Source organism: Streptomyces sp. NPDC002309 (genome assembly GCF_053593375.1).
In genome coordinates this window covers 57,402-159,998 of record NZ_JBSFCI010000016.1, presented here as the reverse complement: position 1 = coordinate 159,998, position 102,597 = coordinate 57,402, and the positions used below count along the sequence as shown (strand labels likewise).

The window sequence follows — 102,597 nt, the reverse complement described above, 5'->3', positions numbered from 1 at the left end:
GCCACGCTCGTCGCCCCGCTTCTCCCAGTCTGAGCAATGATCCCCGCAGCCGCATGCGGAGAACAGAACCCCACGGGGCAGCCGCTGGCTCGCCCCACCGCCGCTGCCGGCCGAGTCGGCCGAGCCGGAGAGCGTCCTGAAGCGGATGCGGTTCCCCTTTCTCCGCAAGGCAGCCCCGTCCGCGCTGGCCACGTCCGCTCGCAACGCTGGGATCCGGCCGACGTCGTGCGTCTCCTGCTGGAACAGGAGATCAAGGGCCGGGGCAGGGCCGCCCGTTGCAGGACCGCAAGCAGGCCAACCTGCCCACCGGCAAGACGTTCGACTCGTGGCGGGAGGAGGAATCCTCCATTTCGGCCCCTACCCGGCAGGCGTTGATGACGCTGGAGCGGGTCGGCCGGGCGGAGAACCTCGCCCTCGCCGGCCCGGCACCGGCAAGAGCCACTTCGCCGAGGTCATCGCCCACAAGGCCATCGACCGGGGCGTGCAAGTCGCCTGTTCAGCCTCGAATCGCTCACGGCCCACGTCGGCCGGGCCACCGTCGACAACATCGTCGCCAAAGCGATCGCGAAGATCACCAGGGTTCACCTGATCATCCTCGACGACATCGGGATGCTGCCGTCCGGCCAGGCCGCCATCGCAGCGTTCTACCGCGTTGCCTGGATGCGGGCCTCGGAGACCGGCGAGGGCATACCTGCTGTTCGGGCCGGTGGACGAGCTTCCCGGCCTGGTTCTGGACCTCGACGCCACGCTGGCCGCCTGCCACTCGGAAAGGGAACAGGCAGCCCTGACCTACATGGGCGGCTTTGGCTTCCATCCGCTGCTGTGTTTCCTCGCGAACACCGGCGAGGCCGTGTGGGACGACTGCGGCCCGGTGGCTCCGGAGCCAACACTGCCGCCGATCACATTGCGATGTTGGACCGGGCGATCGCGCAGATCCCCGACGCTCAACGGCACAGCACCGACGTCGTCGTCCGCACCGACAGCGCCGGCTGGACGGCGAACTGACCGCCGCCCAGCCGAAGAAGCTCCGCTGCCGGTTGCTGCATGTCGCCGCACGCCTCAGGGCCTCAGCGACACCTGATCGCCTCAACCGCCGAAACGGCGAGGCCGATCTCATCAGGTGATCCGAAGCGGATCGAGCCGCGTTCGGGACTCACCCATGCGTAGTTCACCGGGCTTGTGGCGTTGGTGCGGCGGGGCTGTGTCGACTCAGCCTGGGACAGGTCTCGATCCGGGGCCGGTCAATCCAGAGAGCCGGCGCTGCGGGCTGCCGTCGCACGACTCGCGCAGAACCCCGCTCCTGTTTCTGACGGTCGGGGTGCGGTCTGATTCGCCCGGAAAGGGGGGCGCAGATCCGCTGCGGGATGACAGCGGATACGTGGCCGGGGTCGACTCGGGGCATCTCAAGCCCCGCCGTGCCGAACGACGATACGGGTCACTGTGACCGTGACGGTGAGCCGCTCCGCGACACCGAGGGCGGCGAGGTGGGGGACGGCGGCGGCGCTCACCCGATCGTGGACGGTCCGGGCGATGTCCAGCGCCGACCGGCCCTCGGTCAGGACGCAGCGCACCTCGATGTGCCATCCCGACCCGTCCGGCGCCCGGTCGGCGCGGACGCCCGCCTCGGGTGGGGTGAGGCGAGGCGTGGTGTCCGTCCTGCTGGATGAGGCGGCGGCCGCGAGGCGGTGGGCGAGGCGGGGTTGCAAGGCCGCCACGCCGGGCACCGTGAGGGCCGCCTCGGCCGCGACAGCAGGGAGCGTGGTGGGGAAGACGGCGGTCATCACGTGCCACCGCCGGGCGGAAGGCCGGGGCCGACGGTGGGCGGCCCCGGTTCCAGGACGTCGACCACGGTGATGTCGACGGCCGCCACCGCGAGCCCAAGGTCCTGTCCGGCCGAGTGGAGTACCGATCGGCGCACCTGCTGAATCCGGTCGGGAAGCGGGCGGTCGAGGGCGGCCGCCAGGGTCATGGTCACCCGCACCTCGCTGCCCTCGTCGTCAGGTCCGAGCCGGCACGTCGCCGCCCTCGCACCGGGAACCGCGTCCGCCGCCCGCCGCATGACCTTCGCGGCGGCGTTCTCGGCGATCCGCAGGTCCCGGTCCCGGTCGGCCAGGGGCAGCAGCCGCCCGAGCCGTGCCTCTGCCCTGACGGCGTCCATGACGCGGTCGGCGAGTGCGTGCAGACCGTCAGGGGCCTCGGCGCACAGCGCCCGGGTGGCCGCGTCCACCGTGGCCAGTCCCTCGACAGCCTCTCGGCAGTGGGGGCAGGACGCCGGGTGCGGATCCGTGGGCGGCGCCGCGTCCTGCGCCTGTTCCCAGACCCGGCTGAGCAGCCGGCCGCAGGACAGCATCTCGTCACCGGCGAACGGGGGCGCGTCGACGGCCGGCCCGATGGGAGGCACGTCGGCCCCAGGCGGTGCGGAAGGCCGCGCGTGAGGGTCGTCTAGCGCCATGAATCCATCGCCTCCTGCAGGGTTCGGCGCGCTCTGAACAGTCTGCCGCGCACCGTCGGTTCACTGGTCCGCGTCACATGGGCTATCTCCTTGTAGTGCAGGCCCTGCACTTCCCTCAGGATCCAGCAGATCCGTTGGTCGGCGTCCAGTTCGGCGAGCGCCCGGGACAGGGCGGCGGCGGCCGCGTCCTGCTCGGCGGACCTGGCGGGCTGGCACCACGCGTCGCCCGTCGCGGGTTCGGCGACGGCGTCCAGGGAGAGGGGTTGCGGGCGGCGCCGGCGCACGGTCAGGCACCGGTTGACGGTGATGCGGTACATCCAGGTCCGGAACTCCGCACTATGGCGGTATTCCGGAAGCCGCCGCCAGGCACTGACGAAGGCGTCCTGCACGGCTTCTTCGGCGTCCTGGGGGCTGCCCAGCATGCAACGGGCCAGGGCCAGCAGGGATCGGCTGTGCCGCTGGACGAGAACGCCGAAGGAGTCCTCGTCCCCCTCGGCCGCGCGTACGGCCAGCACCCCGTCCGGCAGATCGCCTTCCGGCAAGGGGGATGCAGAGCGTTCGATCATGACGCCCCCACACAAACTCGAACATACGGGTACCCGAATGCGAATTGTGATACACGTCACATCGAATCGGCGTGAGAGATGTGCGCCAGGTACGTCCAACTTTCGACGGACATCACACGGATGTCCGACTGGCCGATCGAGGCGACCGCCATGACGGAAAACATTTCAAGCGTCGGCGGGGGCGGCCGGCCCGACACGGGCGTCAGCGCGCTGAAGGGCCGTACCGGGGCCGGAACCCCGGCCGAGACACGGGGGAGGACCACCATCGCGGACGGCGTGGTGGCCAAGATCGCGGGCATGGCCGCGCGCGAGGTAGAAGGCGTCTACAACCTGGGAGCGGGGATGGCCCGCGCCCTCGGCGCCATGCGGGAACGCGTCCCCGGCGGGGGCGGAAGCATCACGCGCGGCGTGAAGGTCGAGGTCGGCGAGCGCCAGGCCGCGGTGGACCTGGAGGTCGTCGTCGAGTACGGCGTCTCCATCGTCGACGTCGCCGGGGGCGTGCGCACCCATGTGATCAGCGCCGTCGAGCGGATGACAGGGCTGGAGGTCGTCGAGGTCAACATCGCAGTCGACGACGTCCACCTTCCCGACGAGGACGAAGACACCGAACCGGACGAGGGCCGCGTGAGGTGATCGGCTGCCACGTCCTGACCTGGCAGACGACCACACGGACGTCGGCGAGACGGGTGAGCACGATGAACACAGCGACGACGGGCCTCGCGGCCGGCATGGCCCTGGGCTTCGCCGGGTACTTCGGCGGCTTTTGGGCATTCCTGCTGGTTCTGGTCCTTGGCGCGACCGGGCTGACAGTCGGTCTCGCCGTACAGGGCGACCTCGACCTCCGTGGCCGGAGGCAGCGGTGACCACCCGGCCCGGTTCCCCGCACGACGGCGAAGGTTCCGGCCCGGCGGTGCGAGCCGCCGGTCTGCCGCCTCCGGCCGAGCGGGGCGTCACCGTCATCCCCGAGAAGGTGATCGCCAGGATCGCCGCACAGGCCGCACGCGCGGCTCAGTCCCGGCGCGCCGCCGTGCCGCCCGACCGGAGCGAGCCGTCGGCGCCCGCGGCCTCGGCGGCCGCCCGGGCAGGATCGGTGCGCCTGCACCTGGCCATGGACCTGCCGTACCCCACCGACCTCCCCCAGGTCTGCGAGCGGATACGGCACGACGTCTCCGAGCGCGTGACCCTGCTGACCGGCCTGACGGTGGGAGAGGTCACCCTCACCGTCCGGCGCCTGCTCACCGCCACCGACGCCCGCCGGGGGCGGGTCCGGTGAGCCGCGACCATGGCCCCCACCGGCGACGACACCGCGGGGGAAAGCCACCTGGCACGTGCGCAGGAAAGAGGCCTGGTATGAACCCCGACCCGGATCATCCTCCCACCCGAGGCTCCGCGCCCGCCGTGCGCCATGACACCGTGTCGCTGACAAAGAATCCCGGGGAGCCGGGGAGGCCCGCGCACCTCGGTCCGCCCGAACATGAGGCGTCCACTGCGCCGGACCGGGCAGCGGGCGGCCTCGGCAGCGGGCACCGGACCTACCGTCCGTGGTCCGCGCGCCGCCTTCCGGCCGTACTCGTCGCCTCCCTGTGTCTCGTCGCGGCAGGCGCCGCGCTGTTCGACGTCGTCGCCGTACGGGCGGGACGCCCTGCGGCAGCCTGGCGCCGGAGGCTGGCCGAAGAACTGGCCGCACGCCCCGTGGACGACGGGTGGATGCTCACGGGAGCGGCCGTCGCCGTTGCGGCCGGCCTCTGGCTGATCGTCCTGGCGCTCACCCCTGGCCTGCGTCGCTGGCTGCCCCTGCGCACCCCTGCGTCAGGGCTGCGGGCCCTTCTGGACCGCGACGGCGCCGCAGACCTGTTGCGCGACGCCGCCATGCGGGTACCCGGAGTCGGCAAGGCGCGCGTCCGGGTCCGGCGCCACCGCGTCAAAGCCCGCGCGGACATCCGCTTCCGCGACCCTCGACAAGTCAAGGACGACCTCATCACTGCTCTCGACGACGAGCGCGACCGACTCGCTCTCGCCCGCCCTCCCCGCATCGTCGTGCGGGCGCGGCAACGCACCGACTGACCGGAAACCCCACTACCGGAGCCCGCCATGACGCCGCGACCCTTGCTCAACCGCAGTCTTCTGGCCCTCGCCGGACTCGTACTGCTCGGCGGCGGACTTCTGATCATTTTCGCCGGGCTCGACGTCTACCGCCGACACGATCTGGTGCCGCCCGCCGGCTGGCCTCTGACCACCCCGGACGACGTCCTGCTCGCCTCCGCCGACCGGGCCCGCTGGAGCAGCCCGGGCTGGTGGTGGCCCACGGTCATCGCCGCCCTCGCCCTCGCCGCCGTGCTCGCCCTGTGGTGGCTGCTCGCCCAACTGCACCGACGCCGCCCCGGGTCGCTGCCCGTCGGCGGCACACCCCCCTCGGAGGGCGTCGAACTGCGCGACCGTGCGCTCAGCGACGCACTCGCCGCCGAAGCCGGTGCCCTGCCCGGGGTCGAGGAGACAGCCGTACGCATCACAGGCCGGCCCGCGCATCCCCACACCCGCGTCCTCCTCACTCTCACCCCTCAGGCGCCACCCGGCGCCGTCCTCGACGCCCTCTGCGCAGGCCCGCTTCGAACCGCCCGTCGATCCACCGGCCTCCCGCTCGTGCCCGCCGAGGTCCGCCTGCGGGTCACCCACCACAAACCGCACCGCGCGGAGTGAGGAGATGACCGACCGTCACCGCGCCTCCCCCTGCGATCCTTCGCGGCGGACCCTCGTCGTGCACAGGGAACGGCCACACTCCGCAAGGGAGAAATCATGATCATTCTGGGTATCGTTCTGCTCGTCGTCGGCTTCCTCACCGGACTGTCCATCCTGTGGACGATCGGGATCGTCTTGTTGGTCGTCGGCGCGGTCCTGTGGGTGCTCGGCTCGATGGGACACGCCCTCGCCGGACGACGTCACTACTGGTGAACGCTTACGACGGAACCCGGCCGCTGCAGGTCGTGCACTCAGCCGAGACGTTCCAGGAGGCTGAGAAGGCGCAGGAGAGGTCGATCTGACCCGCGATCGACTCTCCGCGCCGGGCGCAGCTGGAGGCGGCACGGCGGAGGTCCTGCTGGCTCTGGCCGTACGAGCGCAGGGGCAACGGGCCTCACCGGGCGGCCCGGTGGTGGCGACGCGTTCACCACAGGCGCCCGCCGATCGGAAGAACGGGTTCGGGCTCCACCCGCGTCTGGCGTCCTGCCGCAAGGAGACTTCCGCACGGGCGATGTCAGGCCGGCAGGGACGGGTTGCCGCTGCCCGTGTCGATGTCGATGAGGATCTGTTCGGCCTCGGTGAGATTGGCGGCGCGCGCTGCCCGGGCCATGGCGGCACGTGCCGCGTCCGGCGCTGTATGCGGCGGGACGACCAGCAGGGAGAAGTGGTCCTGTTCGCCTCGGGTGATGAGAACGGTGTCGTCCCCGACCGGGAACGAGTCGATGTGGACGACCCGGCCGTCGACCAGGAGCCGCGTCGGCAGTTCGTCCCAGGCACCGCGGTCCAGCCCCACGCGGGTGACAGGTCCGAGATGCTCGGTCAACGCCTCGATCAGCGACGGCAGCTCGGCACCGATGTCTCGGGAACGCGGCCACCAGGCGCCGTCCAGGATTCCCTCACGCGCGTGTGTGGTCTCGAGCCTCAGCAGTGCGGTGCCGGGACTCACCGATCGGTGGACAGCGTCCGGCAGCAACCTGGAGGCGCCAGGGGTGCCAGAGGTATCCGAGTCATTCATGGTGTCCGCCCGTCCTGCGTATGGCGGTCGCCCGTACTGCGGCGGCCGAGTTGTCCCTGCGGACGCGGCTCAGCCACGCTCCTCGTCTGCTGTTTCCATCTGCCGCAAGCCCTGATGCGTCAGGGTGATCCTGTCCGGTGTGTCGCCCCTGCCCCAGTCGACGACGATCCGGCCCTCGCCCACCAGATACGCGCAGGCAGCGGCCATGTCCTGCTCAGGGATGCCAAGTTCGTCGCGGAGCTTCGCCCCGTTGAGGCCCGGGAGACGGTTCACCTCGGCGGCTTGGTACAGAGCCCGCATGATCTTCCCGCGATACGTCATCCGCTCGTGCATGATCGCCATGACGTGCCTGCCTCTGCTGCCCGCGGTCATGCCGACGTCGATGTGCTCCGTCGTAGTTGTCGTGATGTGCCCTGCGGCGGCGGTTTCGTCCACCGCCGGACGGCGTCGTCGGGTCCGACGGCCGATCCCCGGCAGGACATCGGAGTAGTGGAACGTGGCGATCCGTTCATTCTGCTGACTGTTGAGCCGGCGCATCAGAAGGGCTCCGACGGCTGCCAGGACGAGCAGCACGGCCACGGTGATGGCGGTCATGGCCCTCTCACCTCCGTCCACCGGCGGGCGAACGCCTCATCGAGCGGAAGCGCCGGGTCAGGGGTGGCGGACCCGCTCCGCCTTCGCTCTCCCACGCGCTTTCCCCGCTTCGGGCATCGATGACGTCCGCTGCCACTCCCCGTACCGGGGCATCGACACCGTCGCCGGCCATCAGCAGCGCGGCGGCACCCGCACCGGTTTCCGGGGGAACCACCAGAAGATCCCTGCGGCCGTCGGAGAAGGAGAGGGTCACTCTGTGCGGATCCTGCTCCTCGGCGGACCAGCCCACATGCACCGTGCGCCCGGCGGCGGACACCCAACGCGGGATGATGGGCCAGTAGGCCGGATTCACCGTGACCCCTGTGACGCGGCCCCACCGGTCACCGAGTGCGGCCGTCAACGCCGGCAGCTCACGGGTGAGGGCGCGGGAGCGAGGCCACCATATGCCCTTCAGCCCACCCGGCGCGGACGCCAGGGAGAGGCGGGCCGGGAGCGATATGGCGCGCCTGTCCGACTTCGTGCGGTTGATGGTCACGTTCATGGCGCGGACCCGCCCCCGGGCCCGTGGGTGCGGCCCGGCGTTGTCAATCACCGGAAACGGCACCCGCAGCGGAACCGATGCGCGAAGAACTCCCGATGTCTTCACACTACTCCGCCTGTGGGCCTGTAATGCTGCCGATGGAAGGTATTTCCCAGTTCTTGCAGCGCGCCGGCGCGCCCCGCCCGCCTACCTGGCGTCAGCCTGCGGGCCGAACCAGGAAAGCGGGTCCGGTGGGCTTCGGACACGGACGCGCTCCAGCAGTCACTCAAGGACAACGGGTGCCAGTGCTACGCAGTCGTTGCGCAGGTTGCCCCAGTCCTTGGTGCTGACCTCCCAACGGTGAACGTAAATTATCGGATCACCGTAAATCGCGGCGCCCGAGACCCGCGATGCACGATGCACGATGCTGTCCAAAGGCTATCTGGGTTGTTGCATTGGTCAGTTGAGTTCACGCCTCCACATCTGAGAATGACACCGCAGGTCGCGGCGCTCAGACATGTGCCCCGCCCCTGCGCGCTGCAGGTAACCCCGTGTGTGGGCGGAACGGCCTGCCGTGGTGATTGCCCTCTCGCTTCGTTTCAAAGAAGGAGAAGCGGAAATTCGGTGAACAAGGGAAGAAAGGTCGCACGTTAGGAGCCTGCCCGATGTCAACAGGGACACTTCTGGCGATCATCATTGCCATCGTGGTGATAATCGCCGTGGCGGCCGTGGCAATCTCGCTACGCATGCGCCGCCGCAAGCTGCACGAACGCTTCGGTCCGGAGTACGAACGAACGGTCGAGGATGCCGACAGTCGCTCAGCCGGCGAGCGTGAGCTCAGGGCCCGCGAAAAGCGGCATGAAGCGTTGGACATCAAGCCGCTGGACAGCGGCGTCAGGGATCGGTACACCCGGGACTGGACCAGCGTGCAAGAAGAATTCGTGGACCGTCCGGAGGACGCCGTGCACGACGCGGATCGCCTCGTGACCTCCTTGATGCACGACCGCGGCTACCCGACCCAGGACTTCGATCAGCAGCTCAAGGACCTCTCGGTCCAGCACAGCCGCACCCTCGAGCACTACCGGGCCGCCCACGATGTCGACGAGCTCAGCGTCAGGCATCAGGCGACCACCGAACAATTGCGGGGTGCGATGGTGCATTATCGCGCCCTCTTCGACGAGTTGCTCTCCGACGGCGGCGAATCCCGCCGCCACGTCCCCGCTTGAAGGGCCCAGGACCGACCCGCCGCCTCGATCCGGGAGACGCGCGCAAGGCTCCAGAAAGCGAGAAGAAATGCAACGCGAAGACACACAGGGCAGCGGCGCCGCGAGCGGCCTGTCCACCGACGATCTCGCCCACCCTCAGGAAAGATCCACACTGGAGGGTGCGGGCAGCACGCCGACCGATGTTCCGACCTTTCCTGGCGAAAGCACGAACGCCCCCGGCAACCCCGCCGGCGAGAAGGCCGCGGGAGCCGGCGTAGGCACTCAGAACGGGGCGCTGAGCACCGACGAGAGCGGACTGCATCAAGCTCCGGGCCAGGACAGCCACGCCGAGGGCGAGGTCCACCAGCTCCTTAGCCCGCAGGATGAACAAGGCTTCCGTGCACGCTGGCAGGAAGTGCAGAACAAGTTTGTGGACGACCCGCGGGACGCCGTGCACACCGCCGACGCGCTGGTCGCCGACGTGATGCAAAGGCTGGCCACCACATTCGCCGACCACAAGCAAGAACTTGAAGACCAGTGGAACCGGGGCGAACAGGCGAACACTGAGGACCTGCGCCAAGCGCTACGCCACTACCGGTCCTTCTTCAACCGCCTGCTGGTCACCTGACACCACACGGATCGAATGGCTCGTCCTGATTCCATCAGCGTCCGCGCCCACATAAGGACGGGCTCCCTCCACTCGGCGGGCCCTTCGAGAAGGGGCTGGTCGAAGGCTGGTGCCATCAGGGGTGTTCACGGCATCGCGCATCGGAGCCTTGAAGCGGGTATCGCTCAGCGCAGATGTCGCAGAGCGCTACTGCCAGGTCTGGCGCACGGACGACACCTCTGTTCCGCAGAATCCCCGGTTCCCGAAACCGGGGATTCGCGGCTGAAATCTGACCCATTGGCCTCCAATCGGTCGACATCGAGGCTAGTCAGCTGTGCCATCGGTGCAGTCGATCGCTCGACAGTTGAGCCAATGGGCCCGGAGGTGGTTGTCTTTGTCCTATCCATGCACTTGCGGCGCCGCGCAGCGCCGGACGGCGACGAGGCCGGGTCCGGACCGCGGTGTCTTCGTCGTGCCTGCTTGTCGCCCGCCACCCGGGACGACCGCCGGCAGGACGCGTACCACCATGAGAGGGCGGCGCACCGCCGTGAGAAGGATGTTCTTGGCTCCGGACCCGGGGCGCCTGAGGATGCGGCACGCGACCCGTGCTGTCGTCGGTGTCGCCGCCGCCGTCGCCGTGTGCGAACTCAGCGGCCTGTCGCTCACCGCTTCGATCACCGGCGGGCTCGCGGCACTGCTGGCCCTCTTCACGGTCACCGACGCGACCGTCCGTGACCAACGGCTCACCACCGCCCTGCTGCCGGTCGCCGGATTCCCCGTGCTGGCGCTTGCCAGCGCACTGCACGGCGTCACCCCGGCCCGTGACGCCGCCTTCCTGGCTGTCGTCCTCTGCGGGGTCTACGCCCGCCGCTGGGGCCCGCGGGGCCACGCGCTCGGGATCTTCGCCTTCATGAGCTTCTTCGTCACGCAGTTCCTGCAAGCGGTTCCCGCTCAGCTGCCCGAGCTGTACCTCGCCATGAGCCTTGCCCTCTTCGCGGCCGGCGCCACGCGCTTCGTGCTCTGGCCCATCGAGCGTCGTCACACCCCACCCGCGCCGGCCCCGCCGGCCCTGCCCGGCAGCGGACTGGCGCGGATCACCACCCGGCAAGCCCTCCAGGCCACCGCTGCCTCGACTGTCGCGCTGCTGGTGGGGCAGTTGCTCTCCGAAGAGCGCTGGTACTGGGCCGTCGGCACTGTCTGGTGGATCTTCGTCAACACGGCTTCTCGCGGCGAAACCCTGGTCCGCGGCTTTCGCCGGGTCTTCGGAACCGTGCTCGGTGTCGCCGTCGGCCTGCTGGTCGCCATCCCGTTGCACGGCGCGCCCACGTCGACGGCCGCCCTCGTCGCCGTCTGCGTCTTCGGCATCTTCTACACCTCCGCCGTCTCCTATTCCTGGATGATGCTGGCGGTGACGGTCATGGTCAGCCTGCTCTACGGCCTGCTGGGCGTACTGGACACCGGCCTGCTCGGGCTCCGTCTCGCGGAGACCGGTGTCGGCGCGCTGTGTGCCGCGCTGGCAGTGGCCCTCGTCCTGCCGGTCACCACGCACGCCACGAACGATGCCTGGATACAGCGGGCGCTGCACTGCGTCCACGCGGCCACCGCCGAAGCGACCGCTCGCCTCGCCGGAGACCCGCAGGGCGACCCGGCGCCGCACGCCGCGGAACTGGAGCTGCTGCTCGGCCGGGTACGGATGGCACTCGCTCCGTTGACGCACCCCATGACTCCCTTCCGCGCCCGGAAAGCCCGTGCCCGTCAGGTCATCGACCTGCTCGACGACTGCGCCCGCGAGATCCGCGGCCTCGTCGCCGTCGCCGCAGACCCGGAGGCATCGCACGACGTCCGTCTGACCGCGGCCTGCCGGCGTGTGGAGGCCGCGGTGGAGGCACTCACCGACGGTACGACGGCACGGACCACCGCCTTCGCGCCCGAGCCGGCCGCGCACGAAGGGGCTCTCGCCCACCTGCACGGCCTGGAACGCGCCCTGGCGGAACTCGCCACGCCGCTGCGCGCACCGTCCGGGGCGCCGTCGGCCGGTGCCTGAGGGAGGCAGATCCTCCCTCGGCACTCACGCCGACCCGTTGGTCCAGACCGCACCGGTTTCAACTGCTAGCGTCGCCCGCGACACCCGACAACCGAGAGGGGACAGCCGTGGCAGACGGCGGACGGGCGTTCATCGGGTCGTTCACGGCGGCCGGCGGCCTCGGGGTCGTGACGGCGGGCGTGGACGCGGGAAGCGGTGCCCTGACCGTGCTGGGCAGCCTGAACGGGGTACCCGACCCCTCCTACCTCGCCCTCTCGGCGGGCGGGGACACCCTCTACGCGGTCAGCGAGACGACCGACGGCGCGGTCGCCGCGTACCGCGTCACCGGGGCCGTACCCGAACCGGCCGGTCCCCCCGTCCCCGTCGGTGACGGGCCGACCCACCTCAGCGTGGTCGCCGGTCACCTCCTGACCGCCAACTACGGCTCCGGCAGTGTCACCGCCGTGCCGCTGCGTCCCGACGGCGCCCTCGCCGTCGCCCCGTCCGGCGTGCTGCGGCACTCAGGATCCGGGCCGCACACCCTCCGCCAGCGGGGCCCGCACGCCCACCAGGTGCAGGGCGACCCCAGCGGGCGCTGGGTCGTCAGTGTCGACCTGGGCACGGACTCCGTACGCGTGTGCACGCTGAAGGAGGGCGGCCTCGCACTGCACCGGGAGACCGCCCTGCGACCCGGCTCCGGCCCGCGGCACCTGGCGTTCCACCCCGACGGCACCTGTGCATACGTGCTGAACGAACTCACGCCGACCGTCACGGTCTGCCGCTGGGACGCCTGGGACGGGTCGCTGAAGCCGCTGACGGAGACGCGGGTACTGCCCGGCGGCGCGGCGGGCGACGCCTACCCCTCGGGCGTCGTCGTCTCGCCCGACGGCCGTTTCGTGTGGACCGCGACCCGTGGGGAGGACGTGCTGTCGGTGTTCACGGTCGAGGGGGAGGGACTGCGGCTGACCGGGACGGTTCCGTGCGGAGGGCACTGGCCGCGCGCGATCGCCGTGTCGGGCGGGTTCCTGTACGTCGCGAACGAGCGGTCCGGGGACGTGACATGGTTCGCCCTCGACGCGGAGACCGGGCTGCCCCGGCGGGCCGGCTCTGTCGCCGTGCCGGCGGCGTCCTGCGTGGTGTTCGGCTGACCCTCGCCATCGCCATCGGCCGTCGCCGTCGAACCCGAGGGCCCGCTCCGGCATCCGGAGCGGGCCCTTCATCGGTCCGGCCGTCGTGCGCCGGTTCAGTGCACCGGCGCACCCTGCGGCTGCTGCGGGGCGATACCCAGCGCCGCCGTGTACTTGGCCAGCGCGAGCTTGCCGATGGCCGGGTAGGGGCCGAGCGCCTCGGCGGCGGCACAGCCCACCTCCTTCGCGGCCTCCTCCACGAGGCCCGCGTCGATCTCGGGCCCGATCAGGTACGGGGCGAGCGCCAGCTGCTGCGAGCCCGAGCCGCGCAGCTGCTCGGCGATGGACGAGATGGAGCCCTCCTGGTCGAGGGCCGCCGCCATCACCGGCACGGCGAGCCGCGCGGCGAGCAGCATGCCGGTGATCCCGGCCGCCTGCACGGCCTCCTCGCCGCCCACGGAGGCCAGGATGATGCCGTCGGCGGCAGTCGCCACGGTGAAAAGCCGGGCGCGGTCGGCGCGGGCCAGGCCCGCCTCGGAGAGGCGCACGTGCAGGGCCTCGGCGAGCAGCGGGTGCGGGCCGAGCACGTCGGTCAGCTCGGCGGCGACCCGGCTGTCCATGACGGCCTGGCGGATGTGGCGCAGCAGCGAGCTGTCGGGGCCGGCGAGCAGCGGCACCACGACGGCGACGGGACCGTCGGGCTCCTTGACGTCCGCACCGGCGGCCCGTGCCTGCTCGTAGCGGGCGGTGCGCTCCTCGGCGGCCTGCGCGAGCACGGTCTGCAGCGTCGGGAACTCCGAGCCGTCCCCGTCGACGTGGCCGATCCGGGCGTCCAGGCCGGGGAGCTCGGAGCGGGCGATGCTCACGACCTCCTCGGCGAGTCCGCGCGTGGCGGCGCTGGGCGTGCCGGGGACCGCGAGGACGAGCGCGGGCGCGCCCTCGGGAGCCGCCAGCGGCTCGGGTCGGCGGTGCCGCCCGGGCTGGCGGGGTCGCGGCATTCGTACTGGCAGGCCGGACGCGGGCCCAGTGGGGGAGCTCATGGCGCCGCATGTTACTGGCTCACTGGGCTCCCCTGTTCGGGGAGGGTGCAGGTGAGCGGTATCCGTCCTGTTTTGTCTGATGAGTTACGCGCGATGGGGGAGTGATCAGGGCGTTTCTGTGCGGAGGGCGACGGCGTGTGCGGGACGAACCGGCGCAAGTCGGGGATTCAATCACCCTGCGGGGTCACCACGTACAGCATCTTCTCGTCACGCGGCAGACCGAGCGCCCCGGTCGCCAACTCGGTCGCGATCCGCACCGAGCCGTGCAGTGGATCGCCCTCGGCAACCACCCTCCGGGCCCGCGGCAGCAGTACGGAAAGTTCCTCGTCGAGGAGGTCGAGCAGCGGGGCTCCCATCTTGAACAGGCCACCGGTGAACGCCATCTGGGGTTCGCCCTCCGCCGGGCAGACGGCGCGCGCGGAGTCGGCCATGTGCCGGGCCGCCGCGCGGAGGACGGCGAGGGCGACGGGGTCGCCCTCGCGGGCGCAGTCCGCCACCAGGGGCGCGAAGGAGGCCAGGACGGCGGGGCGGTCCGGCCGCGGGTACAGCTTGCCGGGCAGATCCGGCATCGGGCCGAACAACTCCTCGGCGCACGCGAGCAGTCGGGGCGAGCCGCCCTCCCGCCCGTCGTGCGCGCGCAACGCGGCCTCCAGCCCGGCCCGCCCGATCCAGGCGCCGCTGCCGCAGTCGCCCAGCAGATGCCCCCAGCCGTCCGCCCTTCGCCAGCGCGTGAGATCGGTGCCGATCGCGATCAGCCCCGTACCGGCGGCGACGACCGCGCCGGTACGCGATCCCAGGGCACCCGCGTACGCGGTGACCGCGTCGGCGGCGAGGGCCAGCGACCGGATCCCGCATGCGCGGCGCAGGGCACCTGGCAGATCGGCACGCAGGGCGTCACCGAGCGTGCTGAATCCGGCGGCGCCGACAGCGGCGGTGCCGACCGCCGGGAGCCCTGCCTCGGCGGTCAAGGCCCTCACCAGAGGCACCAGTTGCTCCATCAGATGCCCGGCGTCGATCCCCCGGTCACCCGTCCGCACCGGCACCCGGGACTCCCGCACGGCGAGCGGCCCCCGCGCGACGTCCCCGACGACGACACGGAGCCCGGAGCCGCCGGAGTCGACGGCGAGGAAGCCGTCGGCGTTCGCGGGCGCGTGGTCGCGCGGCTCTCCGGTCACGGCAGACGCCGGTCCGTCGGCCGGCCCACCCGGCGCGTGAGCCGGTCGTCGGCGCGGCCGAAAGGGCGTGAGCCGAGGAGGCCGCCGTCGGCGGACAGGGGGGAGGAGTGGGCGGACTCCACCGAGGGCAGGGTGCCGGGCAGCGGGCGGAGGTCGTGTCGCCGCGGCTGGGACGCCGATGGTTCGCCCCGCGCGGCACGTGTGCGGACGGCCGGCCCGGCGGCCTCGTCCCGGCCCTCGTCCCGAGGCGCGGCCGGTCGTCTCGGAGTCGTGCCGAGCGTCGGCGCGCCCCGCCCGAACCACGGTCCGCGGTCCGACAGCCCGGAGAGTCCCGGCCCCGCACCGGGCAGGGGCGCCCGGGAATCCGCGCGTCGTGAGTGACGGGCCGGCCGGCCATGGCGACCACGGCGCAGCGGTCTGACCGCTGGATGCGACACGCGTCCCTCCTTCCCGGCGACGGGTTGCGCGGTCCGCTGGAGCGGGATGCGGATCTCGACGCGGAGGAAGAGTAGCGCCTGTGCGGGAAGGCCCACCGCTGAGGCCCGGCGGCGCATGCGGGTCGCCCGCGTGTGCCAGTAGAGTGCCGCTTCGTGGCACCACGACCTTTGCATGAACTTGTAGAAGCGGGCTGGGCGAAGGCTCTCGACCCGGTCGCCGAACGGATCGCCGCCATGGGGGACTTCCTCCGGGCGGAGATAGCGGCCGGCCGGACCTACCTGCCGGCGGGGGCGAACGTCCTGCGCGCCTTCCAGCAGCCTTTCGACGACGTCCGTGTCCTGATCGTCGGCCAGGATCCCTACCCCACGCCGGGGATGGCGGTCGGGTTGAGCTTCTCCGTCGCGCCGGAGGTGCGTTCGCTGCCGGGGAGTCTCGAGAACATCTTCCGTGAACTGCACACGGACCTGGGGTTGCCGCGGCCGTCGAACGGTGATCTGACGCCGTGGGCCGAGCAGGGCGTGCTGCTTCTCAACAGGGCGCTGACGACAGCCCCCCGCAAGCCGGCGGCGCATCGGGGCAAGGGGTGGGAAGAGGTCACCGAGCAGGCGATCCGGGCGCTCGCCGCGCGCGGGAAGCCGCTGGTGTCCGTGCTGTGGGGCCGCGATGCCCGCAATCTGCGTCCGCTCCTCGGCGATCTCCCCGCGATCGAGTCCGCCCACCCGTCCCCCATGTCGGCGGACCGGGGCTTCTTCGGTTCGAAGCCCTTCAGCCGGGTCAACGACCTGCTGACCGGCCAGGGGGCCCAGCCGGTCGACTGGCAACTGCCGTAGCCCGCCCGCGACTTCTCCGGCAGGACCCCGGTGTCTCAGGCGCGGTGGTCGCGCGCGTCGCCGACACCGGTGGCCCTCACCCGGACGCACCGTCAGACCACCGCGGCCCGCACGCACAGCACGTCCGGAAGATGCGACGCCAACTGCCGCCAGCTGTCGCCGTCGTCGGCCGACGCGAACACCTCTCCGTTACGGTTGCCGAAGTACACGCCCGCCGGGTCGGCGTCGTCGGTGCACAGCGCGTCGCGCAGCACGGTGCCGTAGTGGTTTTCCTGGGGCAGGCCCGCCGTCAGCGGCTCCCAGGACTTGCCCGCGTCGGCCGTGCGGAAGACCCGGCAGCGCCGGTCGGCGGGCACCCGGTCGGTGTCGGCGTTGATCGGGAAGACGTACGCCGTCTCCGCGCGGTGGGGATGGGCCGCGGCGGCGAAACCGAACGTCGACGGCAGGCCCTCGCCGATGTCGGTCCAGTGCGCGCCCGCGTCGTCGCTGCGGTACACGCCCCAGTGGTTCTGGAGATACAGCCGGTCCGGCGTCCCCGCGTCCTGCGTGATCTTGTGCACACACTGGCCGAACTCGGGGTTCGGATCCGGCAGGAACACCGCCGAGACACCGGAGTTGGACGGGGCCCAGCTCGCGCCGCCGTCGGTCGTGCGGAACACGCCGGCCGCCGACACCGCGACCGTCACCGCGGCCGGATCGCGCCGGTCGGTGACCACGGTGTGGAGGCCTTCTCCGCCGCCGCCCGGCTCCCAGCGCGACCGTGTCGAGTGCTCCCACAGAGGACGGACGAGCTCGAACGTCTCACCCCTGTCCTCCGAGCGGTACAACGCGGCCGGTTCCGTCCCCGCGTAGACGACGTCCGGCTCCGCGGCGGCCGGGTGGAGCTGCCACACGCGCTCCAGGGAAGCGCCGGTGTCCTTGGGGAACTTCACGGCCGGCTCCGCCGGTTCGGTCCAGGTCCGGCCGAGGTCGTCGGAGTGGAACACCGAAGGCCCCCAGTGGGCGCTGTCGCCTCCGGCCAGCAGTCGAGGCGTCGCCCCCCGGGTGTCGATGGCGACCGAGTACACGGCCTGTGCGTTGAAGCAGGGGCTTTCGTCGAACTTCCAGGCGCTGCCGCGCCGGCGCCCGATGAACAGGCCTTTGCGTGTGCCCACGGCAAGCAGTACTTCGGTCATGCCGATCACCTCCGCGACGTCTTTGTCCCAGACACCGGCCAGTCTGCACCCCACCACTGACACCGACCCCCGAAAGTGGCCGCGCCGCAGGTCAGCACGGGTGTTGTCGGACGCACGGCGGAACGTGCGCCGGGCGGCTCGGCGCTCGGTGCGGGCGCGACGACGGCTGCGCCCATGAGCAGGGGCGAGCCGTTCGCCGTATGGGAGGTCGTCGGGGGACGTTCGCGCGCGCACGAGGAGGAGACCTTCGATGGCGTTCGGTGGTCCGAGGGTGTGGCTGTGGCGCCTGCGGCGCAATCCGCTCCTGCGCCGCTCCGACAGGGTGGAGGCATGGGTCCTGCTCGGCGCCTGGGCGCTCACTGTGCCAGCCGGGCTGCTCGCGGGTCAGACGGTGGGCCGGGCCGTCGAGGGGGAGCCGGCCCGGGAGCGTGTGGAGTGGCGTCGCGTCGAGGCACGGCTGACACAGCCGGTGGGCGGATCGTCCCCCGCAGGCTTCGGGGCACCGGGCATCGAGCGGGTCTGGGCGGAGGTCCGCTGGTCCGCGCCGGACGGCTCCGAGCGCATCGGCCAGGCCCGGGTCCGGCCAGGAAGCGCCGTCGGCACCCCCGTCACCGTCTGGACCGACCGGCAGGGCCGTCTGGTCACCGAGCCGACGACACCGTCCGAGGCCCGCGTCCGTGCCCGTCTGGTCGGCGCCCTCGCGGGCCTCGGCGCCGCCGCCCTGCCACTGGCGGGCGGCCGCCTGCTGCGCGACCGTCTGGAACGCGCACGGCTGGACCAGTGGGAGACCGACTGGGCCCGCTTCGACGCCCTGTGGCGCCGCAGAGCGGGCTGAGCCGTGCCATGGCGCCGGCGCCACGCCGCCACGGCGGCTCGGCTGCAGAAGCGGTAGAGCGGCAGAAACGGTAGAGCGAGACGACCTCCGTCCGGCGCGCGACCCACGGTCGGTCCGACGCGCCGTCAGACCGACCGTGGGTCGCGCGCCGTCAAGCCGGTTCCCCGACACGCACAGTCAGACCGGTTCCCCGACACGCGCGACCGCCGGATCGGTCACCGGCAGTGCCCTGTCCAGGATCGTGCCGAGGTCCGCCCCGTCGGGCAGGGTGCCGAAGGCGTGTCCCCAGTCCCCGCCGAGACGCGTCGCGCAGAACGCGTCGGCGACCGCGGGCGGGGCGTGCCGGACCAGCAGCGACGCCTGAAGGGTGAGCGCCGTCAGCTCCACCAGCCGCCGCGCCCCTGAGGGCGATCCCTGCGCCAACGTGTCCTTGAGCCGGTTCACCGCCGCATCCAGTCGTGCGTCCGCCCCCTGCGCCAGGGCCAGCTCGGACAGCAGCGCCTCCGCCGTGCCGGGTTCGCGGCTCAACGCCCGCAGCACGTCGAGCGCGTTGACGTTCCCGGAGCCTTCCCAGATGGACAGCAGAGGCGCCTCACGGTAGTGGCGGGGCATGCCCGAGTCCTCGACGTAGCCGTTGCCGCCCAGGCACTCCAGGGCCTCCGCCGTGAACGCGGGGCCCCGTTTGGTGACCCAGTACTTGCCCACGGCGGTGGCGATGCGCCGGAACGCGGCCTCGCCGGCGTCGCCGTGCACCGCCCGGTCCGCCGCCCCCGCCAGCCGCAGTGTGAGCGTCGTGGCCGCCTCGGACTCCAGCGCGAGGTCGGCCAGCACGTTGCGCATCAGCGGCTGGTCCACCAGGCGCGCCCCGAACGCGCTGCGGTGCCGCGCGTGGTGCCCCGCCTCGACCAGTGTCCTGCGCATCAGCGTCGCCGAGGCCATCACACAGTCCAGCCGGGTGCAGTTGACCATCTCGATGATCGTCTTGACGCCCTGCCCCTCGGGCCCGACCAGCCACGCGACGGTCCCGTCGAACTCCGGCTCGGACGACGCGTTCGAGCGGTTGCCGAGCTTGTTCTTCAGGCGCTGGATGCGGAAGGTGTTGCGGCTGCCGTCCGGCAGTACACGCGGCACCAGGAAGCAGGACAATCCGTCGGGAGCCTGCGCCAGCACCAGGAACACGTCGCACATGGGCGCCGACGTGAACCACTTGTGCCCCCGCAGCGTGTACACGCCGGGCTCGGCGGTCGGCGTGGCGACCGTCGTGTTCGTCCTGACGTCGGAGCCGCCCTGCTTCTCGGTCATCCCCATGCCGGCCAGCAGTCCGCTCTTCCGCGTGGGCACGTCGAGTCGCGGATCGTACTCGCGGCTCGTCAGCAGCGGCTCGTAGACCTTGGCCAGGTCCGGCTGGCGGCGCAGCGCGGGGACGGCGGCGTACGTCATCGACGTCGGGCAGCCGTGGCCCGCCTCGGCGTGTCCCCACACCAGCCCGCCGGCCGTACGCGCGACATGGGCACCGGTACGGTCGTCCGCCCAGGGGGCGCCCGCCAGGCCCTCGGCGACCGCGACGCTCATCAGCCGGTGCCAGCTGGGATGGAAGTCGACCTCGTCGACCCGGTTCCCGTACCGGTCGTGGGTGCGCAGCACCGGCTCGTGCCGGTTGGCCAGCTCACCCCACTCCTGTGCCTCCTCACCGCCGGCCTGGCGGCCGAGCCGACGGATGCCCTCCTCGGCCCACCCGGCGCCCTCCCGCCGCAGCCCCTCCAGCAGGGCCCGGTCGTCGGACGCGTCGTACGGGGTCAGGGCAGGGGGCTGGTTGGTGACGAGGTGGGTGGCGTCGCCGTGGGGACCGTCATGTGTCGAGACCATACGGCGAGTGTTGCACTTACGCTGCGACCGCAGCAATACTGCAACAGGCATGCGTTCCGTACAGTACGTCCCCATGCGCATCGACGAGACCGCCCCGCCCGGCGACGCCGCCCTGCGCCCGCTGTCGGCCCGGTCCGTCGTGCTGAGCCTGCTGCTCGGCGCCCATCCGCCCGAGCTCTCGGGACGCGACCTCGCGCGTGCCATGGAGCCCTTCGGTGTCGGCGGTTCCACGCTGCGGGCCGCGCTCAGTCGTATGACGGCCGCCGGGGACCTGCTGCGCACGGACACCGGCTACCGGCTCAGTGAGCGGCTGCTGGACCGTCAGCGCAGGCAGGACGACGCCCTGCATCCCCGCACACGCGCGTGGGACGGCGACTGGGAGCTGGCCGTGATCACCGCGACGGGCCGAGGCCCCGCCGAACGCGCCGGACTGCGCTCGCGGCTCACCGCCCTGCGGCTCGCCGAACTCCGTGAGGGCGTCTGGCTCCGCCCGGCCAACCTGTGCCGTCGCCTGCCGGACGACCTCGGGGACGTGCTCCAGCCCTTCACGGCCCGGCCCGCGCAGCCCGCCCGCGACCTGGCGGAGGCCCTGTGGTCGCCGGGGGCCTGGGCCGGGACGGCACGCGTACTGCTGGGGCGCATCGCGCGCGTGGAACGTCCCGCCGAGCGTCTCACCGCCTACGCGGCCGTCGTGCGCCATCTGCTCGCCGACCCGGTGCTGCCGCCCGCGCTCCTGCCCGCTGACTGGCCCGGAGGCGCGCTGCGCACCGCTTACGCCGACTACCAGCGGGAGCTGACGGGAGCGGTGCGGCGGGTGTGACGCGGCTGCCGTGCGCGGTGCCCGGCCGCTCAGGCGGTTGTCGACATCAAGCGCCATGCACCCTGTTGTCCGACTTGCGGTCATTCGTATGGATGACACCTCGCATCAAGGGAACCCGGCGGGGTGAGACATGCATCAGCCAGGGAGCGTGAGTGTCATGGCACCGCAGAAGTCTTCGTCCGATCTTCCGGCGCCACTGCGCGCACCCGTGACGGCGCTGCGCAGGGTGCCCGGGGCGGGGGTGGTGACCAAGGTGGCCGACGGAGCGCTGGACGCGGTGGGCACGGTGTCGCCGCGCGGTCGTCGTGTCGCGGTGTACACCGGGGCGGGCTTGCTCGGCGTGGCGGGCGTGGTGGAGTGGCCCATCGCTCTCACGGTCGCCGGCGTGGCCTGGCTGACCCAGCCGAAGCCCCGCCACGAGGGCGACGGGGCGGCCGCCACGACAGGCGCCGCCACCACCCGCGCCAGGACGACGGCCGCCAAGAGGACGGCCGCCAGGTCGTCCACGGCCAAGCGCGCGACGTCCAGCCGTGGGAGCGGGAAGGCGGCGACCGCCGGCGGGCGCCCGGCGTCGACCGGCACACGTACGGCGTCCAGCCGGGGTAAGGCGGCGGCGGGCGCGCGCAGTTCGGCCGGCGGCAGCCGCCGCAAGGCGACCACCAGCGGCGGGTAGGTAACGGTGGGCCCGAGCCCGGTCACCCGGCCCGCACGGATACGAGCAGAGGGCGTCACATGGGGTTTTGGTTGCTGACGGGCTCATCGGCGGCCGTCTCCGACATCGTCATGGCCGGGCCGCGTCTGCTGGTGCGCGGCGCCGCGCCCGCGGTAGGGGCCGCCGCCGGTGCCGTGGCCGGGACCGCGCGCGCCGGGGTGCGCGGCGCGGAGGCCATGGTGCGGGTGTCCCGAGTGGCGCGTGCGGCGTTGCCCGGCGCGGGACGCCACTGGCGCTCGGGCAACCGGGTGCACCTCGCGCTGCGTGCGGCCTCCGAGTCCGACGCGGCCGAGCAGGCGTTCCGAGCGGGCCCGACGGACTGGGTCGAAGAGACGGACCTGGTGGACCTGGCGGAGGAGCCGGACGTCGCGGAAGGGGCCGACCGGGCGGGTCGGCCGGAGCAGCCGGACGGAGCGGAAGAGGCCGACCGAGCCGACCACCCGGAGCAGCCGGACGTCGCGAAAGGGGTCGGCCGAGCCGGCCGGCCGGAGCAGCCGGACGGCGCGGAGCCGGCCGACCGAGCGGAGCGACACGAGCGGCAGGGCACGGCGGACCGGGTCGGCGCAGGCGGCGCCACGCGAGGGGCGGGTGCGGCCGGGGCCACCGCGCGGGCGGCCCGGCGGATGGCCGAGGAACTCGCCGAGCACCCGGACGTGGCCTTCGCCTACTGGGACGGCGGACTGGCCCGCCTGGTGGTCGTCGCGTGCGAGGCCACCCTCAGCGACGAGATCCTGGACCACGCCGACGAACTCGCCGACCGGTACGGACTCGTGCCCACGGACGTCCCGGTCGAGGAGTTCGCGCACCCCGGCGACCCGGGCGAGGTGCGCACCGTGTCGGCGGCGATGGTGGCCGACGCCGCCGGCATCGCCGTCGCGATCACCGGATCCCTGCTGGGGCTGCCGCCCTCGCCCCGGTTCGTGACGGCCGCCGTCACACTCCTGCGCGAGAACCCCCGCTTCCGCGGCCTGATGCGTTCCCGGTTCGGCGCCGCCTCCACGGACCTGATCCTGGCGGTGGCCAACGCTGCCGCGCACGGTGTCGGGCAGACCCCCGCCTCCCTGGTGCTGGACGGCGCCCTGCGCTCCCTCCAACTCGCGGAGGCGCTGGCGCGCGGTGCCGCGTTCGACTCGGTGCACGACCAGGTGGTCGGACCCGGCCGGGACGACGTGGCCGCGCACCGCTTCCCGCGCCCGCCGCTGCGGACCGCGCCCGCGCAGGAGTACGCCGTCCACGCCGAGACCGGCAGCGTGGTGGGCGCCGCCGTGACACTGCTCGTCAAGCAGAGCGGCGCGGAAGCAGCCGAGGCGATCCTCGCGGGCTCACCGAAGGCCGCCCGCTACGGGCCCGCCGCCTTCCACGCGGTCCTCGGCTGCGCCCTGGCCCGTACCGGAGTGCTGGTCCGCGACATGGACCGGCTGCGGCAACTGGAGACCGCCACCACGGTCTTCCTGCACCCGAGCGCCCTGCACAGCGCGGACGGCAGTGCCGACCCGATGGCCGAGGCCGTCCTCGACGCGGCGCGCCGCGCCGGCCTGCGCGTCGTGGTGGTCGCCGATCCCGCGCTCGGGGAGTTCGCCGCGCTCGCGGACCACATCGTCCCCGCCGGCCGAACGACCGGCGAGGTCGTGGAACGACTACGCCGACGAGGGGGCGTCATCACCGTGGCCCGCCCGTCCTCCTCGGATGACACCGACGCGCTCGCCGGGCTGCTCGCCGGGGACGTGGCCGTCGCGCTCGCCGACGCGGACGCGGCCGTCGCCTGGGGCGCGGACCTGGTCGCGCCCGGCGGCCTGGGTGACATGTGGCGGCTGCTCAGCGCGGTGCCCGCGGCCCGCGGGGTCGGCCGGCGCGCACAGGTCCTGGCCCGGTCCGGCGCCGCCCTGTCCGGGCTGCTGGTCGCCGTCGGCGAGGCGGGAAGCGGCACCGGCATCCCGCTCGTCGGCCTGCGGCACGCCCCCGTCGACCTCGGCGCCGCCCTCGCCCTGCTGAGCGGCACGCGGGCGGCGATCGGCGTGGCGGTGGCCCGCGCGCCGCATCCCCGGCCACGGGTGCCCTGGCACGCCCTGAAGGTGAGCGACGTCCGCGCCCGCCTGGAACGCCGCGCGGACGAGCGACGGACGGCGGTCGACTCGGTCACCGGCGGTGTCCGCAAGGCGGCGCGCACCGTCGCAGGCGCCCCCGGTCTGGCGCCGGTCCGCTGGACGTTCGACCTGGGCCGGGCCGTGCGCGGGGAACTGGACGACCCCCTGACGCCCGTCCTGGCCGTCGGCTCGGCCGCGTCCGCGATCCTCGGTTCCGTGGTGGACGCCCTGCTCGTCGTCGGCGCCCTCGATCTGAACGCGCTCGTCGGCGGTGTCCAGCGGCTGCGCGCCGAGCGGGCGCTGTCCGGGCTGGTCGCCGAGCAGAAGCGGAAAGCCCGCGTCAGCAATGGCGACGCGGGTGGCTCGCACACCGTGGACGCCACCAGGCTGCACCCCGGCGACGTGATCGAGCTCCGGGCCGACGACGTCGTACCCGCCGACGCGCGCCTGCTCTGGGAGGACGGTCTGGAGGTGGACGAGTCGGCGCTGACCGGTGAGTCCCTGCCCGTCGACAAGCAGACGGAGCCCACGCCGAGCGCCGCCGTCGCCGACCGCCGCTGCATGGTGTTCGAGGGCACGACCGTGGTCGCCGGACAGGCACGGGCCGTGGTGGTCGAGACCGGCGAGCGCACCGAGGCGGCGCGGGCCGTCCACCTCGCCGCCCGCAAGCCCCCGTCCGCGGGCGTGCAGGCCAGGCTGCAGGAACTCACCGGCAAGGCACTGCCGTTGACGATGGTGGGCGGCGCCGCGGTGACCGGCCTCTCCCTGCTGCGCGGCGCACCTGTCCGGGAGGCGGTCAGCGGCGGTGTGGCGGTCGCGGTGGCGGCCGTTCCCGAGGGGCTGCCACTGGTCGCCACGGTGGCGCAGCTGGCGGCCGCCCGCCGCCTGAGCCACCGGGGCGTCCTCGTGCGGGCGCCGCGCACGCTGGAGGCCCTCGGCCGGATGGATACCGTCTGCTTCGACAAGACCGGCACCCTCACCGAGAACAGACTGCGTCTGGTGCGGGTGACCGACGCGGACAACAGGGCCCGCACGCCCGGACAGGCCGAGGACTCCGAGACCATGCGGGTCGCGGTACGGGCCTGTCCGCGGCCGGAGGAGGGCCCCGGCACGCCGGTGCACGCCACCGACGAGGCCGTGCTCGACGCGGCCGGGCCCGACCCCGGGTGGGTGCAGACGGAGGGCCGGCCGTTCGAGGCGGGCCGCGGTTACGCCGGTGCCGTGGGTCATGGGCGCGACGGGAAGCGGATGTTCGTCGTCAAGGGCGCGCCGGAGGTGGTGCTGCCGGCCTGCCGTGACGTCCCCGACGAGGTCTACGACCGGGCCCACGACCTGGCCCGGGACGGGCTGCGCGTGCTGGCGGTGGCGCAACGGGAGCCGAGGGACGACGAGAAGGACACGGAGGTCTGTGAACAGCCCTTGAGAGGGCTGGAGTTCACCGGTCTGCTCGCGCTGGCCGACGTGCCGCGCGCGTCGTCCACGGCGCTGGTGCGCGGGTTGCGCGAGGCGGGCGTGCGACCGGTCATGCTCACCGGCGACCACCCGCAGACCGCCCGTGCGATCGCCGTCGAGCTGGGCTGGCCCGAGGACACCGATGTGGTCACCGGCGACGAACTCGCCGCCGCGGACCGCTCCGAACGTGCCCGGATGCTGCACGACGTGGGCGTCGTCGCGCGGGTCGCGCCCGAGCAGAAGCTCCAGGTCATCGAAGCGCTGATGGAATCCGGCCGGGTGGTCGGCATGGTCGGCGACGGCGCCAACGACGCCGCCGCCATCCGCGCCGCCGACATCGGCGTCGGCATCAGCGCCCGTGGTTCCGCGGCCGCCCGCAACGCCGCCGACCTGGTGCTCACCAACGCCGACATGACGGTGCTCGTCGAGGCGGTCTCCGAGGGCCGCGCCCTGTGGCACAGCGTCGCCGACGCCGTCGCCATCCTGATCGGCGGCAACGCCGGCGAGGTCGGCTTCGGCATCGTCGGCAGCCTGCTCGGCGGGACGGCGCCGCTCTCGACCCGTCAGATGCTGCTGGTCAACCTGTTCACGGACCTCTTCCCGGCGATGGCGGTGGCGGTCACGCCGCAGCACGACGTGCGGGAGGACGCGGACGCCGGCCGTGGCCCGCTGGGTTCGTCGCTGCTCGGCACGCCCCTGATGCGACAGATCCGGCACCGGGCGCTGACCACGTGCCTCGGCGCGGTCGCGGCCTGGCTGATCGGCCGCTTCACTCCCGGCTCGACCCGCCGTACTACGACGATGGCCCTGTGCGCCGTCGTCGGCACGCAGCTCGCCCAGACGCTCGCCGACCGCCGCGACAGCCCTCTGGTCCGGCTGACCGTCATCGGTTCCGCCGTGACCCTGGTCGCCGTCGTCCAGACCCCCGGCGTGAGCCAGGCCCTCGGCTGCACCCCTCTCGGCCCCGTCGCCTGGGCGGGCGTTCTGGCGGCCATCGCCCTCGCGGTCGCCGGCCAGCGAGCGCTGCCGCACATCGAGCGGGCGGTCGTACGCCTGGGTGAGGGGGCACCCGGGGGCGTCAAGGAGGCGCTGGCCCGTCTCGGCGCGTGAGGTGCCCCAGTCGGACTCGGGCCCCGACGGGGAAGCGGCTTTGACCGCGCGATCGCTCGCGTCGACCGGTGGTACGGCTCCGGCACCCGCACCTCGCCCCCTGCTACCGCGTGGCGCGCCTCGCCCACGACGGCTCGTCGGTCGGCACCGGACGCCGCTCGTCGAACGCCACCGCGCTCGGTGCCGCCGACTGCCGCCCGTGGGTTTCCCGAGGCTCAGCCACCGCCACCGGCGTGCGCGTCGTCCGCCGCCTCCGCGACGGCGTCGAGCTCCGCCCACGCCGCGACGCCGAGGCGGGTGCCGGCCCATTCGGCGGCGGAGGCCACCTCGTCGGGGGAACGGAAGCCCGCTACCACGCAGGCCACGACGGCGTCGCGGAGTGGAAAGCGGAGGGCGGCGTGGGGCAGGACGGTGCCGTGCCGGGCGCAGACGTCCGCAAGGCGCCGGGCACGACGCAGCATCGCCTCGGGAGCGGGGCCGTAGTCGAAGGTGGCGTCGTCCGGAGGCCAGGGCCGGCTGAGGAGGCCGGAGTTGAACGGGGCGGCGGCGACCAGCGAGACACCGCGCTCCGCGCACGCCGCCAGCAGCGGACGTGCGGAGCGGTCGACGAGAGTCCACCGGCCCGCCATCATCACGGCGTCCACGTCCGCTTCGGCCACGACCCGCAGCAGCGGGGCGACGGTGTTCATGCCGACGCCGACGGCTCCGACGACGCCTTGGTCGCGCAGCGCCGCCAGCGCGGGCAGTGCCTGGTCCATGGCCTCGTCGAGGTGATCGTCGGGGTCGTGGACGTAGACGACGTCCACCCGATCCAGACCCAGCCGGGTCAGGCTGCCCTCCAGGCTGCGCAGGACGCCGTCGCGCGAGTAGTCGGGGCGGCGGATCAACGTGTCCGGTACCGCGAAGCCGCCGGAGGCCAGGTCGGACCCGGTCGGGGCGGGGTGCGGTTCCAGCAGGCGGCCGACCTTGGTGGAAATGGTGAACTCCGCTCGTGGCCGGTGGGCGAGGGCCGCGCCGAGCCGGCGTTCGGACAGCCCCAGGCCGTAGTGCGGGGCGGTGTCGTAGTAACGCACGCCGGCGTCCCAGGCGGCCTCGACCGCGGCGCGCGCCTGGTCGTCGTCGAGCGGGGCGTAGAGGTTGCCGATGGGGGCGGCGCCGAAGCCCAGTGCGCTGACCCGCACGCTCGTACGGCCGAGGCGGCGGGCCGTCACGCGGGAATCCCGTACCAGCGGGCGGCCGTGGTGCCGAAGACCGCCTCCCGCTCGCGCGGGTTCAGGTGGCCGGTGAGCGTCTCGGCGAGGGCCATGACGTCGTCGTATCCCGCGGCGAGCAGGCAGACCGGCCAGTCCGAGCCGTACATCAGGCGGTCCGGGCCCATGGTCGCGAGCAGTACGTCCGCGAAGGGACGCAGGGCGCGGGCCGGGTCGCCAGTGCTGCGGGTGACGAGCCCGGACAGTTTCACCGCGACGTTGGGGCAGTCGGCCAGCTCGGTCAGCAGTGCGGTCCACGGCGTGAGGCCGTCGGTGCCGACGACCGGATTGCCCGCGTGGTCCAGGACGAAGCGGACGTCGTGCAGTTCGCGCACGGTCCGCACGGCGGCGGGCAGTTGGTCGGGGCGGACGAGCAGTTCGTACACCAGGCCCGCGGTACCCACCGCCTCGATGCCGCGACGGACCTCGGGGCGCGCCGGCCAGTCCGGGTCGGCCTCGTCCTGCATGCCGTGCCGGATGCCGACGAGCGCCGGTCCTCCGGGCAGTTCGCGCAGTCGCGCGAGACGGTCGGCGACACCGGGGTCGGTCAGGCTCGTCCAGCCGACGACCGCTCGCACATGCGGGTCCGCGGCGGCCACGGCGAGCAGTTCGGGGGTCTCCTCCGCGACGGCGATGGTCTGCACGAGGACCGTGGCGTCGATCGCGTTGCGGTCGAGTGCCGGCCGCAGGTCGGAGGTGGTGAAGTCGCGGCGCAGGGCGGGCAGGTCGCGGGTCCACGGCTGGTCCCGCACCGCGAGGTCCCACAGATGGTGATGAGCGTCGATGCGCACCGTCGGTCCTTCGGGTCGATGGACGGATGTCTGGAGGGGCGGGCACGTGCCGTCAGTCGAGGTGGAAGACCTCCTCGGCGGGAGCCCACCACTGCCCTTCGGCCACGCTGTCCAGCGGTTGCTGGCACGGATCGGTCAACGCCCACCACTCGCGGGAGACCGGGTCGGCGGCGATCGCCGCGGTATCGGCTGCGTAGTCGGTCCCCGTGTATTCGAGATAGCTGAAGAGCAGGCCGTCCCGAAGAAAGATGGAGTAGTTCCGGATGCCGGCCCGCTTGAGGGCGGCGAGCACGGCCGGCCACGCGGCGGCGTGCAGTTCGCGGTACTCCCGCTCCTTCTCGGGCCGCAGACGGATCACGGCGGCGAAGCGCTGCATCGTTCAGCCCTCCTTGCGCAGGCGCAGTCCGTCCATGCCGCCGTCCACGGCCAGGGAGGTACCCGTCGTGGAGGCGGCGGCCGGGGAGGCCAGATGGGCGACCGCGGCGGCGACCTCCTCGGCGCTGACCAGGCGGCCGTGCGGCTGCCGGGCGGCCAGCGCCGCGTGTTCGGCCGCCGGGTCGTCCGCCCGGTCCAGCAGTCGGCTGACCCACGGCGTGTCGGCGGTGCCGGGGTTGACGGCGTTGACCCGGACGCCGGCCGGCAGCAGGTCGGCGGCCATCGCCCGGGTGAGCGACAGCACGGCGCCCTTGCTGGCCGAGTACAGCGCCCGCTGCGGCAGGCCGGCCGTCGCGGCGATGGAGCCGATGTTGACGACCGCCGCGTGGGCGGAGGCACGCAGCGCGGGCAGCGCGGCGCGGGTGACCCGCACCATCCCGAGGACGTTGATGTCCAGGACGCGGTGCCACTCCTCGTCAGAGTTGTCCTCGATACCGCCCTGCGCGCCGATCCCGGCGTTGTTCACCAGCACGTCCAGGCCGCCGAGCGCCGCGACGGCCGCTGCGACGCCGTCCCTCACCGAGGTGTCGTCGCCGATGTCGGCGCGGACGTGAGCGGTGAAGCCCTCGGGTGCCGCGTGCAGGTCGAGCACGGCCACCCGGGCCCCCTCGGCGGCGAGCAACCGGGCGGTGGCGAGGCCGATGCCGGAGGCACCGCCGGTGACCAGGGCGCTGAGTCCGTCGAACGCGCCCATGTCAGGCCTGCCCGAATGTCTGCCGCTGGCGGCCCAGTCCGTCGATCTCGACCTCCACGACGTCGCCCGCCCGCAGGTACGGCAGGCCGGGCAGGCCCAGGGCCACGCCCGCGGGGGTACCGGTGTTGATGACGTCACCGGGGCGAAGCACCATGAAATGGCTCAGATACCGGATCAGGTGGTGCACACCGAAGACCATGTCGGAGGTGTGGCCGTCCTGGCGCGGCTCGCCGTTGACCGACAGCCGCAGGCCGAGCGCCTGCGGGTCGGGCACCTCGTCCGCGGTGAGCAGCCACGGGCCCAGCGGATTGAACGTCTCGCAGTTCTTGCCCTTGTCCCACTGGCCGCCGCGTTCGAGCTGGAACTCGCGCTCGGAGACGTCGTTGCTGATCGCGTACCCGGCCACGCACGCGGCGGCGGCGGCCTCGTCGGGCAGGTAGCGTGCCTCGCGGCCGATGACGACGGCGAGTTCGACCTCGTAGTCCGTCTTCAGGGAGCCGCGGGGGATCAGGACCTCGTCGTCGGGGCCGACCACGGTGTCCGGCGTCTTGAGGAAGACGATGGGCTCCTCGGGGACGGCGGCGCCGGTCTCCGCGGCGTGCCGCCGGTAGTTCAGCCCGACGCAGACGATCTTCCCGATCCCGGCCAGCGGCGGTCCGAACCGGCCGGGCGACTCGACCACCGGCAGCGCGTCGAGGTCGACGCCGTCCAGGACCGTCGGAAGGGTGTGGGGCGTCAGGTCGGCGACGACCGGGCGCAGGTCGTGCCACGGTCCGTCGGCCGCGGCTATCAGGGGGCGTTCGGCTCCTGCCGAGCCGTGCCGTGCCAGTCTCATAAGGGTCTCTCCCACGGGTGTGCGCGCTCGGAAGTCCTGCCGCGCGGTGCGCCGCCGGGCCTCACGGCCCCGCGCCCCGGATCGCGGCTCGTGCCGGTTGCGGGTTCTGGTGGCTGCCGCGCCGGGCGCCCGTCCCGGGCCGGCGTCATCTCCGCAGCGAAGGATCTGCTTCATCCGACAGGCAGGACCATAAGGATCTGATCCTTCACGTGCAAGAGTTCCGGAGGAAGTTCCCTGTTTGTCATGGTGGATGAGCTTTTTGGAGAGAGGGAGAACGAAAAACTCGTCCGACTCTTTCCAGCCCGCGACGCTGGTGCCATAGTTGCCCCCGCAGATGAACCTGATTCATATGAACCAGCCAAGAGGGGGCTTACGCAGTGGCAGCCGCAACACAAGGCTCCGGTCCGGGAGATGAGGACGCGTCGTCCCCCTACCGACCTGGCTACGAACTGGTCGCCGAGCAGCTGCTGAGCTACATCGAGGAGCGGAATCTGCGGGCCGGCGACCGGCTGCCCACGGAACGGGGTCTGGCCGAGATCCTGGGCGCCTCGCGCAATGTCACCCGCGAGGCGGTGAAGGTCCTGGCCGCCATCGGCCGGCTGAGTGTGCGGCGTGGCGCGGGCATCTTCGTCGCCGAGTCCACCGGCGGACTGGTGGACGACCAGCTCTCGCACTTCCGACCGACCAGCATGGAACACGTCCTGATGCTGCTCGAATACCGCACCGTGATCGAGTCGGAGACGGCGCGCCGCGCGGCCTCCCTCGCCACCCCGATCGAGGTCCGGGCCATCCGGGAGTGCGCCGCCTCGTCGCTGGTGGCGGCCCGGGCGGCAGACGCGCACGCCTTCGCCAGGGCCGACGAGGCATTCCACGACGCGGTGGCCGCCGCCGCACCCAATGTCTTTCTGAGAGCGAGCGTCGCCAATGTGCGCCGCTTCGCGTCGCAGTCCGACGTGCTGCTCTTCCACGGTGACGCCGCCGGGTCACTCGAAGTGGCCGCAGGACAGCATCTCGCCATAGCCGAGGCGGTCGCCGCGGGGGAGGCCGAACTCGCCACGCGGCTGATGGTGGAGCACATCGCCACCACGCGAAGCCAGTTCGAACGCAAGATCCGTGACCGGGTGTTCAGCCCTGACGGTCGCGGCGTCTCCGGGGCGTCGGCGCGGCCACCGGGCGGTGCCGGTGACGCGGACGAGCCGCCGTCCCCGGAGGCATCCGCCTCGTAGACGGTGCCGCGCCGCTCGCGAACGAAGCCACCCCACGCCGAACGATCAGCACGACGGACGGTTTTCCGGACGTCACCTCATTCAGGCGATTGGACTTACATGCATCCACCAACTGTTTCTGCGCGCATATCCGTGCCGCTCCGAAGAGCTCTCGTAGGTGCACTGGCCCTCGCGGCGGCAGCGGGGTCGCTGGCCGCCGTACCGGCCCAGGCCGCCCACTCGAAGGCGCCGGGACTGGACGTCTATGTCTCGCCCGACGGCCGTGACAGCGGCTCCGGCAGTGCCAAGCATCCGTTCAGGACGCTGGAACGCGCACGGGACCACGTGCGTGACGTCAAGAAGAAGGTCTCCGGCGATGTCCGTGTGCGGCTGATGTCGGGCACGCACCAGCTGAGCCGGACCTTCGCCCTGACCGCGCGGGATTCGGGCCGCCCCGGGCAACGGATCGTCTACCAGGCCGCGCCCGGCGCGCACCCGGTGATCAGTGGCGGTACGCGGGTCACCGGCTGGACCCCGGCCGACTCGTCGGGCAAGGTCTACAAGGCGAAGGTCGGCGACCTCGACACCCGGCAGCTCTACGTGAACGGCGAGTTGCAGACCCGGGCGCGGAGTGGGAAGTACCCGTCCGGCTTCAGCAAGACGTCCACCGGCTACACCTTCACCGACGGCAGCCTCAGCGACTACAAGCGTCCCTCGGACCTGGAGGTCGTCAGCAGCTGGGGCTGGAAGCTCATGCGCTGCCCCGTGCAGTCGATCTCCGGCAACGCGATGACGATGCAGCAGCCCTGCTGGCGCAACGCCCACCTCCAGCAGGGGCAGGAGATCACCAATCCGACGTGGCTGGAGAACGCCCGCGAACTGCTGGACACTCCCGGCGAGTGGTACCTCGACAAGGGCGCGGGCGAGGTCTACTACATGCCCGAGCAAGGTCAGGACCTGTCCACCGCGACCGTCACCGTGCCGCGCGTGCAGGACCTGGTCGACCTGAACGGCACCAGGACCAAGCCGGTCACCGACGTGTCCTTCGAGGGCATCACCTTCTCGTACTCCACGTGGCTCGCCCCCAGTTCGTCCGAGGGCCACGTCGAGGGCCAGGCCGGCTTCCGGATGGTCGGCGAGAACAACCCCGACTTCGACTCCACCCGTCTGAACTGGAAGAAGACGCCCGGCGCGGTCAACGTGAGCTACGGCCGCAATGTCGACTTCCGGGGCAACACCTTCACCCACCTCGGCGCGGTCGGTCTCAACCTGAACACCGGCACCCAGGGCACCGACATCACGGGCAACGTCTTCCGCCAGATCGCCGCCACCGGCATCCAGATCGGCGGCGTCGAGGTCATCGACGCCCACCCCGACGACCCGCGTGACATCACCAAGGACACCACGGTCGACAACAACGTTGTCACCCAGGTCGCCGACCAGTACAACGGCTCGCTCGGCATCCTGGCCGGCTACACCGACCACACGGTGATCACCCACAACAAGGTCTACGACCTGCCCTACAGCGGCATCTCCGTCGGCTGGGGCTGGGGCCTGACCGACAAGGGCGGCAACACCAACTACCCGACCAACGGCGGCGTACCGATCTGGGACACCGACACGACCAGCCGGAACAGCGAGGTCACCGACAACGAGATCTTCGACATCATGAAGTCGCAGGCCGACGGCGGTGCCATCTACACCCTCAGCACCAACCCCGGCGGCGTCGTCTCCGGCAATTACATCCACGGCGTTCCCGAGCACGCCTACGGTGCCATCTACCATGACGAGGGCAGCCGTTACTGGACGAACAGCGGCAACGCCCTGTGCGACGTCGCGCTCCAGTGGCTGCTGATGAACCACGGCATGGACAGCACCGTCACCGGCAACTTCACCACCCAGCCCAGGTTCAGCACCCAGGGCAACAGCACGGGCAACACGGTGACCGGCAACACCACCGTCGAATCGTGCGCCCAGCTCCCGGCCTTGATCGTGAAGAACGCCGGCCTCCAGCCGCGCTACCGTCACCTCGACCCGGTCCCGCCCGTCACCGACCACCGGGCGCCCACCGCGCCCGGCACTCCGGCCGCGGTCACCGACTTCCCGACCGTCGCGGACCTCACCTGGCCGGCGTCCACCGACGACACGGGAGTCACGGGCTACGCCGTGCACCGTGACGGCAAGCTCGTCAGCGCCACCGGAAAGCCCTCGGTGCGCCTGTCCGGCCTGACGGCCGGCAAGACCTACAGCTTCCGGATCACCGCTCGTGACGCGGCCGGCAACGAGTCCACGCCGAGCCCGGCGCTGAAGGTCACCATGCCCTCCCACTCCGACCTGGCGCTGAAGAAGCCGGTCACCTACTCGTCGTACTCCGAGGACAACACCCCGGAGAAGGCGGTGGACGGGGACCTGTCCACCCGCTGGGCCCAGGGACTCGGTCTGCCCGACCCGTCCTGGATCCAGGTGGACCTCGGCGCCTCGTACGACGTGAACAGCGCCATCACCACCTTCGAGTTGAGCAGGGGCTACAAGTACCGCATCCAGGTGTCGCCGGACGAGGTCCACTGGCGGACGCTGGAGGACCACACCTCCGCGAACACCACGGAGATGACCAACTACTTCCACACCCCGGATCCGGTCGCCGGCCGCTATGTACGGCTGACGGTCACCGGCTCCAGCGGCAACGGCGGCAGCATCTACGACTTCCAGGTCTACGGCACCCCCAGGACGCCCAGTTCCGACCGGACGCCTCCCTCCGCCCCCGGGCAGCCCACCGTCGAGCCGCTGCTGCCCAGCCTGGTGGACGTCAGCTGGCCGGCCGCGGCCGATGACACGGGCGTGACCACGTACGCCGTCTACCAGGACGGCAAGCGGATCGCCGTCACCGACGACAGGACCCTGCGGGTCTCGGGCCTGACCCCGGAACAGCGGTACTCCTTCACCGTCGTCGCCCGCGACGCCGCGCTGAACGCCTCCGACCCCAGCCAGGCGGCCGTTCTCACCATGCCGGCCGACCGCAGCCTGACGCTGAACAAGCCGGTCACCGTGTCCTCGTACTCGGAGGACAACACCCCGGCCAAGGCGGTGGACGGCAACCTCTCCACTCGCTGGGCCCAGGGCCTCGGTCTGCCCGACCCGTCCTGGATCCAGGTGGATCTGGGTGAGAACACCAAGGTCTCCAGCGTCGTGACGACCTTCGAGAAGCCCAGCGGCTACAAGTACCTGCTCGAGTACTCCGCCGACGGCGTCACGTGGTCCACGTTCGAGGACCACACCTCCGAGTACACCTCGTCGTCCGCCAACCACTCGTTCGCCGACACGCCCGTCACCGCCCGCCACCTGCGGCTGACCGTCACGGGATCCAGCTGGAACGGCGGCAGCATCTACGAGCTCCAGGCGTACGGCGACTTCTGACCCGTACGCGCCCCTGGAAAAGGCTCGCTCACACAGAAATGACACCAGGATGAAGATCACCCATGTCGAAGTGCACCGGATCGACGTTCCGGCGGCCAGCCCGCCCTTCCGCTGGCGGCACGGACTGAGCGGAAGCGCTCCGGTGGGCGACGGCGCGGTGCTGCACATCGGCACCGACGAGGGAGCCGAGGGGGTGGCGCTGTTCGCCCGGCCGGGTGCCTTCACCACCCTGCGCGACCTGGTGGAGCGGGTCTTCCGCGAGGAGCTGGTCGGAGCCGACCCGCTGCAGCGGGAATGGCTGTGGCACCGGGTGTGGGAGCTGGACCGTATCCACGAACTCCCGCTCCCCACCCTGGGCCTGATCGACACCGCCCTGTGGGACCTGGCCGGCCGCTACCACGGCGAGCCGGTCTGGCGACTGCTCGGCGGCTTCCGCGAGGCGATCCCCGCCTACGCCTCCACCTCGACCTTCTCCAGCACGGAGGAGTTCCTCGACGTGGCGGACCAGTGCCTGGCACTGGGTTACCGCGGTATCAAGCTGCACGCCTGGGGCGACGCCCGCCGGGACGCCGAGCTGTGCCTGGCCCTGCGCGACCACGTCGGTCCGTCGGTCCCCCTCATGTACGACGGGTCGGCCGGTTTCGACCTGCCCGACGCGATCCGCCTGGGCCGGGCACTCTCGGAGGCCGACTACCTCTGGTACGAGGAGCCGATGCGCGAGTTCAGCGTCTCCGCGTACCAGCAGCTGGCGGCGGCCGTGGACGTACCGCTGCTGGTGGCCGAGACCTCCGACGGAGCGCACATGAACTCCGCGGACTTCATCCGGGCCGGTGCCGCCGGCTTCGGAGTGCGGGCCGGCACCACCCTGCGGGGCGGCATCACCGGCGCCATGCGCACCGCGCACCTCGCCGACGCCTTCCGGCTGCGGGCCGAGGTGCACGGTTCGGACATCCCCAACCACCACCTGTGCATGGCCATCTCCAACACCACCTACTACGAGTCCCTGGTGACCGCGGCGAAGGTCGTCCGCGAGCGCCACGTGGACGACCAGGGCCTGGTGCACGCCCCCACGGGGCCCGGCATAGCCCTCCCGCTCGACTTCGGCTACGGCAACGAACTCCTGCCGTTCGTCGAACAGCCGCGCTGACCGGGCGGTGGCGCTCCGCCCGGACCGCCACCGCAGCCGGCGCCCCCCACCAGGCGCGTCACCTGTCCCACGCAAGAGACAAGAAAGGCAAGACGATGAGGTCTTCCGGATCTCCGAGAACCGGCCGTAGCCGCGCGGTGCTGCGCACCACGGCGGCCGTTCTCTCCCTGGCCACAGCGGCCGCTCTGGCCGGTTGCGCCAGCGCCGACACCACCGCGAAGTCGTCCCGGTCCGCACAGCAGGGGTTCGAACCGGCCCCGCAGAAGGACGGCTCGCAGATCACCGTATGGACCGACTCGACCCGCCTGGCCTCGGTGCAGGCGTACCAGAAGTCGCACCCCGACGTGAAGATGAAGGTCGTCACCTACGACGGCGGCGCCGACGGCTCCACGTACCTCCAGACGAAGGTGCAACTCTTCGACCGGACCGGCAGCGGCTGGCCTGACGTGGTGTTCGGCTCGACCACCGACGTGACGTGGGCGTCGGCGCCCACCAAGCCCGGCGCGCAGCCGTTCGCCGCGCCGCTGGACGACGAGCTCGTACCCAAGAGCACGCTGGACGGCTTCGCCAAGGGCTCCCTCTCGCCCTGTCAGTTCGACGGCCACACCTACTGCCTGCGCAACGACATCGCTCAGGTCGTCCTCTGGTACAACAAGCCCCTCATGGAGAAGTGGGGATACGAGGTCCCCACCACCTGGGAGGAGTACGCGGCCCTGGGGAAGAAGGTCGCCAAGGACCACCCCGGCCACCTCGTCGGGTCGATCGGTGACACCAACTCCCACGAGTCGTACTTCTGGTCCGCCCAGTGCCCGGCGTTCAGCGTGACGAAGCCGGACACCCTGCGCACCGACCTGCAGGACCCCCACTGCACGAAGATGGCGAAGCTGCTGGACGGGCTGATCTCCACCAAGGCCGTCACCACCAAGGGCTTCTTCAGCCAGGGCTTCGCCAAGGAGAGCGGCAGCAAGGTCCTCATGGCGTACGGGCCCTCCTGGTACGGCCAGTACCTCTTCAAGGGCGCCTTCAAGGCCCCGGCCAAGCAGATCGCGGCGGCTTCCCCGCTGGCCTGGGAGGGCGAGACCACGGCCGCCACGGGCAACGTCGGCGGCGGCGTGTGGATGGTGTCCTCGCACAGCGCCAACCTCAAGTCGTCCACGGACCTGGCCACCTGGCTGACCACCTCCGAAGAGAACCAGGCATCCGCGCCCACCTACCCGGCCCACACCAAGGCCGCGCAGGCGTGGCTGGCCAACCCGGCCAACAGCGACTACTTCGCGAACGACGTCAGCAAGCCCTTCCAGGAGGCGGCCGACTCGGTGTGGACCGGCTGGTCGAACACCAGGTTCTCGGACGCGACCTCCTGGTCCAGCGTCGTGCTGCCGGCCCTGACCGCCGGCAAGTCCCTGACCTCGACCCTGCCGGCCTGGCAGGAGGAGATCAGCAACGAGGCGAAGACCCACGGATACCAGGTGGTCGGCCAGTGACCTTGCTGGAGACCGAGCGCGTCGCCGTCTCCCCCCTCCGCCGCGGCGCCACGCCGCGGCGGAGGGGCCCCGGCCTCACGGGCTACTTCTTCGTCGCCGGCTACACGGTGCTGCTGCTGGCGTTCGGTGTCTTCCCCACCGCCTACTCCTTCTACCTGGCGCTCACCAACGACCAGGGCCAGTTCACCGGGCTCAACCAGTTCGTGAAGGTTGCCCAGGACTACCGCTTCGCGCCGGCCTTCACGAACATGCTGATCTACCTGGTCCTGTGGCTGGTCACCCTGGTCGTCCTGGTGGTCCTGGTCGCGTTGGTCCTGCGCAGCCGGGTGCGGCCGGGCACCTCGGCCCTCTTCCGCTTCCTCTACTACATTCCCGGCGCCCTCGCCGGGGTCGCCAGCGTCCTGGTCTGGCTGTTCATGCTGGACCCCGATGTCAGCCCGGTGTCCTGGCTGCTCAAGGGCTTGGGACTGAAGACCTTCGCGGCTGTGCTGTCGCCCGGCAACCTGCCGTTGATCCTCATGCTGATCGCCTTCTGGACCGGCGCCGGCGGCTGGATGGTCGTGATGTACGGGGCGCTGAACAACATCCCCGACGAGGTGCTCGAAGCCGCCCGGATGGACGGCGCGGGGCCCTGGCGCACCGCCTGGCACGTCCAGATCCCGATGATCAGGCAGTGGATCGTCTACATGACGATCATGGCGTTCGCCACCGGCACCCAGCTGTTCGTCGAGCCCCAGTTGCTCCAGACCGCCAGCCTCGGCCGGGTGAGCCCCACGTGGTCACCCAACCAGCTCGCCTACGTCTACGCCTTCCAGCACGGCGACTTCAACGGCGCCGCCGCCATCTCCGTCTTCCTGCTGGCGCTGGGGCTCCTGGCGGCCGGACTGCTGGTGGCCCGATCGAACCTGTTCAAGTTGGACGAAAAATGACACAGACCACTCTCCCCTCGGCAGCGGCGGGCCGACGCCTGCGGCCTTCCCGGGCCGCCTCGTTCCTGGTGGTGGGCCTCCTGCTGGCCGTGCTGCTGGTGTTCTTCGTGCTGCCGGTGATCTGGCTGCTGCTCGCGCCCACGAAGACCGCCGGCGAGGTGGTACGGGACAACCCGTTCTCCTTCGGCTCGTTCCAGCAGATCGGCGCCGCCTGGCAGCACCTGTTCGCCTTCCAGGACGGCGCCATGGTCACCTGGCTGGGCAACTCGGCCATCTACGCCGGTTGTTCTCTCGTCCTGACACTGGCCGTCAGCGTGCCGGCCGGCTACGCGCTGGCACTGACGAAGTTTCGCGGCCGCAAGACCCTCCTCATGATCACCCTGGTCACTATGATCATGCCGCAGGCCAGCCTGGTGCTGCCGATCTTCCTGGAGCTCAACCGCCTCCACCTGATCGGCACCATATGGTCGGTGATCCTGCCCTTCTCGTTCTACCCGTTCGGCGTGTACCTCGTGTACATCTACTTCGGGAGCAGCCTGCCCAGGGACCTGCTGTCGGCCGCGCGGATCGACGGTTGCACGGAATGGCAGCTCTTCTCGCGCATCGCGCTGCCGCTGGCGAAGCCGGTGGTCGGACTGGTCGCCTTCTTCAGCTTCGTGGGCAACTGGAACAACTTCTTCCTGCCGTACCTCGTCCTGCCCCACAGCGAGCAGTTCCCGGTCCAGGTGGGCTTGAACCAACTGCTCACCTCCACACCCGCCTTCAACCCCGTCGCCGGTGCGGGGCTGAACATCACCCTTCCGGAACTGGCGCTCGCGATCATCGTCGCCGTCCTGCCCGTTCTGGTGCTCTTCCTGTTCTCGCAGCGCACACTGGTGTCCGGGATGCTCGCGGGAGCGAGCAAGGAATGAGTTCCCTGCGCGTCGCAATCTTCCCCACCTGCGTCAACGACGCCGTCCACCCCGCCACGGCCGTCGCCACGGTCACCGTCCTGGAACGGCTCGGCGTCGAGGTGGACTTCCCCTTCGAGCAGACCTGCTGCGGCCAGCCGCAGTACAACACCGGTTACCGCCGGGAGACCGAGCCGCTGCTGCGCCGCATGGCCAAGGCGTTCCACGGATACGACCACGTGGTCGCCCCGTCGGGCTCGTGCGTGGCCATGGTGCGGGACAACTATCCCCGGATCGGCTCGCGCGCCGCGGCCGAGGGCCGGGGCGGCGACCTCGCCGACCAGGCCCGTTCACTGGCCGGCCGCGTCCTCGAGTTCAGCGAGTTCCTGGTCGACGTCCTGGGTGTCACCGACGTCGGCGCGTACTTCCCCCACACCGTCACCTACCACCCGTCCTGTCACGGACTGCGGGTGCTGGGACTCGGTGACCGTCCCCGGCGGCTGCTGGAGGCGGTCGAGGGCCTGGAACTGGTGGAACTGCCGGGATCGGACGAATGCTGCGGGTTCGGGGGCACCTTCGCGGTGAAGAATCCCCACGTCTCGGAGGCCATGGGCGCCGACAAGATCCGCAACGCCGAGTCCACCGGCGCCCGCGTGCTGTGCGGCGCCGACAACTCCTGCCTCCTGCATGTCGACGGGATGCTGCGCCGCCGGGGCAGTGACCTGCGCCCGCTGCATCTCGCCGAGATCCTCGCCTCCACCCGGACGGAGCCCTTGCTGTGACCGGTACGTACCTGGGGATGCCCGCCTTCCCCCGCGCGGCGGCCGCCGCGACCCAGGACACCCGTCTGCGGGCGAACCTGACCCGGGCCACCGGCACCATCCGTGCCAAGCGCGCGCAGGCCGTCGCCGAACTGGACGACTGGGCGGCACTGCGCGCGGCCGGAGCCGCGATCAAGGACCGGACGCTGCGGCATCTCGACCACTACCTCGAACAGTTGGAGACGGCGGTCATCCGGGCCGGCGGTGTGGTGCACTGGGCGGTCGACGCCGGCGAGGCCAACAGGATCGTCGCCGAACTGATCAAGGCCACCGGGGAGACCGAGGTCGTCAAGGTCAAGTCCATGGCCACCCAGGAGATCGGTCTCAACGAGGCCCTGGCCGCCGAGGGCATCACCGCGTACGAGACCGATCTCGCCGAACTGATCGTGCAGTTGGGCGACGACCGTCCCTCCCACCTCCTGGTGCCGGCGATCCACAAGAACCGCGCCGAGATCCGCGACATCTTCAGCGAGAGCATGAGCCGGTGGGGGCGGCCGGCGCCCGAGCCCCTGACGGATGATCCCGCGGAACTGGCCGAGGCCGCCCGACTGCACCTGCGCGAGAAGTTCCTGCGCGCCGAAGTGGCCGTGTCCGGCGGCAACTTCATGGTCGCCGAGACGGGAACCGTGGTCGTCGTGGAGTCGGAGGGCAACGGCCGGATGTGCCTGACGCTGCCCAAGACGCTGATCTCCGTGGTGGGCATCGAGAAGGTCGTCCCCACCTGGCGGGATCTGGAGGTCTTCCTGCAGACCCTGCCCCGCTCCTCCACCGCCGAGCGGATGAACCCCTACACCTCGATGTGGTCCGGCACCACCGCGGGCGACGGGCCCCGGGCGTTCCACCTGGTCCTGCTCGACAACGGCCGCACCGCCACCCTCGCCGACGAGGTCGGCCGTCAGGCGCTGCGCTGCATCCGGTGCTCCGCCTGCCTCAACGTCTGCCCCGTCTACGAACGCGCCGGCGGACACGCCTACGGCTCGCCCTATCCCGGCCCGATCGGTGCCATTCTCACCCCCCAGCTGCGCGGGACCGGTACCGAACTGGACGCCTCCCTGCCCTACGCCTCCTCCTTGTGCGGCGCCTGCTACGAGGTCTGCCCGGTCGCCATCGACATCCCCGAAGTCCTCGTCCACCTCCGCGAACGGGTGGCCGAGCAGGGGGGCGCGGGCCACCGGCTGGAGAAGGGCGCCGTCCGCGCGGCCGGCTGGGTCCTGGACCGTCCGGCGGTGCTCGCCACGGCCGAGCGCGTCGCCTCCCGTACGCGACGGCTGCACCCCCGCCGCCTGCCCGGACCCGGCATCGGTGCCTGGAGCGAGTCCCGCGATCTGCCCCGTGCCCCGGCCGCGCCCTTCCGCGACTGGTGGCGCGCCAACCGAACCACCGAGGAGCGCCCGTGAACAGCCGCGACGTGGTGCTCGGCCGCGTCCGCGCGGCCCTGGGCGACGTCCCCCGCCGGGAGAGGCCCGAGGACGTCCCTGTCGCCCGCGACTACCGAGCCGCACACACCGGGGACGACCCGGGTGAACTGCTGGACCTGCTCCAGGACCGCCTCACCGAGTACCGCGCGACCGTGCACCGGTGCCACCCCGCCGCTCTGCCCGCGACGGTGGCCGCGGTGCTGGCCTCGCGGGGCGCGCGAACGATCGTCGTCCCCGAGGGGCTGCCTGAGGAGTGGCTGGCCGAGGCCGGGGTCGAACGGCTCTCCGACACCCCGCCGCTGAGCCCGCACGCCTGCGACGCGGCGGACGGCGTGGTGACGGGGTGCGCGCTGGCCATCGCCGAGACGGGCACGATCGTGCTGGACGGCGGGCCGGGACAGGGCCGGCGTGCGCTGAGCCTGATCCCCGACCGTCACCTGTGCGTGGTGCGCGCTCCGGAACAGGTCGTCGCCTCGGTTCCGGCCGCCGTGGCGAGGCTGTCGCCCCACCGCCCGCTCACCTGGATCTCCGGGCCCTCCGCGACCAGCGACATCGAACTCGAACGCGTCGAAGGCGTCCACGGCCCCCGCGTCCTCGATGTCGTCCTCGTCCACCCCGACAGCTAGCCGCACCGGACGGCGGGGAGCGGGACGTCCTCATTCGCGGGGCGGGCGGCAACGGCCGGGCGGGCACACGGTGGTTCGCCGCGTGCCCGCCCGGCCGTCTCTGCGCTCACGGCACCGGCGCAGCCGGATCGAGCAGTCCCGCCGTTCGCAGTTCCGTCCACATGCCCGGGGGGATCGGGTGCCGGGCCACGTCGAGGTTGTCCGTGATCTCCTGCGGCGTGGCAGCACCCACCAGGACGGAGCCGACCACCGGGTGGGCGAGCGGGAACTGCAGGGCGGCCGCCCGCAGCGGCACCCCGTGACGCGCGCAGACGTCGCGGAGGGCCAGCGCCCGCCGCAGCACCGGCTCGGGCACGGGGCGGTAGTCGTACGGCGCTCCTGGCCGCGGGTCCGCCAGCAGGCCCGAGTTGAAGACGCCCGCGGCGATGACACCGACGCCCCGCTCCTCGCACAGCGGCAGCAGTTCGGCCAGGGCCGGCTGTTCGAGCAGCGTGTAGCGGCCGGCCACCAGGACCACGTCGAGGTCGCAGCGCCGTACCAGTTCGGACAGCGGCGCGTGGCTGTTCATGCCGGCGCCGACGGCTCCCACCACCCCCTCGTCCCGCAGCCGGGCCAGGGCCGGAACGGTGTGCCGTACCGCCTCCTCGAGGTGGTCGTCGGGGTCGTGGACGTGGACGACGTCGAGGCGGTCGACTCCCAGACGCCGCATGCTGGACTCCAGGCTGCGCAGCACGTCGTCCCGGCCGAAGCCGGGTCGGGGAGCGCTTGCCTCGCCCACGATCCAGCCGGCCTTGGTCGAGATCCGCACCTGGCTCCGGTCCATCGCGGCCAGGGCCTGCCCGACGCGTCGTTCGGACAGGCCGTCGCCGTACTTGGGCGCCGTGTCCAGCAGGGTCGCGCCCGCCGCGACGCCGGTACGGACGGTGGCCACGGCGGTCTCGGGGTCCACCGGCCCGTACAGGTCGCCGATCGGCGCGCAGCCGAGCCCGAAGCGGGGCAGGGACCGCGCGGGGACGCCGGTCGTCACTTCTCCCTCGCGGCCTGCCACTGCTCGAACTCCTCCCTGCTGGCCGGGGTGAGCGGGTAGTAGTCCGACAGCCGGGCGCCCTGATCGATCCGCTGCCGGCTGAACTCCTCCCAGGCCTCGTGGTCCGAGGCGCTCTCGACGACCTGCGCGGCCTTCGACACGGGTACCACCACGGCGCCGTCGTCGTCCGCGACCACCAGGTCGCCGGGGAGGGTCAGTACACCGCCGGCCGCCACGGGCACGTCGTAGGCCCACGGAAACAGCTCGGACTGGGACGCGTAGTGCGGGGTGGTGCCGGTGCACCAGATCGGCACACCGAGCTGCCGGACGCGGGGAGCGTCACGGATGCGGCCGTCGACGACGATGCCGGCGCCGCCCTTGCGCTTGAAGTAGCGCACCAGCATGTCGCCGAGGCAGCCGGTGAACTGGCTGCCGTACGCCTGCACGACCAGCACGTCACCCGGCTGCACGGCTTCCAGCACCGCCCACAGCGCAGTGCTGCGCTCGACGTACTCCTGGGCCAGCCCGCTGGCCACGTCCTCGCGCTGCGGCATGAACTGCAGGGTGCGTGCCGGTCCCGTGATTCTGTTTCCGGTCTCCAGCGCGGTCGGCCCGTCCATGTAGGTGCGCCGGATGCCGAGTTCGTGGAGCTTGGCGCAGGCGGTCGCCGAGCTGACCCGGTCCAGCCGGCTGACGAGCTCGTCGTCGGGGCGCTGCCAGGGAGCGCCGCGGACCGGAAGGTCCCAGACGGGAGGGGCGTCCTGGCCGGCGTCGCCGTCGGAGGGGGTGGAAAGGTGGACGGCTGTCATCAAGGTCTCCGGGAAGCCGCGGGGGAGGGGTGATGGGCGTACTGCCGGGCGTTGAGCCGCATGTCCAGACGGATCCGGATCTGCCGCCCGGGAGGCAGGGTGACGTGGACGCTGTTGTCGTCGACGGCGGCGGACCGCGGGGTCTGCTCGCCGGCGGGGAGCCGGGGGCCGTGGGAGTCGCCCGGATACCCGGCCCCGCCGGTGTTCCAGTGCGCGGCGGTGATCTGGTGCTCGCCGAATCCGCCGGCGAGCAGCCGCAGTCTCCGGGTACGCGACGAGCTGAGGTTGACCAGGTGCACCGTCGTGCTGTCCGCGTCCAGGTGCTCGACGAGCGCGGCGACGTCCGGGGGCAGTCCCGGCCGGCCGTGGTCGAGATCGTCGTAGCGGACGCGGGCGAGGGGAAGGCCGCCGTTGTAGAGGGTCTGCGGCGCGCCTGTGGTGAGCTGGGTGAGGACCTCCGTCACCACCGGGTTGAGCCGCTGCCACTTGTGCAGGTCGCGGTCGTCACCGGTCTCCGCGTCGTCCGCCTCCATGAGGGCCCTTCGGCGGGCGACCTGCGCCAGAGCCATCCGGAGGGCCTTCTCCGGATAGTCGGGGTTGGCTCCGTCGAGGTAGGCGATCCACGGAGCCTCGTGCCCCGCTTCCTCCTTGTCGCGGAAGGTGTGCACGAGGCTCCAGTCGTAGCCGGAGTGCTCGCGCAACGCCTCAAGGCGCGCCCGGTCCTCCTGCTGCATCCCGAACCACCACAGCCACGTCCAGTACGCGACCTGGGCGGGCTGGTGGTCGAACCAGCCGTCGAGTCCGCGGCGGTTGGGCAGGGTGCCGATCGGCCGCCCGTGCGCCGGGCCCGGGTCAGGCGCCCAGCCGGGCCGCCGTGTGGCCTCGGGGCCGAACGGCACGCCCGTGGCGCGCTGTTCCCACACCTGGTCGAGGGGGCGCCGGGCGAGGTCGAGCCGGCTGACGTCACCGCCGACGATGCCGGCGCTGATCGCCGCCACCAGCGTCGCCGCGCCGACCGCGTGCACGCCGTGCGGCCAGGTCCACCCGTAGTGGCCGCCGAACCAGCGTCCGCCGTGATACTCGCCCACGACGCCGGAGAGTCCGACGTTGTCGGGCATGGCACCCGCGGCGTCGGACCTCTCGCGCCAGGCGTCGACGTACTCGCGCACCCAGGCGGCCATGCGCGGGTCGTGGTGGTACAGCCAGGCGTTCACCATGAGGGCGGTGACCGCGAGGTTGACCGCGGTGTCCCCGCGGCCCAGGCGGTCGCGCATCTGGTGCCCCATGCGGGCGGCGAGTTCCTCGTCCGCCAGGTCGCCCCATTCGCCGATGCCGGGGACGTCGTGCAGCGGCAGGCCGTAGGGGCGCATGCCGGGCTGGTCGACGGCGAACCGGTCGTCCCACTGGGGACCGAGGCCCGGCCGGGGGCCGTCCGAACCGGTGTGAGGCGCGCGTACGACTCTGGTCCGGGGGTCGTAGTTGCCCGTCGGGCTGCCGGGCAGGTACTGCTCGGCGAATCGGATCGCCCGCTCGCGGAAGCGCTCGTCGGCCGGGTCGGCGGCGCAGATGCCGTAGAACATCAGCAGCGACTCGCCCTGGTGGAACCAGTCGTAGCCGCGCTCGAACTCGTTCTGGAGCAGGCCGAGTTCGGTCAGCTGGCGCGTGACCGCCTCCCAGTGGACCTTGACGGCGGGGAGAAGATCGTCGGCGCCTCCCAGCCGGTACAGGGCAGGCCAGTTGAAAAACGCCTCGTAGAAGTCGTCGGCGCCGTCGCGGTCGTCGATGGTGCCGACGAAGCGGAGCCTGCCGTCGGCCTCGGTGTACCGGTCACGAAAGGCCCGCCAGGCGCCGTCGAGGTCGTGGAACAGGCGGCGTTGCAGGACGGCCCAGGCCGGCGGGGGGCCGGTCGGCGCGGAGGCGGTGATGCCGTGTTCGGTTACCGCGGGATCCGCTGGGGCGGGGTCGTGGGCGGTCATGTCAGCCTTTCGGGGCGCCGGTGGTCAGGCCGCTGCTGATGTGCCGCTGCATGACCGCGAAGAAGGCGAGTGCCGGCGCCACGTCCAGGAGCAGGTCAGGAAAGACCACCGCGCAGTCGGCCCCTTCGGATCCTATCGATTCGATACTATCGATAGGCGATATGATGAACCTCATCGCGTGGTTGTCAAGAGCTGTCGTCACGAGCTGTCCCCCAACGCGCCCTTCTATCGATACGATGCGAAGTGTTCGATCTCCGGACCGGAAGGGGGCTGTCATGGCCGACATCGGTGAGCCGCTCAGGCGTGTACTGCTGTCCGACCAGGTCTACAGCCGAGTCCGCGGCCTGATCGTCAGCGGGGACCTCAAGGCCGGGGATCGCCTGATCGAGGCGGAACTCGCCCGAGACCTCGGAGTCAGTCAAGCTCCGGTGCGGGAAGCGGTGAAGCGCCTGGTGCACGAGGGGCTCGCCGACCACGTCCCGCGGCGCGGCAGTTTCGTGGCCGACGTCTCCTCTCAGGACGCCGACGCCGCGCGGGCCGTGCGCGTCATCATCGAGGAGTTCGCCGCACGGGCGGTCGCCGAGCGGCCCGCGCCGCACGCGCTGGAATCCCTGCGCGACCAGGTGGACGCCATGCGGGAGGCTGCCGCCGCCGGCGACGTGGGCAGCTTCAGGGACGCGGACATCGCCTTCCACCGCGTCCTGTGCGAGGCGAGCGGCAACCCCTTCCTCTCCCGGATCTGGAAGCTCATGGAGCCCAGCCTGCGGGCACTGCGCGTCGTCTCCGACCCGCTGTTCACCGGTGACTGGCGCGAGATGGCCGACCAGCACGACGAACTCCTGACGGTGCTGGAGTCCGCGGACCCCGACCGCGCAGGGGCCGTGTTCGCCGCGCACGCGCGCGGCGACGACGGCATGCTCGGCCACGGCTGAACCACGGCTGAACCACGGCTGGGCCACAGCGGATCGCACGCGGCGACGGGGCTCTGACCAGCGTGGACGCGCTCCACGTCGTCCTGCCGGTCCAGGTCCGCGCCGGGCCCGCGCGAGCCCCCGCCCGTCCATCGGGCGCCCATGCCGTCGGCGAAATCCTCTGAGGAGCTGTCCGGCGTTCCACCTCTCGTCGTCGCCGTGCGACAGGCACGGCAGGCCCTGACGGCGGTGCGGCACCCGCTCCCGCCCCGCGCCGGCGCAACCCGCACCCCTTCCGGCACGCCCGGCCCATCCGCACGCCCTGCTGCGGGCCGCTGCGAGTGAGCCCACGGCCACGGCGCGCAACCTGGCCGTCCGAGCCCGTTCCCCGACGCGCACCGCTTCCTTACGCGACGCCCGAGCAACGCCCTATAGTGACCGCCGATTCGCGATAATCGATAGGCGATGGGAGCAAGATGGACTGGAAACGTCGCGTGCTCATCCTCAGTACCGCTGCGATGGCCATAGCCGGGTCGGTGACCACCCCCGTATCGGCCCAGCCGGCAGGTACCACCCGCTACGTGAGCACCACAGGTTCCGACGCGAACCGCGGCACCGCGAAGTCCCCCTTCCGCACCGTGCAGAAGTGCGCGACGGTCGCCGTCCCCGGCGACACCTGTGTGATCGCGTCCGGCACCTACCGGGAGACCGTCACTCCCGCCCGCAGCGGAACCGCCTCCGCCCGGATCACCTATCGGGCCGCGCCGGGAGCGGACGTCGTCATCGACGGGAGCGACCCGGTCACCGGATGGTCCGCAGTGACTCCGTCGGACCTGTCGAAGCTGGAGGCGGCGGATCCGACGCTGGCAGGCTCGGACTTCTCCGAGGCCGTCTCCGACGGCAAGATCTACCAGACCAGCGTGGTGCTCGACCCGGATCTGCCGGGCAACCAACTGTTCGTCGACGGCCGTATGCTCGGCGAGGCCCAGTGGCCCTACCCCGGCACCGAACCGACACGCCCGCACTACAACTCGGCCGACTCGGGTACGACCGACACCCTGTACGACTCCGCCCTGACCCAGCCCGCCGGGTACTGGGAAGGGGCACGACTGACCTCGCACAACTGGTTCGTCAGCGAGACCGGCACCGTCACCAGCTCCAGCGTCGGCTCCGTGACGGCGTCCGGCCTGCCCGCCTGCGTCGGCCTCAGCCCCAACCAGCAGAACCTCTACTCCCTCACCGGAAAGCTGCAGGCCTTCAGCCACTCCGGTCAGTGGTTCTACGACGACGCCACGCACAAGCTGTACCTGTGGATGGCCGACAGCGGCAGTCCCGCCGGACACGTCGTGGAGGCCAAGCAGCGCAACGTCGCCATCGATCTGTCGGGACGCTCCTACATCTCGGTCGTCGGCTTCGGCATCCGCTCGGCCACGGCCCAGACGTCCGCGTCGTCCACCCACAATGTGCTGGACGACATCGACGCCCGATACGTCTCCCACTACATGGACCTGAAGATCGACCCGGGCAAGGTCACACCGACCGACCCGTGCGACGTGCTGACGGCCGGTGAGACCACCAGCGGCATCCTCCTGCGGGGCACCGCGAACACCCTGCGCGACAGCAGGATCGACTACAGCGCCGGCAACGGGGTCCTGGCCGCCGGTTCCGGCAACGTGGTGACCAACAACCTCATCACGCGCGTCGACTACCGCGGCAGCTACGCCGCCGGGGTCAACGTGCTCGGCAGCGACCACACCATCACGCACAACACCGTGACCAACAGCGGCCGCAGCAGCATCAACATCGACAACAAGGTCGCCGGCACGACGTCCTCGGGCCACGACATCGCGTACAACGACCTGTCGGACTACGGGAACCTCGTCGTCGACGTCGGCGCGATCTACATCTGCTGCCGGGTCGACCTCGCGGGCACGGAGATCCACCACAACCTCCTGCACGACGCCGCGCCCTTCGCGGCCAGCGCACCGGCACCAGGCGTCTACCTGGACCTCTCCACCTACAACGGGACCGTCCACAACAACGTGGCGTGGAACCGCACCACCTACGGCGCCGTGCTGATCAACCCCAACGGAGGCACCACCTCCGGGAACCGCATCTACAACAACACCAGCGGCACCGACCGCAAGTCCGTCAGCCTCTTCTCCGGCACGTACACGGACACCGAGGTGGCCAACAACATCGGTGACGCCGACACCATGGACGGAGTGTCCTCGACCAACAACCTCCCCCACGCGGCGGGCCCGGAGTTCACCAACCCGGCGGCGTACGACTTCACCCTCGAACCGACGTCGCCCGCACGCAACTACGCGCTGGTCCGTCCGCCGGCCACCGACGGGTACACCGACCCGAAGCCGAGCGCCGGCGCCTACCAGTACGGTGCGTCCAAGTGGACGGCCGGAGTGGCGCAGGTCGTCGCCGGCCTGCCGAAGGTGACGCACGTCGGTGACGACGAGGTGCCGGCCGACGCCGCCCCGGTAATTGCCGGCGGCGACCAGGTCCGGGTCGAGGTCACCGTCCGTAACGACAGTGCGCGGCCGGTCCTCGCGCCACGGGTCGAGCTGACGACGCCCGACGGCTGGACTGCCCGTCCGCTCGGCAAGGCACCCAAGCTGCTGGGCTCCCACCGCTCCGCGACCTTCGCCTTCTCGGTGACGCTGCCGGCGACGGCCGAGCCGGGCAGCTCCACGTCGCTGACCGCCACCACGTCGTACAGGGTGATCGGCAAGAAGCGGCTGCGGCAGGAGACGGCCGCGTCGGTGGTCGTGGCACCGGCGCCGCCGGACGGCGACGTCGCGCTGTCGCACCACAAGTGGATCAGCGCCACCAGCGGCTGGATGAGCCCGACGGTCGACATGAGCGTCGGCGGCTGGTCGCCGATCAGCATGCTGGGCCAGGTCCACCCGACGGGCATCGGCGTCGCCTCGCCTTCCACGGTCCGCTACTACGTGGGCGACAAGTGCAGCCGGCTGACCGCGACCGTCGGCATCGACGACGCGGTGCGCAACGTCGGCCCGGAGGGCGGCACATCGACCTTCAAGGTGATCGGTGACGGCCGGGTGCTGTTCGACAGCGGTGTGGTGACCCGTGACGAGACCCGCGAGGCAGACGTCGACCTGACCGGCGTCCGGGTGCTCGACCTGGTGGTCGGCGACGCCGGCGACGGCGGCTACAACGACCGCGCCGACTGGGCCGGCCTGAACGCCGCCTGCTGATCCGGATCGGCCGTACCCGCGTGACACCTCACCCGGGTACGGCCGGTTCGCCAGGGCCTCGGGCCACGGTGGCCCATTCGACCTAGACGCCCTCTTCCCGAGGCTTCCGGACAGCTTGCTCGCCGCCGCCGGCCGGCAGGTCTCCCGGCTCGACGGCGCCGGCTGAACCGCCCTTGCCGGGAAGGTGGTTGAAGAGCAGGTTGAGCACGATCGCGGTGAGGCAGCCCGCGCTGATCCCGCTGTTCATGACGGTCTGGAACCAGTCCGGGAACCGGTCGTAGACCGTCGGCACCCCGACCGGCAGCACGCCCACCGCCACCGACACGGCCACCACGGTGAGGTTGTGGTTGTCGTGGAAGTCGACCTGCGCCAGCGTCCTTACCCCGCTCGCCGCGACCGTCCCGAACATCACCAGCCCCGCGCCACCGAGCACCGGCTCCGGAATCGCGGCCACCACAGCGCCGAGCTTGGGCAGCAGCCCGAGCACCACCAGCATGCCGCCCGCCGCCGCGACCACCCAGCGGCTGCGCACCCGGGTCATGCCGACCAGGCCCACGTTCTGCGCGTACGCCGTGTACGGGAAGGTGTTGAAAACACCGCCGAGCACCGTCGACAGCCCGTCGGCGCGCAGCCCGTCGGCCAGCGGGCGCGGCTCGATCCTGCGCCCTGTCATCTCACCGACCGCGATGAAGTCGCCGGTCGTCTCGGTCATGGTGACCAGGGCGACCACCAGCATCGCCGCGATCGCCGACACCTCGAACACCGGCGCGCCGAAGTGGAACGGTGTGCTGACCCCCAGCCAGTCGGCGTCCTCGACGCCACCGAAGTCCGTGAACCCGAAAGGCACCGCCACCGCCAGGCCCACCACGATCCCGATCAGCACCGCGATCCGGCTCAGGAACGGCGGCGCGAAACGCTGCACGCCCAGCACCACCGCCAGCACGAAGGCGGCCAGCGCCAGGTTCCCCGGCGCCCCGAAGTCCTCGGAACCCACCCCGCCGGCCGCCCAGTTGCCCGCCACCGGCAGCAACGAGACACCGATGATCAGGATCACCGTGCCGGTGACCAGCGGCGGGAAGAAGCGCAGCAGCTTCCCGAACACGGGGGCGAGCAGCATGATCGCCAGGCCCGCGACGATCACCGAGCCGTAGATCGCGGGCAGTCCGCCACCCGTCGTCCCGATCAGCACCATGGGCGACACCGCGGCGAACGTGCAGCCCTGCATGATCGGCAGCCGCACGCCGAACCGCCAGAACCCGACGCACTGGATGAGCGTGGCGATGCCGCAGACCAGCAGATCCGCTGTGATCAGGTACGCCAGATCCGCGGGCGGCAGCTTCATGGCGCCGCCCACGATCAGCGGCACGGCCACCGCGCCCGCGTACATCGCGAGCACATGCTGCAACCCGAAGGCGGCCAGGTGCCGTACCGGTGGGACCTCGTCGACGGGGTGGACGGGGGCGGTGGTTGCCAAGGGGACTCCAGAGCGGCGGGCGAGCGGGAACGACCGAACGGCCAGCGACCGCGGGCGTCTTGAACAAGGTGTCGATGTCCGGCGCGTTGCCGCGACGTCTCACGGCCGGCCGTCGCGCCAGGGGGCCGCCGCGACTGCCGGCGCGGCCCTTCACAGGGCGCCGTGTGCCGCCGCCCGCAGGGCCTCCCAGTCCGGCAGCTTGACCGTACGGCGCCCGAGCGAGGCCCCCAGTTCCGCCTCGGCCCGCTCGATCGCCCGCCACCCGGACCACTGGACCGGCTCGACCCCCAGGTCCCGCAGCCGGGCGAGCGGGTCGGCCGGGACGTCCTTGCGCACGAGCACGGGGGCGTCCTGGAGCAGCGAGAGCACCGTCTCCTTGGCGCACGGGCGGTTGCTGCCGATGACCCCCGTCGGGCCGCGCTTGATCCAGCCCGCCACGTACTCGCCCGGCACGACGGCACCCTCACGCACCACGCGCCCGGCCAGGTGCGGCACGGTGTCGGTGGCCGGGTCGAACGGCAGCCCCTCCAGCGGCACCCCGCGATATCCCACCGACCGCAGCACCAACTGGGCCTCGATGACCTCGTACCGCCCCGTCCCGCGCACCCCGCCCCGTCCGTCGGGCAGCGTCCGCTCGCACCGCACCGCGCCGACCCGCCCACCGTCGGCCAGCAGCTCCACCGGGCGCAGGAAGAACCGCAGCCGGATGCTGCGCGGCAGGCCCTTCGCGGGCCCGGCGGCCCAGCCGCGCAGGACCTCCACGTTGCGGCGCTGCACCGCGGGCAGCGCGGACGGGTCGACGTACGCGGGATCCAGCGCCAACTCCTCGGGGTCCACGGTCACTTCAGCCTCCGACAGGGAGCCCAGCTCGCGCAGCTCCTTGGTGGTGAACCGGGCCTGCGAGGGACCGCGGCGCCCCACCATGTGGACGACGCCCACCCGGCTCGCCGCCAGTGCCGTCAGCGCCGCGTGCGGCATGTCGGTGGGGCTCAGTTCGGCCGCGCCGCGCGCCAGTATCCGGGTGACGTCCACGGCGACGTTCCCCACGCCGATGACCACGGCCGACCGCGCGCCGAGTACGAAATCGTCGGCCACGGTGTCCGGATGGGCGCTGTACCAGGACACGAACTCGGTCGCCGAGTGACTGCCCGGCAGGTCCTCACCCGGGATACCGAGGTGGCGGTCGGTGGCGGCGCCGACGCAGTACACCACCGCGTGGTACATCTCCCGCAGCCGGGCCGCCGGCACCCCGCCCGTGCCGATCCGGACGCCGCCGAGGAAGCGCACCCGCTCGTGCTCCAGGACCGTGCGCAGGTTGTTCTGCAGCGACTTGATCTTCTCGTGGTCGGGGGCCACGCCGTACCGCACCAGTCCGTACGGGCAGGGCAGCCGGTCCAGCACGTCGACGAGCACGGCGGGGTCCCGCTGGACGAGGGTCTGGGCGCAGTAGACCCCGCTCGGTCCGGACCCGACGACGGCGACACGCAGCACGGCGGCACTCCTTCGTCCGGTGGGTCACCGGTGGATCGTCCGGTGCAGCACAGGAGATCGCTGATGGTTTCCAGCATCGCACCGGCCCGGCTCCACTGACAGGGTGCCGGGCGCAACGGGCTGCGTGTCCGTCCGAATGGAGTGCGGCCGGGCCGTCCGGGGCGGCCCGCCGCTCAGAGCATCGCGCGCATCCGCGTGATCTCGCTCGTCTGCTGGGCGATCACATCGTCGGCCATCTCCTCGATCCGGACGTTGTTGCCCTCGGCCTTCACTTCCGCCGCCATCGTGACCGCCCCCTCGTGGTGGGTGATCATCAGCGCCAGGAAGAGCCGGTCGAACGCCTCGCCCCGCGCCGTCCGGAGCTCGCCCAGTTGTTTCTCGGTCGCCATGCCCGGCATCGCGGCATGGTCGTGACCTCCGCTCCGCTCCGGCTTCCCGTGCTGCTTCAGCCAGCTGCGCATGACCTCGATCTCCGGTCGCTGAGCGGCGTCGATCCGCTCGGCCACCTTCCCCACCTGCGAGGACTCGGCGCGGTCCGGGACGAGCCCGGTCATCACCAGCGCCTGTGAGTGATGCTCGATCATCATCCGCGCGTAGTCGGCGTCGGCGGAGTTGGGGGTGTCGTCGTCCGCGCGCTGTGCCGCCGCGTCCTCGGCCGACAGGGTCCGGTTCGCCTCGCCGGGCTTGCCGGGCACGATCACCGACGGCCCGCCGGCCCCGTTCGGTCGGGTGTCCGCGCCGGACTCGCAGGCCGTGAGAGCGAGCACCGCCAGCGCGGTCAGCGACACCACGGAGCGCACCGCCCGGCCGAAAACCTGTGTCACATCTCGGTTTCCCTCTATTGATCTGTGCATGGCGACGACGATACTGCGGAGATCCGTGACCCGTTCCCCAGCGAACGGAATCCAGGAGGACGCAGTGATCCTGTCGAACGACCCCCGAACACGGCTCAGACGTCTCGGCGTTGCCACCGCCGCTGCCGGACTGCTGGCCGCCTTGCTGACGGCCCAGCCGGCGACCGCGACCCCCGACCCGGGCGACGCCCCGTCGGCCGGCAAGGAGGTGTCCAGCAGCACCCGGGCCGAGGTGCGCGAGGCGCTGGCATCCGGTGAGATCCCCGGAGTGGACGAGATCGTCACCTCCGCCAACATGGAGCACCTGACCAACATCCCGAAGGACGTGCTGCCCGGCACCAACTCGGACCTGGCCTTCCAGGGCAGGTACGCCTTCGCCGGAAACTATGACGGTTTCCGCATCTTCGACATCAGCAACCCCAGGGCTCCCAAGACCGTCGCCCAGGTGCTGTGCCCCGGCTCGCAGAACGACATCTCCGTCTCCGGCGACCTGCTGTTCCTGTCGACCGACTCCTCGCGCAGCGACAGCAGTTGCAGCAGCACCACCCAGCCGGTGACCGAGAAGTCCTCCTGGGAGGGCATGAAGGTCTTCGACATCAGCGACAAGCGCAACCCGCGCTACGTCGCCGCCGTCGAGACCGCCTGCGGCTCGCACACCCACACGCTGGTCCCCGAGCGCCGCAACGTCTACGTGTACGTCTCCTCGTACTCGCCGAACGCTGCCTACCCCGATTGCCAGCCGCCGCACGACGGCATATCCGTCATCAAGGTGCCGCGCCACGCGCCGGAGAAGTCGGCGGTCGTCGGCTTCCCGGTGCTCTTCCCGGGAGAGGGACCCGACGGTGGCGGCAACCCCGGTGGACCCACCAACCCCGGCGTCTCCAAGACCACCGGCTGCCACGACATCACCGTGCTGCCCTCCAAGGACCTGGCTGCCGGCGCCTGCATGGGTGACGGCATCCTGTTCTCCATCAAGGACCCGGAACGCCCGAAGGTCATCGACCGCGTCCAGGACAACGTCAACTTCGCGTTCTGGCACTCGGCGACCTTCAACCTCCGGGCGAACAAGGTCGTCTTCACGGACGAGCTGGGCGGTGGCGGTGCGGCCACCTGCAACGCGGAGATCGGCCCCGACCGGGGCGCCGACGGCATCTACGACATCGTCGGCAAGGGCGACCGGCGCGAGCTCGTCTTCCGCAGCTACTACAAGATCCCCCGGCACCAGGCGAACACCGAGAACTGCGTCGCGCACAACGGTTCGATGATCCCGGTCCGGGGCCGCGACATCATGGTGCAGGCCTGGTACCAGGGCGGCGTCTCCGTCTGGGACTTCACCGACTCGACCCGCCCCAAGGAGATCGCCTACTTCGAGCGCGGCCCGATCAGCGCCGAGCAGCTCGTCGGTGGCGGCTCCTGGTCGGCGTACTACTACAACGGCTACATCTACTCGAACGACTTGGTGAAGGGCTTCGACGTGCTGAAGCTCGACGACCGGCGCACGGATCCCGCGCGGTGGGTGAAGCTGCGTGAGCTCAACGTGCAGACGCAGCCGGACTACTTCGACGACTGATCACCGGCGGGCGGCCCGGCAGCATCCGACGGGTCGCCCGCCCCGGTCGCGAAGAAGCGCGACACGTCCGTCTCGCCGCTCCCGCCGGGCGCCTCGGTGCCCGGCGGGAACCCCTGGTCCAGGTCGAGGCCGTAGCGCCCGAACAGCTCGGCGCGCAGGGGAGCCACGGGCATGCCGACGTTCGGCAGCACCATCGCGTAGACCGCGCCCATGAGCAGCGCGCGCAGCATCGGATAGTCGGTCCCGGTGTCGCAGGAGCCGTGCCGGGCGACGGTGTCCCGGAGCAGTTCGGCGAGCCGCTGCTGCTCCGGGCACTGCACGAAACCTTCGACGTCCAGCAGTCCCGCCATGTGCTGGCGCATCAGTACGGTCCGGTCGCGGGCCAGCCCCAGGACGGCGTCGATGGCCCGCGCCATCCGCTCCCGCCCGTCCTCCGTCCGCGGCTCACGCTCCAGCGCCTCACCCAGCGTGCGGTGCATCAGCCGGTGGACCGCGGACTGGACCAGTTGGCGCTTGCCAGGGAAGTAGTACGACACCAGTCCGCGCGCCGATCCGGCCCGGTCCGCGATGTCGGCGAGCGTCGTCGCCTCGTATCCCCGTTCGCTCACCAACTCGACCGCCGCCTGCAGCAGCCGCTCCCGGGAACGCCGCCGCAACTCTTCATTGACCGAGGCGCTACGGGGGGTCATGCTGTAACTCCTGCGTTGACTGGTTGCCAGCCAACTATACTCAGCGCGTCCGGACCGGCATGTGAGCAGCCGGTTCCGGCGGTGCCGTCCTGCCCCGGGCGACGCGGGGGATCGTCCGGGGCGGGCGGTGTTCCGGCGCGGACAGCACATCAGCCGGTACGTCCGTCCACGTCCCGGCCCGCACCCGTCGATGTCCCGGCCCACAGCTGTCGATCATGGTCGCCGGCGTTCGTGGGCGGCCACCGCCAACGCCACCACCAGCGCACCCAGCAGCCAGCCGCCGACCACGTCCGTCAGCCAGTGCACGCCGAGCCACACGCGGGTCAGTCCGACGCCGGACACCGAGACGACGGCCACGGCGAGGACCGTACGGAACAGGGTGCGGTCGGCGCCGTGGTGGTGCAGCAGCCACAGCAGCAGGCCCAGGACCACGGTGGCCGTCATGGCGTGGCCGGACGGGTAGGCCGCGTACTGGGCGGAGTCGACGGGGTCCGACCACTGGGGCCGTTCACGGCCGACCGCGGCCTTCAGCCCCTGCTGCACCCCGGTGGTCACCGCGACCGTGACCACCAGCCACAGCGCCGTCCACCGGGCCGAGCGCCGCAGCACCAGCCACACCGCGACCGCCGCGCACAGGATGCGCATCGTCATGGGGTCCCAGACCCAGTCCGAGAGGACCCGGCACGCCTGTGTGAGTCCGGACCGGTCGAGGGCCCAGTCGTGGGTGGTCCGCGCGATCATCCGGTCCAGGGTCATCAGCGGGCCCCAGCCGGTGGCGACCAGCACGAGCAGCAGCAGCGAACCCAGCGCCAGCGCCGTCGCGGCTCGTACGGCCGGGCGAGGCTCGGACGTACGGGGCGGGGAGTCGACGGACAGGTTGTGCATGGTGAGATCTTTACCAACTCTTGGGGTGGGAGACCACTGTCCGAGAGTTCCGGGACAAAGGAAGACTGGATTCCACCCTAGGCTCGCCCAAGCATCCCGGGCCGGCACGGCGGCTCCGGGCGTGGCGGGTGCTACCCCAGCACGCGCAGCGCCGGTACGAACGCCACCAGGACCGGCACCACCGGCACCAGGGCCGCCGTCGCCGTGAGGCGCAGCCGGCGGGACGCGGGCAGGCGGGCCGGGGGAGTGAGCAGACGGTGCACGCGCTGGGACACGTGCGCGTGCGGGGCCGGGCCGGGACCGAACACCCCGCGGTCCTCGTTGAGTTCCACCAGGGCGAGAGCGGTGGTGAGCCTCCCGACGCGGCGCGAGGCCACGTCGTCCGCGGCGAGCTCGACCAGCCGGTGCATCTCGTCACGGAACGCGGCGAACACCGGCACCTGCGGAAACCCGCCCGCCAGCGCCGCGGAGCAGTGCAGCAGCCAGTCGTGCCGGGCCCGCGCGTGCCCCTGCTCGTGCGCGAGGACGGCGTCCAGCTGCCGCCCCCGCAGCCGGCGCAACGCCGCGGTGGTGACGACGAGCCGGGGCGGTGTGCCCGGCAGCCACCAGGCGTCCGGCCGCTCACCCTCCAGGACGACGAGACGCCCGTCGGCCGGTTCCTCGCCGGGCAGCAGCGGCGCCCGGACCAGCAGCTCGGCCCTTCGCCGCCGACGCAGCGCACGGGCCCGTGCGACCTCCCGCACCAGCATGGCCCCGCTCCACACCGCCCCGCCCGCGAGCGTCAGCGCGGTCGCCGCCGCCCAGGGGACCGCGACACCGAGCGCGTACGCCTCGACGACCGCGCGCGGTGCCGGCGCGAACACATGGCCCCGCACCGCGTGCCAGGCCGCCGCGGCGCTGAGTGTCATCGACAGCGCGCAGCACACCAGGACACCCGCCACCACGCACTGCCACACCCACAGGGCCACCACGGGTTCGCGGTCCGGCCAGTCGGCTCGGGCGAGCAGCCGTGGGGCCAGGACGGCGGTCAGGGCGCCGAGCAGCAGGAGCGCCGCGGGGACCATCATGGGAACAGCCTATGAGCGGGGGGCCGCTCAGAGGTAGGAATGATCGCCCAAGTGACGCAGGACACGAAGAGAGCTGTCACAGGGCGATGAGCATCGCGACCATGGCGATGCCCATGGCCAGGCGGCAGACCTGTGCCAGTTCGGGCCGGTCGCCCCAGCCGGCTGGGCCCGGGCCCCCCGCCACCGCCGGAACCGGGATCAGCCGGGCCCCGCTGAGCAGCACGTATCCCGCGAAGTACAGCAGGAGCGCGCCGGTGACCAGCGGGAGGCCCGAGCCGCCGTGCGCGTGGCCGGTCGTGTAGCCCGGGGAGAGGGTCATCGCCCACGCCATGTAGACCATCGCCGCGGCGCCCACCAGATGGTGCAGATGGTGCCTGCCGGTCCGCGCCACCCACAGGGCGCGCAGGGCCGCCGCGCCGAAGACGGCCGCGTAGACGGGCCAGGCCCACTGGGGTGGGCTGAACGCCGCCGCCGGTACGGCCATCGCGGCCATGCCGAACCCCATCAGCGCCTCGTCGCCCGCGCTACGGCGCTGCTCCTCGACGGCGCTGCGCAGGCGCAGCAGACAGTAGGCCCCGGTCGCCGTGCACAGCGCGACCAGCAGCCAGCCCGACGCGGCCGGTCCGTGCACCCGTACCTCCACCGCTCGACGGTCGGTCAGGGTTGCTCGATGGATAGGTATGCCCGTTTCGCGCGGCGCGCACGCGAGCGCAAGGGCGTACGCGGGGGCGTTCGGCGGAGCGCGTTCACCCTCCTGCGGCATTCGCCCTCACCGACCGCGGCACGGGCGCCTGTCGGGAACGCGCCCTCGCCGCCGCCGAACAGGCACGCGAGCACCCGCCCGCCTGCCGCAGGCACGCAGGACGCCGCGGCCCGTCCCACCCGGCAGCGGTGCTGTCGTGGCCCACCCCCGGGCACGCTCGACGCGGCACCAGGTGCCTCGCCGCCGGCCTGGTCGACCTGTGCGCCCCCCCATGGCGCCCTTCGGTCGGCGGCGGTGGGCCTCGGAGCGGGTCGTCCGAGCCGGACGGGCAGGACACCGTACGCTCGCCGCGACGGCACGACGCCGGGGGCTGCTCCTGGAGCGGGACGCCCGCGAGACGACGGAGGACGCACGGCCATGACGGGGACGAACGGGCCGGGGGCCGCCGGAGCGGACGAGAGCGGGCGGAGGCCGCGGGACGGCACCGAACCGACCGGCGGTCCGGGCGGTGCCGGCAGCTCCGATTCCTCCGGCGGCGCCACGGTGGGGGCCGGTGCCTGCGGTCAGGCACCCGGTGGCCCCGGCCGACGTGACACCGTCGCCGGAGTCGTCCACCAGTGGCACACCGTGCACCCCGGTCTCGACACCGGTCCCATGGAGATCATCGGCCGGGTCAACCGCTGTGCCGCCCTGCTGCAGCAGGCCGAGTACGCCCCGCTGCGGCGGGCGGGGCTCAGCCGGCCGGAGTTCGACCTGCTGGCCGCGTTGCGTCGCACCGGAGACGAGCTGACCCCGAGCGAACTGGCCCGGGAGACGTTCTCCTCCGGCGCCGCCGTGACCAAGCGCCTCAAGCGGCTCACCGGACGTGCCCTGGTCCAGCGCCGGGGTGACGACCGCGACCGCCGCGTCGCCCATGTCCGCCTCACCGACGCCGGACGCGATCTCGTCGACGCCGTGCTGCCCGAGCAGCTTGCCTGCGAGGGCGCCGTGCTGTCGGGGCTGGACGGGCCACGGCAGGGTGAACTCGCCACGCTGCTGGGGGAGTTGCTCGGACAGTTGGAGGGCCGTCCGGGTGCGACGGGAGGCTGAGGCCCGCGCCGGGTGTGCGGATTCCGCGGTGTGGGCGCGGGCGCACGTGGGACGGCCCCGGCTGTCGGATCAGTCGGCGTCGGTCATGCGGTGGACACCGAAGACCGCGCCCTGCGGGTCGCGCAGCACGGCGATCCGGGGGCCGTCCGGTACGGAGGTCGGCTCCATCAGGGCCGTGCCGCCCGCTTCCGCGGCCGTCGCGGCGGCGGCGTCGACGTCGGCCACCGCGAAGTACGGCAGCCAGTGCGGCGGCACCTCCTGCGGGAACTTGTCGTCCATGGTCATCATGCCGCCGAAGTCCTGTCCCGCGAGGCCCCACTGGGTGTAGTGCTCGGAGGCGTTCACGGTCCACCCGAAGACGGTCGTGTAGAAGTCGCGTGCGCCCGCCGGTTCCCGGGTGAGCAGCTCCACCCAGCCCAGCGCGCCGGGTGCGTTGAACACTCCGGCGCCCTCGAACGCCCGGGGCTGCCACAGCGTGAAGACGGCGCCGGACGCGTCGGCGGCCACCGCGAAGCGGCCCATGTCGAACACGTCCATCGGGCTCATCAGCACCGTCCCGCCGGCCGCCGTCACCTGCCGCGCGGTCTCGTCGGCGTCCCGGACGGCGAACGACACCGACCACGCGACGGGCTGCTCCTGCTGGTACAGCGGCGTCAGCGCGGCCACCGGCGTGTCTCCCAGGTGGGCGACGGTGTAGCCGCCCGCCTCCTGGCGCGGGTCCGTCTCGGACCGCCAGCCGAACAGCTCGGCGTAGAACCGCACGGCCTCCGCCATGTCGCTCGTGCCCAGCTCGACCCAGCAGGGGCCGCCGACCACCGGCTTGTGGAGCTTCATCGGACGTCCTTCCGCAGCGCGAGCCTCCAGCAGCACGCTAGTCCCGGCCACCGGCCGCGGCCATCCGGCGACCGGCCCGCGCGGGGACGCCGAAGGGGCGCTGGCCTCCGGTGCGGCCGTCCGCGACCGGCCCGCGCCCGCGCGGGGACGCCGCTGGACCGATGCGTTGGCCATGGTTCTCGTACGACCGGCCCGCGCCCGCGCGGGGACGCCGGCGACGGACGCGCCGGGCGGTCCCATCGGGCCCGGCCGGGCGTGAGGGAATGTCAGATGCCCGGCCGGTACCGGATCGGGTGGTCGTCCGGAACCTCCACCAGCACGATCGGCACGCCGTCCGGATCGGCGATCCACATCTCGACCAGCCCCCACGGCTCACGGACCGGCGGCCGGACGATCTCCACGTTCTTGGCCCGCAGTTCGTCGTGCGCGGCGGAGACGTCCTCGACCTGGAGCCAGAGCCTGACGGCCGGGGACGGCGGGGTCTCGGAGCGGCCGGAGAGTTCCAGGTGGCCACCGCCGAGGAAGTAGACGGTCCCGCGGTCCGGCCCGGTGCCGAATTCGCGATAGACGGCGAGACCCAGCCGCTCGCCGTAGAAGGCGCGGGACCGCTCGGGGTCGGTGGGCCGCAGCAGGATCCGTCCGCTCAGTACATGCACCATGCACCCGGAGCCTAGTGGCAGCATTACGCTCGTCGGTGCCCGAGCCGCGCCGGAGAATTCGGAGAGACACCCCATGGAGAGCGCCGCCCACGGACTGACCTTCCGCGATGCCACCGACGCCGACGTGGAAACGCTGGTCGCACTGATCGAGTCCGCCTACCGGGGCGACTCCAGCCGGGTCGGATGGACCACCGAGGCGGACATCCTCCAGGGGCAGCGGACCGATCCGCAGGGCGTGCTGACCGTGATCAAGGCGCCGGACAGCAGGCTGCTGACCGTGCAGCGGGACGGCGCCGTCGTCGCCTGCTGCCAGCTCGAACGCCGGGACGCCCATGCCTACTTCGGCATGTTCGCCGTCAGCCCCGTACTCCAGGGCGCCGGCCTGGGCAAGGTGATCATCGCGGAGGCGGAGCGGCAGGTCCGCGAGGCATGGGGCGCCAGGGAGATGCACATGACCGTGATCTCCGTGCGCGAAGACCTCATCGCCTGGTACGAGCGGCGCGGCTACCGCCGTACGGGCCGGACGACCCCGTTCCCGTACGGCGACGAGCGCTACGGCATCCCGCAGCGCGACGACCTGCGGTTCGAGCTGCTCGTCAAGGAGCTGATGTAGCTCCCGGCCGTGAACCGGCCACGCTCCCCACGACGTCCACGGCCCACGCCCTCCACGACGACGCCTCGCCCCTGTCCGTAGGGGCCGACCACCGCAAGGATTCGGCCACGGCCCGTCCGGACCGCCTCCAGGGTGCGCGGCTCGGTCCGCCCTGCCTCGGTGACGGCCGGGGCGGGGTGACGGCATTGCGTCCCCACCGGACGGTGTCGCCTGAACCGTTCCGGGCAGAGGGGGATCGGGGCCATGTGTCTTCGTCCGAGCCATGTCAGACAGGAAAAAATGCGGTGACGGCGGGGGTGAAGCAGAACATTTTCCCGAGCCTCCCCTTGCTGGGTGAAACTCGCTACGTATACGGTTTCCTTACGCGAGGTTCTCCCGTGGAGGATGGGACATGACGGAAATTCTTGTGCAGGTGGGTTCGGAGGAGCGGGTTCCTCCCGTGGCCAGGGTGGTGGAGCACCCTGCCTGGCCCGTGCTCAAGGATGCCGTGGAGCAGATTCGGCCATGGCAGTCGAAGGACGGATCGATCGACTTCGAGGCCGAGAGTGCCCCTTCCCCGGCCGAGGCCGAGCTCGCCGCACGACGTGTCGTGGCCGCCGTCGAGGAGCTCGCCCCGCTTCTTCCGTACGACGCCGCCTACCACGCGGCCCTCGTGAAGGACGTGCGCCGCTGGGCCGACGAGGGCTTCCGGGTGCCCGACTTCCTGGACTCGCTGCTCGCCTTCCAGCCCGCCGCGAACCGCCGGGACGGCCTCCAGCACCTGGTCCTCTTCCCCATGTACACGCAGAACGGCAACCCCGACCGCAACCTCGAAGCGGTCGTGCTGCGCATGGTCTGGCCCCAGTGGCTGGCCGAGCTGGAGCGCACCCGTTACGACAACCCGCTCTTCTGCGGCATCACCTTCGAGGACTTCACGGCCGGGTACGACACCAACTCGGCCGTGCTCTTCCCCGAGACCATCGCCGTGCGCGAGGCCCCGGAGCGCTTCTCCTGGGGCGGCATCTTCTGCGACCGCGAAGCCGCACGCTTCCGCCGGGTCACCGATGCCGCCGTCGGCCTGCTCGGTCTCGAGCTGCCCGACGACATCGCCGCCATGGTCCACGACCAGAAGCGCTGCGAGGAGGCGTTCGTGCTCTGGGACATGGTCCACGACCGCACCCACAGCCGCGGCGACCTGCCGTTCGACCCGTTCATGATCAAGCAGCGCCAGCCGTTCTGGATGTACGGCCTGGAGGAGCTGCGCTGCGACCTCACCGCCTTCAAGGAGGCCGTGAAGCTGGCCGGGGAGGGCGTCCCGCAGGCCCGTGACGTGCAGTACGCGGTGCTCTTCGACCGTATGTTCCGCTTCCCGGTGACCGGCGAGCGGGTCCGCAACTACGACGGCCTCGGCGGTCAGCTGCTCTTCGCCTACCTGCACAAGCACGACGTCGTCCGCTGGACCGACAACAAGCTGTCCATCGACTGGGAGCGCGCTCCCCAGGTCACCAACGAGCTGTGCGCCGAGATCGAGGCCCTCTACCGGGACGGCATCGACCGCCCCAAGCTCGTGCACTGGTTCGCCGGCTACGAGCTGGTCTCCACCTACCTCGCCCCGCACCCGGGCTCCAAGTGGGCCAAGGGCCCGGACGCCCTGGACCTGACCCAGCCGCCGCGCAGACTCGTCGATGACGTGCTTCCGGACGAGTTTCCGCTGAGCATGTTCTATGAGGCGCTGTCCAAGAAGCTCAAGAACGTGATTGCCTCGACCAAGGGCATCACCGCGGACCCCGCCGAGCGGGTCGCCGCGTGAGCGTCCGCACCAAGAACGCTGCTCAGGAGGCGAGGATCATGGGGAACGGTGCTCTCAGCGGTGCGGTGATCGCGGTGGCCGGAGCGGGCGGACCCGCCGGCCGGGCGACGCTGCAGAGGCTGGCCGACGCGGGCGCGATCGTCGTCGCCTCCGACAACGATCCCGAGCGGCTCGCCGAGGCCGTGGACGCGGCCAGCTACGCGCACGGCGGCGCCACCGTCGTCGGCGACACGGTCGACCTGCTCGACCGGCAGGCGGCACAGGACTGGGCCGACCGCATCGAGAAGGACTTCGGGCGCGTCGACGGCCTGGTCCACCTCGTCGGCGGCTGGCGCGGCAGCGAGACCTTCACCAAGACCCGGCTCGACGACTGGGACCTGCTGGAGCTGCTGCTCATCCGCACCGTGCAGCACACCTCCCTCGCCTTCCACGAGGGCCTGCAGCGCAGCGACCGCGGCCGATACCTGCTGATCAGTGCGGCCGGTGCCAGCAAGCCCACCGCGGGCAACGCCGCGTACGCCGCGGCCAAGGCCGCCGCCGAGGCGTGGACGCTGGCCATGGCGGACTTCTTCAGCAAGGCCGGGGGCGAGCAGGGCCCGAACGCGGCGGCTGCGATCCTGGTGGTGAAGGCACTGGTGCACGAGGCCATGCGCGCCGACCGCCCCAACGCGAAGTTCGCGGGCTTCACCGACGTCGACGATCTGGCACAGGCCATCGTCGGCGTCTGGGACAAGCCCGCCGCCGAAGTGAACGGACAACGTCTGTGGCTGACCGAGAAGCCGTGAACCCTCCGAAGACCGACGCGCGTCGCCATCACGACCCGCAGGTCCGCGGTTTCGCCAGTGACAACTACGCCGGCGTCCACCCGGAGGTGCTCGCCGCCCTGGCCGTGGCCAACGGCGGGCACGAGGTGGCGTACGGCGGGGACGCCTACACCGAGAACCTCCAGCGTGTCGTGCGCAGCCACTTCGGCGCCACCGCGGAGGCGTTCCCGGTCTTCAACGGCACGGGTGCCAACGTCGTGGCACTCCAGGCGGTCACCGACCGCTGGGGCGCGGTGATCTGCGCGGAGAGCGCGCACATCAACGTGGACGAGGGCGGGGCCCCCGAGCGGATGGGCGGTCTGAAGCTGCTCACCGTGCCCACCCCGGACGGCAAGCTCACCCCTGAGCTGATCGACCGGCAGGCCTGGGGGTGGGAGGACGAGCACCGTGCGATGCCGCAGGTCGTGTCCATAACCCAGGCCACCGAACTCGGCACGGTCTACACGCCGGGCGAGATCCGCGCGATCTGCGAACACGCCCACGCGCACGGCATGAAGGTCCACCTGGACGGCTCCCGCATCGCCAACGCCGCCGCCTTCCTGGACGTCCCCATGCGGGCGTTCACCAACGCGGCCGGCGTCGACATCCTCTCCCTGGGCGGCACCAAGAACGGTGCCCTGTTCGGGGAGTCGGTCGTGGTGATCAACCAGGACGCCGTCAGCCACATGAAGCACCTGCGTAAGCTGTCGATGCAGCTCGCCTCCAAGATGCGCTTCGTGTCGGTCCAGTTGGAGGCCCTTCTGGCCAGGGACCTGTGGCTGCGCAACGCCCGCCACTCCAACGAGATGGCCCAGCGCCTCGCCGAGGGCGTCCGCGCGGTGCACGGGGTGGAGGTGCTCTACCCGGTGCAGGCCAACGCGGTCTTCGCGCGACTGCCGCACGACGCGAGTGAGCGCCTCCAGAAGCGGTTCCGCTTCTACTTCTGGGACGAGGCCGCCGGTGACGTGCGCTGGATGTGCGCCTTCGACACGACGGAGGACGACGTGGACGCGTTCGTCGCCGCGCTCAAGGAGGAGATGGCGCGGTAGGACGTCCGGCAGCGGCGTGGGGTCATCCGCTCGGCGGGAGATCCGGACGGCCGTCCGAACGGCCTTCCGAGCCGGAGTTCCGGCCGCTGACGTGGCATGCGTCGGCGGGGAACTGCGCGGCCCGAAGCCCTGACGCACCCGCGACCCGGCGGAGGCGTCGGCAGGGAGAGCACTCACGGACGCCGGTCCGCCCCGCATCGACATCCGCGACGCCGCCGCCCTGTCCGATCCACGCCGATGGCGCGGAGGGCCCGGCGGCCGTCGGCGCCGAGGAGCAGGTGGAGCACCCCGACGCCGGTCGTCGAGGCCGGGCGGCGGCCGAACTCGCCGGGCTGCTGGTCGAGTTCCTCCCGGCGCCCGCACGTCGGTGCGCGTCCCAGGGCCGGCGGGCCGAGCCGCCGGCCCGCCGGCACTCAGCGGTTCTCGGCCTCGCGGATCTGCTCCGGGGTCGGGGCCGTGCCGCCGAGGTGGGCGGGGAGCCACCAGTGGTCGTCCGTGCCGCGGGGACGGCCCGGGTAGGCACGCTGCGCGGCGTCCAGCAGCTCCTGCACCGTCTCGCGCAAGCGGCGCGTGATCGCTCCCGCGTACTGGTCGCTGGGGGCCTCGACGGCCTCGCCCACCCGCATCGTGACCGGGAGGTGGCTGCGCTTGAAGTTGCGCGGATGGCCCTTGGTCCACAACCGCTGGGTGCCCCAGACCGCCATCGGGATGAGGGGGACGCCCGCCTCCTGCGCCATGCGCGCCGCACCCGACTTGAAGCTCTTCAGCGTGAACGACTGCGAGATGGTGGCCTCCGGGAAGACCCCGACGATCTCACCGGAACGCAGCGAGTCCAGCGCGTGCTGGTAGGCCGCCTCGCCCTGCTTGCGGTCCACGGGGATGTGCCGCATGCCGCGCATCAGCGGACCGGAGATCCGGTGCCTGAACACGGACTCCTTCGCCATGAAACGCACCAGGCGCTTCTGCGGGAGCGCGGCCAGGCCGTTGAACACGAAGTCCAGGTAGCTGATGTGATTGCTCACCAGCACAGCGCCGCCCGAGCGCGGGATGTTCTCCGACCCCTGGCAGTCGATCTTCAGGTCCCAGGCCTTGAACAGGGTCTGTGCGAGACCGACGACGGGGCGGTAGACGAGTTCTGCCATGGGCGGGGTGGACCCTTCCTGCTCTGCCTGGGGAGGTACTCCCCGCCAGAAAGTTACGTAGCCGTAGGTTTACGGCATCTCGCAGATCGTCCCCCAAGAACGGCCGGGTAGCCAGCCCCCGTGCCCTGAGGACGCGAGATCCTCGTCACGTCGGCGTACAGATCCACCTCGTGCTTTTACGGCGGCTTTACTCCACTCGTACGGTGACCTGCTGCGCGAGCAGGTACATCTCGCACGCCACGCAGCAGCCCGACGTCGTGTGCACGAAGGCGGCGACGAGCACCGTCCCGGTCGCCAACAGGCCCAGCCAGAGCGGCCCGAGGGTGTAGCCGACCAGGCCGATCCCGGCCGGCAGCAGCCCCACCGCCTTGCGCGAACCGCGGCGGTCCGGGCTCCTGCCGCCCGGCGGCCGACCCCACCCGCGGCCGTACCAACCGGTGGAACGCCCAGTCGTACGGCGACGGCACGAACCGGTGGAACGCCCAGCCGTACGGCGAACGGCCTACACCGCCTGCCGCGCCGAGCGCGAACACCAGGGTCTGCGCTGCCGGCAGCCAGGCGTTCCCGGTGATCAGGACGACCGCCAGGACGACGGTCGTCACCGCCGCGGCGAAGCGCGGCCCCCTCACGTCGATGTCCATGAACTCGGGAAGCCGCAGCGACAAGGACCGCGGGAGGCGGGAATCTTTGCGGTCTCGTGAACGCTTGTGCTCGGCATGGCGGGAGTTTTGACGGACCGGGTGGTGTGCGCGCGTGCATGAGGAGTACGACGAGCGCGGTCACAGGCGGGTCGGCGCGGCCGAGCTGGGCGCCGGACTCGGTGAGCGCGCCACGCTGGTGCAGTTCTCCAGCGCCTTCTGCGCGCCCTGTCGCGCGACCCGGCGCGTCCTCGGCGACGTGGCCGCCCTGGTTCCCGGCGTCGCCCACGTCGAGATCGACGCCGAGGCCCGGCTGCAGCTCGTCCGCGCGCTCGGCATCGTGAGAACCCCGACCGTGCTCGTGCTGGACGCGGACGGGTGGATCGTGCGCCGGGCCGCGGGCCTGCCGCGCAAGGCCGATGTGATCGCCGCGCTGGGTGAGGCGGTCGGGGCCGCGACCTCGGAGTGATGCCCAGGACCCGGACCACGGGTCGAACTAGACTGTGCGCACCGTCCGTCGTCAGCTTGACCCCATGCCTTCGGACGTCCTTCTCTTCGGCCGGGTCCACGTCGACCTCGTGCGCACGGCGAGCGCGCGCTGTCCGGGACGCTGAACAGCACAGGATCCGCTCGTCGCCGCCCGCAGAAGGTCACCTCCATGACGGCCACCCCCGGCCACGCCACGCCCGCCCCTGTGCGATCCGCCGCTCCCGGACTGCTGCGTGCCGTCTTCCGGCGCCACGCGGCCGGCGTGGCGGTGATCACCGCGCGGGGTGCCGCCGGCCCGGTCGGATTCACCGCCACGTCCCTGACATCGGTCTCCGCAGAACCCCCGCTGGTGTCCTTCGGGACGGGCACCGGATCGTCCAGCTGGCCGGCGCTGTCGGTCGCCGGCCATGTCGGCGTGCACATACTCGGTGAGCATCAGCGGGAGCTGGCGGCCACCTTCGCCCGCAGCGGCGCCGACCGCTTCGCGGCGCCCACGGGCTGGCGCGAGGGCCCCGAGGGCGTTCCCGTGCTCGACGGGGTCTTGGCGTGGATGGTGTGCCGGGTGCACGCGCGTGTGCCCGCGGGCGACCACCGTCTCGTGCTCGCGGAGGTGGTGGGCGGCGATCCGGCGGGCGAGGGCCGGCCACTCCTCTACCACCAGGGACGCTTCACCGCGTTGCGCGACTGAGCCGGAGCCTTCTGCGGGACCGTCCAGTTCCGGTTACGCTGCGTTGCGAAGGTCACAGTTCAAAGCGCTTGCTTAGCGGGCATGGACTGGTTGTACTGGCGAGTAATATCTCGTTCGGAGCGCGAGTCGCCCCGACCGGGATCCGCCGTCAGGGGCGCCTATGCTGCCTGCAAGAAGGCAGCCAGAAATTGACCGATTGCAGTAGGAGAGCCGGCGTGAGCTTGAGGATCGTTGTCACTGTGAAGTACGTGCCCGACGCCACTGGCGACCGGCACTTCGCCGATGACCTGACCGTCGACCGTGACGACGTGGACGGTCTGCTCTCCGAACTGGACGAGTACGCGGTCGAGCAGGCGCTGCAGATCGCGGAGGACGCCGACGACGCCGAGGTGACGGTGCTGACGGTGGGTCCGGAGGACGCCAAGGACGCGCTGCGCAAGGCGCTGTCGATGGGCGCCGACAAGGCGATCCACGTCGAGGACGACGACCTCCACGGCACGGACGCCATCGGCACCTCGCTGGTGCTGGCGAAGGCGGTCGAGAAGGCGGGCTACGACCTGGTCATCTCCGGCATGGCCTCCACCGACGGCACCATGGGCGTCGTGCCCGCGCTGCTCGCCGAGCGCCTGGGCGTCCCGCAGGTGACGCTGCTGTCCGAGGTCTCCGTCGAGGACGGCACGGTCAAGGGCCGCCGTGACGGCGACGCCGCCTCGGAGCAGCTGGAGGCGCGGCTGCCGGCGGTCGTGTCCGTGACCGACCAGTCGGGCGAGGCGCGCTACCCGTCCTTCAAGGGCATCATGGCCGCGAAGAAGAAGCCGGTTCAGTCCTGGGACCTGTCCGACCTCGACATCGAGGCCGAGGAGGTCGGCCTGGAGGGCGCGTACACCGCGGTCGCGGTCGTGACCGAGCGTCCGGCCCGTACCGCGGGCACGATCGTCAAGGACGAGGGCGAGGGCGGCAAGCAGCTCGCCGAGTTCCTCGCGAGCCAGAAGTTCATCTGAGCCCTGAGCTCGGCATCGCTGACCGCCCCTCATACTTCGCAAGCAGGAGAGAAGAAGTCCCATGGCTGAAGTTCTCGTCTACGTCGACCACGTGGACGGTGCCGTCCGCAAGCCCACCCTGGAGCTGCTGACGCTGGCCCGCCGCATCGGCGAGCCCGTCGCCGTCGCCCTCGGCAACGGTGCCGCCGACACCGCTGCCGCGCTCGCCGAGCATGGCGCGGTGAAGGTCCTCACCCACGAGGGCGCCGAGTACGCCGACTACCTGGTCGTCCCGAAGGTCGACGCGCTGCAGGCCGCGTACGAGGCCGTCTCCCCGGCCGCCGTGCTGGTCCCGTCCTCCGCGGAGGGCAAGGAGATCGCCGCCCGTCTGGCGCTGCGCATCGGGTCCGGCATCATCACCGACGCCATCGACCTGGAGGCCGGTGACGAGGGCCCGGTGGCCACCCAGTCGGTGTTCGCCGCGTCCTTCTCCACCAAGTCCCGTGTCTCCAAGGGCACCCCGGTCATCACGGTCAAGCCGAACAGCGCCGCCGTCGAGGCCGCCCCGGCCGCCGGCGCGGTCGAGGCGCTGGCCGTTTCCTTCTCCGACCAGGCCACCGGCACCAAGGTGACCTCGCGCACGCCGCGCGAGTCGACGGGCCGTCCGGAGCTGACCGAGGCCGCGATCGTCGTCTCCGGCGGCCGTGGTGTCGGTGGCGCGGAGAACTTCGCGCTCATCGAGGCGCTCGCGGACTCGCTCGGCGCGGCCGTCGGTGCCTCGCGTGCCGCGGTGGACGCGGGCTGGTACCCGCACACCAACCAGGTCGGTCAGACCGGCAAGTCGGTCTCGCCGCAGCTGTACGTGGCCTCCGGCATCTCCGGCGCGATCCAGCACCGCGCGGGCATGCAGACCTCGAAGACCATCGTGGCCGTCAACAAGGACGCCGAGGCACCGATCTTCGAGCTGGTCGACTACGGCGTCGTCGGCGACCTGTTCGACGTCGTCCCGCAGCTCACCGAGGAGATCAAGTCCCGCAAGGGCTGATCGTCCGCAGGCCGTACGAGGCCCCCGTGACCGGCGACGGTCACGGGGGCCTCGGCTCATCCCAGGGTCAGCGTGGCCTGCACGGGCAGATGGTCACTGGGGAACTGGCCGTCCAGCGCGAAGGTGTTGATGTCGGCCCGGTGCACGATCACGCCCGGCGTGGCCAGAATCCAGTCGATCCGGTCGCCGTCCGGCGTCAGCGGCCGGTAGCCGTGGAAGGTCGCGTACAGGTCGCCGCGCTCGGCGGCCGTCTCCCAGGTGTCGGTGAGGCCGGCGCCCAGCATGGTGTCGTAGACCGGGTCGCGGTGCGCGGCGACGTTGAAGTCGCCGGTCACCAGCAGCGGCAGCGAGCGGTCCAGCGCGGCGACGCGCTGCGCGATCAGTGCGGCGGCACGCGCGCGTGCGTCCTGGCTGCGGTTGTCGAGGTGGGTGTCGAGGAAGTAGAACTCCCGGCCGCCGTCCCGCAGATCGCGGAAGCGGACCCAGGTCACCATGCGGATGGAGCCGCCGCCCCAGGTGTTCGAACCGATCACGTCGGGGGTGTCGGACAGCCAGAAGTGGTCGTACTCCACCGGCGTGAGGCGGCGGGTGTCGTAGAAGACCGCCATGAACTCGTCGCGACTGCCGCCCGCGCGGCCGGTGCCGATCCAGTCGTGGTGCGGGCCGAGGTCGGACTCGATGTCCAGCACCTGCCGGTACAGGCCCTCCTGGGTGCCGATCAGATGCGGGCGCTCGCGGCGCAGCAACTCGCGCATCACCGGTCTGCGCGTGGTCCAGCTGTGGGGTTCGGTGGTGCTCGCGAAGCGGAGATTGAAGGACATGGTCCTCAGCCGGCGGTCGACGCGCCTCACCGGCCGCTCGGTGCCGCGTTCCTCCGCCGAGGCGGCCGACAACGACAGTGCTGTACTGGAGAGGGGCAGGGCGATCGCCGCGGCCAGCGCGCTCTTCAGGCCCAGACGGCGGGTGACTCGGCTCCGGTGGGGCACAGGGGCTCCTTCGGTCGGTGCGGCCGGGTGACAGGGCGTACCGAAGTGTTCTACCGCTTCATGAGATGAGCGTGAACATGCCGATAGGTCCGGGTGGCCCGAGAGGGAAGTGGTGTTGACCGGGCAGAGGTCCGCGGATAACTTCGCTCAACGGATTGTTGATTCCGTAGAGCGGAATACGGGAGGCTGTGGGATGGGTCAGGGCCAGGAGGAGCAGGTCGCGACGAGCCTCGCGGGCAGGGTGAGCGAGGAGATCAGTGCCTTCCTCGCCCCCGTCGACGCCGAACTGGAGCGCCGCTACCCCGGGGACCCGGGGACCCGTCAGCCCGTCCACACCGTCTACGTACCCGGTGACGCGTTCGCCGCCGACACCGTCCGGTCCTGGGGTGACCGGGCACTCGCCGCCCTCGACGAACACGCGCCGGACGCCGCCTCCTTCGCCGCCGTCCTCGGGCTCCGCGAGGACCTCGCGGAGCCCGTGTACGCGCGTGTGCGCGCCAAGCTGGAACGCGAACCCGTCGAAGACCTCCGCGTCGACTTCGAGGACGGCTACGGTTCCCACCCCGATGCGGTGGAGGACGAGTCGGCCGCCCGCGCGGCCCGGCTGATCGCGCAGGCGTACGAGAACGGGACCGCCTCGCCGTACATGGGCATCCGCATGAAGTGCATGGAGGCGCCGGTACGGGACCGTGGCATCCGCACCCTCGACATCTTCCTGACCGGCCTGATGCGCGTCGGCGGCCTGCCCGACGGGCTCGTGCTCACCCTGCCCAAGGTGACCTGTCCCGAGCAGGTCACCGCCATGGTCCGGCTGCTGGACGCCTTCGAGGAGGCGCACGCCCTGGAGGCCGGACGGCTCGGCTTCGAGATCCAGATCGAGACCAGCCAGGCCATCCTTGCCGCCGACGGCACCGCCACCGTCGCCCGGATGATCCAGGCCGCCGAGGGCCGCGCCACCGGCCTGCACTACGGCACCTTCGACTACAGCGCCTGCCTCGGCGTCTCCGCCGCCCACCAGGCCGGCGACCACCCCGCCGCCGACCACGCCAAGGCGGTCATGCAGGTCGCCGCGGCGGGCACCGGCGTACGCGTCTCGGACGGCTCCACCAACGTCCTGCCCGTCGGCCCCACCGCGAAGGTCCACGACGCCTGGCGCCTGCACTACGGTCTCACCCGCCGTGCCCTCGCCCGCGCCTACTACCAGGGCTGGGACATGCACCCGGGCCATGTCCCGACCCGGTACGCGGCCGTCTTCGCCTTCTACCGCGAGGGTTTCGAGCAGGCCGCCGCCCGCCTCGCCCGCTACGCCGGCCGGACCGGCGGCGACGTCATGGACGAGCCCGCCACCGCCAAGGCGCTCAGCGGCTATCTGCTGCGCGGCCTGGACTGCGGCGCCCTCGACATCGGCGAGGTGGCGCGGCTGACCGGACTGACCCGGGCCGACCTGGAGGGCTTCGCGGCGCCCCGGCGGGGCGACCTGACGGCGTCCGCCGGGTAGCCGACGGGTCCGCTGCGGACGACGCGCGTCCGGCAACCGGGGCGACGGCCGTACCGGCCCGAGCGCCCCGGAAGGGTGCCTGCACCGTGCGGACCTCGGAGTCGCCGTCACGCAGGCGCCCGCCCGCGCCCTCCGGTGGCCGCTCCTTCACCCGATGCCGAATCGGTCGATCTCGCGGGCCCGGTCCGTGGGGAGCCGTGGGTGTCGTGATGATCGACCGCGCGCGTACGGCCGTGCGGCTCCGGACGGCGACGCCAGGCCATCGCGGAGCGGGCGAGGACGGAGGCGGCGAGGACGGAGGGGGCGAGGACGGAGGGGGCGAGGACGGAGGGGGCGAGGACGGAGGGGGCGAGGACGGAGCGGGCGAGGGCGGCGCCTGAGCCGAGCCGCGCGAACGCCCGGTCGAGCCGCCGCGCGTCGGCCGGCCCCGGAGCGGGCGCTCGCTCAGACCGCCGGGGGCAGCTCCCCCGAGCCACGGGTGATCAGCCGGGTCGGCAGTTCGATCCTCTCCGGGAGGGCCGGTGAACCGTCCAGCTGACGGAAGAGGCGCTGGGCGGCCGTCCGCCCCAGTTCCGCCGCGTCCTGGGCCACTACGGTGACGCCGGGCCGGAGCAGGTCGGCGAGCTCGATGTCGTCGAAGCCGACGAGCGCGACCTGGCGCGGATGCTCGGCCAGGACCCGGATCACCGTGACCGTCACCCGGTTGTTGCCGGAGAAGATCGCGGTGACGGGAGAGGGGCCGGACAGCATCTCCTCGGCCGCCCGCCGCACCCGCAGCGGGTCCGTGGCCCCCAGGGACATCCAGGGACCCTCCACCCTTATGCCGGCGTCCTCCATCGCCGCCCGGTAACCGCGCAGACGCTCGGCGGCAGTGTGGATGCGGGGCATGTCGCCGATGAAGCCGATCCGGCGGTGCCCGTGCGCGATCAGATGGGCGACGCCGCCCCGGGCGCCGCCGTAGCTGTCGGAGAGGACCACGTCGGCGTCGATCCTTCCGGCCGGGCGGTCCACGAACACCGTGGCGACGCCCGCCTTCAGTTCGGGCTCCAGATAGCGGTGGTCGTCACCGGCCGGGATGATCACCAGCCCGTCCACCCGCCGCGCGCACAACGCCAGCACCAACTCCTGCTCACGCTCCGGGTCCTCGGCGCTGGAGCCGTTGAACAGCAGAGCGCCGTGCGCGCGGGCCACCTCCTCCACGGCGCGGCTCAGCGGGCCGTAGAACGGGTCGGCGAGGTCCTCCAGCACCAGTCCGATGCTCGCCGTACGGCCCTTGCGCAGTACGCGCGCGCTGTCGTTGCGGCGGAAGCCGAGTGCCTCGATGGCCTCCTGGACGCGGCGTTCGGTCTCGGGGGTCACCCCCGGTTCCCCGTTCACGACCCGGGACACCGTCTTCAGTCCGACGCCGGCGCGGGCCGCCACGTCCTTCATGGTGGGCCGGTTTCCGTAGCGGTTTCCGGCGAGGCGGTGGGTCTCGGGCACGGTGACCTGTCCTGTCCTGTGGTCCGTGGGGATGCGTGGGTCCATGGTTTGTACGAGGATGTGGCGTCGAGCATAGAGCCTGGACAACGTTGTCAGCAGCGGGAGAGACTGTCCCCCGCACTTCCCGGCCCCCGCCCCACCGCAGGGTCGGGCCAGCCCATTTCCCAAGGTTGACGGGGGATCCCACACTGATGCACACCGACCTCGTGGCCGCGCTCGACATAGGCGGCACCAAGATCGCAGGCGCGCTGGTGGACGGCGGCGGCCGGATCGTGGTGCGCGCCCAGCGCCCCACACCCGCCCAGAAGGACGGCGACACCGTCATGCGGGCCGTCGAGGAGGTGCTCGGCGAGCTCACGGCCTCACCGCTGTGGAGCCGCGCCGACGCGGTCGGCATCGGCAGCGCGGGCCCGGTGGACGCCTCCGCGGGCACGGTCAGCCCGGTGAACGTGCCCGGCTGGCGCGACTATCCGCTGGTGTCCCGGGTCCAGGCGGCCACCGGCGGACTGCCGGTCGAGCTGATCGGCGACGGTGTGGCCATCGCCGCCGCCGAGCACTGGCAGGGCGCGGCGCGCGGCCACGACAACGCGCTGTGCATGGTCGTCTCCACCGGCGTCGGCGGCGGACTGGTCCTTGACGGAAGACTCCATTCCGGCCCGACGGGCAACGCCGGTCACATCGGCCACATCAGCGTGGACCTCGACGGTGACCGGTGCCCGTGCGGTGCGCGAGGCTGCGTGGAGCGCATCGCCAGCGGCCCCAACATCGCCCGCCGCGCGCTGGAGGGCGGCTGGCTGCCCGGCCCGGACGGCGACACCTCCTCCGCCGCCGTGGCCGCCGCCGCCCGTGCGGGCGACCCGGTCGCCGTGGCCTCCTTCGCACGCGCCGCCCAGGCCCTGGCCGCCGGTATCGCGGCCACCGCGACCCTGGTCGAGATCGACATCGCCGTGATCGGCGGGGGAGTGGGCAACGCGGGTGACGTCCTCTTCGCGCCGTTGCGCAGGGCTCTCGCCGACTACGCGACCCTCTCCTTCGTCCGCCGACTGACCGTGGTGCCCGCCCAGATGGGCACCGACGCGGGGCTCGTGGGCGCGGCGGCGGCGGCGCTGAGCAGGAGGGCGGAGGCCGCGGCGGCGGGGGTGTGAGGCGGAGGCAGGAACGTTCACCCGGGCGCCGGCGTACAGGGAACGGGTAAGAGTTGCGTGACCCCGGACCGGGTCCGTCAGTTGAGCGGGGCATGAAGAAGCGCAGCATGCTCGCCATCGCCTCCCTCGCCACCGGCTTCGTCGTCGCGGCGGTCACCCCTTCGCACGCCGTGGGTGACGGGCTGAGCAACATCAACGTCGGAGACACCCTCCAGACGCTCGACGACACGATCGCCAACGACAGCCTGAAGCTGGACAAGGCCCCCCTCGTGGGCGACCAGGGCGAGAAGGCCGACGGCAAGCAGGGGCAGAAGGGCAAGCCGGCCGACAAGGCCGGCGGCAAGAAGGACCCGAAGGCCAAGGCCGGTGGCAAGGCCGGCGGCAAGCAGGGCAACAAGGGCCACTGAGACGGCCGACAGCCGCACGGCGAGGCGCCGGCACCCGGGAAGCGGGTGCCGGCGCCTCCGCTTGTGCACCCTCAACTGGGGCTGGTTTCCGTGGCAGGGTGGAGCGGGCAAGGCACAGGGGGCCAACAGAAGAGGGGGAACCGTGATCGTCTGGATCAACGGGGCGTCCGGTGCGGGGAAGACCACCACCGCACGGGAACTGATCGACCTGATCCCGAACAGCACGCTCTTCGACCCCGAGGTCATCGGCGGCACACTCGCGCACCTGCTGCCGGCCAAACGCCTCGCCGAGGTCGGCGACTTCCAGGATCTGCCGATCTGGCGGCGCCTCGTCATCGACACGGCGGCCGCGATGCTCGCCGAACTCGGCGGCACCCTCGTCGTGCCGATGACCCTGCTGCGCCAGGAGTACCGCGACGAGATCTTCGGTGGCCTCGCCGCCCGCCGGATCACGGTCCGGCATGTTCTGCTGGCCCCGGACGAAACGATCCTGCGCGAACGCACGGCGGCCCCCGAGACACCGCAGGACCTGCCCGACGGCGAGATACGGGTACGGCAGTGGACGCAGGACCACATCGAGCCGTACCAGGCCGCCATCGCCTCCTGGCTCGCCGCCGACGCCCATCCCGTCGACAACGGCGCCCTCACCCCGTGTGAGACCGCGGCCCGGATCGCCGAGGCCGTCGGCTCGGGTGCCGTACCCGTGTGCGACATCGTGCAGACGCCCGAACCCACCGCCGAGACCCTCGCCGCCGGCGTCCTCCTCTTCGACGAGCAGGACCGCGTGCTGCTCGTCGACCCGACCTACAAGGCCGGCTGGGAGTTCCCCGGCGGTGTCGTCGAACCCGGCGAGGCGCCCGCCCGCGCCGGCATCCGCGAGGTCGCCGAGGAGACCGGACTCCAGCTGGACGACGTCCCGCGCCTGCTCGTCGTCGACTGGGAGCCGCCGGCCCCTCCCGGGTACGGCGGGTTGCGCCTCCTCTTCGACGGCGGGAGCCTCGACTCCGCGGCGGCCCGGGAACTGCTGCTGCCCGGCCCCGAACTGCGGGGGTGGCGCTTCGTCACCGAGGAGGAGGCTGCCGGGCTGCTGCCGCCGAACCGCTACGAACGGCTGAGGTGGGCCCTGCGGGCCCGGGAACGCGGGAAGCCGCTGTATCTGGAGTCGGGAACCCCGGTCGGGAGGTAGGGCCCCGGGGCGGGCGACCGACGGTGACGTCGCTCGCGCGTCCGCCCGCGAGGGCGCAGGTGTGACGCGGGATTTGGACGGGTGGGCCCGTAGCCGGACGCGGGGCCGGCCGCCGGTCGCGCCGGGCTACGGGCCGGGGCTCAGCTCGCCGCGTAGTTGCGCAGGAACTCGGCCTCCGCGACCGACAGCCGCTCCAGTTCCTCGGGCGACACGCTCTCGTTCAGCGCGTGGATCTGCGCCTCGGGCTCACTCAGGCCGATGAGCAGGATCTCCGCGCGCGGGTAGAGCGCGGCGAGGGTGTTGCACAGCGGGATCGAGCCGCCCTGGCCGGCGTACTGCATCTCCTCACCCGGGTACGCCACCGCCATCGCGTCGGCCATCGCCTGGTACGCCGGGCTCGACGTGTCCGCCCGGAACGCCTGCCCCTGGCCGATCTGCTCGGTGCTCACCCGGGCACCCCATGGCGTGTGCGCCTCGATGTGCGCCTGGAGCAGCTTCGTCGCCTCGGCCGCGTCCACGCCCGGCGGCACCCGCAGGCTGACCAGCGCACGCGCGCTCGCCTGCACGGACGGGGTGGCGCCGACGACCGGCGGGCAGTCGATGCCGAGGACGGTCACGGCAGGACGCGCCCAGATCCGGTCGGCGACCGTACCGGAACCGATCAGCCGGACGCCGTCCAGCACCTTGGCGTCCTTGCGGAACTGCTCCTCCTCGTACCGCAGTCCCTCCCACCGCGCCTCGGAGTCCAGTCCGTCGACCGTCGTCGACCCGTCCTGCGCGCGCAGCGAGTCCAGTACGCGGATCAGCGCCGCCAGCGCGTCGGGCGCGGCACCGCCGAACTGCCCCGAGTGCAGGTTGCCCTCCAGCGAGTCGACCCGCACCCGCACGAGGGTCATGCCGCGCAGGGTCGAGGTCACGGTCGGCAGTCCGACGCGGAAGTTGCCCGCGTCGCCGATCACGATCGTGTCCGCCTCCAGCAGCTCCGGGTGCTCCTCGGCGTAACGCTCCAGGCCGCCCGTGCCCATCTCCTCCGAGCCCTCGGCGATGACCTTGACGTGCACCGGCACACCACCGTTGGCCTTGAGGGCGCGCAGCGCCAGCAGGTGCATGATCACGCCGCCCTTGCAGTCGGCGGCGCCACGTCCGTACCAGCGGCCGTCGCGCTCGGTCAGCTCGAAGGGCGGGGTCGTCCAGCCGGCCTCGTCCAGCGGCGGCTGCACGTCGTAGTGGGCGTACAGCAGCACGGTCCTCGCGCCCTCCGGCCCGGGGAGGTAGCCGTAGACCGACTGCGTGCCGTCCGGGGTGTCGAGCAGCGCCACGTCCTCGAAGCCCTCGGTCCGCAACGCGTCCGCGATCCAGCGGGCCGCGCCCTCGCTCTCGCTGCGCGGGAACTGGTCGAAGTCCGCCACCGACTTGAAGGCCACCAGTTCGGCGAGCTCCTCCTTCGCCCTGGGCATCAGCGAGGCGACGGTCTCGGCAACCGGATTCGACGTCATGGGCACGCTCCTCGTAGGTGCGACGTTGTACTTCTGTGTACGGGTTGTGTACAGGTCTGTCTGTACCGGACCTTGTACGGTCCGCGTGGTCGGCGGCTGCCACAGGTGCCGCACCGACCGCGTGAGTGTAGGCGTGCCCCGGTGTACGGGGCGCATACGGTGCCGATCCTCCCACAGCGGCCCGCGGCGATCACCGCCGTAGGATGCGGGGGACAGATCGGCAGGCGGCGGATCGGGAGCAGCAGACCATCGTGAGCAGCGACAACTCTTCGGCGGACGACGGGCAGCAGGTGTGGGACGTCGTCGTGGTGGGCGCGGGACCGGCGGGGGCCTCGGCGGCCTACGCGGCGGCGGTCGCGGGACGACGTGTACTGCTGCTGGAGAAGGCCGAACTGCCCCGCTACAAGACATGCGGCGGCGGGATCATCGGCCCCTCGCGCGACGCACTGCCCCCGGGGTTCGACCTGCCCTTCAAGGACCGTGTGCACGCGGTCACGTTCACCCACAACGGCCGCTTCAGCCGCACCCGGCGTTCCCAGCGGATGCTCTTCGGCCTGATCGACCGGCCCGAGTTCGACCAGCAGCTCGTCGAGCACGCCCAGAAGGCGGGCGCCGAGCTGCGTACGGGCGTCACGGTGTCGCGGGTCGAGCAGCACGGGTCGGCGGTGCCGGACCGGCGCAGCGTCGCCGTCGTGCTCCAGGGCGGTGAGACGCTGCTGGCCCGGGCCGTGGTCGGCGCGGACGGCAGCGCCAGCAGGATAGGCGCGCACGTCGGGGTCAAGCTCGGCCAGGTGGACCTCGGCCTGGAGCTGGAGATCCCGGTGCCGGACACCGTCGCGGAGGACTGGAGGGGACGGGTCCTCATCGACTGGGGACCGATCCCGGGCAGTTACGGATGGGTCTTCCCCAAGGGCGACACGCTCACGGTCGGCGTGATCTCCGCACGCGGTGAAGGCGCCGCGACCAAGAGGTACTTGGAGGACTTCGTCGGGCGGCTGGGCCTCGCCGGCTTCGAGCCGAGCATCTCCTCCGGCCATCTGACCCGCTGCCGCGCCGACGACTCGCCCCTGTCACGCGGGCGCGTGCTGGTGTGCGGGGACGCGGCCGGGCTGCTGGAGCCATGGACGCGGGAGGGCATCTCGTTCGCCCTGCGGTCGGGGCGGCTGGCGGGGGAGTGGGCGGTGCGGATCGCGGAGGCCCACGACGCGGTGGACACGCGCCGGCAGGCCCTCAACTACGCGTTCGCCGTCAAGGCCGGGCTGGGCGTGGAGATGGCGGTCGGCAAGCGGCTGCTGACGGCGTTCGAACGCAGGCCCGGGCTCTTCCACGCGGTGCTCACCGGGTTCCGGCCGGCATGGAGGGCATTCCAGGACATCACGCGCGGCGCCACGTCGCTGGGCGAGATGGTCCGCACGCGACCGATGGCCCAGCGCGCCTTGGCCGCGCTGGACCGACGCGGTGGGGGCGGGGGCGGGGTGACGGACGCCGGTGCGGCGGGGACCGCCGCGACCGGCGTCGGCACTGCCGCGGGCGCATCGGCTGAGGGGGATATGGACGGCGCCGACGAGGCCCGCTCCTGATGTCGGCCTGAGGTCCGACTCGGCGGCCGGATCGGCTTTCTCAGGCGGGTCCGCGGCGCGCCGCGCTCGGGGAGTCCGCTGTGCGCGGCGCCCGGGGAGGTCAGTTTCCGAGGTCCGTGGGGGCTGTCGCGTCCGTGTAGGTGATCGCGAAGACAGGGTGGTCGGGGGCGATGCGGCGCAGCTCCTCGTCGGAGGAGCCGGGGCCGACGCCGTTGAAGAAGACGCCGACTTCGGCCTTCCAGCGCTTGAGGTAGGCGCGCAGCAGGGCGGGCTTGTCGTCGTCGGCGACCTCGGTCGCGGCGAAGACGTCCGCCTTCTTGCCCAGCCGCAGCTCGCCACCGCCCGCGGCACGCATGTTGTGTGTCCACTGGACGTGGCCGCGAGGGGCGACGAGGTACTGCCGGCCGTCGACGGTCAGCAGATTGACGGGGGTGGTGCGCAGGGCGCCGCTCCGGCGGCCGCGGACGGCGAGGACCCGGGAGCCCCAGACGCTGACGCCGCGGCGGGTGAGCCAGGCGACGGCCCGGTTGAGGACGTTGACGGTGAACCAGCCGGGCTTCTGGACATGCGTGGGCATGCGGGGCTCCTGGGAGGGAAGGGGGAGCGGTGCTCTCGCTCTCGCTTGAGGCCAGTTTGGGGGAGAGCGCCGCTCCAAAGCAAGAGCAGTGCTCTCTTTCTGTTCTGGGCTCGGAGTTTGAGGCGTGCGTCGGGCTGCGGCTTGGGGTGTGTGTCGGGTCGCGCCTTGGGTCGTGCCGTGAGCGCCGCTCCAGTCCGTGAATGCCGCTCCCGTCCGTGCGCGCCGCTCCCGTCCGTGCGCGCCGCTCCCGTCCGTGCGCGCCGCTCCCTTACGAGAGCGGTGCTCGCGCTCCGGTTCGTTGCGGCAGCACCGCCCCCTCGGGTCCCTTGCGAGAGCGTTGCTCACTTTCGTGTGCACTGCTCCAAAACATGGAAAACTCTGCCCATGACCACCAGCAGCACGCCCCTCGGCGCCCGGGCCCGAGCCCGGATCGAAGTCACCGCGGCCATCAAGGACGAGGCCCGCAGACAGCTCGCGGCCGAGGGCGCCGCGAAGCTCTCCCTGCGCGCCGTGGCCCGCGAACTCGGCATGGTCTCCTCCGCGGTCTACCGGTACTTCCCCAGCCGCGACGACCTCCTCACCGCGCTCATCATCGACGCCTACGACTCCCTGGGCGACACGGCCGAGGCCGCACATCGCGAGGTCGCCGACGCCGCCCCGCTGGATCGCTGGATGACGGTGTGCGAGGCCGTGCGCGGCTGGGCGTTGACGCATCCGCACGAGTACGCGTTGATCTACGGTTCCCCGGTCCCCGGCTACACCGCACCCCGGACCACCGTCCCGCCCGCCGCGCGCGTCGGTCACCTGCTCATCGGCATCGCACGGGACGCGCACGCGGGGCCGGGTGTGGCGAAGCCGCGGCTGGCGGAGGAGTTGCGGCCCGAGGCGGTGCGGATCGCCGCCGATCTCGCCCCCGATCTGCCGCCCGAGGTCGCGGTGACGCTGGTGGCGGCGTGGGCGCAGTTGTACGGGCTGGTGGGCTTCGAGGTGTTCGGGCAGTTCACCAGAGTCGTGGAGGACCGCGAACCGTTCTTCCGGCAGGCCGTCGCCCAACTCGCCCATACCGTGGGCCTTGTGTACCCGCCGCGGGGCGCGGCGACGCAGTCCCTCCGGGGCACCGGCGCCCGCGGCGGCCGCAAGGGCGAACGGTCCGCACCCTGAAGTCGACGCGCAGCGTGCGCTGCCCGGCCCGAGGACATGCCTCGCGGACGTCGACCGCGTGGTCACGGGTGCCCGTCCGCCGAGAGGCCTGACCGGTCGCCGAGCGGCGCCGAAGCGCGGCGACCCCGGTCCGTGGCTGACCGCCCGGCCGGCGGGACCTCGGTCGGAAGCGGTCGCGCGACGCGCGGTCCGTCACGGGAGGACGCCGCCACCGGAGCGGCGGGTCAGCGGGTTGCGGGGACGGGTAGCTGGTCCGGCCAGGCGAAGGCGTAACGGGGGTCGCCCCCGCGGCTCAGCCGTACGTAGCGCAGGAGCTCGCGGACGATGCCCGCGGAGCCCATCGCCCAGCCGGTGCACGGTTCGAGGTCACTGGGGCTCGCCCGGTGCTCGACGTTGGACCAGCGGGCGCCGTCGGCGTCCCGGACGGCCCGGGCGGCCAGATCCGCGACGAGTACCTGGGCGAAGTCGTGGGGGTCGTCCTGTTCGGCGATCCGGTCGCAGGCCAGGGCGAGGACGCCCGCGGTGCCGCAGCAGCGGCCGTTGTTGTCCCAGAACCCGGGGCGCAGCCGCTGGGGCAGACCGGAGTGGATTGTCGTGTGCCAGCAGCGGTCGGCGAGAGAGTGCCAGGCGGGGTCGCCCGTGACGTCCCGCAGGTGCCGGAAGACCTGGGCGTCGCCGGCCGGGCCGTGGCACCAGCCGTAGCTGATGGGCTCGACCACGTCGGGCCGGTACTGCGGGGTGGAGTGCGGCACAAGGAAGCCCTCCGGCCCCGCTTGGTCCCGCGCCACGACGTCCGCGGCACCGGCGAGCGCCAGCTCCACCAGGTCCGCCCGGTCGCCGGCACGGCCGACCCTGGCCAGCGCCAGGACGATGCCGAGGGTGCCGTGCGAGATGTGGTGCAGTCGTGAGTCGGTGCCCGCGCGGTGGGGCCAGTGGACACCCGCCTGGGTTCGCTCGGCCGTCCGCAGATACGGCTCCACGGCGAGGACGGCCAGTTCGGGGTCACCGGCGGCCAGCGCGCCGAGGCCGATTCCCGCGTTGCCGCCCATCAGCTCGAACAACTCGCCCCAGCGCGTGCCGTCGAAGCGCGACCGTACGAGGTCGAGCGCACGGTCCGCGGCGATGCCCGAAGACGTGTCGCCGAGTTCCGTGTGAAGTGCCCGCAGGGCGAGGGCTGTTCCGGTGCGGCCGAAGTAGAGCGAATCGTCCTCGACGCTGTCGACGGCTTCCGTGAGGCCGTGGGCCGTACGCAGGGCGGTGTCGGCGAAGGCGTCGTCGCCGAAGTGCCGCCACGCCTCCAGGAGCACGGCGACGATTCCCGCCGTACCGGTGTACAGCGTGGAGTCGGGCCGGTCGGCGGACGGTCCGGTCCCCCAGGTGAGGCCTGGACCGGTGGCATCCCGTGCGGCCGCGATCAGCCATCGCAGCCCGTCAGCCGCCAGCGCCTCGATCTCGTCGACTGCCACGACGGTTGCTTCCGGTGCGGTCATGGGCCCCCCTTTTCATGATCCTTCGGTCCGCTCACCGCGAAGACGCACGTCAGCCGTACGCTGCTCAAGCTCGGTACGCGGGACCGGACCCAACCGGTGATGCCGGCCTACGAGTCGAGGCCGGTGCGTCCGGGCCGACCGGATTGACCGGCGTGCCGGAAACGGAGAAGCACGGCGACCACCCGTACGACGAACAGCGCCGGCGCGAGGACCAGTCCCGCACGGACCAGTGACGTCTCCACCGCGCTGGGCAGGTCGAAGAGCCAGGCCGGACCGGCGACCGCCCCGAGGACCACCACCGCCGCGAACGCCGCGCTGCACAGCGCGTACCCGATCTCGACGGTGATCGCGTCGCGCTCGGTCTGTGTCCGCCGTCCCCCGTAGCTCTCCATGACCGCATCAAACATGCGTGCGCCAGGCCGGGCAAGAGGGCCCCGCCGGACGCGCACCGAAGACGTCCCCCGGTGGCGAACCGGTACCACCCCGCCGCTCGCGGACGGGTACGCGCTCGCGCTCCGCCAGAGTTTCCGGCTTTGCCGAAGCCTCTGTCTCCGCCACCGTGAAACTGTGCGCGCCGGACATTTGATGCAAATGCAATTGATGTCGACGCAATGAATTTACTTCTCTGCTACGGTGCCGTCATGGCGGCGAAGAAGGCCGAGCAGGCGCTTGTCGAGCAGTGGCGGGACATCCTGGGACTGCACGCGCGCACCCAGTGCGAGATAGGGCGTGCCCTGCATCGACACGGCCTGTGCGCCAGTGACTTCGAGGTGCTCGATGTGCTCGCCGCCGGCTCCACGGCCGATGCCGGCGCCTGCGCCCTGCGGGTCCAGGAGATCTCCGAGCGCGTCCACCTCAGCCAGAGCGCGCTCTCGCGGCTGATCGCCCGGCTGGAGAAGGACGGGCTCCTGGAGCGCGCGATGTGCCCCGAGGACCGGCGCGGGGTCCGCGTGGCACTCACCGTGAAGGGGCGCGACCTGTACGGCGAGGTGCTGCCGGTGCAACGGGCGGTGCTGACCCGGATGCTGACGGACTGACAGGCGATCCTGCCGGGCGTCAGCTCCAGACGATCCCGGACTTCTCCCGCCACAGATCCGCGAGCGAGCGGTCCCCGTCGGCGCTGGGGAAGGGCAGCCGGTTCCAGAGCGAGAGGTAGAGCTGTACGGCCGGCCCCTCGATCTCGCAGTCGGCGGCACCGGCGTCGTCCCGCTCCGTCCGCGGCGGCTGCTCGGAGAGTCGTACCGTCCACACCGCGTCGTCGCTGTCGGTCGCCCGTACCCGCAGCACCCTGGGTTCCTCGGTGCGCACGGCGCTCCTGCGGCGGGAGTGGAAGCCGCGCAGCAGCTCGTCGATGCCGTCGACGGCGAACTCGGGGGCGATCTCGGCGCCCGTACCGCCGCGTGCGGCCTCCGCGTCGACGCGGTGCACGGTCGTCTCGTGCGCCTGCCGCCGCGCCCAGCACGCCAGCGGGGACGGCGCGGGCAGCACCTGCCAGCACCGCACGTCGGCAGGGGCGGCCGAGAGCGTCTCGACGAGCCGGCTGTGCCCCTCCCGGTACCAGTTCAGCAGTTCCTCACCGTCCAGACCGGGCAGTTCGCCGCCCGGCCGGTACGACGTCAGCGCCTCGGCGACGAAGGCGCTCGCCCAGCGGTGCACCATGCCGGTGTGCCGGAGCAGGTCCCTGACCCGCCAGTCCGGGCAGGTGGGCACCTCGGCACCGGTGCCGGCCTCGGCGGCGGCCGCGGCGAGCAACCTGCCCTCGCGGTCCAGGGTGTTGACGAAGTCGGCGGTCTTCATGCGGGTGAGTCTGCCGTACGGAGGGGGCTCGTGGGGGAGGCGGGGTGCCCGGCCGCCGACTCCCCGGCCTGGCCCCACGGGAGGTCCGGATGGCGTGCGGGTCGTCCGGCACCGGAGGTTTTGCGCCGCCAGGGGTGTGGGGGCGCTCTCACCCGTCGCCCACCTTGCGGGTGGCGAACCCGATCACCGCGGCGATCCCCGCGAGTACCGCCACGCTGGTGAGCGCCGTCGGGAGGGAGAACCAGTCGGCCATGAACCCGATGGCGGGCGGGCCGAGCAGCATGCCGCCGTAGCCGAGGGTCGAGGCGGTGGCGACTCCGCTCGGTCCGGCGAGCGCGCCGGCGCGTTCCACGGCGACGGGGAAGAGGTTGGCGAGACCGAGTCCGGCGATGGCGAAGCCGAGGAGCGCCGCCCACAGGGAGTTCGAGAGCGCGCCGACGAGCAGGCCGGCGGCCGCGATCGCGCCGCCGGCGACGACGGTACGGGTGCGGCCGAGGCGTTCCAGCAAGGCCGTGCCGCTCAGCCGTCCCACCGTCATGGCGAGGGCGAAGCAGGAGTAGCCCAGCGCCGCGACCCCGGCCGAGGCGTGCAGGTCCTGTTCCAGGTGCAGGGCGCCCCAGTCCGCGAGGGCGCCCTCGCCGTAGGCCGTGCACAAGGCGATGAGGCCGAAGACGAGCACCAGGCTCCTGGTCCTCGGGTCCGTCCGGCGGTGAGCCCGGGCGGCGGGGTGCGGGACGCGCTCCGGTGGGGCCGGCGGTTCGATGTGCAGCAGCACGGGTCCGGCCAGGGCGGTGACCAGCAGGCCGACGACGGTGAGGCCGAGCAGATGCCGGGTGGGGGACAGGGAACCCGCGACCAGCGCGCCGAGGCCGGCGCCGACCATGCCACCGAGGCTGTACGCGGCGTGGAAGCTCGGCATCACCGGGCGCCGCAGCGCGGTGACGAGGTCGACGGCGGCGCTGTTGAAGGCCACGTTGATGCCACCGTAGGCGGCGCCGAAGAACAGGAGGACGGCGCCGAGGGCCGGGGCGGAGTGGGTGAGCGGCGGCAGGGCCACGCTCAGGGAGAGCAGCACCGCGCAGACGACCGTCACGGGGTGGCTGCCGAAGCGGCGGCACAGGCGTCCGGTGAGCGTCATCGTCACCACCGCGCCGGCGGAGACGCACAGCAGGGCCAGTCCGAGGGTGCTCGCGGTGGCGTTCGTCTGCTCCTTGATCGCGGGGATGCGGACGACCCAGCCCGCGAAGATGAAACCGTCGAGGGCGAAGAAGGTGGTCAGGGCGATGCGGAGGCGGGTGAGGTCGTTGTCCGTGCTGCCCGGCACGGCACTGCGCGAACGGAGTTTGTTTATCAGCGGCACAAAATCAGGTTAAGTGGATGTCGGCGAGCGGGGCAAGGCAGGGGAGGGGAGCCCTGCCGTTCGCCACGGCTCTGTTCACCAGCCCCGTTCACCGCGATCCACCACGCCGACCGGCGTCTTGAGGCCGTTCTGAGGCGCTCGCGGATCCCGCACAGGTCGGGTGCGACGTCTGCTCGTTCGGGCCGTCCGGTCGTCATGCCCGACGGGCACGCCCGGAGAACCCTGTGCGACCACCCGGTGAATGACCGCCATGGCGGTGTGGTTAGCATATGAGCGCCACCTAGCTCGAAAGATAGGCCCGTGACGATCAACGACGACTCGTTCACCAACTGGAAGAACCGCGAGGAGATCGCGGAGTCGATGATTCCGATCATCGGGAAGCTGCACCGCGAGCGGGACGTCACCGTCCTGCTGCACAGCCGCTCCTTGGTGAACAAGTCGGTCATCAGCATCCTCAAGGCCCACCGGTTCGCCCGCCAGATCGCGGGCGCGGAGCTCTCGGTCACCGAGACGATGCCCTTCCTCCAGGCGCTGACCACGCTGGACCTCGGCCCGTCCCAGATCGACATCGGCATGCTCGCGGCCACGTACTCGGCCGACGACCGTGGTCTGAGCGTCGAGGAGTTCACCGCCGGGGCCGTCGCCGGCGCCATCGGCGACGACCGGGCGGAGCGCCGCGAGCCGCGCGACGTCGTCCTCTACGGCTTCGGCCGTATCGGCCGCCTCGTCGCCCGTCTGCTGATCGAGAAGGCCGGCTCGGGCAACGGCCTGCGGCTGCGTGCCGTCGTCGTCCGGGGCGGCGGCGATCAGGACATCGTCAAGCGGGCCTCGCTGCTGCGCCGCGATTCCATCCACGGCCAGTTCCAGGGCACGATCACCGTCGACGAGGAGAGCAGCACGATCTTCGCCAACGGCCACGAGATCAAGGTGATCTACTCCGACGACCCGACGTCGGTGGACTACACGGCGTACGGCATCAAGAACGCCATCCTCATCGACAACACCGGCAAGTGGCGTGACCGTGCGGGCCTGTCCCAGCACCTGCGGCCCGGCATCGACAAGGTCGTGCTGACCGCCCCGGGCAAGGGGGACGTGCCCAACATCGTGCACGGCGTCAACCACGACATGCTCAAGCCGGACGAGAACGTCCTGTCCTGCGCGTCCTGCACCACCAACGCGATCGTCCCGCCGCTCAAGGCGATGGAGGACGAGTTCGGGGTGCTGCGCGGCCACGTGGAGACCGTCCACTCGTTCACCAACGACCAGAACCTCCTGGACAACCACCACAAGGCCGACCGTCGCGGCCGTTCGGCGCCGCTGAACATGGTCATCACCGAGACCGGCGCCGCCTCCGCCGTCGCCAAGGCGCTGCCCGACCTCAAGGCGAGGATCACCGGCAGCTCGATCCGCGTCCCCGTGCCGGACGTCTCGATCGCGATCCTCAACCTCCAACTCGCCCGCGAGACCACCCGCGAGGAGGTCCTCGACCACCTCCGTGAGGTGTCGCTGACCTCGCCGCTCAAGCGCCAGATCGACTTCACCAGCGCCCCTGACGCGGTCTCCAGCGACTTCATCGGTTCGCGGCACGCCTCGATCGTCGACGCCGGCGCCACCAAGGTCGAGGGCGACAACGCGATCCTCTACCTCTGGTACGACAACGAGTTCGGCTACTCCTGCCAGGTCGTCCGCGTCGTCCAGTACGTCTCCGGCGTCGAGTACCCGACCTACCCGGCACCGGTCGCCTGACCCACCGGACACCGAGTCGACGCCCGGACCACCACCGCCCGTGGTCCGGGCGTCGGCGCGCCCCGCCGCCTGCGCGAGCGCGCGGAACGTCACCCGTTCCTCCTCCGCCGCTCCGCCCAGGGCCCCGCGCGTAGCGCCCGTGGTGACGAAAGCGGGCGAACCGGTCGGACCGGCTTGGCCGATCAGCTACTGGACGCGCCCCGGCACGTCCCTACTCTTTCCTTCATGACGACGACACAGCGCCCGGCGGTACGGACTTGACGGCGCGTCGCCCGAGACCGGCGCAGGAAGAGGCCCTTCACCGGCAGGCAACGCACCGATGCCCGTGGCGGCCATCTCCCGGTCAACATGCGCCGGTGCGGGGGCGGTTGTTAACCCACATGGCGGCATGGGGCCAACTGGCGAAGCGGTGGCTGTTGCCTGTGGCTCGGACCCTCGCGAGCATGACAACGACCAGAGCCGGACTCTCCCGTGTCGCCGCGGCCACCGCCGCGGCCCTGGCCATCCTGGCCGTCCCCACCGCTCAGGCCGCCCCTCCCGCTCAGGCCGCCCCTCCTGCTCAGGCCGCCCCCACCGCCGCACCTGCCCCCATCGCCCGGACCCTGCCCCTCGGCGACGCCGACCTGGCGGAGACCCGGACCAGCCGGCGCCTGGCCGGCGGTGTCACCCTCACCCGTATCGTCCGTGGCACCGAGCCCGCCCCAGCCGACCAGATCAACACCACGCCCCGCGGCCCCTGGGTGGTCAACGTCCTCACCATCGACCCCCGCAAGGCGCGCGGCCACCTGGAGGCCACCTACGGCCCCGACCTCGCCCGTACGGAGAAGACCACGGACCTCGTCCGCGCCTCCGGGGCGCTCGTCGGCGTCAACGCGTCCTTCTTCACGTTCACCGCCAACCAGCAGTACCCGGGTGACCCCGTCGGGCTCGGCCTGTACGGCGGCAAGCTCCTCAGCGAGCCGAGCAGTGACCCCGCCGAGGTCGACTTCGTCGTGGACTCGCGCACCGACCGGGTCGTCATAGGCAAGTTCAGTTGGTCCGGCAGCGTCCAGCACCGGGACACCGGAGCGAGCCTGCCGATCGAGTTCATCAACCACCCGCCCGTGATCCCGGCCGGGTGCACGGCCCTCCCGGACCAGACCCAGTGCACCCAGCCGGGTGACGTCGTCCGCTTCACACCCGAGTTCGCGGCGGCCACCCCGTCCGGCGCCGGTGCCGAGGTCGTCCTCGACGGGCGCGGCTGCGTGGTCCGCACGTCCACCACCCGGGGCACCCAGCTGACCTCGGGTCAGACCTCCCTCCAGGCGACCGGCCGTGAGACGGCCTCGCTCCTCCAGGTGGCGGGTGAGGGCTGCCTGCGGACCCGGTCCGACCTGGTGGACGAGAAGGGCCGGCGGCTGCCGGTGCACAGCGGTCTGACCGGCGTCAACGGCCGCTACCGGCTCACCGCCGCGGGCGCGATCGTCGTCCCGGACGGCACGGGCAGCTTCTTCGACCGCAACCCCCGCACCATCGGCGGCACCACGAAGGACGGCCGGATCGTGTTCGCGACCATCGACGGCCGGATGACCAGCAGCGTCGGCACCACCATGGACGAGACCGCCGCCGTCGCCCGGGCGCTCGGCATGCACGACGCGGTCAACCTCGACGGCGGCGGCTCCACCGCCATGTCCGTCCGGGGTGAGCTGGTGAACCGGCCGAGCGGAACCACCGAGCGGCCCGTCGGTGACGTGCTGGTCCTCCGCGGCTGAGTTCCGTCGTCCGTCCCCGCGACCGGCCGGGCCGAGCGGCCCGGCCGGTCAGCCGAGGGCCTTGTCCAGGTTGAACGCCGCGCTGATCAGCGCGAGATGGGTGAACGCCTGCGGGAAGTTGCCCTGCTGCTCGCCGGTGTGGCTGATCTCCTCGGCGTACAGGCCGAGGTGGTTGGCGTAGGTGAGCATCTTCTCGAACGCCAGCCGTGCCTCCTCCACCCGCCCCGCGTGCACCAGCGCCTCGACGTACCAGAACGAGCAGATCGAGAACGTGCCCTCGTCGCCGCGCAGCCCGTCAGGGCTGGCCTGAGGGTCGTAGCGGTAGACCAGTGAGTCGGACACGAGGTCCTCGGTGAGCGCGTCCAGCGTGGACAGCCACTTGGGGTCGGTGGGTGCGATGAACTTGGTCAGCGGCATCATCAGCACCGCCGCGTCCAGCACCTCGTCGTCCTCGTGCTGGACGAAGGCCTGACGCCGCTCGGACCATCCGTGATCCATGATCCGCCGGTAGATCGTGTCCCGGACGCCCCGCCACCGAGCGATGTCCGCGGGCAGCCCGCGCCGGATGGCCATCCGCATGGCCCGCTCGATCGCCACCCAGCACATCAGCCGCGAGTAGAGGAAGTTCTTGCGGCCGCCGCGGGTCTCCCAGACGCCCTCGTCCGGCTGTTGCCAGTTCTCGCACACCCAGTCGACCAGGGCGCACACGTCGTCCCACTGGGCGCTGGAGATCGGCTGCGCCCATTTGTCGTACAGATAGATGGAGTCGATCAGCGCACCGTAGATGTCCAGCTGGAGCTGGTCGGCCGCGGCGTTGCCGATGCGTACGGGGGTCGCGCCCGCGTGCCCTTCCATGTGCGCGAGCACCCGCTCGGGCAGGTCGGTGCGGCCGTCGATGCCGTACATGATCTGCAGTGGACCGGACCGGCTGCCGTCGCCCGGGGTGATGTGCCGTGACACGAACTTCATGAACGCGTCGGCCTCGCCGGTGAAGCCCAGACGGAGCAGCGCGTAGACGCAGAACGCGGCGTCGCGCACCCAGACGTACCGGTAGTCCCAGTTGCGTTCGCCGCCCAGTTGCTCGGGCAGGCTCGTGGTCGGCGCGGCCACGATGGCGCCGGTGGGCGCGTAGGTGAGCAGTTTCAGGGTGAGCGCGGAGCGGTGCACCATCTCCCGCCAGCGGCCACGGTACTTGGAGGCGGACAGCCAGCGCCGCCAGTACGCCACCGTCGCCGAGAACTGCTCCTCCGCCTCCACGTGCGGGCAGCAGCGCGGCGCCACGTCGTCGCCGACCTGGTCCAGCGCGAACACCGCCGACTCGCCCTCGGAGAGCTTGAAGTCGGCGTAGGCATCGAGGTCGTCGGTGTCCAGGGGCACCGTGGAGGTGAGGCCGAGCGACAGTCCGTCCGACTCGAACACCGCCACGTCCTTCACCATGCGCAGGGTGTGCGGCTTGGTGCCGTAGTGGAAGCGCGGTGCCACTCGCGCGCGGAACGGGATCGCGCCGCGTACGCACAGCACCCGCCGGATCAGCCGGTGCCGCTCCGCCTCGGCCGACTGCCCGGAGATCGGCATGAAGTCCTGCACCTCGCCGACACCGTCCTCGGTGAAGAACCGCGTGATCAGGACATTGGTGTCGGGGAAGTAGAACTGTTTGGTCCGCGCGGGCACGGTCGCCGCCAGCTCGAAGCTGCCGCCCCGCTCCGCGTCCAGGATCGAGGCGAAGACGCTCGGCGCGTCGAACGCGGAACAGCAGTACCAGTCGATGGTGCCGTTGGAGCCGACAAGGGCGACGCTGCGGAGATCGCCGATCAGCCCGTGCTCGGAGATCGGCAGATACTGGCCCTGCCCGGGCGCCCCGACGCTCGATGTTCCGTCCATCGCTGCCTCCCAGGACCGGCTCGTACAGCGCCACTCCAGCTTAGGCGAGATCGAACGCAGTGGCGGATTGAATCCGGCGCACCCGAGATGTCCGGTGTTCGGGCGAATCGGATGCAGGGCCGGGATGGGGCCTGTGAGGAGGGGCGGCGGCACGGGGGAGTCCACTGTCCGGGTGCGGTGCGGTGCGGTGCGGTGCGGTGCGGTGCGAGGTCGGGCGGTCGTGGCCGTCAGACCGCCACGACCGCTACCCCCGCCTCCTCGAAGCGCCGCAGAGTCTCCTCGTCCGCCGCCGTGTCCGTCACGAGGGTGTCCACCAGCTCGGTGCCGCAGATCCGGGCGAAGGCGCGCCGCCCCAGTTTGCTCGAGTCGGCCGCGACGACCACCCGCTCGGCGCGCTCGCACAGCAGCCGGTTGATCGCGGCCTCCGCCTCGTCGTGCGCCGCCGCCCCGTCCGTGACGTGCAGGCCGACGACCCCGAGCACCGCCACATCCAGCGTGATCTGGCTCAGCACACCGTCCGCGAGGGGCCCGATGAGCTCGTACGACTGGGCCCGCGCGACGCCACCCGTGACCACGATCTTGAACTGCGGACGCACGGCCAGCTCGTTGGCGATGTTCAGCGCGTTGGTGACGACCGTCAGCGCGGGCGCCCCGGCGGCCAGGTCGCCGCGCACGGCCAGGGCCCGTGCCACCTCCGTGGTGGTCGTGCCGCCCGTCAGCCCGACCGCCTCGCCGGGAGCGATGAGATCGGCCACCGCCTGGGCGATGCGCTGCTTCTCGGAGGCACGGCGCGCGGTCTTGTAGCGCAGCGGCAACTCGTACGAGACCCCGTGCACCACCGCGCCACCCCGGGTGCGGACCAGCATCTGCTGCTCGGCGAGCCGGTCGAAATCCCGCCGGATCGTCGCGGCCGACACCTCCAGTTCCGCCGCGGCCTCCTCGACGTCCAGCCGGCCGCGCTCGACGAGCAGTTCCAGCAGCGCCTTCCAGCGGGCGTCCCGCGACATCCGCACCTCCCGCGCGTTCCTCGGTACCCGTGACCCTAGCGCAGCCGTCGCTCGTCAGAATGCTTGATTCTGCTTGAAATAGCGCTGTACCTTGCAGGAACAATCAAATGCGGGAGGGGCACGGCATGACGCATGTCGAGGACGAGCTGCGCAGCCAGCCGGAGTGCTGGACCCGGGCCGCCGCGCTCGCGCCGGAGCGCCGTGGGGCGCTGCCCGCGCCGGGGGAGCGCGTCGCGATCGTCGGATGCGGCACCTCGTACTTCATGGCGCAGGCCGTCGCCGCGCTGCGTGAGGAGGCAGGCCAGGGTGAGACGGACGCCTTCGCCGCCTCGGAGTTCCCCCACGGCCGCGGCTACGACCACGTCCTCGCCCTGAGCCGCTCCGGCACCACCACCGAGGTCCTCGACCTGCTCCGCCGGGTGAACGGACGCCCCCGCACCTCAGCGATCACCGCCGACCCGCACGCACCCGTCATGGACGCGGCCGACGACGTCGTCGTCCTCGACTTCGCCGACGAGCGGTCGGTCGTGCAGACGCGTTTCGCCACCACCGTGCTCACCCTGCTCCGAGCCCACCTGGGCCTGCACACCGACGCCGTCGTCCTGGACGCCCGCACCGCGCTGGAGGCCGAGCTGCCCGAAGGTCTCGTGGAGCGCGGCCAGTTCACCTTCCTCGGCACCGGCTGGACCGTGGGGCTCGCGCACGAGGGCGCCCTGAAGATGCGCGAGGCGGCCCAGGCATGGACGGAGTCCTACCCCGCGATGGAGTACCGGCACGGCCCCCTCAGCATCAGCACCGAGGGCACCGCGACCTGGATGCTCGGCCCCGCCCCCGACGGGCTCGCCGAGCAGGTGCGGGCCACCGGCGGACAGTGGGTGACCGGTCGCCTCGACCCGCTCGCCGAACTGATCCGCGTCCAGCGCCTCGCCGTGGCCGTGGCGGCGGCCCGCGGCCTCGATCCGGACCGGCCCCGCCACCTCACCCGCTCGGTGATCCTCTGACCGGCCCCGCCACCCCACCCGCTCGGTGATCCTCTGAGACACGTCCGCCGGGAGGGGCCGTCCCGCCCCGTGCCCACGTGCCCGTCCGAGCAGCACCAGCAAGGAGACCCGTGACCCTCGTGACCACCGGCGAGCTCGTCGCGCGCGCCACCCGGTCCCGCTCCGCCGTCGCCGCCTTCAACATCATCACGCTGGAACACATCGAGGCCGTCGTCGCCGGCGCCGAGACCACCACGAGCCCGGTCGTGCTGCAGGTCAGCGAGAACGCCGTCGCGTTCCGCTACGGCCGGCTGCTCCCGCTGGCCCGCGCCGCGGTCACCGCCGCCGAACGCGCCGCCGTACCGGTCGCGCTGCACCTCGACCACATCCAGAGCGACAGCCTGCTGCGCCAGGCTCCGGACGCGGGCTTCAGCTCCGTCATGTACGACGCCGCGCGCCTGTCCTACGCCGAGAACCTCGCGGCGACCCGCGCCGCCGCCGACTGGGCGCACGCCCAAGGGCTGTGGATCGAGGCCGAGCTGGGCCAGGTCGGCGGCAAGGACGGCCGGCCGCCGCTGGACGCCCACGCGCCCGGCGCCCGCACCGACCCCGCCCAGGCCCGCGCCTTTGTCGCCGACACCGGGGTGGACGCGCTGGCCGTCGCCATCGGCAGCAGCCACGCCATGACGACCCGCACCGCCACCCTCGACCACACCCTCCTGAAGCACCTCTCCGCCACCCTGGACGTCCCCCTCGTCCTGCACGGCTCCTCCGGAGTCCCGGACGGCGAACTCACCGCGGCCGTGGCGGGCGGCATCGCCAAGGTCAACATCGGCACCGCCCTGAACATCGCCATGACCGGCGCCATCAGGGAGTTCCTCGCCGCGCATCCGGAGGCCGTCGACTCGCGCAAGTACCTCGGCGTCGGCCGGGAGGCGATGGTGCGGAAGGTCGCGTCGATCCTGCGCACGCTCGCGCCTACCGCTTGACGGCCTTCAGCACCACGAACTTGGCGTCGCTCGCCACGAGATGACTGTTCCCGAACAGCCGTCGCAGCTTCAGGTGGTACCCGAGGTGCCGGTTGCCGATCACCCACAGCTCACCGCCGGGCCGCAACGCCCGCCGCGCGCCCGTGAACATCCGCCAGGCGGTCGCGTCGGTCGTCGCCTGGTGCGAGTGGAACGGCGGGTTGTTCAGCACCAGATCGACGCTCCCGGACGCCACCCCGGCCAGCCCGTCGCCGACCCGGAACTCGGCGTGCCCGGGCACCCCGTTCGCCTTGTACGTCGCCTCCGCCGAGGCCACGGCCTGGAACGACTCGTCCACGAACAGCACCTCGGCGGCCGGGTCGGCAAGCGCCACCGCCGTACCGACGACGCCGTTGCCGCACCCCAGGTCCACCACCCGGCCCGCCCCGGCGGTCCGCGGCAGATGGGCCAGGAAGAACCGGGTGCCGATGTCGAGCCGGTCCGCGCAGAAGACCCCCGCGTGGTTGACGACCGTGTGCCCGGACACCGGGCCGACGCCCTCCGGGAGCGCGTAGCTGTGCGGCCACGGGTTCGCGGGCCGTTCGCGCGACGGGTCCGGCGCGCAGAGGATCAACCGGGCCTTTTTCTCCGCGAGCGACGTACGGGTCGGGCCGAGGATCCGCTCGAACAGGTCCAGCGTCGAGGTGTGGATCTCCTTCACCATCCCGGTGCCGACGACGACCGTGCCCTCGTGCACGGCGGGCGCCAGCCGCAGCAACTGGTCCTCCAGGAGCGCCAGGCTCTTCGGCACGCGCACGAGCAGCACGTCGACCCGCTCCGGCGGCGCGTCCCGCGTGGTGAGCAGAGACACCGTGCCCGGCTCGACGCCGGCCCGGGCGAGATTGGCCCGGGTCGCCTCCTGGGCGAGGTGGGAGTCCGTGATCTGCACCGGCGCGTGCCGCGCGAGCGCCGTCACCAGCGCGCCCCAGCGGTCCCCGACCACCACGACCGTCCCCGACAGCGGGACCTCCTGGTCCGCGAGGTGCCTGAGCAGATACTCGTCGGAGGCGTCCCACGCGCGCAGCCGGTCGCGCGGGTCCTCGGGAAAACGGGCCAGCGCGAGCTCGCCCCAGGGCGTCGTCATACGGTCGTTCATCGTGCCGTCCAGGCTAGCCGCCGCAGCTCATGGCCGGTGCGCGAGGATGGAGGGCATGGACGGCGAACTCTTCCCCCGGGAGCGCGCGGAGGTCGCGCCCGGCGCGGTGCACGTGCCGGACTGGCTGGACGGGGACGCCCAGAGTCAGCTGCTGAACGCCTGCCGGGAGTGGGCGCGCCCGCCCGCCGGGCTGCGCACGGTCCGCACTCCGGGCGGCGGCACCATGACCGCCCGGCAGGTCTGCCTGGGCTGGCACTGGTACCCGTACGCCTACGCCCGTACGGTCGCGGACGGCGACGGCACCCCGGTGAAGCCCTTCCCGGCCTGGCTCGGCGACCTGGGCAGGCGAGCGGTGACCGAGGCGCTCGGCGCGGAGGCGGCGACCGGCGCCGGGTACGACATCGCGCTGATCAACTTCTACGACGGCGACGCCCGTATGGGCATGCACCGCGACGGCGACGAGAGGTCCGACGCACCCGTCGTGTCCCTGAGCCTGGGTGACACCTGCGTCTTCCGCTTCGGCAACACCGAGACCCGTACGCGCCCTTACACCGACGTCGAGCTGCGCAGCGGCGACCTGTTCGTCTTCGGAGGGCCGTCGCGGCTCGCCCACCACGGGGTGCCCCGGGTACTTCCGGGCAGCGGGCCCGGTCGGCTGGGGCTGACCGGGCGGCTGAACCTGACCCTGCGCGTGAGCGGCTTCCAGGCCCCCGTCGGCTGAGCGGCGGATCATGGGAGACTCGCCCTCATGAGCGGCAAGGCGGACCCCCGGACGGCGGGGGAAGGGACCACCTCGAGAGCGCGGTTGGACCGGGGGCGCGGAGCGCTCGGGCCCGCGTTGGAGCTCGTGCACACCGGGCGCGCCCCGACGCGTGCCGTCCTCACCGCCGAACTCGGCGTCACCCGTGCCACGGCCGGCGCGGTCGCCGCGGAACTGGAGGCGCTGGGCCTGATCCGCGTGGACGCCCGGCCCGGCGCCGCCGCGGGCTCCCAGGGTCGCCCCTCGCACCGGCTGGCGCTCGCCGAGGACGGCCCCGTGGCACTCGCCGCCCAGGTGCACGCCGACGGCTTCCGGGCCGCGCTGGTCGGTCTCGGCGGGCGGATCGTCGCGACCGCGCCCGGCTGCGAGACCGTCGACGCCGACCCTGCGAAGGTGCTGGGGTCGGTCGTGGAGGCGGGCGCCGAACTGCTGCGCGAGACCGGCCGGCGGTGCGTGGGGGCCGGGCTCGCCGTGCCCTCGGCGGTCGCCGAACCCGCGGGGCTGGCGCTGAACCCCCTGCACCTGGCATGGCCGGCGGGGGCGCCGGTACGGGAGATCTTCGCCGAGTGCGTGCGCGCGGCCGGGATCGACGGCCCCGCGTTCGCGGCCAACGACGTCAACCTCGCGGCGCTCGCCGAGCACCGGCACGGCGCGGGGCGGGGCGCCCGCGATCTGCTGTGCGTGGCCACCGGGCACCGCGGCGTCGGCGGCGCGCTGGTGCTCGACGGGCGGCTGCACACCGGCAGTTCGGGCCTCGCGCTGGAGGTCGGCCATCTCACGGTCAACCCCGAGGGCCGCCCCTGTCACTGCGGCAGCCGCGGCTGCCTCGACGTCGAGGCGGACCCGCTCGCCTTCCTCACCACGGCCGGCCTCGAACCGGGCCCGGAGGTGTCCCTGCTGAAGCAGGCCGACGACCTCATCCGGCACCAGTACGCCGACCCCGCCGTCCGGATGGCCACCGAGGCTCTCATCGACCGGCTGGGACTCGGTCTCGCCGGACTGGTGAACATCCTCAACCCCGACCGGATCATTCTGGGCGGCCTGCACCGCACCCTCCTCGACGCCGACCCCGAGCGCCTGCGGGCGGTGGTCGCCGACCGCAGCCTGTGGGGCCAGAGCGGCGGAGTGCCGATCCTGGCCTGTTCCCTGGACCACAACAGCCTGGTCGGAGCGGCGGAGTTGGCGTGGCAGCCGGCCCTGGACGATCCGCTGGGAGTGCTGGCGCAGACCTGAGGCCGACCGGCCGGGTCATGACGTCGGTGAGGAAACGGCGCGTGCTTGGCCGTCGACGAACGGCGCGTGCGTGGTCGTCGACGAACGACCGGAGCCGCGGCCGATGGCAGACCGGTACGGGGTGAGCGTCCGGCCCGGCTCGGCGCTGGCCGTCGCCACGGCGCGACGCCGTTCAGCGCGCCGGGCGTGGTTCGCTCACCGCCCGGTCAGCCGGCGACGGCCGACCGGGCGGGAGTGTGTTCGGGCACGCGGCCGATCGGTTCGACCTCCGCGACGAGGCGTACCGGTTCCGTGACCGTACGGCGGGCCGGACGCGGCTGCGCCTTCACGGCGGGGGTCGTCGTGGGCAGCGTGAACCACACGATCTTTCCGTTGTCGCCGTCCGGTCGCACGCCCCAGCTCTCGCTCATCGCCGCCACCATCGCCAGCCCCCGCCCGCAGGTGGCCAGCGGATCCGCGTCGGCCACGACGGGCAGACGCGGATCACGGTCGTGCACCGAGACGGTGAGCCGGTCGAGCAGGAGCTCGATCTCGACGGTGCACGTCTTGTCGGGCAGGGCATGCCGGTGGACGTTCGAGAGCAACTCGGTCACACCGAGCGCCGCTCGGTCTATCAGGGGATCCAGATGCCAGTAGCGCAACTGCGCAGATACGATTCTGCGGACCTGGCCGATCCGCGACGGCAGGGCTTGGAGCTCCACCGTGCAGTGCCTGCTTGGGTGACTGATCACTGCTGCGACTCCCCGACGTGAGGCCCGGAAGAACACGGAGTTCGGATCCAGCAGCGCCTGAGTGGAAACGGCCGCCTGCTGTCGTGTCCGGCGGGCTGGTTCGCAGCGTTATCGCCGGTAAACCCAGAGTGACGTGAGACCAGAGTGGCGCAAGGGGTGGAAGGCCGCAACTCGCCGTGTTCCGGAAGGGGGGCGGTCCCGACGAGTCTCGGCCACGTCGGTTCGCGCGGCCCGTCGCTACCGGTGGTCGCCCCGGACCCGCGCGGCCCGTCGCTACCGGTGGCCGACTCCGGCCCGCGTCGCTCTGTGTGACCGGCCTGCCCCGGCCCGCGCCGCCCACCGCAACCGGCGATCGGCCCGGACCCGCGCGGCCCGTCGCTCCCGGTGGTCGGCCCGGACGCGTGCCGTCGGCCGTGATCGGTGGTCGGCCCAGGTCCCTGTTGTGGTGAGGGGTCTGTCCGCCCCGGTTCGCGGCGCCTGTCGGTGTCGGTCGGCCCGGACGAGCGCGTCCCGTCGCAGCCGGTGGTCTGCCCCGAAGCGCGCCGCCCGTCGCAACAGGTGGTCGGCTCCCGCCCGCGTCGCTCTGCGCGACCGGCCTGTCCCGGCCCGCGTCGCCCACCGCAACCGGCGATCGGCCCCCGCCCGCCAGGGGCGGTCCGTACCGGCGAAGGGCCCGAGGCACCCGTCAGGTGCCGCGCCCCGCCGCCCTGCGGACGGCCTCGATGAACCGGCGTGCCGCGGGCGGCCCTGGTTCGCCGGGGGCCGGGTCCTGCTCGCCCAAGGTCAGCACGTAGCGCTTGCCGTTGATGTCCGCCAGCGCTCGGTCGGCGGAGGCGAACCACGGCTTCGACGCGCGCACGGACTGCACCGGCGCGCTGTCGATCTCGCTGCCGTAGCTGGTGAGCAGCTCCACCCGGCCGCCGCTGATCCGGACCTGTCCGGCCCGGGTGAGAGAGCGCAGGCCCTTCCCGATCCGCACGCCCAAGGCCGTGAACTCCGGCTCCGCCATGCCCTCCCGCCCCCTTGTCGCCCGCGGGTCCTCTTCCGGGTCTCCGTCCCACCCGGTGCAGTCTGCACGGCCCCGTGGTCGCGCACCAGTGCGCACGTCACCGAGGCATAGGCCACCCGGTGCACTCACGTGAATGCGCCCCCGCCCGTGGCCGGCCGAGGCGACGTTCCCGGCCGCCGGGAACCGCGTGCGGCCACGGCCTGCCGAGGGCGCGGCCGATGGGTGCCGCCCGGCGGTGAGGTGCCCGGCCGGACGGTCTCCGGGGCTCCGTCCGCCCTCTCGCCCCCCTCGCGGCTTTGAGTGCCCCAAAGATGCGTTTATGCAGGTGAGAAGCGTGCGCAAGCTGCCTATGATCGGTGTGTCGGCCGCGCGACCCGCCGTCGGCGTGCAGCCCTAAGGAGCCCCGCCGTGACCACCCCTCAGCAGACCAGGACCGGCGCCACCCTCGACGTCGACCGCACCGACTCCGCCTACCGCCTCTGGCTGAAGGACGCCGTCCGCAAGGTGCAGGCCGACGCCAACCGCTCGGCCGACACCCATCTCCTCCGCTTCCCGCTGCCGGAGCACTGGGGCATCGACCTCTACCTCAAGGACGAGTCGACCCATCCGACCGGCAGCCTCAAGCACCGCCTCGCCCGCTCGCTGTTCCTCTACGGCCTCTGCAACGGCTGGATCCGTCCGGACCGCCCGGTCATCGAGGCGTCCAGCGGCTCGACGGCCGTCTCCGAGGCGTACTTCGCGAAACTGATCGGCGTCCCCTTCATCGCGGTGATGCCCAGGACCACGAGCGCCGAGAAGTGCCGCCTGATCGAATTCCACGGCGGGCGCTGCCACTTCGTGGACGACTCGCGCAAGATGTACGAGGAATCCACCCGCCTCGCGGCCGAGACCGGGGGCCACTACATGGACCAGTTCACCTACGCGGAACGGGCCACGGACTGGCGCGGGAACAACAACATCGCCGAATCCATCTTCCGCCAGATGGAGTTGGAGCGATTCCCGGAACCCGCGTGGATCGTCGCCACGGCCGGCACCGGCGGCACCTCCGCGACCATCGCCCGCTACGTCCACTACCTGGGCCACGACACGCGCGTCTGCGTCGCCGACCCGGACAACTCCTGCTTCTTCGAGGGCTGGACGACCGGCGACCCGGACGTCACATGCGACTGCGGCTCCCGCATCGAGGGCATCGGCCGCCCCCGGATGGAACCGAGCTTCGTGCCCGGTGCGATCGACCGGATGATGAAGGTGCCGGACGCCGCGAGCGTCGCCGCCGTCCGCGCACTGGAGCAGGGCATCGGGCGCAAGGCGGGCGGCTCGACGGGCACCGGGCTGTGGAGCGCCCTGAAGATCGTCGCCGAGATGGTCGCCGAGGGCCGCAACGGCAGCGTCGTCACCCTGCTGTGCGACCCGGGCGACCGCTACCTCGACAAGTACTACTCCGACGCCTGGCTGGCCGAACAGGGCCTGGACATCGCCCCGTACAGCGCGGCCATCGAGTCCCTGCTGGCCACGGGCGTCTGGCCCGACTGAGCCAGGGCGGCGCGAGCACCGACCGGTTCTCGACGCCGACCGGCGTCCGCCCCGGCCTAGGCGCCCTACCGTGCCAGCCGTCGGTCCAGCGTCGTCACCGCCTTGCGGAACGCCCACCCCAGGCCCGGGCGGGCCGGCCTCAGCGCCGCGCGGACGACCGCCGGGCCGTCGGCCGCGAACGTGAACCGCACCCGCGTACCGGTGCCGGCGGGCGTGAGCCGCCACTCCTCGACGAGCGCGCTCACGCCCGGCGCGTTGGTCTCGTCGACGCGATACGCGTACACCTCGGGCCCCTTCGCCACGAGGATCGTCTCCGTGAACCGCGCGCCGCCCCGCAGCCTGACCTCCCGCCCGGCACCGCCGTCGGTCGGCCGCGCCGTCGTCACCGCCGAGAACCACTGCGGCCAGCCGGCCACGTCCTCGGCCAGCGCGCGGAAGACGGACTCGGGGCACGCGGAGATCTGCCGCTCGAAGACCAGCCGTACCGGAGCGGAGCGGACGAAGTCGACGTCCACCGGACGCAGTCGGCGCGCCATGCGAAACCCTCTGTACGACGGGCGGGACCGGGCCGCTCACCCTAGCGCCGCCTGAGCCAGGGTTCGCCCCGTCGCGACGCCCGGCACGCCCTCTCGCCGCACCGGCCGAAAGCCCGAGTACGTCCAGTACGAGGGCTTCCGGCCGGCACGCCGAGAGCACGCTCCCCCACTCTCGGCTTCGCTCGAGCGGGAGGGGCCCCCACGACGCCGCTCCTCACGGGCAAACCCTGACTGACGCGGCACTGGCCGCGGCCGCGCCGCATGTCTGCGGCGCGCACGGCGTCAGAGCTCGTCGGCGCTCTCGTCCTCGCCC

The 102,597-nt window shown here is 72.1% G+C and carries 95 protein-coding genes and 2 pseudogenes (1 of these 97 cut by a window edge); 53 read left to right on the top strand and 44 right to left on the bottom strand.

The genetic code is table 11. The annotated features are described in order from the left end of the window. Positions 1-1,403: 1,403 nt before the first annotated feature. The 3 genes from ACWCPM_RS16045 to ACWCPM_RS16035 are packed head-to-tail and all read right to left on the bottom strand — an operon-like array spanning position 1,404 to position 3,018. Positions 1,404-1,781 (bottom strand): hypothetical protein, encoded by a 378-nt coding sequence (locus ACWCPM_RS16045; RefSeq protein ID WP_450976778.1) that lies wholly within the window; start codon positions 1,779-1,781, stop codon positions 1,404-1,406. Then, a complete protein-coding gene (locus ACWCPM_RS16040; protein ID WP_450976777.1) occupies positions 1,781-2,401 on the bottom strand; it encodes a hypothetical protein in 621 nt (206 codons plus the stop codon). Before ACWCPM_RS16040 ends, ACWCPM_RS16045 begins: the two co-directional genes overlap by 1 nt. A 41-nt stretch (positions 2,402-2,442) precedes the next feature. Further along, positions 2,443-3,018: an RNA polymerase sigma factor gene (locus ACWCPM_RS16035; RefSeq protein WP_450976776.1), complete on the bottom strand. Its 576-nt coding sequence runs from the start codon at positions 3,016-3,018 to the stop codon at positions 2,443-2,445. A 150-nt stretch (positions 3,019-3,168) separates the two neighbouring features. Here ACWCPM_RS16035 and ACWCPM_RS16030 point away from each other — a divergent pair, with 150 nt between their 5' ends. The 6 genes from ACWCPM_RS16030 to ACWCPM_RS16005 all read left to right on the top strand — a co-directional run bounded on the left by ACWCPM_RS16030 (position 3,169) and on the right by ACWCPM_RS16005 (position 5,967). Continuing rightward, positions 3,169-3,651 (top strand): Asp23/Gls24 family envelope stress response protein, encoded by a 483-nt coding sequence (locus ACWCPM_RS16030; RefSeq protein ID WP_450976775.1) that lies wholly within the window; start codon positions 3,169-3,171, stop codon positions 3,649-3,651. Positions 3,652-3,713: 62 nt separating this feature from the next. After that, positions 3,714-3,881 (top strand): hypothetical protein, encoded by a 168-nt coding sequence (locus ACWCPM_RS16025; RefSeq protein WP_450976774.1) that lies wholly within the window; start codon positions 3,714-3,716, stop codon positions 3,879-3,881. Beyond that, positions 3,878-4,291 (top strand): Asp23/Gls24 family envelope stress response protein, encoded by a 414-nt coding sequence (locus ACWCPM_RS16020; RefSeq protein ID WP_450976773.1) that lies wholly within the window; start codon positions 3,878-3,880, stop codon positions 4,289-4,291. The genes ACWCPM_RS16025 and ACWCPM_RS16020 overlap by 4 nt, the downstream gene beginning before the upstream one ends. 140 nt (positions 4,292-4,431) lie before the next feature. Continuing rightward, positions 4,432-5,082, top strand: coding sequence for a DUF6286 domain-containing protein (locus ACWCPM_RS16015; RefSeq protein ID WP_450976772.1), 651 nt, complete (start codon positions 4,432-4,434; stop codon positions 5,080-5,082). Positions 5,083-5,109: 27 nt separating this feature from the next. Next, entirely contained in the window at positions 5,110-5,715 is a 606-nt protein-coding gene (locus ACWCPM_RS16010; RefSeq protein WP_450976771.1) for an alkaline shock response membrane anchor protein AmaP, read from the top strand. A 96-nt stretch (positions 5,716-5,811) separates the two neighbouring features. Continuing rightward, positions 5,812-5,967 carry a DUF6131 family protein gene (locus tag ACWCPM_RS16005; protein WP_450976770.1) on the top strand — a complete coding sequence of 52 codons (156 nt, stop codon included), beginning with the start codon at positions 5,812-5,814 and terminating at the stop codon, positions 5,965-5,967. A gap of 301 nt (positions 5,968-6,268) precedes the next feature. On the opposite strand, the gene ACWCPM_RS16000 is transcribed toward ACWCPM_RS16005, so the two are convergent. The 3 genes from ACWCPM_RS16000 to ACWCPM_RS15990 form a co-directional block, all read right to left on the bottom strand. Continuing rightward, positions 6,269-6,769 (bottom strand): DUF5994 family protein, encoded by a 501-nt coding sequence (locus ACWCPM_RS16000; RefSeq protein ID WP_450976769.1) that lies wholly within the window; start codon positions 6,767-6,769, stop codon positions 6,269-6,271. Positions 6,770-6,838: 69 nt separating this feature from the next. Further along, entirely contained in the window at positions 6,839-7,363 is a 525-nt protein-coding gene (locus tag ACWCPM_RS15995) for a hypothetical protein (protein WP_450976768.1), read from the bottom strand. A 7-nt stretch (positions 7,364-7,370) separates the two neighbouring features. Beyond that, positions 7,371-7,904, bottom strand: a complete 534-nt coding sequence (locus tag ACWCPM_RS15990; RefSeq protein ID WP_450976767.1) for a DUF5994 family protein — start codon at positions 7,902-7,904, stop codon at positions 7,371-7,373. A gap of 644 nt (positions 7,905-8,548) precedes the next feature. Here ACWCPM_RS15990 and ACWCPM_RS15985 point away from each other — a divergent pair. The 4 genes from ACWCPM_RS15985 (at position 8,549) to ACWCPM_RS15970 (ending at position 12,866) form a co-directional block, all read left to right on the top strand. Continuing rightward, a complete protein-coding gene (locus ACWCPM_RS15985; protein WP_450976766.1) occupies positions 8,549-9,109 on the top strand; it encodes a hypothetical protein in 561 nt (186 codons plus the stop codon). Between the two features lie 67 nt (positions 9,110-9,176). After that, positions 9,177-9,716 carry a hypothetical protein gene (locus tag ACWCPM_RS15980; protein ID WP_450976765.1) on the top strand — a complete coding sequence of 180 codons (540 nt, stop codon included), beginning with the start codon at positions 9,177-9,179 and terminating at the stop codon, positions 9,714-9,716. A gap of 535 nt (positions 9,717-10,251) precedes the next feature. Then, positions 10,252-11,739: an FUSC family protein gene (locus ACWCPM_RS15975; protein ID WP_450976764.1), complete on the top strand. Its 1,488-nt coding sequence runs from the start codon at positions 10,252-10,254 to the stop codon at positions 11,737-11,739. Between the two features lie 107 nt (positions 11,740-11,846). Next, positions 11,847-12,866, top strand: coding sequence for a lactonase family protein (locus tag ACWCPM_RS15970; RefSeq protein ID WP_450976763.1), 1,020 nt, complete (start codon positions 11,847-11,849; stop codon positions 12,864-12,866). A gap of 95 nt (positions 12,867-12,961) precedes the next feature. Here the strand turns inward: ACWCPM_RS15970 and ACWCPM_RS15965 are convergent, their stop codons facing one another. Further along, complete coding sequence (locus ACWCPM_RS15965) at positions 12,962-13,885, bottom strand: sirohydrochlorin chelatase (RefSeq protein WP_450976762.1); 924 nt, start codon at positions 13,883-13,885, stop codon at positions 12,962-12,964. A gap of 167 nt (positions 13,886-14,052) precedes the next feature. After that, positions 14,053-15,060, bottom strand: coding sequence for an N-acetylglucosamine kinase (locus ACWCPM_RS15960; RefSeq protein ID WP_450976761.1), 1,008 nt, complete (start codon positions 15,058-15,060; stop codon positions 14,053-14,055). A gap of 590 nt (positions 15,061-15,650) precedes the next feature. Here ACWCPM_RS15960 and ACWCPM_RS15955 point away from each other — a divergent pair. After that, positions 15,651-16,328, top strand: coding sequence for a uracil-DNA glycosylase (locus ACWCPM_RS15955; RefSeq protein WP_450976760.1), 678 nt, complete (start codon positions 15,651-15,653; stop codon positions 16,326-16,328). A 92-nt stretch (positions 16,329-16,420) separates the two neighbouring features. On the opposite strand, the gene ACWCPM_RS15950 is transcribed toward ACWCPM_RS15955, so the two are convergent. Continuing rightward, on the bottom strand, positions 16,421-17,560 hold the full coding sequence (locus tag ACWCPM_RS15950; RefSeq protein ID WP_450976759.1) for a WD40/YVTN/BNR-like repeat-containing protein: 1,140 nt from the start codon (positions 17,558-17,560) through the stop codon (positions 16,421-16,423). A gap of 193 nt (positions 17,561-17,753) precedes the next feature. Here ACWCPM_RS15950 and ACWCPM_RS15945 point away from each other — a divergent pair, with 193 nt between their 5' ends. Continuing rightward, positions 17,754-18,338: an Rv1733c family protein gene (locus ACWCPM_RS15945; RefSeq protein WP_450976758.1), complete on the top strand. Its 585-nt coding sequence runs from the start codon at positions 17,754-17,756 to the stop codon at positions 18,336-18,338. A gap of 177 nt (positions 18,339-18,515) precedes the next feature. On the opposite strand, the gene ACWCPM_RS15940 is transcribed toward ACWCPM_RS15945, so the two are convergent. Next, entirely contained in the window at positions 18,516-20,204 is a 1,689-nt protein-coding gene (locus ACWCPM_RS15940) for a DNA alkylation response protein (protein ID WP_450976757.1), read from the bottom strand. Positions 20,205-20,277: 73 nt separating this feature from the next. Between ACWCPM_RS15940 and ACWCPM_RS15935 the strand changes: the two genes are divergently transcribed. The 3 genes from ACWCPM_RS15935 (at position 20,278) to ACWCPM_RS15925 (ending at position 26,382) form a co-directional block, all read left to right on the top strand. Continuing rightward, a complete protein-coding gene (locus ACWCPM_RS15935) occupies positions 20,278-21,024 on the top strand; it encodes a PaaX family transcriptional regulator C-terminal domain-containing protein (RefSeq protein ID WP_450976786.1) in 747 nt (248 codons plus the stop codon). A 157-nt stretch (positions 21,025-21,181) separates the two neighbouring features. After that, positions 21,182-21,697: a hypothetical protein gene (locus ACWCPM_RS15930; RefSeq protein WP_450976756.1), complete on the top strand. Its 516-nt coding sequence runs from the start codon at positions 21,182-21,184 to the stop codon at positions 21,695-21,697. Between the two features lie 59 nt (positions 21,698-21,756). Beyond that, positions 21,757-26,382, top strand: a complete 4,626-nt coding sequence (locus ACWCPM_RS15925; RefSeq protein ID WP_450976755.1) for an HAD-IC family P-type ATPase — start codon at positions 21,757-21,759, stop codon at positions 26,380-26,382. A 215-nt stretch (positions 26,383-26,597) separates the two neighbouring features. Here the strand turns inward: ACWCPM_RS15925 and ACWCPM_RS15920 are convergent, their stop codons facing one another. Genes ACWCPM_RS15920 through ACWCPM_RS15900 form a run of 5 tightly spaced genes read right to left on the bottom strand, consistent with a single transcriptional unit; the run spans position 26,598 to position 30,387 of the window. Next, entirely contained in the window at positions 26,598-27,593 is a 996-nt protein-coding gene (locus tag ACWCPM_RS15920) for an aldo/keto reductase (protein WP_450976754.1), read from the bottom strand. After that, positions 27,590-28,423: an amidohydrolase family protein gene (locus tag ACWCPM_RS15915; protein WP_450976753.1), complete on the bottom strand. Its 834-nt coding sequence runs from the start codon at positions 28,421-28,423 to the stop codon at positions 27,590-27,592. The genes ACWCPM_RS15920 and ACWCPM_RS15915 overlap by 4 nt, the downstream gene beginning before the upstream one ends. Positions 28,424-28,475: 52 nt before the next feature. Continuing rightward, a complete protein-coding gene (locus tag ACWCPM_RS15910; protein ID WP_450976752.1) occupies positions 28,476-28,799 on the bottom strand; it encodes an L-rhamnose mutarotase in 324 nt (107 codons plus the stop codon). Positions 28,800-28,802: 3 nt separating this feature from the next. Further along, positions 28,803-29,552, bottom strand: a complete 750-nt coding sequence (locus tag ACWCPM_RS15905; protein ID WP_450976751.1) for an SDR family NAD(P)-dependent oxidoreductase — start codon at positions 29,550-29,552, stop codon at positions 28,803-28,805. A gap of 1 nt (position 29,553) precedes the next feature. Next, positions 29,554-30,387, bottom strand: a complete 834-nt coding sequence (locus ACWCPM_RS15900; protein ID WP_450976750.1) for a fumarylacetoacetate hydrolase family protein — start codon at positions 30,385-30,387, stop codon at positions 29,554-29,556. Between the two features lie 377 nt (positions 30,388-30,764). On the opposite strand from ACWCPM_RS15900, the gene ACWCPM_RS15895 reads away from it, so the two are divergent. The 9 genes from ACWCPM_RS15895 (at position 30,765) to ACWCPM_RS15855 (ending at position 42,321) form a co-directional block, all read left to right on the top strand. Beyond that, positions 30,765-31,613, top strand: a complete 849-nt coding sequence (locus ACWCPM_RS15895) for a FadR/GntR family transcriptional regulator (RefSeq protein WP_450976749.1) — start codon at positions 30,765-30,767, stop codon at positions 31,611-31,613. A gap of 99 nt (positions 31,614-31,712) precedes the next feature. Then, a complete protein-coding gene (locus ACWCPM_RS15890; RefSeq protein ID WP_450976748.1) occupies positions 31,713-35,006 on the top strand; it encodes a discoidin domain-containing protein in 3,294 nt (1,097 codons plus the stop codon). 49 nt (positions 35,007-35,055) lie between these two features. Further along, entirely contained in the window at positions 35,056-36,153 is a 1,098-nt protein-coding gene (locus ACWCPM_RS15885) for an enolase C-terminal domain-like protein (RefSeq protein ID WP_450976747.1), read from the top strand. 95 nt (positions 36,154-36,248) lie between these two features. Next, positions 36,249-37,637, top strand: coding sequence for an ABC transporter substrate-binding protein (locus tag ACWCPM_RS15880; RefSeq protein ID WP_450976746.1), 1,389 nt, complete (start codon positions 36,249-36,251; stop codon positions 37,635-37,637). After that, positions 37,634-38,566: a carbohydrate ABC transporter permease gene (locus ACWCPM_RS15875; RefSeq protein WP_450976745.1), complete on the top strand. Its 933-nt coding sequence runs from the start codon at positions 37,634-37,636 to the stop codon at positions 38,564-38,566. Before ACWCPM_RS15880 ends, ACWCPM_RS15875 begins: the two co-directional genes overlap by 4 nt. Further along, a complete protein-coding gene (locus ACWCPM_RS15870; protein WP_450976744.1) occupies positions 38,563-39,477 on the top strand; it encodes a carbohydrate ABC transporter permease in 915 nt (304 codons plus the stop codon). The genes ACWCPM_RS15875 and ACWCPM_RS15870 overlap by 4 nt, the downstream gene beginning before the upstream one ends. Before the next feature lie 5 nt (positions 39,478-39,482). Then, on the top strand, positions 39,483-40,238 hold the full coding sequence (locus ACWCPM_RS15865) for a (Fe-S)-binding protein (RefSeq protein ID WP_450976785.1): 756 nt from the start codon (positions 39,483-39,485) through the stop codon (positions 40,236-40,238). Next, complete coding sequence (locus tag ACWCPM_RS15860; protein ID WP_450976743.1) at positions 40,235-41,674, top strand: lactate utilization protein B; 1,440 nt, start codon at positions 40,235-40,237, stop codon at positions 41,672-41,674. The genes ACWCPM_RS15865 and ACWCPM_RS15860 overlap by 4 nt, the downstream gene beginning before the upstream one ends. Next, entirely contained in the window at positions 41,671-42,321 is a 651-nt protein-coding gene (locus tag ACWCPM_RS15855; RefSeq protein WP_450976742.1) for a LutC/YkgG family protein, read from the top strand. Before ACWCPM_RS15860 ends, ACWCPM_RS15855 begins: the two co-directional genes overlap by 4 nt. A 106-nt stretch (positions 42,322-42,427) precedes the next feature. On the opposite strand, the gene ACWCPM_RS15850 is transcribed toward ACWCPM_RS15855, so the two are convergent. Genes ACWCPM_RS15850 through ACWCPM_RS15840 form a run of 3 tightly spaced genes read right to left on the bottom strand, consistent with a single transcriptional unit; the run spans position 42,428 to position 46,133 of the window. Continuing rightward, positions 42,428-43,369, bottom strand: coding sequence for an aldo/keto reductase (locus tag ACWCPM_RS15850; RefSeq protein ID WP_450976741.1), 942 nt, complete (start codon positions 43,367-43,369; stop codon positions 42,428-42,430). Then, positions 43,345-44,157: an RraA family protein gene (locus ACWCPM_RS15845; RefSeq protein WP_450976740.1), complete on the bottom strand. Its 813-nt coding sequence runs from the start codon at positions 44,155-44,157 to the stop codon at positions 43,345-43,347. The genes ACWCPM_RS15850 and ACWCPM_RS15845 overlap by 25 nt, the downstream gene beginning before the upstream one ends. Continuing rightward, positions 44,157-46,133 (bottom strand): hypothetical protein, encoded by a 1,977-nt coding sequence (locus ACWCPM_RS15840; RefSeq protein ID WP_450976739.1) that lies wholly within the window; start codon positions 46,131-46,133, stop codon positions 44,157-44,159. The genes ACWCPM_RS15845 and ACWCPM_RS15840 overlap by 1 nt, the downstream gene beginning before the upstream one ends. A 275-nt stretch (positions 46,134-46,408) precedes the next feature. On the opposite strand from ACWCPM_RS15840, the gene ACWCPM_RS15835 reads away from it, so the two are divergent. Together ACWCPM_RS15835 and ACWCPM_RS15830 are read left to right on the top strand one after the other, a co-directional pair. Then, positions 46,409-47,065, top strand: a complete 657-nt coding sequence (locus ACWCPM_RS15835) for a GntR family transcriptional regulator (protein WP_450976738.1) — start codon at positions 46,409-46,411, stop codon at positions 47,063-47,065. Between the two features lie 560 nt (positions 47,066-47,625). Further along, positions 47,626-50,277: an NPCBM/NEW2 domain-containing protein gene (locus tag ACWCPM_RS15830; RefSeq protein WP_450976737.1), complete on the top strand. Its 2,652-nt coding sequence runs from the start codon at positions 47,626-47,628 to the stop codon at positions 50,275-50,277. A gap of 82 nt (positions 50,278-50,359) precedes the next feature. Here ACWCPM_RS15830 and ACWCPM_RS15825 read toward each other — a convergent pair whose 3' ends face one another. From ACWCPM_RS15825 to ACWCPM_RS15815, 3 genes are all read right to left on the bottom strand, one after another. Next, positions 50,360-51,751, bottom strand: a complete 1,392-nt coding sequence (locus ACWCPM_RS15825; protein WP_450976736.1) for a nucleobase:cation symporter-2 family protein — start codon at positions 51,749-51,751, stop codon at positions 50,360-50,362. Positions 51,752-51,901: 150 nt separating this feature from the next. Next, on the bottom strand, positions 51,902-53,242 hold the full coding sequence (locus tag ACWCPM_RS15820; protein WP_450976735.1) for an FAD-dependent oxidoreductase: 1,341 nt from the start codon (positions 53,240-53,242) through the stop codon (positions 51,902-51,904). 173 nt (positions 53,243-53,415) lie between these two features. Beyond that, entirely contained in the window at positions 53,416-54,096 is a 681-nt protein-coding gene (locus tag ACWCPM_RS15815; protein WP_450976734.1) for a DUF305 domain-containing protein, read from the bottom strand. A 64-nt stretch (positions 54,097-54,160) separates the two neighbouring features. Here ACWCPM_RS15815 and ACWCPM_RS15810 point away from each other — a divergent pair, with 64 nt between their 5' ends. Continuing rightward, complete coding sequence (locus ACWCPM_RS15810) at positions 54,161-55,666, top strand: LVIVD repeat-containing protein (RefSeq protein ID WP_450976784.1); 1,506 nt, start codon at positions 54,161-54,163, stop codon at positions 55,664-55,666. On the opposite strand, the gene ACWCPM_RS15805 is transcribed toward ACWCPM_RS15810, so the two are convergent. The 4 genes from ACWCPM_RS15805 to ACWCPM_RS15790 form a co-directional block, all read right to left on the bottom strand. After that, positions 55,651-56,355, bottom strand: a complete 705-nt coding sequence (locus ACWCPM_RS15805; protein ID WP_450976733.1) for a TetR/AcrR family transcriptional regulator — start codon at positions 56,353-56,355, stop codon at positions 55,651-55,653. The two genes, ACWCPM_RS15810 and ACWCPM_RS15805, sit on opposite strands and share 16 nt — an antisense overlap. Positions 56,356-56,568: 213 nt before the next feature. Beyond that, the gene (locus tag ACWCPM_RS15800) at positions 56,569-57,240 is read right to left on the bottom strand and encodes a phosphatase PAP2 family protein (RefSeq protein ID WP_450976732.1); all 672 of its coding nucleotides are present in this window, start codon (positions 57,238-57,240) and stop codon (positions 56,569-56,571) included. Between the two features lie 131 nt (positions 57,241-57,371). After that, positions 57,372-58,307, bottom strand: a complete 936-nt coding sequence (locus tag ACWCPM_RS15795; RefSeq protein WP_450976731.1) for a M56 family metallopeptidase — start codon at positions 58,305-58,307, stop codon at positions 57,372-57,374. Between the two features lie 76 nt (positions 58,308-58,383). Next, the gene (locus ACWCPM_RS15790; protein ID WP_450976730.1) at positions 58,384-58,938 is read right to left on the bottom strand and encodes a DUF5134 domain-containing protein; all 555 of its coding nucleotides are present in this window, start codon (positions 58,936-58,938) and stop codon (positions 58,384-58,386) included. A 489-nt stretch (positions 58,939-59,427) separates the two neighbouring features. On the opposite strand from ACWCPM_RS15790, the gene ACWCPM_RS15785 reads away from it, so the two are divergent. Next, positions 59,428-60,099: a MarR family winged helix-turn-helix transcriptional regulator gene (locus ACWCPM_RS15785; protein WP_450976729.1), complete on the top strand. Its 672-nt coding sequence runs from the start codon at positions 59,428-59,430 to the stop codon at positions 60,097-60,099. Between the two features lie 69 nt (positions 60,100-60,168). Here the strand turns inward: ACWCPM_RS15785 and ACWCPM_RS15780 are convergent, their stop codons facing one another. Together ACWCPM_RS15780 and ACWCPM_RS15775 are read right to left on the bottom strand one after the other, a co-directional pair. Continuing rightward, positions 60,169-60,933 (bottom strand): VOC family protein, encoded by a 765-nt coding sequence (locus ACWCPM_RS15780; protein ID WP_450976728.1) that lies wholly within the window; start codon positions 60,931-60,933, stop codon positions 60,169-60,171. A gap of 266 nt (positions 60,934-61,199) precedes the next feature. Continuing rightward, positions 61,200-61,592, bottom strand: a complete 393-nt coding sequence (locus ACWCPM_RS15775; protein ID WP_450976727.1) for a VOC family protein — start codon at positions 61,590-61,592, stop codon at positions 61,200-61,202. Between the two features lie 73 nt (positions 61,593-61,665). On the opposite strand from ACWCPM_RS15775, the gene ACWCPM_RS15770 reads away from it, so the two are divergent. The 4 genes from ACWCPM_RS15770 to ACWCPM_RS15755 all read left to right on the top strand — a co-directional run bounded on the left by ACWCPM_RS15770 (position 61,666) and on the right by ACWCPM_RS15755 (position 65,846). Beyond that, positions 61,666-62,205 carry a GNAT family N-acetyltransferase gene (locus tag ACWCPM_RS15770; RefSeq protein WP_450976726.1) on the top strand — a complete coding sequence of 180 codons (540 nt, stop codon included), beginning with the start codon at positions 61,666-61,668 and terminating at the stop codon, positions 62,203-62,205. Between the two features lie 391 nt (positions 62,206-62,596). Then, positions 62,597-63,994, top strand: coding sequence for a DUF6421 family protein (locus ACWCPM_RS15765; RefSeq protein WP_450976725.1), 1,398 nt, complete (start codon positions 62,597-62,599; stop codon positions 63,992-63,994). A 38-nt stretch (positions 63,995-64,032) separates the two neighbouring features. Then, entirely contained in the window at positions 64,033-64,779 is a 747-nt protein-coding gene (locus ACWCPM_RS15760) for an SDR family NAD(P)-dependent oxidoreductase (RefSeq protein WP_450976724.1), read from the top strand. Further along, positions 64,776-65,846: a threonine aldolase family protein gene (locus ACWCPM_RS15755; protein WP_450976723.1), complete on the top strand. Its 1,071-nt coding sequence runs from the start codon at positions 64,776-64,778 to the stop codon at positions 65,844-65,846. The genes ACWCPM_RS15760 and ACWCPM_RS15755 overlap by 4 nt, the downstream gene beginning before the upstream one ends. A gap of 413 nt (positions 65,847-66,259) precedes the next feature. On the opposite strand, the gene ACWCPM_RS15750 is transcribed toward ACWCPM_RS15755, so the two are convergent. Further along, the gene (locus ACWCPM_RS15750) at positions 66,260-66,988 is read right to left on the bottom strand and encodes a lysophospholipid acyltransferase family protein (RefSeq protein WP_450976722.1); all 729 of its coding nucleotides are present in this window, start codon (positions 66,986-66,988) and stop codon (positions 66,260-66,262) included. A 187-nt stretch (positions 66,989-67,175) separates the two neighbouring features. Next, a pseudogene (locus ACWCPM_RS15745) lies at positions 67,176-67,629 on the bottom strand (DUF4395 domain-containing protein). 112 nt (positions 67,630-67,741) lie between these two features. Here ACWCPM_RS15745 and ACWCPM_RS15740 point away from each other — a divergent pair. From ACWCPM_RS15740 to ACWCPM_RS15720, 5 genes are all read left to right on the top strand, one after another. Next, a complete protein-coding gene (locus ACWCPM_RS15740) occupies positions 67,742-68,095 on the top strand; it encodes a TlpA family protein disulfide reductase (protein WP_450976721.1) in 354 nt (117 codons plus the stop codon). 64 nt (positions 68,096-68,159) lie between these two features. Next, entirely contained in the window at positions 68,160-68,240 is an 81-nt protein-coding gene (locus ACWCPM_RS15735; protein WP_450976783.1) for a putative leader peptide, read from the top strand. Between the two features lie 44 nt (positions 68,241-68,284). After that, positions 68,285-68,803 carry a flavin reductase family protein gene (locus tag ACWCPM_RS15730; protein WP_450976720.1) on the top strand — a complete coding sequence of 173 codons (519 nt, stop codon included), beginning with the start codon at positions 68,285-68,287 and terminating at the stop codon, positions 68,801-68,803. 215 nt (positions 68,804-69,018) lie between these two features. Further along, positions 69,019-69,804 (top strand): electron transfer flavoprotein subunit beta/FixA family protein, encoded by a 786-nt coding sequence (locus ACWCPM_RS15725; protein WP_450976719.1) that lies wholly within the window; start codon positions 69,019-69,021, stop codon positions 69,802-69,804. Positions 69,805-69,865: 61 nt separating this feature from the next. Further along, complete coding sequence (locus ACWCPM_RS15720; protein ID WP_450976718.1) at positions 69,866-70,828, top strand: electron transfer flavoprotein subunit alpha/FixB family protein; 963 nt, start codon at positions 69,866-69,868, stop codon at positions 70,826-70,828. Between the two features lie 56 nt (positions 70,829-70,884). On the opposite strand, the gene ACWCPM_RS15715 is transcribed toward ACWCPM_RS15720, so the two are convergent. Further along, a complete protein-coding gene (locus ACWCPM_RS15715; RefSeq protein WP_450976717.1) occupies positions 70,885-71,814 on the bottom strand; it encodes an endonuclease/exonuclease/phosphatase family protein in 930 nt (309 codons plus the stop codon). A gap of 193 nt (positions 71,815-72,007) precedes the next feature. On the opposite strand from ACWCPM_RS15715, the gene ACWCPM_RS15710 reads away from it, so the two are divergent. Then, on the top strand, positions 72,008-73,312 hold the full coding sequence (locus ACWCPM_RS15710; protein ID WP_450976716.1) for a DUF6986 family protein: 1,305 nt from the start codon (positions 72,008-72,010) through the stop codon (positions 73,310-73,312). 197 nt (positions 73,313-73,509) lie between these two features. Then, complete coding sequence (locus ACWCPM_RS15705) at positions 73,510-73,692, top strand: hypothetical protein (protein ID WP_450976715.1); 183 nt, start codon at positions 73,510-73,512, stop codon at positions 73,690-73,692. Between the two features lie 64 nt (positions 73,693-73,756). Here ACWCPM_RS15705 and ACWCPM_RS15700 read toward each other — a convergent pair whose 3' ends face one another. Further along, positions 73,757-74,839, bottom strand: coding sequence for a LacI family DNA-binding transcriptional regulator (locus ACWCPM_RS15700; protein WP_450976714.1), 1,083 nt, complete (start codon positions 74,837-74,839; stop codon positions 73,757-73,759). 146 nt (positions 74,840-74,985) lie between these two features. Between ACWCPM_RS15700 and ACWCPM_RS15695 the strand changes: the two genes are divergently transcribed. The 3 genes from ACWCPM_RS15695 to ACWCPM_RS15685 all read left to right on the top strand — a co-directional run bounded on the left by ACWCPM_RS15695 (position 74,986) and on the right by ACWCPM_RS15685 (position 77,532). Then, complete coding sequence (locus ACWCPM_RS15695) at positions 74,986-75,939, top strand: ROK family protein (protein ID WP_450976713.1); 954 nt, start codon at positions 74,986-74,988, stop codon at positions 75,937-75,939. 92 nt (positions 75,940-76,031) lie between these two features. Next, positions 76,032-76,346, top strand: a complete 315-nt coding sequence (locus tag ACWCPM_RS15690; RefSeq protein ID WP_450976712.1) for a hypothetical protein — start codon at positions 76,032-76,034, stop codon at positions 76,344-76,346. Positions 76,347-76,488: 142 nt separating this feature from the next. Then, complete coding sequence (locus tag ACWCPM_RS15685; protein WP_450976711.1) at positions 76,489-77,532, top strand: NUDIX hydrolase; 1,044 nt, start codon at positions 76,489-76,491, stop codon at positions 77,530-77,532. A 140-nt stretch (positions 77,533-77,672) separates the two neighbouring features. Here the strand turns inward: ACWCPM_RS15685 and ACWCPM_RS15680 are convergent, their stop codons facing one another. Beyond that, entirely contained in the window at positions 77,673-79,028 is a 1,356-nt protein-coding gene (locus ACWCPM_RS15680) for a M20/M25/M40 family metallo-hydrolase (RefSeq protein ID WP_450976710.1), read from the bottom strand. Between the two features lie 251 nt (positions 79,029-79,279). On the opposite strand from ACWCPM_RS15680, the gene ACWCPM_RS15675 reads away from it, so the two are divergent. Next, the gene (locus tag ACWCPM_RS15675) at positions 79,280-80,608 is read left to right on the top strand and encodes a geranylgeranyl reductase family protein (protein ID WP_450976709.1); all 1,329 of its coding nucleotides are present in this window, start codon (positions 79,280-79,282) and stop codon (positions 80,606-80,608) included. Positions 80,609-80,708: 100 nt separating this feature from the next. Here ACWCPM_RS15675 and ACWCPM_RS15670 read toward each other — a convergent pair whose 3' ends face one another. Next, on the bottom strand, positions 80,709-81,185 hold the full coding sequence (locus tag ACWCPM_RS15670; protein WP_450976708.1) for a nitroreductase family deazaflavin-dependent oxidoreductase: 477 nt from the start codon (positions 81,183-81,185) through the stop codon (positions 80,709-80,711). Between the two features lie 384 nt (positions 81,186-81,569). Between ACWCPM_RS15670 and ACWCPM_RS15665 the strand changes: the two genes are divergently transcribed. Then, positions 81,570-82,346 carry a TetR/AcrR family transcriptional regulator gene (locus tag ACWCPM_RS15665; protein WP_450976707.1) on the top strand — a complete coding sequence of 259 codons (777 nt, stop codon included), beginning with the start codon at positions 81,570-81,572 and terminating at the stop codon, positions 82,344-82,346. A 224-nt stretch (positions 82,347-82,570) separates the two neighbouring features. Here the strand turns inward: ACWCPM_RS15665 and ACWCPM_RS15660 are convergent, their stop codons facing one another. After that, positions 82,571-83,836 carry a lanthionine synthetase LanC family protein gene (locus tag ACWCPM_RS15660; protein WP_450976706.1) on the bottom strand — a complete coding sequence of 422 codons (1,266 nt, stop codon included), beginning with the start codon at positions 83,834-83,836 and terminating at the stop codon, positions 82,571-82,573. A 27-nt stretch (positions 83,837-83,863) separates the two neighbouring features. Between ACWCPM_RS15660 and ACWCPM_RS15655 the strand changes: the two are divergent. Continuing rightward, positions 83,864-83,983: pseudogene (locus ACWCPM_RS15655) on the top strand (DNA-binding response regulator); the annotation flags it as partial. Here ACWCPM_RS15655 and ACWCPM_RS15650 read toward each other — a convergent pair. Next, positions 83,944-84,228: a DUF6332 family protein gene (locus ACWCPM_RS15650; RefSeq protein WP_450976705.1), complete on the bottom strand. Its 285-nt coding sequence runs from the start codon at positions 84,226-84,228 to the stop codon at positions 83,944-83,946. The pseudogene ACWCPM_RS15655 and the gene ACWCPM_RS15650 overlap by 40 nt on opposite strands. 249 nt (positions 84,229-84,477) lie before the next feature. Between ACWCPM_RS15650 and ACWCPM_RS15645 the strand changes: the two genes are divergently transcribed. Next, the gene (locus ACWCPM_RS15645) at positions 84,478-84,873 is read left to right on the top strand and encodes a MarR family winged helix-turn-helix transcriptional regulator (RefSeq protein ID WP_450976704.1); all 396 of its coding nucleotides are present in this window, start codon (positions 84,478-84,480) and stop codon (positions 84,871-84,873) included. Between the two features lie 19 nt (positions 84,874-84,892). Here the strand turns inward: ACWCPM_RS15645 and ACWCPM_RS15640 are convergent, their stop codons facing one another. Continuing rightward, the gene (locus ACWCPM_RS15640; RefSeq protein ID WP_450976703.1) at positions 84,893-85,633 is read right to left on the bottom strand and encodes a maleylpyruvate isomerase family mycothiol-dependent enzyme; all 741 of its coding nucleotides are present in this window, start codon (positions 85,631-85,633) and stop codon (positions 84,893-84,895) included. Between the two features lie 148 nt (positions 85,634-85,781). Then, positions 85,782-86,957: an MFS transporter gene (locus ACWCPM_RS15635; RefSeq protein WP_450976782.1), complete on the bottom strand. Its 1,176-nt coding sequence runs from the start codon at positions 86,955-86,957 to the stop codon at positions 85,782-85,784. A 336-nt stretch (positions 86,958-87,293) separates the two neighbouring features. Between ACWCPM_RS15635 and ACWCPM_RS15630 the strand changes: the two genes are divergently transcribed. Further along, positions 87,294-88,739 (top strand): glyceraldehyde-3-phosphate dehydrogenase, encoded by a 1,446-nt coding sequence (locus tag ACWCPM_RS15630; RefSeq protein ID WP_450976702.1) that lies wholly within the window; start codon positions 87,294-87,296, stop codon positions 88,737-88,739. A gap of 443 nt (positions 88,740-89,182) precedes the next feature. Continuing rightward, positions 89,183-90,490: a phosphodiester glycosidase family protein gene (locus ACWCPM_RS15625; RefSeq protein WP_450976701.1), complete on the top strand. Its 1,308-nt coding sequence runs from the start codon at positions 89,183-89,185 to the stop codon at positions 90,488-90,490. 48 nt (positions 90,491-90,538) lie between these two features. Here ACWCPM_RS15625 and ACWCPM_RS15620 read toward each other — a convergent pair whose 3' ends face one another. Both ACWCPM_RS15620 and ACWCPM_RS15615 read right to left on the bottom strand, forming a co-directional pair. Continuing rightward, positions 90,539-92,371, bottom strand: a complete 1,833-nt coding sequence (locus ACWCPM_RS15620; RefSeq protein ID WP_450976700.1) for a glycoside hydrolase family 15 protein — start codon at positions 92,369-92,371, stop codon at positions 90,539-90,541. A 227-nt stretch (positions 92,372-92,598) separates the two neighbouring features. Then, entirely contained in the window at positions 92,599-93,378 is a 780-nt protein-coding gene (locus ACWCPM_RS15615) for a DeoR/GlpR family DNA-binding transcription regulator (protein WP_450976699.1), read from the bottom strand. A 125-nt stretch (positions 93,379-93,503) separates the two neighbouring features. On the opposite strand from ACWCPM_RS15615, the gene ACWCPM_RS15610 reads away from it, so the two are divergent. Next, positions 93,504-94,379: an SIS domain-containing protein gene (locus ACWCPM_RS15610; protein ID WP_450976698.1), complete on the top strand. Its 876-nt coding sequence runs from the start codon at positions 93,504-93,506 to the stop codon at positions 94,377-94,379. A gap of 110 nt (positions 94,380-94,489) precedes the next feature. Further along, positions 94,490-95,347 carry a class II fructose-bisphosphate aldolase gene (locus ACWCPM_RS15605; protein ID WP_450976697.1) on the top strand — a complete coding sequence of 286 codons (858 nt, stop codon included), beginning with the start codon at positions 94,490-94,492 and terminating at the stop codon, positions 95,345-95,347. On the opposite strand, the gene ACWCPM_RS15600 is transcribed toward ACWCPM_RS15605, so the two are convergent. Next, complete coding sequence (locus tag ACWCPM_RS15600) at positions 95,337-96,470, bottom strand: methyltransferase (protein WP_450976781.1); 1,134 nt, start codon at positions 96,468-96,470, stop codon at positions 95,337-95,339. The genes ACWCPM_RS15605 and ACWCPM_RS15600 overlap by 11 nt on opposite strands. A 67-nt stretch (positions 96,471-96,537) precedes the next feature. On the opposite strand from ACWCPM_RS15600, the gene ACWCPM_RS15595 reads away from it, so the two are divergent. Together ACWCPM_RS15595 and ACWCPM_RS15590 are read left to right on the top strand one after the other, a co-directional pair. Then, entirely contained in the window at positions 96,538-97,203 is a 666-nt protein-coding gene (locus ACWCPM_RS15595) for an alpha-ketoglutarate-dependent dioxygenase AlkB family protein (protein ID WP_450976696.1), read from the top strand. A 27-nt stretch (positions 97,204-97,230) separates the two neighbouring features. Then, positions 97,231-98,475 carry an ROK family protein gene (locus ACWCPM_RS15590; RefSeq protein WP_450976695.1) on the top strand — a complete coding sequence of 415 codons (1,245 nt, stop codon included), beginning with the start codon at positions 97,231-97,233 and terminating at the stop codon, positions 98,473-98,475. A gap of 206 nt (positions 98,476-98,681) precedes the next feature. On the opposite strand, the gene ACWCPM_RS15585 is transcribed toward ACWCPM_RS15590, so the two are convergent. Then, entirely contained in the window at positions 98,682-99,206 is a 525-nt protein-coding gene (locus ACWCPM_RS15585; RefSeq protein ID WP_450976694.1) for an ATP-binding protein, read from the bottom strand. A 685-nt stretch (positions 99,207-99,891) separates the two neighbouring features. Next, positions 99,892-100,215, bottom strand: coding sequence for a hypothetical protein (locus ACWCPM_RS15580; RefSeq protein WP_450976693.1), 324 nt, complete (start codon positions 100,213-100,215; stop codon positions 99,892-99,894). A gap of 408 nt (positions 100,216-100,623) precedes the next feature. On the opposite strand from ACWCPM_RS15580, the gene ACWCPM_RS15575 reads away from it, so the two are divergent. Next, positions 100,624-101,748, top strand: coding sequence for a PLP-dependent cysteine synthase family protein (locus tag ACWCPM_RS15575; protein WP_450976692.1), 1,125 nt, complete (start codon positions 100,624-100,626; stop codon positions 101,746-101,748). Positions 101,749-101,813: 65 nt separating this feature from the next. Here ACWCPM_RS15575 and ACWCPM_RS15570 read toward each other — a convergent pair whose 3' ends face one another. Further along, positions 101,814-102,284, bottom strand: coding sequence for an SRPBCC family protein (locus ACWCPM_RS15570; protein WP_450976691.1), 471 nt, complete (start codon positions 102,282-102,284; stop codon positions 101,814-101,816). 282 nt (positions 102,285-102,566) lie between these two features. Further along, a protein-coding gene (locus ACWCPM_RS15565) for a DeoR/GlpR family DNA-binding transcription regulator (protein ID WP_450976690.1) crosses the window boundary here: on the bottom strand, positions 102,567-102,597 show its final stretch. Its footprint extends 800 nt past the window's final position; the window shows 31 of its 831 coding nt (coding positions 801-831); the start codon falls outside the window, past its right edge; the stop codon is at positions 102,567-102,569.

Bases quoted from the DNA above. Each gene is read 5' to 3' on its own strand.
- ACWCPM_RS16045 (WP_450976778.1), bottom strand. From the start codon at position 1,781: ATGACCGCCGTCTTCCCCACCACGCTCCCTGCTGTCGCGGCCGAGGCG.
- ACWCPM_RS16035 (WP_450976776.1), bottom strand. From the start codon at position 3,018: ATGATCGAACGCTCTGCATCCCCCTTGCCGGAAGGCGATCTGCCGGAC.
- ACWCPM_RS16030 (WP_450976775.1), top strand. From the start codon at position 3,169: ATGACGGAAAACATTTCAAGCGTCGGCGGGGGCGGCCGGCCCGACACG.
- ACWCPM_RS16025 (WP_450976774.1), top strand. From the start codon at position 3,714: ATGAACACAGCGACGACGGGCCTCGCGGCCGGCATGGCCCTGGGCTTC.
- ACWCPM_RS16010 (WP_450976771.1), top strand. From the start codon at position 5,110: ATGACGCCGCGACCCTTGCTCAACCGCAGTCTTCTGGCCCTCGCCGGA.
- ACWCPM_RS16005 (WP_450976770.1), top strand. From the start codon at position 5,812: ATGATCATTCTGGGTATCGTTCTGCTCGTCGTCGGCTTCCTCACCGGA.
- ACWCPM_RS16000 (WP_450976769.1), bottom strand. From the start codon at position 6,769: ATGAATGACTCGGATACCTCTGGCACCCCTGGCGCCTCCAGGTTGCTG.
- ACWCPM_RS15995 (WP_450976768.1), bottom strand. From the start codon at position 7,363: ATGACCGCCATCACCGTGGCCGTGCTGCTCGTCCTGGCAGCCGTCGGA.
- ACWCPM_RS15990 (WP_450976767.1), bottom strand. From the start codon at position 7,904: ATGAACGTGACCATCAACCGCACGAAGTCGGACAGGCGCGCCATATCG.
- ACWCPM_RS15985 (WP_450976766.1), top strand. From the start codon at position 8,549: ATGTCAACAGGGACACTTCTGGCGATCATCATTGCCATCGTGGTGATA.
- ACWCPM_RS15980 (WP_450976765.1), top strand. From the start codon at position 9,177: ATGCAACGCGAAGACACACAGGGCAGCGGCGCCGCGAGCGGCCTGTCC.
- ACWCPM_RS15975 (WP_450976764.1), top strand. From the start codon at position 10,252: ATGTTCTTGGCTCCGGACCCGGGGCGCCTGAGGATGCGGCACGCGACC.
- ACWCPM_RS15965 (WP_450976762.1), bottom strand. From the start codon at position 13,885: ATGAGCTCCCCCACTGGGCCCGCGTCCGGCCTGCCAGTACGAATGCCG.
- ACWCPM_RS15945 (WP_450976758.1), top strand. From the start codon at position 17,754: ATGGCGTTCGGTGGTCCGAGGGTGTGGCTGTGGCGCCTGCGGCGCAAT.
- ACWCPM_RS15940 (WP_450976757.1), bottom strand. From the start codon at position 20,204: ATGGTCTCGACACATGACGGTCCCCACGGCGACGCCACCCACCTCGTC.
- ACWCPM_RS15935 (WP_450976786.1), top strand. From the start codon at position 20,278: ATGCGCATCGACGAGACCGCCCCGCCCGGCGACGCCGCCCTGCGCCCG.
- ACWCPM_RS15930 (WP_450976756.1), top strand. From the start codon at position 21,182: ATGGCACCGCAGAAGTCTTCGTCCGATCTTCCGGCGCCACTGCGCGCA.
- ACWCPM_RS15925 (WP_450976755.1), top strand. From the start codon at position 21,757: ATGGGGTTTTGGTTGCTGACGGGCTCATCGGCGGCCGTCTCCGACATC.
- ACWCPM_RS15910 (WP_450976752.1), bottom strand. From the start codon at position 28,799: ATGCAGCGCTTCGCCGCCGTGATCCGTCTGCGGCCCGAGAAGGAGCGG.
- ACWCPM_RS15905 (WP_450976751.1), bottom strand. From the start codon at position 29,552: ATGGGCGCGTTCGACGGACTCAGCGCCCTGGTCACCGGCGGTGCCTCC.
- ACWCPM_RS15900 (WP_450976750.1), bottom strand. From the start codon at position 30,387: ATGAGACTGGCACGGCACGGCTCGGCAGGAGCCGAACGCCCCCTGATA.
- ACWCPM_RS15890 (WP_450976748.1), top strand. From the start codon at position 31,713: ATGCATCCACCAACTGTTTCTGCGCGCATATCCGTGCCGCTCCGAAGA.
- ACWCPM_RS15885 (WP_450976747.1), top strand. From the start codon at position 35,056: ATGAAGATCACCCATGTCGAAGTGCACCGGATCGACGTTCCGGCGGCC.
- ACWCPM_RS15880 (WP_450976746.1), top strand. From the start codon at position 36,249: ATGAGGTCTTCCGGATCTCCGAGAACCGGCCGTAGCCGCGCGGTGCTG.
- ACWCPM_RS15870 (WP_450976744.1), top strand. From the start codon at position 38,563: ATGACACAGACCACTCTCCCCTCGGCAGCGGCGGGCCGACGCCTGCGG.
- ACWCPM_RS15845 (WP_450976740.1), bottom strand. From the start codon at position 44,157: ATGACAGCCGTCCACCTTTCCACCCCCTCCGACGGCGACGCCGGCCAG.
- ACWCPM_RS15840 (WP_450976739.1), bottom strand. From the start codon at position 46,133: ATGACCGCCCACGACCCCGCCCCAGCGGATCCCGCGGTAACCGAACAC.
- ACWCPM_RS15835 (WP_450976738.1), top strand. From the start codon at position 46,409: ATGGCCGACATCGGTGAGCCGCTCAGGCGTGTACTGCTGTCCGACCAG.
- ACWCPM_RS15815 (WP_450976734.1), bottom strand. From the start codon at position 54,096: ATGCACAGATCAATAGAGGGAAACCGAGATGTGACACAGGTTTTCGGC.
- ACWCPM_RS15805 (WP_450976733.1), bottom strand. From the start codon at position 56,355: ATGACCCCCCGTAGCGCCTCGGTCAATGAAGAGTTGCGGCGGCGTTCC.
- ACWCPM_RS15800 (WP_450976732.1), bottom strand. From the start codon at position 57,240: ATGCACAACCTGTCCGTCGACTCCCCGCCCCGTACGTCCGAGCCTCGC.
- ACWCPM_RS15795 (WP_450976731.1), bottom strand. From the start codon at position 58,307: ATGATGGTCCCCGCGGCGCTCCTGCTGCTCGGCGCCCTGACCGCCGTC.
- ACWCPM_RS15785 (WP_450976729.1), top strand. From the start codon at position 59,428: ATGACGGGGACGAACGGGCCGGGGGCCGCCGGAGCGGACGAGAGCGGG.
- ACWCPM_RS15780 (WP_450976728.1), bottom strand. From the start codon at position 60,933: ATGAAGCTCCACAAGCCGGTGGTCGGCGGCCCCTGCTGGGTCGAGCTG.
- ACWCPM_RS15775 (WP_450976727.1), bottom strand. From the start codon at position 61,592: ATGGTGCATGTACTGAGCGGACGGATCCTGCTGCGGCCCACCGACCCC.
- ACWCPM_RS15770 (WP_450976726.1), top strand. From the start codon at position 61,666: ATGGAGAGCGCCGCCCACGGACTGACCTTCCGCGATGCCACCGACGCC.
- ACWCPM_RS15765 (WP_450976725.1), top strand. From the start codon at position 62,597: ATGACGGAAATTCTTGTGCAGGTGGGTTCGGAGGAGCGGGTTCCTCCC.
- ACWCPM_RS15760 (WP_450976724.1), top strand. From the start codon at position 64,033: ATGGGGAACGGTGCTCTCAGCGGTGCGGTGATCGCGGTGGCCGGAGCG.
- ACWCPM_RS15750 (WP_450976722.1), bottom strand. From the start codon at position 66,988: ATGGCAGAACTCGTCTACCGCCCCGTCGTCGGTCTCGCACAGACCCTG.
- ACWCPM_RS15735 (WP_450976783.1), top strand. From the start codon at position 68,160: ATGCCTTCGGACGTCCTTCTCTTCGGCCGGGTCCACGTCGACCTCGTG.
- ACWCPM_RS15730 (WP_450976720.1), top strand. From the start codon at position 68,285: ATGACGGCCACCCCCGGCCACGCCACGCCCGCCCCTGTGCGATCCGCC.
- ACWCPM_RS15720 (WP_450976718.1), top strand. From the start codon at position 69,866: ATGGCTGAAGTTCTCGTCTACGTCGACCACGTGGACGGTGCCGTCCGC.
- ACWCPM_RS15710 (WP_450976716.1), top strand. From the start codon at position 72,008: ATGGGTCAGGGCCAGGAGGAGCAGGTCGCGACGAGCCTCGCGGGCAGG.
- ACWCPM_RS15700 (WP_450976714.1), bottom strand. From the start codon at position 74,839: ATGGACCCACGCATCCCCACGGACCACAGGACAGGACAGGTCACCGTG.
- ACWCPM_RS15695 (WP_450976713.1), top strand. From the start codon at position 74,986: ATGCACACCGACCTCGTGGCCGCGCTCGACATAGGCGGCACCAAGATC.
- ACWCPM_RS15690 (WP_450976712.1), top strand. From the start codon at position 76,032: ATGAAGAAGCGCAGCATGCTCGCCATCGCCTCCCTCGCCACCGGCTTC.
- ACWCPM_RS15680 (WP_450976710.1), bottom strand. From the start codon at position 79,028: ATGACGTCGAATCCGGTTGCCGAGACCGTCGCCTCGCTGATGCCCAGG.
- ACWCPM_RS15670 (WP_450976708.1), bottom strand. From the start codon at position 81,185: ATGCCCACGCATGTCCAGAAGCCCGGCTGGTTCACCGTCAACGTCCTC.
- ACWCPM_RS15665 (WP_450976707.1), top strand. From the start codon at position 81,570: ATGACCACCAGCAGCACGCCCCTCGGCGCCCGGGCCCGAGCCCGGATC.
- ACWCPM_RS15660 (WP_450976706.1), bottom strand. From the start codon at position 83,836: ATGACCGCACCGGAAGCAACCGTCGTGGCAGTCGACGAGATCGAGGCG.
- ACWCPM_RS15650 (WP_450976705.1), bottom strand. From the start codon at position 84,228: ATGGAGAGCTACGGGGGACGGCGGACACAGACCGAGCGCGACGCGATC.
- ACWCPM_RS15645 (WP_450976704.1), top strand. From the start codon at position 84,478: ATGGCGGCGAAGAAGGCCGAGCAGGCGCTTGTCGAGCAGTGGCGGGAC.
- ACWCPM_RS15640 (WP_450976703.1), bottom strand. From the start codon at position 85,633: ATGAAGACCGCCGACTTCGTCAACACCCTGGACCGCGAGGGCAGGTTG.
- ACWCPM_RS15625 (WP_450976701.1), top strand. From the start codon at position 89,183: ATGACAACGACCAGAGCCGGACTCTCCCGTGTCGCCGCGGCCACCGCC.
- ACWCPM_RS15620 (WP_450976700.1), bottom strand. From the start codon at position 92,371: ATGGACGGAACATCGAGCGTCGGGGCGCCCGGGCAGGGCCAGTATCTG.
- ACWCPM_RS15615 (WP_450976699.1), bottom strand. From the start codon at position 93,378: ATGTCGCGGGACGCCCGCTGGAAGGCGCTGCTGGAACTGCTCGTCGAG.
- ACWCPM_RS15610 (WP_450976698.1), top strand. From the start codon at position 93,504: ATGACGCATGTCGAGGACGAGCTGCGCAGCCAGCCGGAGTGCTGGACC.
- ACWCPM_RS15600 (WP_450976781.1), bottom strand. From the start codon at position 96,470: ATGACGACGCCCTGGGGCGAGCTCGCGCTGGCCCGTTTTCCCGAGGAC.
- ACWCPM_RS15595 (WP_450976696.1), top strand. From the start codon at position 96,538: ATGGACGGCGAACTCTTCCCCCGGGAGCGCGCGGAGGTCGCGCCCGGC.
- ACWCPM_RS15590 (WP_450976695.1), top strand. From the start codon at position 97,231: ATGAGCGGCAAGGCGGACCCCCGGACGGCGGGGGAAGGGACCACCTCG.
- ACWCPM_RS15580 (WP_450976693.1), bottom strand. From the start codon at position 100,215: ATGGCGGAGCCGGAGTTCACGGCCTTGGGCGTGCGGATCGGGAAGGGC.
- ACWCPM_RS15570 (WP_450976691.1), bottom strand. From the start codon at position 102,284: ATGGCGCGCCGACTGCGTCCGGTGGACGTCGACTTCGTCCGCTCCGCT.